Origin of the sequence: Cupriavidus pampae (assembly GCF_914271485.1) — a bacterium.
Lineage (GTDB): Bacteria > Pseudomonadota > Gammaproteobacteria > Burkholderiales > Burkholderiaceae > Cupriavidus > Cupriavidus pampae.
Genome location: NZ_CAJZAG010000003.1, coordinates 1 through 113,364 on the forward strand (window position 1 = coordinate 1; position 113,364 = coordinate 113,364).

Below are 113,364 nucleotides of genomic sequence, written 5' to 3' on the forward strand. Positions count from 1 at the left end.
TGGTTGATGTCATGCGCAACGCCAATCCTGCCTTCCGGTTCGCTCGGTCACGTTGCCGAAATCACCGGTCACGATCCCGAAACGGCCGGTCACGTTCGGCCGAAATACGCACTTCGAAATGCTTCGATACGAATTCCTCACTACCTTCCAGCTCCAGGACACCCTCTGCAGCCGAATAACGAAACTTCGCTTTCTCGCTCATGTTGGACCCCTTGCCTGATGTTTATATGAAACAGCATCGCAGAGTATAAGTTGCGTAACCGACATCCTTCAAGGTGACAAACGAGGGGGGGAACATCCCGTTCACAAGGCAAGCTAGGGCGAGCGACCTCTCCGCCTACGTACGAAACCGACCCCATTCGGACCCCGCTTTCCACATGTGTACGAAAGTAACCCTTGACACCTTTCGTACAGTCAGTACAATTCGTACATCTATTTCGTACACATTAGCTCCATGTCCAGAGTCTTCGCTTACTGCCGCGTATCCACCTCCGACCAGACCACCGACAATCAGGTCAGGGAAATAGAAGCGGCTGGGTTTGCCATTCAGGCGAAGCGCATTGAAATTGAGGTCGTGAGCGGGTCCGTTGCGGCATTTGAGCGCCCTCGCTTCTCACGTCTGGTAGATCGCATGGAAAGCGGTGATGTCCTTGTCGTGACCAAGCTGGACCGGCTGGGCCGCAATGCCATGGACGTGCGCAGCACCATTGATAGGCTGGCTGCTGATGGCATTAGGGTCCATTGCTTGGCCCTAGGGGGCGTTGACCTGACCAGCGCTGCCGGACGCATGACTATGCAAGTCCTTGCGGCTGTGGCTGAGTTTGAGCGTGACCTGCTCATCGAACGAACCACTGCAGGCATCAACAGAGCTAAGGCGGAAGGCAAGGCCTTTGGACGCCCCTCCGCTCTCTCTTCGGCCCAGCAGGAGGTCATCCGCGAGCTGCTGGCAAAAGGTAGTTCGGTAGCCCAGCTTGCGCGAGATTTCAGCACAACTCGTCAAACCATCATGAGGATACGAGCCAAGCATCAGACTGCCTTAGATTCATGATTCGCCCAAGAAAGCTCACGAAGCGGTGACTGGTCCCAAAATGGAATGCACCTCAGAATTCGACCCAGACTGTGTTGAGTCGAAGTCTGCACCTAAAACGGATTGGAATTGCTAACCTGAGGCCTGTCGATGCTACATCCCCTGTCATCGGCAAACTTCGACCGCGCATCTGGGCTCAGCGCGGTTTCTTTTTGACGCTACGCAAGCACCTACCGCCGTCGCGATTTCTACGTCGCATTTGTCCCGACATCGGCCACCGACAAGGGGAGATCACTTTTTCCCATCAAAGCTCCCCACTGCATTATGCAATGCAGGGACAGATATCTCATCTGATATCACATTGCATCGCATCATGCTGCGTGATGTGAGGTGATATAAAAATCTCTATCAACGCGACCGTCCCAGCGTGGAGCATAACACGGTGAGGAAGACAATTCTCAATCTACAACCAAGGGCATTAGAGAACCGTCGAAACTCATGACTACCATAGAGGTCCACCCACCCTGATTGACTTTTACATCAAATGAAGATTCTGGAGGATACCGAAGAACACTTTGTCATTACTACTGATGCCGAAGAAAAAGATAGACCGATCAATGGAATGCGCGTAGCAGTGAGCGACTCCGCTCGCGCAATGGTCGCCGACATTACCGGTCAGCTACTTGTTCTCGAATCCTATTATGAAATGCGCAAAAGAAAACGAAAGGAGGCAGATCAAATATTATTCGAACAACAGGTCGAGGCAATCATTTGCGATCTTATTCATCGTGACCTTACAAGACCTGGCAAGGCCATATCAGTGCCCTTCACCAAATCCACTCTCGGATCGAAGGATAGATATCGCCATCCCATCTTGAATAAAACTCTGCCGAGGGTCATCCGTAATATGGCGATGCCTGAAATGGACTTCCTTCAATTAGAAGTGGGGTCTCCTCGCGCCTTTACCGACCGACGCGGCAAGCAAACGACAATCAAGGCGACCGATCGACTGCGCGGAATCGTCGCGCACTACGGTGTTGGGCTAAAGGACTTGGCCGTCCGGATGGGTGGAGAGACCATCATCCTAAAAGAAGCCAACAATGGCCCCCTCGATAGGGGTGAGCGCATCCAGTACACCGACACCGCAGATACGGATCGGTATCGTGACGAGATGAGGCGTATCAACATTTTCCTACGGGAAGCAGACATCAACCTTTTACCGACCTCCAAACCCGTTGATGTCAATGATCGTTTTCTCGTTCGGATATTCAATGATGGCAGCTTTGCGAGAGGGGGTCGCTTGTTCGGTGGGTTCTGGCAAAATATATCACGATCTGACCGACATGATTTTCTGTTGATTGATGACAGCGACACAGTCACATTGGACTACGGACAGATGGCTCCGCGAATCCTGTATGGACTCAAGGGCGTTCAACCGCATTTCGAGGATGCGTATACGATACCTGGTCTTGAAGACTATCGAACCGGAATGAAGAAAGTCTTTAACTCCATGATTCACCCGGAAAAGAAGCTTTCACGCAAACCCAGAGGAACCAAGAGCTTCCTTCCGCCGACGATGAGCATTCAAGAAATCACGGAGGCTATCATGGCATTTCATAGCCCTATCGAGGATCTTTTTTTCGCTGGTAGAGGAATGGAGGTCTTCTTTATCGAGAGCCAGATTCTGGTCGCCGTACTCATTAAGCTACTTGACCTCGGCATCGTTGCTCTGCCCATTCATGATGCGATTGTCGTGGCCGCCCACCATCAAGCACAGGCGCAATCAATCATGCTTGATACATTCTCGGCGATGACTGGTGCTCAAGGCCTTGTAAGCATCGAGAATATCCCCTAACGGCCGCGTATTTTGTATTCGATCCAAGCACGCTCAGACGGATCAATCCTTAGGGGCATACCATAGCGGTACATACTCTCTTAATTAACCACGCTCCTCATCAATGGTCATTCCTGCTGCCACCCCTAGATATACCATCATTGATACTCTATCAGGATGTACCATTACCACTACTCCTTAGGTATCTTCACCTTCCCTTATGAGGGGCCCATAACAGAAATTAGGCTTATTCCGGGAAATCCGTTGAGAGGAAGGAGTTGAGGTTGGAGGAAAGGCAGGCCAAGAATGCGGAGAAAAAACCCGTCGTCTGCCCCTCGCGAATTTCGACATGGAGATGAGGGCACGCGACCGATGGGTGCAGTAATCCATAGAATCGCGCTGACGGATGCGTCAGGCAGGCACACTAACCAGCGTGCAACGCCGTTGCCCGATCCAGCCAGTCTTTCAGTTGAGCAAGCGAGTACCCCGCCCCGTACTTTTCCCCTTGCCCTGCCGATTCCCAGCCAAGAAGCTGATTGATCACCGCAGTATGACAGCCCACTTCTCGCAACAGATCGGTCATACCGTGACGAAGTGAGTGCATGGTAAGGCCCCTCCCCACCTCCACCAGGTTCGTCCGAATCCATTTATTCAACGTGGCACTGACCGTGTCCGCCTTGCAGCCCGCGCTGCTCGTGTACCTAGGAAACAGATAGGCCGAATGCCCTTTCAGCTCACGCGCCGCTTTCACAGCTACGAGCGCTCGCAACGTGAGGGGCACCTTCCGGGCGCTTTGCGCGGTCTTGAGAGAGCGCCATGGATGCGGTCGAATATGAATGAACGGCACGGGAACATCAATGTGGCAGTCCTCTACTCCAAGGCCCACAATCTCGGCCAATCGAGCCCCCGTCTCAGCGACGAGGGTCAGGATGCATCTGAGCCCGTCCAAGCCATGGCTGTCCGTTGCTGCGTATAGCAGGCGATAGTCGGAAACCGTAAAGGGGACACGCTTCTCCTCGTCACGCCCGAGTCCGGGAATCTCGATGGACGACCATGGATTCTTGCAGTCCAGCTCATTTTCCTTGATCACATAGGCCCATGCAGCCCTCAAGGTGGTGAGGTAGCGTTGCACCGTGGTAGTGGCGATAGGCTTGCCATTTTCCGAGTGGTCGCCGGAAAGAAGGTGTTGAACGAACCTATTCGCGTCAGCCCTGCGATAGCGGCGAATGTCGCGATCCCCGAGGAGTTCAATCAGGTACTTGAATGGGATCGATGCGGCGTTCACAGTGCGCGGCTTGCTAGCTCTAGCCTTGATGTACTGGTCCCGACAATCCGACGCCAGAATTTTGATGCGCTCCTGCGCAAGGGCCAAGGCCATGGCGCTAGACGCCGGGAGGTGCCTATCGATGTCCTCCGGGGATACCGTGTCTCCCTCTTGATACGCTTGGTAGTGGGCATGCCGAACGCTCGGAGGCAGTTGATCTTCGACCATGTCAAAGAACACCTCCAACGATTCGGGATCAGCTTTGGGGTTACTGGGGTCAACCCCGAAGCTTGCGAGCAACTGATGACCTTGCTCGATACTGGAAGCACGGCTAGGACTCCGCATGTGCGCCCACTCGGCGTCGAGCTTTTTGGCCAGCGTCTCAATCTTGCGAGCAGCCACCTTGAAGTCGCGCGTGCCCAAGCTTACCTGTACGTAGTCGCGCCCCACCGCCTTTACCAGATCCAACGGCACGCGGCGCTTGAACCAGAACGGCCCGGTCTCCGTCTTCCTCCAGAGATACGCAATCTTTACTGCCATGAACGGGGAGATGTAGAGGTAGGGCATGGCTGTGTGGTACTCCTGTGGTACTTCATGTGGTACCATCACACAACCATTCGAACCCGGAAACCCTTGACGGGCTTGGCTTAGGGAGAAGTATAACTCCTTTACCGTGGTCCCGCCGACAGGAATCGAACCTGTATCTAGCGCTTAGGAGGCGCTCGTTCTATCCATTGAACTACGGCGAGCGGACCAGCGCACCCGTTGCCGGGAGCAGGGGCGGAGTATAGCAAAAGCGTGCCGCGCCGGAACTCCGGCGCGGCGTGGTCGACATTTGCGGCAGTGCCCTAGATTGCATCGAGCAGGCGGATGAGCACATAGGACGTCCTCACGCACGCGCGTCTGCTGACATCCTTTCTCCGCAGCAGAACTCTCCAGCGCTTCCCGACAACCTCTGACACCGTAGAGTCTTCGGCACTGAGGATGTCGCGGTCCACCGTACCCTTGAACAGCAACCCTCGACCGGCTTGATCGGTAGTCAGGTCGAACCGGTGGCCGTCAGGCAACAGGAACAAGTGCCCTTCCGCCTCCATTTCTTCCTCGTTAATGGATTCGATGGCCTCCACTCGCCCTCTGCCTCGCGAGACGGCCTCGGCCGGAAGGAGCAAATCCCTTTTGCCCTCAACGATCCTGATTGTGGCTCGGTTGTCGTCAAGCACACGGAACAGCTTCCTCACGGCGTCAAGGGTGCGGCTATCTAGCTCGTCGCTGGCAGCATCGAAGACCTCGTCGTCAGCCGACGCGATGTGTGCCAGCAGGTCGACCGCGCTTTGTACCGCGTCTTTCAACGATGTGTCGGTTGACTGTTCGCTTCGCCCAGCTTCAGTCAAAACAAAACCGACCGAGCCTCGCACGAGATTGGTGATCATGAGTTGGGCGTCGGCACGACCGGGCACGGGGCCTCTGGCCGCCAACTGGGTGCCTCCCATGGTGGACATCCGCTTGGCCACAATGTCTTGGATGGCGTCAACGGATTGAGACGCGAATGATGCCAGGACGCCGTGTGAACCGCGTACCGGTGCGCCGCCAAAGAAGATTGCCACTTCGGCTTTCGGCTCGTCCGTACTGACGAGTTCTGCGATGTCGGCCTCAAGTTTTCGCTTTCGATACAGAAATTGGTGCCAACCCAATGGGTCCGTTTCCTCGGTATGGGTTTCCAGCAGTGCGTTGACCGCTGCAAGATCGGCTTGCATTCCGCTTAGTTCAATATTCTTCATCTTGATCGTTCATTTCGTTCAGCCATTCCAACGCGCTCTCATCGGCGTGCGCCGCGAGCGGGATCCGCAATATGCCCTTCCATTGACAGGTAGCGCGCTGGTGAGAAAAGAGACCAAACCAATATCGAGTGGAATCGACGAGTGATTCTGCTTCGATATCGAGATCAACTGTGTAAGCGTCACAGCGGAAACGCTCTTTCACTGCCGCAACGTCATGCAGCAAGCTGAAATTTTCCTGATTGAATCGCTTCCAATCCGCCTCTACCCGGCACGCCGCCGGGCGCCGCACAAACGTGACCACGTCGATATCTCCGGGTGCTCGCTGGCGCGTGGATGACTCGATGTCCTCGACGAAGCTACCGTCTAGCCATTGGAAACCTTCATCCAGCCCGACCTCCCTGAGCGCCCCACGAAATCCCAGCAGACCCCGCATGATCGCTCGTCGCTCTTTGGAGAAACCAAACCTCTCTACGAATTCCCTTATGTCGGTGAGGTAAGGCGACATCATTGGCGCGCTCTGACCCACGTGCACGGTCTGCCTCAATGCGTGCGCACTCCGTCGCAGCGCGTGCGCTGTCTGACTCGACGTGGACCCTTCGTTCCTTGTAAAGCGGCCGCTGCCGCGTCTGCATTCTCGTTTGCATGTATGACCCCTACGTGATGGCTGTCGCCTTGGTTGGCGAGTCGCGGGGGGCGCGGCGCGAATCGTGTGAGGGGATGATTACATGAATGGAGGGGGAAAAACCGGGCGGAAACAAACTGCCACATATCGGCAACGTTTGGACACGTTTCGTGAGTCAGACCGCTCCGATCGCGGGGCCGGTTTCGATCGTCAGACCAGTTGGCAACAAGCGGCGCAGCAGGAGCAGTCCCACTTGAAAGCCTGCGATTGGGTGGCGGACGCAGGCTTCTACCTGTTCGCTGCGGGCTACGCCGCGGACGCACCACGTGCAGAAGTGTTCGCAGTTGTTGGTCAGCAGGTGGTAGCGATTTTCGCCGAGGCGGGAGCGGGCGCGGTGGACGGCTTGGGCGCCGAGGTAGCGGGCGAAGGGTTCGGGCTTGACCGTCACGGGGTTGCCCGCGGCAAACGCTTCGAGCGAGGTTTCTTCGACCGGCGCGGATTGCAGTGCGTCGCAGAAGCCGCCATAGTGAATGACGCGGCCGCGGCCGGTGTAGATGCCATGATGGGAGTAGCCATTGCGGGCCGTGACCAGGTGGGTGCCCGGCAGGTAGGCGTCGGGGGTGCGGTCTCCTCTGAGTTGGGCTTGCGGATGCATGGCGGTCTCGTTCGTTGGTTGTTGTTCGTTGGCTGGCGACAACCGTTTCGCATCAACCGTGCCAGTCGGGGCTCGCCACGTGCCGGCAAGGCGTGGCGCGGGCTGCCGGGTGTTGAGGGCTACCGGGGTTGCGCCAGGCAGGCGGGATTGGTCGGTTGCCACCCAACATGTTGGACGACACCTGTTGGTCCGGCGCCGACCGCTGGCCCGCGCATCATCGCCCATCGACCGGAGTAACGCGGCGGAATGCCGCCAGCAGCAACGGTTATGGGTCGCCAGCCAACCGGCGGCGCGATTGGCACGCCGATTGCTCTACCCAAGCATCGAACCACGACCAATGACCGGAGACCCATCATGGCCACGCTGACGATCAAGGACCTCGCCGTCCACCGCGAACTCGATTTCCGCTCGATGTCCTGCGTGCGCGGCGGTGGCGCCCAGTGGGTATTTGGATGGATCCAGCCGTACGTTGCCCCACGCGCGAGCGCCGTGGCTCCTGTCGTGAACTTTTACGAGATCAATTACAGCTTCTATGCTGAACAGATGAACAATCAGTTCCAGAGCATCGATGTCCGCAATGACGCGCCGAACTCGACGATCAATGTCGATGCGGGCCAAGGTGCGAAGAACAAGGGCCGGTTGATTTGAGCCGGCCTCGGGAGCCCGCCGCCGGCCGCTATCGTCTTTATCGGCCTTTACTGAGGCGGGCGAGCCGTTATGCTGCCCCGGGGGGCGGCGCTTGCGCGGAGCCGCCTTTGATCCCGCGCCGGAGAGCACCGTGACCTGCGCTACGCAATTCCGCTGGACTTCCGCCGCCTGTACAGACGTCGGACTGGTCAGGGAACGCAATGAAGACGCCTGCTTCGATGCCCCTGACCGTGGCATCTGGGCGGTTGCCGACGGCATGGGCGGTCACGCCGTGGGGGACTTTGCCAGCCGCACGATCGTGCAGGCGCTGGCGGCCATGGCGCCCACGCCGGAGCTCGACGATGTGGTGGCGGCGGCGCGTACGACGTTGCAGGCGGTGAATCAGGTGTTGATCGATGAGGCTGCCCGCATGCAGGTGCGGGTGATTGGCAGCACCGTGGTGGCGTTGATGGCCTGCGAGCGGCGGTGTGCCTGCCTGTGGGCGGGTGACAGCCGACTTTATCTATTTCGCGATGGGCATCTGAAGCAGCTGACGCGTGACCACAGTCAGGTGGAACGGCTGCGCGCGCGCGGGCTGATTACCGCGGAGCAGGCGCGGCGGCATCCGGCGCATAACACCATTACGCGCGCCGTCGGGGCCGCTGGGGCGCTGAACCTCGAGGATTTGCAGCTCGAGATTGGCGATGGGGATATGTTCCTGTTGTGCAGCGATGGGTTGAGCAACGAGGTGGAGGACGATGCGATTGCCGGGGCTTTGGCGGGGGGCGATTGCGAGATCGCGGCGCGGGCGCTGGTTGGCCTGGCGTTGGCCAATGGGGGGCATGACAACGTGTCCGTGATCGTGATTCGCGCGGAGGATATTGGTGGCGGATCGGATCGGACGTTGTTGAACCCGGAGGTTTGATCAACGACGGTTACTTGCCATCGCCCTGTCGGCTGCCTCGGAAATCCTTCGAGTGGATGCCGTGCTTCTTCAGCAGCATCTGCACGTGCGAGCGGTTCATCTCGAAGCGGCGGGCGAGTTCCGCTACCGTGCCGCCTACTTCCTGCAATCCGCGTTCGAGGAAGGCGCGTTCGGCTTCGTCGCTGGCCGCGCGCTTCGCCTCGCTTAGGGACGTCGGCACCGGGGCCTCGATGCCCGCGGCGACCTTGGCCTGTGCGGCCGGGCCGGGACGAATATCGGGGGGCAAGTGAGCGAGGTCCGCCGTGTCGCCGGCCAGGCAGGACAGCCGGTACATGATATTGCGCAGCTCGCGGATGTTTCCCGGATAGCCGTAGTGCAGCAGGAAGTCACGCAGGCGTGGCGTGAGCTTCAGTGGACGCCGCTTGAGTTGCCCCGCAGCCTCATCGCCGAAATACGCGATCAATAGCGGGATCTCGTCGCGCCGTTCGCGCAACGCCGGCAGCGAGACGTGGATCACGCTGAGCCGATAGAACAAATCTTCGCGGAACGTGCCCTCCTGGCTCATGCGCCGCAGATCCTTGTTGGTCGCGGCGACGATGCGTGTGTCCACGGCAATCACTTCGTCCGAGCCCACGCGCTGGATCTCGTGCGCTTCAAGCACACGCAACAGCTTGACCTGCCCCGTGAGCGGCAGCTCGCCGATCTCGTCGAGGAAGATCGTGCCCGTATGCGCGCTCTCGAACTTGCCGCGGCGATCGCTGCTCGCGCCCGTGAACGCGCCCTTGCGATGGCCGAATAGCTCCGACTCCAGCAGGCTGTCGGGTATCGCGCCACAGTTGACCGAGATAAACGGCCGTTCGACGCGTGAGCCATTGGCGTGAATCACCTTGGCCATCAGCTCCTTGCCGGTACCGCTCTCGCCATCGATCAGCACCGGCAGATCGGTCGGCGCTGCCTTCTCGGCGATCTCCAGTGATTCGAGCAGCTTCGCGTTGTCGCCAAATGTCCCCTCGAACACGAAGCTGCGTTCGAGCAATGCCTGCCGCCGTTCACGCGACGACTGTGCGATCGGCTCGATCTCCACGTCATGGTCGGCGATCTGCGCCGCTTCCGCGGCGGGAACGCCTTCTCGCGTCGCCGCCTGGACGAAGCGCTCCTTGTGGGAAAGTCCCATTACCTCGTCACGCAGCGACGTCGCCTGTTTGAGCAGCTTCTCGATCTCGGGACGCTCGAGGCGCGATGACCAGCGCAATGTCGAACGCAGGATCTCCAACCGCTCGATCAGCCCTGCAAATGACACCGCGGACGTCGTGAGTCGCGGGCCAAGGGTCATACCCACAGGCGTCTCGTCTGGCGGCGGAGCCGGTCGGCCGGGAGGATTGAACAGTTTCATGCCGCGCTCAACTGTTTCTGCACCAGCTGGTAATACATGCCACGCCGCTCGAGCAGTTCCTCATGCCGCCCCTGCTCGACGATCGCGCCCTCATACAGCACCAGAATCTTGTCGGCCTGCATGATCGTACTGAGCCGATGCGCGATGATCACTGCGGTACGGCCACGCAGGATGTCATGCATATTGGCGAGGATATTGCTCTCCGACTGCGTATCGAGCGCCGACGTCGCCTCGTCGAACACCAGCAGACGCGGGTCGTGATACAGCGCCCGCGCAATACACAGCCGCTGGATCTGCCCACCCGAGAGCCCGATGCCACGCTCGCCCACTACCTGTTCATAGCCAAGCGGCAGCTTCGAGATAAACGCGTGCGCATCGGCCATCTTGGCCACTTCCTCGATACGGCGCCGATCGCCCGCATCGTCCCCGCACGCGATGTTCTCGGCAATCGTCCCAGAGAACAGCAGATTGGTCTGCATCACGTAGCCGACCTGCGCGCGGAAGAACTCGGTGTCGATCACGTTGAGATCGTAGCCATCGACGCTCATGGTGCCCTCGCTGGGCCGATAGAAGCCGACCATCAGCTTCGCCAGCGTGGTCTTGCCCGAACCGCTACGTCCCACGATCGCCACCATCTCGCCCGCGCGCACGTGGAAGCTGATGTTCTCCAGCACGTACTGAGTCTCGTCGCCCCCGTAGCGAAAGTACACGCCATCGAAACGGATCTCGCCCTGCAGGTCCGGCAGCATCACGCGCGATGCCACATCCTGCGGACGCTGCTCGGGCTCTAGGTCCAACACGTCGCCGAGCCGCTCCATCGCCACCCCGGCATCGTTGAGCTGCCCCCATAGCGCGACCAGCCCCATCAGCGGCGCGAGCACGCTACCCATGAACGCGTTGAAGGCAATGAGCTGCCCAATCGTCAGTTCGCGCTGGAGTACCAGCGTCGCGCCCACCCACAGCACCGCAATGGTGGTGGCCGCATTCAGCAACTGGCTGACCAGTCCCACAAGAATGTGGAACGACTGCGCCCGATATTGCTGGTCCAGCGCCTTCGCATACTTGTGCTCCCAACGCAGTCGCACCGCGCGCTCGATGCCCATGCCCTTGACCGTCTCCGCGCCACCGAGCGTTTCCATCAGGTAGGACTTGGCGTCAGTAGATGCGGTGAACACATCGCGCGCGTAGGTCTTGAGGCGCGGCGTAACGACCACCGTCAGCGCCGCAATCGGAATCACAAACGCGATCAGCAGCAGCGTGAGTTTGACGTTGTAGACAAACATAATGCTGAAGTAGATAAACACCATCAGCAGGTTAAGCGCGGTCGTCACCGTGGACTCGGTCAGGAACGCGCGAATGGTCTGGTTCTCCTGAAAACGCGCAAAGATATCGCCGGTCTTGCGTTTGGCAAAGAACGACAACGGCAGCGCCAGCGTGTGCTTGAAGAACTGCGACATCATCGCGAAGTCCATATTGCGCACCATGAAGTTGGCCAGGTACGCGCGAATGGTCGCCATCAACTGCGTGAACAGATTGGAGATGATCAGCCCGACGATCAGCAGATGCAGCAGCCCCACGTTCTGATGCACGACCACCCCATCGAGGATGTTCTGGATGATCAACGGCGGCACCACACCAAGCAGCTGAATCACGAATGTGGCCAGGAACAGATGGGCGAGGATGCGCTTGTACGGCGTCAGATAGCTGATAAAGCGCAGCCACGGCGAACGCGCGATCGACAGCTGCACCATCGACTCGCTGGCCGTGAATAGCAGGCATGTACCGCTCCAGCCGCGCTCGAACTCCTCGGTGCTCAGCTTGCGGAAGCCCAGCGCGGGGTCCGCCACCCATACGTGGTGCTGCGAGATGCCGTACACCACGACGTAGTGGTAACCCTCCCAATGCACGATGAACGGCAACTCGAAACCAAGCAGCGCGTCGCGCGTACATTGCACGCCGCGCGTGGTGAAGCCGAGCGATTCGCCCGCGCGCGCCAGGCTGTCGAGCGTGGCCCCCGCAGTGGTCACGTTGGCCATTTCGCGCAGCTTGCCAAGCGTCAGCGTCAGCCCATGGTGGCGGCAGATCATCGCCAGGCACGCGGCGCCGCAATCCATCTCCTCGGCCTGCTCGACGAGCGCAAAGCGCCGGATCAGGCGTTCACCGAATTCGGGGCGCGAATGCAGATCGAGGAGCACCGGCCGCTTGCGCCGCTCGGCCAGCTTCTGCTGGCGATGCAACTCGCGGTCGATCACGCGGATGCGTTCCTCGAGCACCTCGCGCAGCTTGCCATTGCGCTCAAGAATCAGCTGCACGGTCTTCTCGGGAATCACGAGCAACCGGACATCGGTTTCCGCGATCGCCGAGGCGATCTGCTCCTGCCGCATCACGCACGCGCGCTCGCCAAAGATATCGCCTTGCCCGAGCGTAGCCAGTGGGTACGACTCGCCGTCCTCGGTGCGCACGATGCGCACCGTGCCCTGCCGCACCACGTAGAGCCGCCGATCGTCGCGCCCGTCCTGCCGCAGGATCTCGCGCCCCGCCGTGACGCGCTTGACGCCCACGCTGCGCACCGCGTCTTCCAGCTCCGAACGATCGAGCTTGCCACGCAGGTCGAACAGCCGGGCGACAGAGCCGCCGGCGGAGCTGATCGCGACATAGCTGGTGATGAACGCGAGCGCGGCCGGATTGGCCGCCACCACGGCCTCGCTGACCGCGCGCGGAATGCACAGCAGCTCGGTCTTGCCCGACGCGCGCACCGACGACTCGTGTCGATACTCGCGCAGCATGGCGATATCGGCAAAGACCTCGCCGGTCTTGCGCACGCCCATGCTGATTTCCTTGCCGTGCTCCTCGTTGAACACGCGCACCGAACCGCTACGCACAATGAACAGGCCATCGGCCGGCTCGCCCGCATTGCAGACGGTGTCGCCGAAGCCGAACTGCAGCGTGCGCGCACTTGTTGCAAGTCGCTCGAGTTCGGGACGTGTCAGCGACGACAGGATCTCGACGGTCGCCAGAAAATCGACGAGCACACCATGCGCATCGGGCGGCGCAGATGGGGACGAAGGCGGCGACAAATCGGCTGGCGCGCCTGATGACGCGCCTGCGGCCGTGCCGGGTGCCATCTCGCTAGCGGGCTTCGATGACATGTTCCTGCGCCCTCGCCATCAGCCACTCTTCCCGCAGCAGGCGGCGGATTTCCACCGCCACGTCGGCATCGAGCCGCGCCGGATGCTTGGCCCGCACCAGAAACACCTCGAAGAATGACTTGTCGGCCGCTGGAAACGGCCCGAGCAGGTCGCCGGCCTCGGCGTTGAACACCTTCGCCTCGATATCGCTCTTGAGCGAACCGCGCAACACCTTGCCAATCTCGCCGCCCTGCTCGCGCGTATCGGCAATCGAATGTTCGCGCGCCATCTCGGCAAAGCTGTCGGGGTCATCCTGCAGATAGGACACCAGCTCGCGCGCCTTGCCTTCGCTGTCCACGACGATATGGCTGACTTCGATGCTGTCGAACTTCGGCGAATTCAGCTGGAAGTAGGTTTCCACCGCGGCATCGTCGCCGATGCGCGCCATCATCTTCTCCTGATACAGGCTGTCGGTGATAAAGCGCTCGAACTCGTCGAGGCTGACGCCGAGCGCGTCGAGGTAGTGGTTCATGTCGGACGCGCGGTGCAGACCCTGCACGCGCCGAAACTGATCGGCGCGCGCCTGGATCTCCTCGGGCGTCAGCGTCATGCCCTGCCGGCGCGCCGCGTGCACGGTCAGCTTCTCGCGCACGAGTTGCTCGACGATGCCCTCGAACTGCCCGGTCAGCTTGAGCACACGGATGAATTCTTCGACGCCGATCACTTCCTCGTCGATGCGCACGATGGCCGTCATCGCTCTCTCCCCTTGGTTCTCGTAACGGGCTAGCCGGCCACCTGCCGGAATGGATCGAGCCCGAGATCGATCAGCCGCCGCTCGCGAACGACAATCTCCGCGGTAGCAGTCATGCCATAGCGCAGCGGATACTTCTGGTCCGCCACGGCGTAGTAGTCCTGCGCGAGCCGCACGCGCCCTTCATACACTGGCTGCTTGTCCGGCCCCGACGGTTTGGTCGCGGGCGAGATGTATTCGAGCGTGCCCGCGATCAGGCCATAGCGCTGGTACGGAAACGCGCTGAACTTGAGCTTGACGGGCAACCCCTCGCGCAGAAATGCACGATCGCGTTCGGCGATCTCCACGCGCAGCACGGGCCGTGCATCCTTCGGGGCGATGCCGCCCAGCGGCGCATTGGCCTGCACCTTGTCGCCACGTTGCGTCGACGTGACATCGGTGATCACGCCCGACACCGGCGCCACGATCAGCAGGAAGTTGTCCTTGTCGATGTTCTCGAAGCGAATGCGCGCGGCCGCCTCGGCGACTAGGCGCGCGGTCTGCACCTGCAGCCGCAGCTTGTCCTCGGTGCTGCCGATCTCGCGCATCTGCGCGTCGTACTGAATGCGCAGGTTGGCGAGGTCCTGCCCGCTCCCTTCGAGATCGGCGCTGGCCTGCGTATATTCGCGCGCCAGCCGCGCATCGAGTTCACTCAGGCGCGATTGCGCGACGCGCAGGCCGTTCTCAGCTTCCTGTGCGCTGGCGCGTTTGGCTTCCACCTGTGCCTGCGACACGCCGCCGCCACCGGGCAGCGCAAACAAGCGCGCATAGCGGTCCTGCTCCTGCCGCGCGAAATCGCGGCCGCGGCGCGCGTTCTCCAGGTTGCTGCGGGCCTCCTGCAATTGCGCGCGCTGCTGCTCGGCCAGGCGCGTAGTGCCTTCGGCCATGCGATTTTCATGTTGCCGCGTACCAACCTCCAGTTGCTGCTTCAATGCGATCGCGCGGCGCTCCATCAAGGCCTTGCGTTCGGGAAACTGCCGCCACTCGCGCTCGGAATCTTCGAGCTTGAGCTGCGCCTCGAGCGCCTTGGCCGCGGCCTCGATCGCGCCGCGCGCATTGAGGCGCGCAAGCACGTCGTCCTTCGACACCGGCTGCCCCTCGGCCACATAGATATCCGCGAGTTCGCCGTCCACGGGCGCATAGAAGCGGCGCACCTCGGACTCCGGCGCGAGCGTGCCCTGCGCGGTGACGATCACGTCCGCATGACCGAAGAACGACCATAGCAGCGCGCACAGCACGAGCCCCGCGGTGGCCATGATGGTCAGCATCGACAGTCGCGACGGCTCGGCGGTCAGCAACGCGATGCCCTCCGCACTGTGATCGTCCAGCGCTTCATGCAACGGGCGTAGCTTGTTATCGTGGTGATCACGGTTGGTGTCGTTCATCGCCGTCCTCCCGGAGAGGCCGCCACGGTCGCGGTGGGACTCGGCTCGCCAACGAGCGCCAGCTTGGCCTTGAGCACTGCCGGGTCGAGCACCATGCGCAGATCGTTGAGCGAGCGCCGCTGCAGGTCGACTTCGGCCTGAATATCGTCGCGCGTCTTGCTCCACTGCGTGATCTCATCCGCCTTCAGCTGCGTATAGATGCGCAGGCCCTGCCGCGCATCGGCCTGCGCGTCCGCCAGCAGCTTGGCCTGCGAGCGGAACTTGGCCGAGATGCCGGCCTCGAGCCGCTGCTCGCCGCCGATCAGGCCGTTGTTGCGATACTGCCGCCATGCCGTGGCCGCGCGGTTGAGCAACAGGTTGGCGCGCCGCAGCGCGGCCTCGCGAATCGCGTTGACGTCGCCGTCGATCGCGCGCACGTACCATGCGTCAGCATCGGGGTCGAGCATGGCGTGCAACCCCAGCAACTGGTCTTCGTAACCCGCACTCCCACGCGCGCGCGGCAGCGCGGCGAACTGCTCGAGCACCTGCCGCTTGTGCGCGATGTCCTTTGAGAGTTCATCGGCCCATGGCCCCGCCTCGATGCGGCCGAGCGCGCTGGCCGCGGCTTCTCCCTCGCCGCGCAGCCATGCCTGCGTCGCCGCCACGTATTGCTCCGCGATCGATGCCGGTGGCAGCTTCTCCGCGGCGAGCTTGTCATACGCCGCGCGGAACGGCGGCGTGGTGAAGTGCACTGCCGCCATCTGCGCGGTCAGCGGACCTAGCATGCGATTGCGCAGCGCCTGAATCAGCGCGATGTATTGCTTGAGATCCGCGTCGGTCCCATCGAGCCCGGCAAGGCGCGGATACTTGTCGCGGTACTCGGCAAGCATCGACTGCAATGCTTCCGGTTGTTCTCGCCCAAGTTCCGTGGCGATGGAGGCATTGAGCCGTTCGATCGCAGCCAGGTACACAGCGTCGTCGTTCTGCAGCTTGCGCAGCGCGCTGAGCGTGCCGGCATAGGTCTCGCCAAACACCGGCACCGTATTCGCGATGCGATCGAGCGCACGCTGGTGGGCTTTGGCGTCCTGCTCCCAATGCGCGAGCAGGCGGCGGATCTCGCCCTCGTCGCGATACAGCCGGATACGCGCATCGTCTCCGCCACGCTCCGCCGCAAAGCGGCTTACGCTGCCGACCCATGCCAGTTCGTCGACCAGCGCGCGCGCATCGGTGTTGTGGCGGCTGCTACCGCGCATGTGCGCGAGGACGGTCTCGGCACCGACGAAATCGCGCGTGCGCAGTTTCTCTATCCAGGGCGGCACGAACGCATTGAGCATTGCCTCGGTGCCGATCGCCTGATACTTGGGGTCGCTTGGATGCTGCGCGAGATAGTCGTCCGCGACTTCCGCCGCGCGCGCATATTGATGGTCGGCCATCAGCCGATCGAGCGAGCGGTCTGGCGCACTGCGCCAGTAGAGGCCGCCGCCGACCACGCCCGCCGCGAGCACCACTGCCACGCTCCAGCGCACCGCGCGCGCGGTCTGCGCGCGATCGCCCAGGCCGAATGTGCGTGCTACCTCAGCGCACATCAATGCGGCCCGTCCGCGTTTGCGTGGCGCCGGCGCATGCGCACCGCCCTGCGCGGCATGGGCGGCATCGGGCATGGGTTCCAGATTGACTTCATCCTCGTGCTTCGCGGCGTAATCCACACAGAAGATATCGAGAAACGAATCGGCCGCACCGACGAACGTGGTCTTGTCGGGGTCATCCTCGATGACCGGGCTCACGCCCGCAGGGGTACCCGCCGCGCCCATATCGCTGGCCGGAACCGCAACCGGACGCTCGACAACCGACGAGCGTGTCGCAGTCGCATCGCCATCCGCCTCGTGCTCGATATCGAGTCGATAGACGAAGTGCGTGCCGCCAAATGCAAGCACATCGCCGGGCCCAACCCGCACCGCGTGATCGCCGAGCCGTGCGCCGTTGACGAAGGTACCGTTGGTACTACCGAGGTCCTCGATCCACGGCGCGCCGCCCTTGAGGTACAGATGCGCATGGCGCCGCGACAGGTAGTTGACCTGATGCGGATAGGCGTCGCGATAGCGCGCGAAGGTGTCGTCGGCCTTGCTGACCAGAAACGGAAAGCCGGTGATCACGATCGGTTGCAGGCCAACGTCCTGACGCATCGGCGTCAGCGCGACGGCAAGACCGCTCTGCTGCACCGGCGCGCGCGGATACAGCCGCACGCGATACGACAACTCCGCACCGAAGCTCAGCTCATCGCCATCGCGCAATGCGGCTGGCTGCTGCGCCACCACCGCACCGTTTACGTGCGTGCCGTTCTTGCTACCGAGATCGGCCACATACACAGCACCGTCTTCCGAGAAGATGCGCGCGTGCCGGCGCGAGAGCACTGACGTGGCATCGGTCGGATACGCCGCGAACGGCGCTTCGCCACGACCGATCGCGAACAGCTCCTCGTCGATGCGGATCTCGCCGAGATCGGGCCGCGACAGTGGCGTCAGCAGGATATCGAATGCATGGGCCGTGGCCGACTGAGCGAGGTTGCGATCCACCTTTGTCGGCACTTCCATGATCAGAGCATCGTCGCGCGTCATGTTTCCAGACAACCAACAGTCGGGCCGGGGGCGCGGCGTCGTGCGCCGGCAATGGCGGCCGGCAGCGGAGAGAGGCGCGAGAGGCGGGATGTCACGAGTAAGACCATAGTAGGCGACGCATCGGATGAGTCAATCGGCCACAGCGCACATGGAGACCGTCGCGAGTACGTCCGAATCCTCATTGCGGCTCGCCGACGATCGTGCTCACCGGGCCCTCCGCTGGCGCATTGCGCACCTGTTCCGCAGGCCATCCACCGCCGAGTGCCTTGTAGAGCGTGACGGTATCGGAAAGAATCTGTTGGTGAACTTCCAACAGCGCCAACTGCGCGGTCAGCAGCGAACGCTCGGTCTCGAATACTTCGAGTTGCGAGACCACGCCCTCTTTCAATTGCGCCTCGATCTGCGCCGACACCACACGCAACTGATCGACCTGTTGCTGCAATTCGATGCGCTGCTTCTTGTGCGCATCGACATTGACGAGCGCGTTCTCCACCTCTTCGAACGCGGTCATCACGGTACGACCGTACTCGTTCTCCGCCACGCCAATACCGGCCTCGGTCGTCTTGACGCGCGCGCGGATGTTCGGGTCGAGCATCGGCAGGTTGATGCTCGGCATAAAGCCGAACGTGAATGACTTGAGCAGATCGGACAAGGCGAAGCTCGCGGTGCCGCCACGCGCGGTCAGGCTGACGCTTGGCAGTTGCGCCAGCCGCGCCTGGCCCACGATGTTGTACGCCGACAGCACGCGATACTCGGCGGCCACCACATCCGGCCGCCGCGCGAGCAGTTGCGACGGCAGTCCCGCAGGCACCACGGGCAACTTGACGCGCTCCTGCAGGCGCCCCGCCGGCACCTTGAGTTCACCGGCTGGCACGCCGACCAACGTGGCCAGCGCATTCTCGGCCACGTTGCGCGAACGGCGCAGCTCGATCAGATCCTTGGTCAGGCGGTTGATTTCCGCCTGCTGCTGCATCACGCGGATCTGCGGCACGAGGCCATTGGCGTACATCGCCTTGTACGTGGTGAGGATCTCGCCATTGCGGCTAACCGTGCGCGCCTGCTGATCGACCTGTTCATCGAACTGCAGAATCTGGAAGTACGTGATCGACACGGCGGACACCAGCGTCAGGTAGCCCGCACGCCAGTCGGCCTCGGTCGCGCGGAATTCGGCGGTCTGTGCCTGCACGCCCTTCTCGACCTTGCCCCACACATCGATATCCCAGCTGACCTGGGCACCGAGGTTATAGGTGCGTACGAGGGATTGTCCCGTGGTCTTGTCGAAGCTTGCGCCCGCGCCGATATCGAACACCGGCAGCGCGCCCGCACGCGCCTCGCCGATCTGTGCGTTGGCCACGCGAATGCGCGCGGCTAACACCTTGATGTCGTAGTTACCCGCCAGCGCGCGCGTAACGAGTCCATCCAGATACGGATCCTGGAACCCGTGCCACCAGTTCGGCACGATGGTCTCGGCAGGCGATACCGTGACCACGTCGTCGCGCGACCATGCGGCCTTGGCCGGTGTTTCCGGGCGCTTGTATTCGGGAGGCCGGAAATCCGCGCAACCTGCAATGACCAGGAGCGTCATGGCGATCAGCGTGGACGGAGCGATGCGGGATGCGTGGAACACGTTGTCCTCCAGCGGCAGAGGCTGTGCCGTGCGTGCGCGCGCGCATCACGGCAATCTGTATTGTGGTTCGGCCGAACAGCGATGGAGGCGGTGAGCAAAAAAAAAGCCGGGGGCAGAGGTGTCCCCGGCGGCAAGCTCCCCGTGCGGTGTAGCTTCGATACCGCTGTTCTTTATGGGTGATGACGTTGCCGATCAGCGATACACGGTGTTGCTGGCGTTCTGGTTCGTGTTCACGTTGTTCGACAGATGGTCCTGGAACGCGGAGCCGTTGGCGAACATGTTGTTCACTTCCTGCATTTGCTGATTCGATTGCGTGATCTTGGTCGTCGAATCGAAGGACAGCTTCACCGGGTGATAGATCGAGGTGTACGGGGCAAAGTTGAAGCCCGTACCGCCGCGTACGGCTTGCATACCCTTGGCGTCGAGGGTTTCGGTGACGGACAGGTCGGTGATGGTCAGCGTGGTCATGGCAGTTCTCCTTGAGAGATTTGGGTGCTACGTGGTTTCAGTGTTGAGCATCGGGTTGGTGTCGCGCTCGGTACTGATATCGCAGCAAGCGTGCCAGCGCATGGGCCAGCGCCTAAAGAAAATTGCAATGCCTTGAAAACACAGGGAAAGCGGGAAAAAACGCGGGGTTGCCGGAGGGTTGCGCTGGCACAGGGGACCAGGCGAATGATGGGGCCGCGCCAACAGTCCGCGTGCGCGGTGTTGGCACGCCCCCGACAGCGGTCATCGCACGTAGATCGTGATCTTCTTCGAGTAGATCGGCGGGGTGGTCGGGATGTGTTTCTCGTCGCCCATGAGCAATTGCAGCGTGTGCTTGCCGGGCGGCAGTTCGATCGTGGTCTCGGTCTCGCCCGCGCCGAAGTGCAGATGATTGCGATCGTTCGGAATTTCCTTGTCGAGCGGCGGCAGGTCGACATCGATCAGCAGATGGTGGTGTCCCGTATTCGGAAACTTCACGTCCTTGGGCGCCACGCCCATGTTGCGCAGCCCGAACCAGACCTTGATCGGCTTGCCCGCGGCAAAGGTCTGATGATCGTTCGGATAACCAATATAGAGATACCCGTTGGGCGGCGCCGCCGTGGGGCCACCGGTCTTGGCGGCACTGCTCTGCGCGGATTTTCCGCTCGTGCCCTGCGCGACGGCGAAACCTACCGACGTCGCAAGCGCGACGACAAACAAGGCGGCGGACAAGGTAGCGATCGGCTTAATCATGGCGTGACTCCCCCAACGCGCACGTCGGTGCGCTAGCGCACGGTGATCGTGATCTTCTTTGAGTAAATCGGTGGGTCGAACGGAATGTGCTTGCTGTCGCCCATCAACAACTGCAGCGTGTGCTTGCCGGGTGGCAGTTCGATGCGCGCATCGGTCTCGCCCGCGCCATAGTGCAGATGGTTGCGATCATTGGGGATTTCCTTGTCCATCGGCGGCAGTTCGACGTCGACGAGCAAGTGATGGTGGCCGCAGTTGGGACGCTCGATGCCCTTCGGACAGACGCCCATGTTCTTGAGGCCCATGCGCACCCAGAGTTTTCCGCCGTCGATCACCGCGCCGTCGTACGGCCAGATGATGTACGCCTCGGCGTTGGCCGGTGCGGGTGTGGGTGTGGAGAGCGAGGGAATCAACGCGAGCAGCGACGCCGCAAGCGCATGGAGCAGGGATCGTCTGGACATATACGCTCCTCCCGGTCGTTTTTTCTTGGTGGACGTTGTGACGCAGTGCGCTCGTCGACGTGTCCTTCAGCGTAGGACGGATGACATGAAAAAGCGAACCCGTCACGCGGGCTGAAGACGCTGTGCTATCTTGAAAAGAGCCGTGTGCAGGTCACGGCGGCTTCACCCGCGCCCGATGCGAGCCTGCCGGGCGAATTTGACGGAGCCTTCGACATGTGGCGGAAAACGCTTGTGATGTTCAGTATCGGTGTCGTGCTCCAGGGACTCGCCATGTTGCCGGGCGTCGGGCTTTCGGTGGTTCCCGCCGCGCATGCCGGCATCCTGCCGAAAGACAGCAACGAGCAATACGAGCTGTCGTTCTGGGACTCGATCAAGAACAGTAACTATGCGAGCGATTACGAGGCCTATCTGAAGGCGTATCCGAATGGCCGCTTCGCGGCGCTCGCCAAGGCTCGCATCGAACGCATCCGCGCGACCGCACCGGCGGCGCCGACGACGACGGATAGCAAGGCTGATAGCAAGGCGAGCACGAAGGCGGATGCCAAACCGGCCGCGAGCGCACCCACGACGCCCGCGCCAACCACACCAGCAACACCACCAGCCGCCGCACGCACACCGGCCCCCACGGCGACCACGCCCCCACCCTCCCCCTCGACACCGCCCACGAGTTCGACGCGCCAGCGCCCGGGCGGCAGTACTTCGTCGGGCAGCATCACATATCCGGGCGAGGGCAAGCCGGCCACATCGGCAGCAACTTCGGCAGCAACTTCGGCGGCCGCGACATCCGCTGCCGCCGCGCGCGGCGGCGAACTACGCGATTGCCCGACCTGCCCGGTGCTGATCTCGCTCTCGCCGGGCGGCTTCACCATGGGCAGCAGCACGAGCGATCCGGCCGAACGCCCGCCTCATCATGTCAGCATCGGCCAGCCGTTCGCGATCGGCAAGTTCGAAGTCACCGTCGAGCAATGGAATGCCTGCGTGGACGCCAGTGCCTGTCCACGCATTGCCACCAACGGCGAGGCGAAGAACGCGCCGGTGCGCGACGTCAGTTGGGACGACGCACAGCAATACGTGGCGTGGCTGTCGAAGACCACAGGCAAGACCTACCGCCTGCCCACCGAGGCCGAATGGGAATACGCGGCGCGCGGCGGCACCAGTTCGGCCTATTGGTGGGGTGACCAGATGAAGAAGGGCAACGCCAACTGCAAGGACTGCGGCGACCCCTGGAGCCAGGACGCGCCTTCCGATGTCGGCTCGTTCCCGGCCAATCCGTATGGCCTGCACGACATGAACGGCAGCGTCTGGGAATGGGTCGGCGATTGCTGGCACAGCTCCTATAAAGGTGCGCCGAGCGATGGTCGCGCCTGGGACGAGAACGGTTGCACCGCGCGCGTGATTCGCGGCGGCTCGTGGCGCGAAGGCGCGCCGTACATGGTGTCCTCGACGCGCTTCAAGTACAGCACCAGCGTGCGGCAGTCGCAGAACGGCTTCCGCGTGGCGCGCGACATGAAGTAACCAGCGGAGTCACTAGCGCGCGCGCGTGGAAATCTGCACGAGGTCCGCGCTGATGCGATCCTTGCCGTACTTGCCCGCCATCTGCGCGAGCGGCTTCTCCAGCGCGCGCAGATAGTCCTGGCGTGTCTCGAATTCGGGCCGCCGCGTCTCGAACAGCGGCGCCGGCGTGGTCAGCAACACCACGAGCTCGCTGCCAAACGGTTTCGATACGATCCAGTCGCCACCATCGCCGATGGTCGCGTGGTAGCTCGCGGGGGCCTGATTGCCCTGCACGCGCTTGCTCGGCACCAGATGCGCCACCTTGCCATCGACCACGTAGTAGTCGACATAGACGTAAGACTCATGCGGCGGCGTCGATAGCTCCATCACCAACGGCATGCCTTCCGTCAGGCGCGTGTTGCCGCCGCGCGCTCGTAGCGTGGCCGCATCCTGCCGGCTGGCGCTCGCCGACCAGTAAGGCGCCACCAGCTTCACCACATCGCACTTGTCGTCGCCGAGCGGCTGCAGGTCGAGCTTGACGCTGCCCGCACCGGGCACCGCATTGAGCTTCTCGCGTAGCGGCTTCACGCCGACACTTTCGGACACGTAGCCGTTGACGTACAGGATGCTGCCCTCGATACGCGCGGACAGCAGTGAGCATGGCACCGCCGCGAGTACGGGCGTCACGTTCGCCATCGACAGCGGCGCGGTTGCCGGCGCGCGCGCGGCGGTCGCCTCGGCGGCCGACGATGCCGGTGCCGAAGCCACTTCACCGTTGGTGGATGAGGTGCTTGCCGATGCCGGTGGCGAGATGGCGGAGGGCGCCGAAGCGACCACCGAGCGCCCCGGGTCTTGTCCCGACTCGCGTGGCGCCACGCCGGTGCGCCACGCGTAATAGCCCACGCCCGCCACCAGCAACGCGCCGACCGCCGCGCCCGCGAGCAACGGTGCACGCATGCCCGCGTGTTGCGGCTCCGCGCCGAGCCCTTCGAGAAACCGCGCGACGGTCGGTGTGCGCGTGGCACGGTCGAGTGACAGCGCCTGGCGCAGCACCTTCCATTGCGAACGCGACAGTACCTTGGGCTGCACGGGCTTGAGGTTGGCCGCGCGCGCCTGGTTCGCGCCCAGCCGGTCGTACGGATGCTTGCCCGTCAGCAGTTCATAGGTCACGCACGCGAGTGCGTAGATATCGTCGCGGGGATCGGGCTCGAGATGCTCGAACATCTCGGGGCTCGCATACGCGGGCGTCATGCCGCCGAGCGAGCCCGCATCGAACACGGTCTGATCGGCGTCGTCGATCGGCTGCCGGAAACCACGCGCAATGCCGAAGTCGATCACCTTCACCTCGCCACGATCGGTGAGGAACACATTGGCGGGCTTGAAGTCGCAGTGCACGAAGCCGCGCTCGTGCGCATACGCGAGCGCGCGCCCCATGCCGATGATGATGGGCAGTGCCTTGGCGTAGGGCAGGCCGGCAAAACCGGGCGCGCGCAGCACACGGCTCAGCGACTTGCCCGACAGATACTCCATGGTCAGGAAAACCGTCGCCCCATCGCGATCGAAGTCGTACACGGTGACGATATTGCGATGCGCGAGCTGCTGGGCCTTGCGCGCCTCGCGCTGCAGCGCCATCAGCGACTTCGGATGCGCGCTGAACTGCAGATTGAGCACCTTGATCGCGATATAAGGCTTGCGGTCCGACGCCTCCAGCTTGCGCAGGTCGAGCGCCTTGTAGACGGTGCCCATGCCCCCCACGCCGAGGCACTCCTCGAGCACGAAGCGTCCGTTCAGCGTGTCGCCCACGCCCTTCACATGCGCGCCGGCGATACCCGGTACCGAAGGAGACGTTGGCGACGAAGGTGATGATGGGGAGGACGGTGTGGACAGTGACGAAATTGACGAGGGAGACGACAGCGACGACGGCGCCGAGGGCGCGCTGCCGTCGCCGGCGCGCGTCTCCTCGGCAATGGGGTCGTATTGCGTGGCCACGCGCGATTCGATGCGGCGCATCACTTCCGTGTACACGTTCGCGGGCAACGGCGTGCGCGTATGTTCCTCGCTCAGCACGCGCGCGAAATGGCCTGGTGTGGTCTCGTCCTCGAGCGCATGGTCGATCGACGCCAGAAACTCGTCGCGCGTCACCCCACCGCTCCGGAAACTGCGTATCAGGTCGGCCAGGCTGGGCATCGAAGCATTCCCGACGTGTGGTTATGAACGGACGCCGCACATGACGTCGGTGACATCACGTCCCCCGTGCATCCTCGATGGATACTAGTGCGCACCCTGCGCATGCGCAATCCGCACAACGCGCTATCGCATGCGCGGACGTTGGCGAACGCACGACACTTGCGCGCCGACTGTTGTCCGCGGCCCACCACATCGACGGCGCGTGACGCTCGCCCGGAACCCTCTCGCAGGCCGTTTGACCGCTTTTTTCCCCGTATTTTCAAGGCATTGCAATTTCTTTAGGCGTTGGCCCATGCGCTGGCACGCTTGCTGCGATATCAGTACCGAGCGCGACACCAACCCGATGCTCAACACTGAAACCACGTAGCACCCAAATCTCTCAAGGAGAACTGCCATGACCACGCTGACCATCACCGACCTGTCCGTCACCGAAACCCTCGACGCCAAGGGTATGCAAGCCGTACGCGGCGGCTTCGGCTTCGCACCCTACACCTCGATCTACAGCCCCGTGAAGCTGTCGTTCGACAAGACCACGAAGATCGACCAGTCGAACCAGCAAATGCAGGAAGTGAACAGCATGTTCGCCAACGGCTCCGCGTTCCAGGAGCACCTGCGCAACAACGTCAACACCAACCAGAACGCCAGCAACTACGTCGGCTGAACGCTGCCGTGACTGAGGAGACCACCATGTCGACCATCGTCGTCCGTGACCTTGCTCTCAGCAAGGACCTCGACAGCAGCGCACTCGCCACCGTCCGCGGCGGCAGTTCGTGGCTCGATCGAGTCGGTGTCGGAGCCACAGGCCCGCTCGCCAACGTCAACATCAATATCAACCAGAGCGTGCAGCAGCTGCAGCAGATCAACGTTGCCGCGCTCAACAACAACGGTGTGATTGGCAGCGGTCTCGGCCGCGTCAAGATCAACGTCGATCCGTCGCAATGGGGCGGCAACTGGGCGGCGGTCTGAACGGCCGGCGTACGGGAGCGGTCGCGCGGGCAGGCTCTCGCGACCGCTTGCCTATACTGGAGTGGACCCGCGCCCGCCCCGGCGCCGTCGTGGCGGCACACACGCCGCGCGCGACACGGTCCCCATGCTGGAGAACGCCATGGCAGTCATCGTCATCAGGGATTTGTCGGAGAACGTGGACCTCGACCGCGAGGCAATGTCCGCGATCATGGGGGGTGCCCGCGCGGCAGGCTCGCCCCGCTGGCAGTCGATCCGTCACGGACACGTGACGCGACTGATCCAGTATCCGCAAGGGTTTCCTGGCAAGCCATCGGTTGCAGGGCAGGAACGGGCAGGCGGCGTGCTATCGCGCGAGTAGACACGCGCACGCCGCTGGCAGCAGTACCAGTCGAGACGTCAAAAAGAAAAGCCCGCCAAGCGATTGGCGGGCTTTGTGGTTGCGGACGGGCCCGGATCCCCTGGGTCACGTCACCGGCAAACTCCGGTCATTTCCTGCGTCGTACCAGCTTTGGCCGTAAATCCCATCCACTTGCGTGGACAGCCATCCGGACCACCCGGACGGTCGGGCCTCCACCTGCCGACGACAAATGACCGCAATCCCGGCACCGAACGGCATGGAAAGTTGCCGAAGGAGATCGGCGGGACACGTTATCGTCCGCCCCGGGCGGGCACCGAGTGCTCGCGTTTCCCAGTATAGAAACCCCGGCCTACCTTTCAAGTCCGCATCGGACACATCTGCTTACGTTTCGCAGTGCAACATTATTCTGCGTGTTCTGATATACTTCGCGCCGTGAGTTTCGCACTGTGAGTTCCGCACCACGCCAGCTGAAGTTTGAAGCGAAGTTTCAAAACGGCGTATCCGCAGCCCTCCCAAGCTCTGCCCCCTGCTTCTGTCCACGCAACATTCGAGACAGGTGCCGGCCAGATCGCACCGCTCACCGCATTTTTGCGACTAGTTGCCTCGTCTCCGATCCTGTTCCGAACAGCCTGAATTCTGGAGCTGTTTGCCTGTCAGGGACCCGCCCGGATTTTCCGCGCGCCCCTGCCTGCCGCCGTATTCACAGCCCACAGCACACTGCTGAGTTCTGTCGAACGGCCTCACCGATTGGCGCCGAAGCCTTTTTAAGACTTTGACCTTGGGTTCGCCCATCGCGCCCACCCCGTGTTTCGAAACGCCGGGGTGTATGCATCACTGAAAAACCAAACGACATGACCCAGCACGAATTCCGTGCGGAGCAAGCTATTGCTTCCGCAGACACGCCGATTTCGCAAGATTCGATCGCCACGCAAAGCCCGCTCGACAAGCTCGACGCGATGCTCAACGGCGACGCGCCTGCCACCGGCGAGATTCAAGCTCAAGCAGGCACCACCGAAGGCACCGCCAATGACGGCACGCCGAATGGCTTTGCCCTGCTCGGCCTCGACGCCGCCATCCTGCGCGCGCTGAGCGACGCCAACTACAACACGCCGACGCCGGTTCAGGCGCAGGCGATTCCCGCCTTCCTCGCCGGCCAGGATCTGCTGGTCTCGAGCCAGACCGGTTCGGGCAAGACTGCTGCATTCATGCTGCCCGCGATCCAGCGCATCAGCGAGAAGGCCGCGCCGAACCGTCCGCGCCTGGACGAGCCGGCCAAGCGTATCAAGGGCAAGCGCCCGCGTCCCCAGGCCGCGCAGCCGTCGCTGCTGGTCCTGACGCCGACGCGCGAACTCGCGCTGCAGGTGACTGAAGCCGCCGCCAAGTACGGCCGCTATCTGCGCCGCATCGTGTGCGCCAGCATTCTGGGCGGCATGCCCTACCCCAAGCAGCTGGCAATGCTCTCGAAGATGCCTGACATCCTCGTGGCCACGCCGGGCCGTCTGCTCGACCATATCGAAGCAGGCCGTATCGACCTGTCCGCACTCGACATGCTCGTGTTCGACGAAGCCGACCGCATGCTGGACATGGGCTTTGCCGACGACATCGACGCGATCGTCGCGGCTACGCCGGCTTCGCGCCAGACGCTGATGTTCTCGGCCACGCTCGACGCACGCATCGCCCAGCTCGCCTCGCGCCAGCTGCGCGATCCGCAGCGCATCGAGATCGCCGCCGTGCGCGCCGACCAGAGCAATATCGAACAGCGCCTGCACTACACCGACGACATGTCGCACAAGGAGCGTCTGCTCGACCATCTGCTGCGCGACGCCACGCTCAAGCAAGCGATCGTCTTCACCGCCACCAAGCGCGATGCGGACTCGCTGGCCGAGCGCCTGTCGGACACCGGTTTCTCGGCCGGCGCACTGCACGGTGACATGACGCAGGGCGCGCGCAATCGCACGCTGACGGCACTGCGCCGCGGCAACCTGCGCGTGCTGGTGGCCACCGACGTGGCCGCACGCGGTATCGACGTGCCGGATATCACCCACGTGGTGAACTTCGACCTGCCGAAGCAGGCTGAGGACTACGTCCACCGCATCGGCCGTACCGGTCGTGCTGGCCGTTCGGGCGTCGCGATCAACCTCGTGAATCACAACGACGTGTTCCAGTGGCGCCGTATCGAGCGCTTCACGAACAATCGTGTGGACGCTTCGACCATCGACGGTCTGGAACCGCGTCGCACCCCGAAGCCGCGTCAAGGCTTCGGCGGTGGCAAGCCGGGCGGCGCGCCGCGCGGTGGCAGCGGCGGCGGCTATCGTGGCAGCAACCCGGGTGGTGGCTACCGCGGTGGCAACAGCGGCAGCGGCGAGCGCACCTTCGGTGATCGCAACTTTGGTGACCGCAACGGCGGCGGCGAACGTCGCTTTGCCGGTGGCGAAAACCGCGGCTTTGGCGATCGCAGCGAAAACCGTGGCTTCGGCGACCGCAGCGAGAACCGTGGTTTCGGTGATCGTGGCGAGAACCGTGGCTTCGGCGACCGTGGCACCGGCGGCAACACCGGTAACACCGGCGGCTACCGCGGTCAGGGCCAAGGCCAGGCTCAGCCGCGTACCTTCGGCGACCGCAGCTTTGGTAACCGTGACGGCAGCCGCGACGGTAACCGTGGCGGCTTCGGCGGCAACCGTGAAGGCGGTCAGCGCGATGGCAATCGCGGTGGCTTCGGCGGTGGCAACAGCGGTGGCGGCTTTGGCGGCCAGCGCAACAGCCGCTCGCGTTACGAGCGTTAATCAAGAGCGTTGATCGTCCTGCCCGTGTTTGACACGGGCAAACGAAAAACGGGCGCCTGAGTGATCAGGCGCCCGTTGTCGTTTACGGCTAGCGGTGACTGGACGACGCTACAGCTACAGCGTGCAACTGCGAAAGCCCACGAACGAGACATCGTCCTCGGGTAACAGCGCCGTGCGCGCGCGCGTATGACGCTGCCGCGGCGCGCTGGCAAACGACACGCCGCGCGCGGCCTGATGCGTGGCAAAACGCCCCACGATCTCGGCGTCCGCCGGACGCGCTTCGAAGCCCGCATAGGGCTCGTACGGCGTGGCGGTCCACTCCTTCAGCGCGCCCCACTGCAGCCCGCGATTCTGCGTGGCTGCCAATTCCCACTCCACCTCGGCCGGTAGCCGGCGGCCGGCCCACACACACCAGGCCTGTGCCTCGAACAGCGTGACGTGGCGCACCGGCTCGTCGGGGTTGAGCGTGCGCAGTGCACCGAAGCGCGACACCATCCACGCGCGCGACTCCGGATGCCGCGACCAATAGCGCGGGGCCGAACGCTCCTGCGTCATCAGCCATTGCCGGCCCGCGGCCGACCACCAGGCGGGATGTTCGTAGCCGCCGTCTTCCACGAAGTCGAGGAAGTGGGCATTGGTCACGAGCGCCGCGTCCATTTCGAAGGCGGGCACATACGTCTGCTGCGGCGGCAATTCGTCGGGCATGGCAAACCCTTCCGCATCGCTCCAGCCCTGCACGAAACGTCCGCCGGGAAAATGCAGCGTCCCCGCAAAGCCGTTGGTCAGCGTCGGCATGGGCGTGGCCGGGCCGACCGGCGCCATGTCGAGGGCCTGCAGCAGCGCGGCGATGGTCTCGCCCTGCGCATCCTCATGAAACAGCGCGCGTCGGAACGCATACAGCGTGTCGTCTTGATCGTCCTGGAGCAGCGCGATGCGGCGCAGCAGTCCATCGAGCACATCCGCGGCATATTGCTTGACCACCGCGACATCCGGCAGCACGATTTCCCAGCGCTCGTCGGGACCGATGCGATCGGGATCGAACCACTCGTCGGCACCATCGAGCCGCGAGGGCTCGCGCGCGACGGGCAGGCGCAGGCCACCATGTTCAAGCTCGTGCACCCCGCGCAGGCACCACCATTCGGCATGCCACGCGATATGACCGAGCGTCCAGAGAGGTGGATTGCAGTCGTACTGGCGCTCGACGTGCCAGCCGCGGCGGGTCTGGCCGAATGCGGCGAGCCAGCCGAGCGTGCGATTGCGCGCTTCTACCAGTGCCTGCGCCAATCCCTCGCGCGGCAGCCGGCGGGCATCGGCCCAGGCCGCCTGGCCACCAGTGAAGTAGAGATCGGGAAGCATGGAGAAGCCGCTCATCGAAGGATCCGTATGAGTAAGGTGGAAGAACGCCGAACCGGGTCCGGACTGCGCGAATTATGACATCGCGGCCCGGACCCGGCTTTTTTGCCGGCTATTCCGACTTCTCGGTCAGGTTACTGCACGCCTGCACCCCACGGCATCACCCGCGTGCGTGGAACACCGCGAACCATCCGCGCGGATCGGTCCAGCACACCGGATCGCTGAAGCCCGCCGCCTCCAGCAGCAGCGCGAAATCGTCGGGACGATACTTGTACGAGTCCTCGGTGTGAATGCGCTCGCCCGCCGCGAAATCGCGCGCGCCACCGGGCCAGTTCACACGCACGTCGCGCGTGGCCGCCAGATGCATCTGCACGCGCGAGGCCTCGCGGTCGAAACTCGCTTCATGCCGCCAGTCGGGCAGCGCGAAGTCGCTGCCGACGATGCGATTGAGGTTGCGCAGCACGTTGCGATTGAACGCGGCGGTCACGCCAAGCGGGTCGTCATAAGCGGTGACCAGCGTCTGGGCATCCTTGTGCAGGTCCACACCGATCAGCACGCCATCGCCCCGCCCGGCGATACCGCGCAGCCGCTGCAGCAGCGCGAGCGCGTCGATCGGCGCGAAATTGCCGATGCTGGAGCCCGGATAGAAGAACAGCCGACGGCCGCGCTTTACGCCGGAGGGCAGATCGAGCGGGCTGCACAGGTCCGCGCCGAGGCCGAGCATGGGGATGTGCGGATGCTGCTGCTGAAGCCGCACGAGCGTGTCGCGCAGGAATTCGACCGAGATATCCACCGCCACGTATTGCGCCGGCTGCAGGCTGCCGAATAGCCGCGCGGCCTTTTCGCAGTTGCCCGCGCCGAGGTCGATCAGCACGCAGCCGCTGCCGGCGCGCGCGGCGATGGCGGGCGCCGCCGCGGCGAAGATCGACGCCTCGGTGCGCGTCGGGTAGTACTCGGGCAAGTCGGTAATCGCCTCGAACAGCCGCGACCCCAGGACGTCATAGAAGAACTTCGGGCTGATGCCAGCCTGCGCTCCGGCGAGGCCCGCGACAATCTCCTCGCGCAGCGCACCGCTGTCCTCGCGGTACTGCTGGACGAACTGGGGTTCAGCTAACTCCGGCGAGGAAACCGCGCGGGCATGCGCATGGCCATTGCCAAGCGGCACGACGGATCCGCCCTGCGAGGGGTGAGTGTCCTGGCGACTGGTGTGGTTCTGGGGGCGTTGCGGGCTCGTGCGGGAAGGTGTGGGGTTCAGCGGTGTCGGTGAGGCCGGCATGACGGTGTCCTTGTTATCGACTGGGCACTACGTGAATCCCTGTAACAGGCCGCGCGCGCTCCGAAACTCCCCCTGCGGAGCGGTACTGCATTGCGAGGCGCGGCTGCCACCGTGGTCCGATTCTGTGTGGTCCGAAACGTACCTGCCGGTGCCAATCAGACAAGCATAGGTGTATATCCTTAGGCGTGCGCTGTCGTTTGCATCGCCTTACAAACTCCATAAGTGTCTTTTAGTGCATATTCGTGCAAATGCGACGCAACATTTTTAAAGGCACTTCGCTTATAATCCGCTCCAGCGCGATCTCAAATGTGATCGCGCCCCTTCAAAGGGGAGTAGCTTGGGGGCCAATGCCCTTAGCACAATCGTCATTCCGAGACGCAGTCATGCTGTGCCTCCGGTTGTGCTGACACTGACGCGCATTCCGCGGCAGCCTGTCGAGCAAGACCTTTGCAACCTGGTTTCATGGTTTGCAAAGGCGCGGCTCCCACACTCCGTGTGTCCCCCCGCAGTTCTCCATGATCCCAGGCCATAAACCAAGCGATATTCGCACCTGAGGAGCGTTGTTCATGGAGTGGTTCACCGATCTGTTCACGATGCAGTTCCTGACAGCCCTGCTGTCGATCGTCGTCATCGACCTGGTTCTCGCTGGCGACAATGCCATCGTGATCGCGCTGGCAGCGCGTAATCTCCCCCCCCACCTGCAGAAGAAGGCTATTGTCTGGGGCACCGTAGGTGCCGTGGTGGTCCGCTCCGCGATGACCATCGGCGTGGTCTGGCTGCTCAAGATTCCCGGCCTGTTGCTGGTCGGTGGCCTCGCGCTGGTCTGGATCGCGTACAAGCTGCTATCGGCCGAGGACAATGGCGACGAGCACGGTGCGGGAGCCACCTCGCTGGTCGGCGCCATGAAGACCATCATCATTGCTGACGCGGTGATGGGCGTGGATAACGTGCTGGCTGTGGCCGGCGCCGCGCACGGCAGCTTCCTGCTGGTGGTGCTCGGTCTGCTGATCAGCATCCCGATCGTGGTCTGGGGTTCGAGCCTGGTGCTCAAGCTGATGGCGCGCTTCCCGGTCATCATCTACATCGGCTCCGGCGTGCTGGCCTTCACGGCGGTCAAGATGATCTCGCACGAGCCGCTGGTCAAGGCGTTCTTCGATCAGTACCCAATGGCGCTGTGGGCCATGTATGTGGTGATCGTTGGTGGCGTGCTCGGTGGCGGCTATCTGGCGCAGAAGCGTCATGCCGCGCGTCCGGAAAGCGGTGAGACGGTGACCGGTCACTGATCGGGATAGAATATCCGCCTGTTGCCTCGGGGGCCGTAGTGGCCCCCGAGGCTTTTCTGTCCCCCCGTCTGACTTCCACTTTTCCGCGCGATGAAACAGTATCTCGACTTCATGCGCCATGTTTACGAGCATGGCACCGAAAAGTCCGACCGCACCGGCACCGGCACACGGTCGGTGTTCGGCCACCAGATGCGCTTCGATCTGCGCGAGGGCTTCCCGGTGGTTACCACCAAGAAGCTGCACCTGAAGTCGATCATCCACGAATTGTTGTGGTTTCTGCAGGGTTCGACCAACGTCAAGTATCTGCAGGACAACGGCGTCTCGATCTGGGACGAATGGGCCGACCCCAATGGCGAACTCGGCCCGATCTACGGGTATCAGTGGCGCAACTGGCCCGCGCCGAATGGCGAGCATATCGACCAGATCGCGCAGGTGGTCGAGCAGATCCGCAATACGCCCGACTCGCGCCGGCTGATCGTCTCGGCCTGGAACGTCGGCGAGATTCCGCAGATGAAGCTGCCGCCGTGCCACGCGTTCTTCCAGTTCTATGTGGCCGACGGCCGGCTGTCGTGCCAGCTTTACCAGCGCAGTGCCGATATTTTCCTCGGCGTGCCGTTCAATATCGCCAGCTACGCGCTGCTGACGCATATGGTGGCGCAGCAGACCGGGCTCGAGCTCGGCGACTTCGTGTGGACCGGCGGCGACTGTCATCTGTACAGCAACCACCTGGAGCAGGTACGCACGCAACTGTCGCGGGAGCCAATGGCGCTGCCGCGCCTGAACATTCTGCGCAAGCCGGACGACATTTTCGGCTATCGCTTCGAGGACTTTGAACTGGTTGGCTATGAATCGCATCCCGCGATCAAGGCACCGGTGGCGGTATGAGCATGACACAGACGACTTTGGATGCGGCCGCGCTGGCCGACATGGCGCGGGCGTTCGTCCGTGCGCAGGCGGAACGCCGCGCGGTGGGTGCCGACACGACTGCGCAGTTGCGCGGCATTGATATCGCCGGTGGCTATCGCGCTGGCCGGGCATTGCATGAGCAGCTGGTTGCCACGGGATTCAAGCCCGTTGGCCGCAAGATTGGCTGCACCAACACGGCGACGTGGGGCAAGCTCGGTATCGATGCGCCGATCGTTGCGCATATGTATGAGCAGACCGTGGTGCATGGCGCCGCGAACCGCGTCGATGTGCCCTGGACCACGCTGCACTTGCCGCGTATCGAGCTTGAGCTGGCATTCCGGTTGAAGGTCACGCCGACGCCCGGGCAGTCGCTCGAAGCGCTGATCGATGGCATCGACTGGGTCGCGCCGGCGATCGAGGTCGTGGACTCGCACGTCGATCCGGCGGTGGCGTCGCCCGCGACCATCCTGTGCGACTTTGGCGCGCATTCGTCGCTGCTGCTCGGCGCGCCGGTCGCGTTGGCTGGCTTGCCGCCGCTGACACCGCAGGCGTTTGCCGACATTACCGCCACGTTGCAGGTCGGCGAGACCGTGCTGCCCGGTGGTGCGGTGCACGTCATGGGCAATCCGCTCGTGTCGCTGCACACCGCGATTGCAATTGCCGCGTCGCTGGGCGCGCCGATCGAGGCGGGCGAGATCGTGACGACCGGTGCGCTGGTGGGACCGGTGGCCGTGGAGGCCGGCCAGCAATGGCGCGGCCGGGTGTCGTTCGCGGGGCGCAACGACCTGACCGTCGGGATGGATGCATGACCCTGCTGACGTTGATTGTTGCGCGCGCGCGCAATGGCACCATTGGGCGCGATAACACGCTGCCGTGGCGGTTACCCGAGGATCTTGCCTACTTCAAGCGCACCACGATGGGCGCGCCTGTGATCATGGGCCGCAAGACGTGGGATTCGATTGGCCGGCCGCTGCCGGGGCGCCGCAATATCGTGGTGAGCCGCAATGCTTCGCTGCAATTGGCGGGCGCCGATGTAGCCGGGTCGCTCGAGGATGCGCAGCGGCTTTGCGTGGGCGTGGAGCAGGTTTTCCTGATTGGTGGCGCGCAGTTGTATGCGGAGGCGCTGCCTAGCGCGGACCGTCTGCTCGTGACCGAGATCGATGCCGATGTGGAAGGTGATGCGGTGTTTCCGGCGATCGATCGGACGCAGTGGGTGGAGCTTTCGCGCGAGACGCATCACTCGGAGGCCAATGGCTTCGACTATGCGTTCGTGACTTACGAACGGCCGCCCTCGGGCGAACAGTAACGACGGGCCCTCTCCCCAGGGAGAGGGCACAAATCACGTTCAGTTGCCGGCGATCGTCATCTGCTCGATCAGGATCGAGCCGGTTTCCTTGGTACCGCGGACCAGTACGTCCGAACCGATGCCGACGATCTGCTTGAACATCTCGGGCATGCTGCCCGCGATTGTGATTTCTTCCACCGGGTATTGGATCACGCCGTTCTCGACCCAGTAGCCCGACGCACCACGCGAATAGTCGCCGGTGACGTAGTTCACGCCCTGCCCCATCAGTTCGGTCACCAGCAGGCCCGTTCCCATCTTGCGCAGCATGCCGGCAAAGTCGTCCTCGGGCTTCGTCAGGTCGCTCGACAACGTCAGATTGTGCGAGCCGCCCGCGTTGCCGGTGGTCTTCATGCCGAGCTTGCGCGCCGAATACGTCGACAGGAAATAGCCTTCCACCACGCCATCGCGCACGACGTCGCGCTCATGGGTGCGCACACCTTCTTCATCGAACGGTGCGCTGCCCATGGCGCCCGGCACATGCGGCTGCTCGTGGATCTGGATATGCGGCCCGAACACGGCCTTGCCGAGCGTGTCGTGCAGGAACGTGGACTTGCGATACAACGCGCCGCCCGACACCGCCTGTACGAACGCGCCGAGCAGGCCTGCCGCGAGCGGGGCTTCGAACAGCACCGGGCACTTGCGCGTGGTCAGCTTGCGCGCATTGAGGCGCGAAATGGCACGCTCGGCGGCGTAGCGGCCGATGTCCTCGGGTGCGGCAAGGGTCGTCGGCGAGCGCTTGGACGAATACCAGTCGTCACGCTGCATACCGCCGCCGGAGCCGGCGATCGGCGCGCACGAGATGAAATGGCGCGAATACGGATAACCACCCACGAAACCACGCGAGGTGGCCAGCACGAACTGCGAATGCTGCGCGGACACGCTGGCACCGTCGCTGTTGCGGATCTTTGGCGAGACTGCGAACGCGGCGGCCTCCGAGCGGCGCGCGATATCGATCGCGCCTTCGGCGGTGACGTTCCAAGGATGGAATAGATCGAGGTCGCGCGGCGAGCGCTCGAGCAGTTCTTCCTCGGCCAGCCCCGCGCAATCGTCCTCGGCGGTAAAGCGCGCGATGTTGTAAGCCGCTTCAGCGGTGGCACGCAGTGCGGCGGGCGAAAAGTCCGAGGTGCTGGCATTGCCGCGGCGCTGGCCGATCATCACGGTCACGCCAACCACCTTGTCGCGATTCTGCTCGATGGTCTCGACCTGGCCCTTGCGCACCGTGACCGAAAGCCCGCTGCCTTCGGAAATTTCCGTCGCGGCATCGGTGGCCCCCAGTTCGCGCGCCATGCGCAACACGTCGGCCGCCATCTCGCGGAGCCGGTCCTGACTGTAGGTGAAATGCGCGGTTTGTTGCGAAACAGCAGAGGTGTCCATGTGGGCGGCTATCGGCTAAAGTCCAAACGACAATCATAGCAAGATAAAATGCGCGCCATGCCGCGAAATACCCGTAACCAATCCAATACCCCAAATTCCCGCTTCGGCGCCTTCCAACCCGAGCCGGACGATGACGCGCCGAAAAGCAAGTCGCAGAAGAAACGCGACATGACGGCGTTGCAAGACCTGGGCGTCGAGCTCGAAGCGCTGGCCAAGGACCGCCTGGCGCGCGTCCCGATGCCCGAGTCGCTGTCCGACGCCATCCACGCGGCGCGCCGCATCACCAGTCACGAGGGCAAGCGCCGCCAGATGCAGTTCGTCGGCAAGATCATGCGCGGCCTCGACAACGAAGAGGTGGACGCGATCCGCAATGCGCTGGATGGCTTCAAGGGCACCAGCAAGGCCGAAACCGCGCGCATGCACCTGATCGAGCGCTGGCGCGAACTGCTGCTGGCCGACGACGAGGCGCTGACCAAGTTCCTGGGCGAGCATCCGGGCAGCGACGTACAGGCGCTGCGCAATACCATCCGCAATGCCCGCCGCGAACAGCAGCTGTCGAAGCCGCCGAAGTCGTTCCGCGAATTGTTCCAGATGATCAAGGCCGCGCTGGATCAGAAGGACGCCGCCAACGAGGCCGCCGCACCCCAACCCGCTCCGGACACCGACGCATGACGCAACCTACTTCACCAATGACTTCGCCTATCAGCCGCAGCCATCCCGATGAACTCGTGGTCGGGCTGGTGTCGATCTCCGACCGCGCCTCGGCCGGCACCTATCAGGACGAGGGTATTCCGGCGCTACGCGAATGGTTCGGACGCGCGCTGACGTCCTCATGGCAAGCCGTGGAGCGGCTGATTCCCGACGAACAGGCGCAGATCTCGCGCACGCTGATCGAGCTGGTCGACGTGGCCGGCTGCGACCTCGTGCTGACGACCGGCGGCACCGGACCGGCGCGCCGCGACGTCACGCCCGAAGCCACGCTGGCGGTCGCCACCAAGCTGATGCCCGGCTTCGGCGAGCAGATGCGTGCAGTGAGCCTGCATTTCGTGCCCACCGCGATCCTCTCGCGTCAGGTGGCGGTCATTCGTGAAACGGCGAGCCGCGCGGCATTGATCGTCAACCTGCCGGGTCAGCCGCGCGCGATTCGCGAGACGCTGGAAGGTTTGCGCGATGCGGACGGCAAACCCGTCGTGCAGGGCGTGTTCGCCGCCATCCCCTACTGCATCGACCTGATCGGCGGGCCGTACATGGAATGCGACGAAGCGGTCGTCAAGGCGTTCCGGCCCAAACACGCGCTTCGTGCCAAATAGGCCTCAGCGCAGCCCCAGATACAGCCCGATCGGCACGAAGATCACTGCCGCGATATTGCCAAGCAGCACGATCGACGCCACCTGATCGGGCTCCTGCCGGAAGTGGTCGGCCACGAGGAAGTTGAGCACGGCCGGCGGCAGCGCCGCGAACACGAACAGCAGTCCGCGCTGGAGGTCGGTCATCGGCACCAGCGCCACCAGCAGCAGCGCCACCGCAATACCGGCGAGCGGGCACACCGCGGCGCCCCACATGCCCATGCCCCAGTTGCGCAGGCTCACGTCCTTCATGCGCACGCCGAGCGCGAACAGCATCAGCGGCACCGTGGCTTCGCCGAGCAGCTTGATCGATTCGTAGATCGGCTCCGGCAGCGCGAACCACGGCTTGGCCAGCGACAGCGCCACGCCCACGACCGTGGCCAGCACCATCGGATTGCGAACGATCTGCGCCAGCGAGGCATGGCGATTGACGATCTTGAGGCCAATCGTGAAATGCATGAGGTTGGACATCGCGAACAGCGCGACGGCGGGCGCAAGCCCGGCCGGCCCGAACGCGAACACCGACAACGGCAGCCCCATGTTGCCGCTGTTGTTGAACATCATCGGCGGCACGAACGTGCGCGGATCCGCGCCCAGCATCCGCGCGGCGACCCAGGCCAGCACACCCGACCCCAGCACCACCGCCACCGCGCAGGCCAGCAGCACGAGCTGGTCAGCCAGCACGAAGTCCTTGCTGATAAACGCGGACACCACCAGCAGCGGCGCAATGACGTCCAGCGTCGCGCGGTTGATCCCTGTCATGTCCGGATGGGCGCGTCGTCCGTAGATCCAGCCGATCAGGATGATCAGGATGACCGGGGTGATGATCGAGACGATGCGCGTGAACATGGGGATTCGGGACGGACGGGGAGCGAGCCGGCAGGCCGGCTCATCGCTTCTGGTGAGGTGGGATCAGGCAGCGGGCGCCTCGGGTGCCGCCGCGGCATCGGCGCTGGCCGACGCCTTGATGAAATGCTGGCGGTAGTAGCGCAGTTCTTCCACGGACTCGAGGATATCGGCCAGCGCGGTATGCAGCTGGCGCTTGACGAAACCCTTGTGGATCGCCGGCTCCCAGCGCTTGCACAGCTCCTTGAGCGTCGATACGTCGAGGTTGCGATAGTGGAAGAACGCCTCCAGCTTGGGCATGTAGCGCGCCATAAAGCGGCGGTCCTGGCAGATCGAGTTGCCGCACATCGGCGACTTGCTGGCCGGCACCCAGCGCTTGAGGAACGCCAGCAGCTCGGTTTCGGCCTGCGCTTCGGTCAGCGTGGACGCCTTGACCTTGTCGATCAGGCCCGAACGGCCGTGCGTGCCCTTGTTCCAGTTGTCCATGCCGTCGAGCACCGCGTCCGCCTGATGGATCACGAGTACCGGGCCCTCGGCCAGGATGTTCAGTTCGGAGTCGGTGACGACCACCGCGATCTCGATGATGCGGTCGGTATCGGGCTGCAGCCCGGTCATCTCCATATCGAGCCAGATCAGGTTATTTTCGCTCTTGACGGAGGGGGCGGCGGTGCTTGCGGCGTGTGTCATGTGTCGGAGACGGCTTGAAGGGTACGAACAACTTATAATTCTCGCATATCTGCCCCAAATGGCCAGTCGCGCACTTGCGCGTCTGCCCGGGGGCGCCCCCGCAAAGGCCTTGCCGATGTTCACGTTCACACTGATTTTCCTCGCTGCGCTGGTGATCATGGTGCTTACCAAGCTGTGGCTCGCCGCCCGGCAGGTACGCCATGTGGCACAACACCGCCACGCCGTGCCGGCCCGCTTTGCCGACACCATCGCCCTCTCCGCCCACCAGAAGGCCGCCGACTACACGGTGGCCCGCACGCGGCTGTCGATGCTGGAGGTGCTTAGCGGGGCCGCGGTACTGATCGGCTTTACCATGCTCGGCGGCCTGCAATCGCTCAACGAGTTCTGGCTTGGCGTGTTCGGCCCCGGCTACCTGTACGGGCTGGCGCTGATCGCCAGCGTTGCGCTGATCGGTGGCCTCGTCGATCTGCCGTTCTCGCTCTACGGCCAGTTCGTGATCGAGCAGCGCTTCGGCTTCAACAAGATGACGATCGGCCTGTGGCTCGTGGACCTGCTCAAGATGACCGCGGTGGCCTGCACGCTCGGCGCCCCGCTGCTGCTGGCCGTGCTCTGGCTGATGGACCGCACCGGCGACTACTGGTGGGTGTACACGTGGCTGTTGTGGGTGGCCTTCAGCCTGCTGCTGCAGGTCATCGTGCCGACGTTTATCGCGCCGCTGTTCAATAAATTCGAACCGCTCACGGACGACACGCTGCGCGCGCGCATCGAGGCGCTGCTGCGCAAGTGCGGCTTTGCCAGCAAGGGTCTGTTCGTGATGGATGGCAGCCGCCGCAGCGCACACGGCAATGCCTATTTCACCGGCTTTGGCGCGGCCAAGCGCATCGTGTTCTTCGACACGCTGCTGTCGCGCCTCGATGGCGAGGAGATCGAGGCCGTGCTCGCGCACGAGCTCGGCCACTTCAAGCGCCGTCACGTGGCCAAGATGATCGCGGTGACGTTCGTGCTGTCGCTGGTGTTCCTGGCCATCCTCGGCTGGATGTCGACGCGCGCGTGGTTCTACATGGGCCTGGGCGTGGCGCCGAATTTCGGCACGGACAACCATGCGCTCGCGCTGGTGCTGTTCTTCCTCACGTTGCCCGTGTTCACGTTTGTGCTCGGCCCGCTGGCCAGCCAGTCGTCGCGCCGGCACGAGTTCGAGGCCGACGAATTCGCCGCCAGCCAGACCAATGCCGGCCACCTCGTCTCGGCGCTGGTCAAGCTGTACAAGGACAATGCGTCGACGCTGACGCCCGACCCGCTCTACAGCGCGTTCTACTACTCTCACCCGCCCGCGGCCCAGCGGATCGATCGTCTGATGGCGCACGCATGACACGTAGCGCGCGCCATCACAACGCCGGCAAAAACACCGGCAACAGCACCGAAGCCGCAATCGTCATCGCCGCGCATGGCCGTCACTACGTCGTTGAACTCGACGACGGCGAGCGGCTGCATGCGTTTCCGCGCGGCAAGAAGAGCGACTGCGCGGTGGGCGACCACGTGCGCATCGAGCGCGCCGCGGCCGACCAGGGCGTGATCGCGGGCGTCGATGCGCGCCGCAATCTGCTGCATCGTTCGGACCAGTTCAAGTCCAAGCTGCTCGCGGCCAATATCGATCAGGTCATCATCGTGCTGGCTACCGAACCGGGCTTCTCCGAAGACCTGCTCGGTCGCGCGCTGGTCTCGGCAGAGGCGCTCGAGATCCGGCCGCTGGTGATCCTCAACAAGACCGACCTGCCGGACCGGCTGGAAGAAGCCCGGCGGCGGCTCGCGCTATATCGCGACCTGGGCTACGAGACGCTGGAGCTGTCCGTGCACGCGCAGCCGGAACAAACGCTGGCGCAGTTGCAGCCGCGCACGGCGGGCGTGGCGAGCATCCTGATCGGCCAGTCGGGCATGGGCAAGTCGTCGCTGCTGAATCTGCTGATTCCGGGCGTGGAAGCGCAGACGCGCGAGATTTCCGCGAAGCTCGACTCGGGCAAGCACACCACGACGTTCACGCGGCTCTATCACCTGCCCGCAGCCTGGGGCACCGTGGAGGGACGACCCGGGTATCTGATCGATTCGCCGGGATTTCAGGAATTCGGCCTTCATCATCTGAGCGAGGGCATGCTCGAACGGGCGTTTCCGGAATTTCGCGCTCGGCTGACCGAATGCCGGTTTTACAATTGCCACCATATCAACGAGCCCGGCTGTGGCGTGTTGGGAGCGATCGAGGCAGGCGAGATTTCGCCACGCCGGCACGACCTCTACACGCAGTTGCTGCACGAATCGCGTCAGCAAAAGCCCTGGTAAGTGAAGTGAAACTACTGCTGAGAGCCTCGTCGCTGGTCCATGCCGCGCATTGCAGCAATGTGCTGCGCGCGGCCGGCATCGAGGCCGAGCTGCGCAACACGTGGCTGGCCGGCGCGGCTGGCGATATTCCGTTTCAGGAGAGTTCACCGCAGGTGTGGATTGCCGACGCGGCCAACGAGACGGAGGCGTGGGCGATTCTCAACGCGGCCGCGAATCCGGCGCCGGGCCCACGCTGGCGATGCGCGCACTGCGATGAATGGCACGAGGCGCAGTTCGCCGCGTGCTGGCACTGCGGCACAATGAAAGAGGGTTGAGCGCTTAGCCTACGAGGCTAGCCAACCCAAAGCGCCAGCGACAGCATCGCCAGCAGCAGCATCCACAGCACCACGGCGCGCCACACCAGGCCGACTGCCGACTGCAGCGTGCGCACGCCTGGTTCCATGCCGAATTCGGGTGGCACGGGGTCGGGATCGGTGTCTTCCATGCCCGGCGCGTAATCCACCCCGGCAAGACTGGTGCGCAGCACCACGCTCGAATCTACCTCGGGCAACGGTGTGCCCAGCCGCACGCCGAGCGCGCCACCACCGCTCGCCAGCAGAATGCCGTTGACGGCATCGTTCCACTTGCGCGCATGATTGCGCCACGCATACACGGCGTCCTCGAAGTTGCCGACGATGGCAAAGCCGATTGCCGTCAGTCGCGACGGCACCCAGTCCAGCACGTAGAACGCCTGCGCGGCAAAGCGGCCGAGCGCGGGGCTGCGTTCGTTGGAGGGCAGATTCCACTGGCGGCCGAGGTACTCGGCCACGCGGTAGAGGATCACACCGCCAGGGCCGATCGGCACGAGGAACCAGAAGAACACCCCGAACACATGGCGATGCACGGCCACGATGGCAGCCTCGAGCGTATGGCGCACGATCTCGCTGACGGGCATTTCGATGGTTTCGAGCCCGGTCCACTCCGCCAGCAGCGTACGCGCGGTCAGCACGTCGTCGCGATTGAGCGCTTCGTGGATATCGGTGAAATAGTGGCTGAACTGCCGGAAGCCGAGCGTGAGGTACAGCAGCAGCACGTTCCACGCGAGCGTGAGTGCCACGCTGATCGAGGCCAGCAGGTAATGCACGATGACCGCCGCGAGCGTGAGCGGCAACACGACCGTAAGCCATGCCAGCGCGGCGTCGCGGCGGCGTCCGGTATCGAACGCGTGCTCGGCCCGTTCGCCCAGCACGCGCACGATGTCATGTATCGGGTTGTTGCGGCCCAGGGCCCGGAACTGCTCGGCGATCAGCGCCAGAAGGATGGAAACAAAGGTCATCTCGAGGCTAAGTCACGTCACGGAGAGCGTGGCGCGGCACCGAGTGCCGCGCCGGTCGCATGACTAGATGACCAAGACGATACCACGCCGATCAGGGCAGGTCGAACACCAGCACTTCGGCGTCGTCGCCCTGCTCGACCTTCACCTCCGCCACATCCTCCAGCTTGGCGGCGTCACCGGCCTCGAGCGGCTGACCGTTGACCGTCACCCGGCCGCGTGCCACATGCACATAGGCACGGCGGCCCGGGGCGAGCGCCAGCGTGGCCGACTCGTCCGCGGCGAACAGACCCGCGTAGAGCCGCACATCCTGATGCACCACGACCGAACCCTCGGCGCCGTCGGGGCTGCCTACCAGGCGCAGGCGGCCACGCTTCGATGCTGCGTCGAAGTGACGCTCCTCGTAGCCAGGGTCGATGCCCTGCTGGTTTGGCATGATCCAGATTTGCAGGAAGTGCGTGGTGTCATGCGCGGCATGGTTGTACTCCGAGTGCCGCACGCCGGTACCCGCGCTCATGCGTTGCACGTCACCGGGACGGATCACGCTGCCGTTGCCCATGCTGTCCTTGTGGGCCAGCTCGCCTTCGAGCACGTAGCTGATGATCTCCATGTCGCGGTGGCCATGCGTGCCAAACCCCATGCCGGGCGCCACACGATCTTCGTTGATCACGCGCAGCGGTCCGTATTGGACGTGGTCCGCGTCGAAGTAGTCGGCAAAGGAGAAGCTATGGAACGACTTCAGCCAACCATGGTCCGCATAACCGCGCTCATTCGACTTACGGATTTCAATCATTTTGATGGCCCTCCTAGTGACCCTTCGTTTTGCCAGATCGCCCGAATCGTTAAACCGGGCTTGGCGTATTGCGTTGCGATGCTTTGCAGTTTAGGCCTCTGAGAGTATATTGATGGGCACCGACTTAGAAGCAGTTGTTCAGATTTTTTGAATGAATATTCTTGAACAAAGATATGGCCCTCTCGCTTGAATCGCTAGAAGTTCTCGATGCCATCGAACGCAAGGGCAGCTTTGCCGCCGCTGCCCACGAAATGGGCAAGGTGCCGTCGGCGCTCACGTATGTGGTCCGCAAGCTCGAGGATGACCTCGACGTGCTGCTGTTCGACCGCCGGCGCCACCGCGCCGAGCTGACGCCGGCGGGCCGCGCGCTGCTCGACGAAGGGCGGCATCTGCTGCACGCCGCCGACGACCTGGCGCGGCGCGTCAAACGGCTGGCCACGGGCTGGGAGGCGACGCTATCGATCGTCGTCGACGACCTCATCAACTTTCGCGCGCTGCTGCCCGTGATCCAGGACTTCTATGCCGAGAACACCGCGACGCGGCTGCGCTTTGGCAAGGAGGTGCTCGGCGGCGCGTGGGATGCGCTGGTCAGCAACCGGGCCGATCTGATCATCGGCGGCGCCTACGAGGCGCCGAGCACGCAGGGTTTCCAGATTCGGGCGCTCGGCAGCATGCCGTTCGTGTTCGTGGTGGCCGCGCAACATCCGCTCGCCTCGGTGGAAGGGCCGCTGACCACGATGGAGATCGCCAAGCACCGCATCGTTGCAGTGGGCGACACCTCGCGCAATCTGCCCGCGCGTACCTTTGGTGTGCTGGCCGGGCAGGATGTGCTGGTGGTGCCGAGCATGCGCGACAAGCTCGAAGCGCAGATCCGCGGGCTCGGCTGCGGCTGGCTGCCCGCGCCGATGGCGCAGCCGCATATCGAGAGCGGCGTGCTGCAGGCGCGCGAGACCGTCGAGATCCGCGCGCCCGGTAACTTCAAGGTGGCGTGGCGCACGAGCACGCGCGGCAAGGCGCTGCAGTGGTGGGCAGCCAAGCTCGAGGACCCGCGGCTGGCGCAGGCGCTGATCCAGCAATCGCCACAGCCCGTGACGGAATGAGCGGCGCGGTACGTATGGCGGGCGACGCTGAACGCAAACCCTATCGCGGCCGCTTCGCGCCCTCGCCCACCGGTCCGCTGCATATCGGCTCGCTGGTCACCGCACTCGCGAGCTGGCTCGATGCGCGCGCGCATGACGGCCAGTGGCTCGTGCGCATCGAGGACATCGACTATCCGCGCTGCGTGGTCGGCGCCGATGCCGATATCCTGCGCACGCTCGAGGCACTCGGCCTGGTCGCGGATGAACCCCCGCAATGGCAAAGCCGGCGCGAGGCGCGCTACGGCGAAGCCCTGCGCGCACTCGACGAGGCCGGCCACCTTTATCCATGCGGATGCTCGCGCAAGGAGATCGCCGATTCGCTGTCGCACGTACGCGAGCGCCATCAGACGCTTGGCTATCCGGGTACGTGCCGCAATGGACTGCACGGCAAGCTGCCGCGCGCATGGCGCGTGCGTGTGCCGGATGGCCCCACGGCCACGCTTTGCTTCGACGATCGCTGGCAGGGCCGGCAATGTCAAAACCTCGAAACCGAACTTGGCGATTTCGTGCTGCGTCGCGCCGATGGGCTATGGGCTTACCAGCTCGCGGTCGTGGTCGACGACGCGGCACAGGGCATTACGCATATCGTGCGTGGCGCCGATCTGCTCGACTCCACACCACGGCAGATTCATCTGCAGCACCTGCTTGGCGCACCAACGCCCACATATCTGCATGTACCCGTGGTGGTCAACGCGGCCGGCGAAAAACTCAGCAAGCAGAGCGGCGCGCGGGCGATCGACGTGCGCGATCCGCTCGCGGCGCTGCGCGAGGCCGGGGCCCATCTGGGGATCGTCAACGGGGAAACGAAAATCGCCCGCTGGCTAGAGCGGGCGATTGAAGGCTGGCTGATCGTGGACCGTCAGATCGAGGACCGGAACGTGCGCGGGCCCCGCTGATCAGCGGGTCAGCAGATCAGGCAATCAGGACTTGCGCGGTGCGCCGCCGAGCAGTGCCGCGACGGGACGCTTCGGCGTCTGACGGCCACGCGTGAGCGCGGCGGCGAGTTCTTCGGAAGCCTGCTGCGCCGAGCTATTGTTATGGCCGCCAGTGGGTTCGTACGGACGCGAGAAGAACGGATCGTCGGACGGACGGAACGCGGTGCGCGACGTCGCATGTTCATTGCGACGACGGCGGCGTTCCTCGCTGGCGCCATCGCCAGTGCTCTCAGGCGCTGCATCACGCGTGCGGCGGACTTCGGTACGCTGGCGGCGACGATCGGCTTCCTCGCCACGCGCGCGCTCGCCGGTCGGATCGAAGCCCTCGAGCTTGCCGCGCGGAATGCTGCGCTTGATCAGCTTCTCGATATCGGCCAGCAGACGGTCGTCGTTGCCCGACACATAGATCGACAGCGCATCGCCCGTGGCACCCGCGCGGCCGGTCCGGCCGATGCGGTGCACATAGTCTTCCGCGCTGAACGGCAGATCGAAATTGATCACGCAAGGCATCGCCTGAATATCGAGGCCGCGCGCCGCCACGTCGGTGGCCACCAGCGCATCGATCGTGCCGGTCTTGAAGCCTTCCAGCGTCTGCATGCGCTCGGTCTGCGTCTTGTCGCCGTGGATCGCCGCGGCGTTGATGCCCTCGCGCTCCAGATGGCGCGCCAGGCGCGAGCAACCGATCTTGCTGTTGACGAACACGATGCACTGCTTCGACTGGCCCTGCTCCGCGCGCTGCTTGAGCAGATGCACGACCGCGTTCTGCTTGTGGCCGTCTTCGACCTGAAAGACCATCTGGCGCACGTTCTCGTTGGTCGAGTTGCTGCGCGCCACTTCGATCGTCACCGGCTGCTTGAGGTAGCTCGCGGCCAGCCGCTTGATTTCGGGCGAGAACGTCGCCGAGAACAGCAGGGTCTGGCGCTGCGCGGGCAGCAGGTTGATGATGCGCTGCAGATCCGGCAGGAAGCCCATGTCGAGCATGCGGTCGGCTTCGTCGAGCACGAGCATCTGCACCTGCGACAGGTTCACCGACTTCTGCTGCACGTGATCGAGCAGACGACCCGGCGTCGCGACGAGGATTTCCACGCCACGGCGCAGCGCATCGGTCTGCGGATTCATATCGACGCCGCCGAACACGACCGTGCTGCGCAGGTCCGTATGCTTGGCGTAGCGCGCGACGTTGTCATAGACCTGATCGGCGAGCTCGCGCGTCGGCGTCAGCATCAGTGCGCGCACCGGGTGGCGTGCGGGCGAGGCGCTCGCGTTCGATGCCGGCAGAAGGCGCTGAATGATCGGCAGCGCGAAGCCTGCGGTCTTGCCGGTGCCGGTCTGCGCGGCACCCATGACGTCCTTGCCCAGCAGCACGATCGGAATGGCCTGCTCCTGAATCGGCGTCGGCTTCGAATAGCCCTGTTCGGTGAGCGCGCGCACGATGCGTGCGTCCAGCCCGAAGCTTTCGAAAGTCTGATCTGCCTGGGGCTGCGGCTCTGCCGGAATCTGGTCTGGAATGGTCGTCGTGGGTGTAGTGGTCATAGTCTCGGTGTCTTGCGGGCGTCGGGCCCGGCGCAAAACGGACACGCGTCTGATACGGGAGCGGATGGGGCAACGACGGGTGCGTTACAAGCAATCGCTCAGAAAATCAAAGACTTGGATTCTAACACCATGACCTCGCCGGGTGACGTCGGATGCCGCAATTCAACGTTCTGCGGTGTCGTCAAGCCGTCACATTGACGTCGTTTTTTCGCGCAGACGGCCCGCTCGACCGCACCAGTGCTAGCAAAACGCACACTTGATCACATCGATCATCTTTGTGATTGAACTGGTCATTATGGACGGATTGCCATAAACTTCGCCCTGCAAACGACTGGGACTTGATCGTTTCAATCATTGCAGAGCCCATAGACACGCCGCACCCCACGCGGCAGGAGACGAGAATGCAGATTTCCATCAAGCGCGCCATCGAGCGCGTCCCCGGCGGCATGATGATCGTGCCGCTGTTGCTCGGTTCGCTGGTCGCGACGTTCGCGCCGGACACCCCGAAGTTCTTCGGTTCGTTCACCGGCGCGCTGTTCACGGGCGCCCTGCCGATCCTCGCCGTGTTCTACGTCTGCATGGGCGCGAGCATCAACGTCAAGGCCACGCCGTACATCGTCAAGAAGGGCGGCGTGCTGTTCGGCGTCAAGATCGGTACCGCGATGCTGCTCGGCGTGATCATGGGCCACTTCCTCGGCGAGTCGCCGATCAGCTCGGGCATGTTCGCGGGTCTGTCCACGCTGGCCGTGGTGGCCGCGATGAATGACACCAACGGTGGCCTGTACATGGCGCTGATGGGTCAGTACGGCAAGCCCGAAGACGTGGGCGCGTACACGATCATGTCGCTGGAGTCGGGTCCGTTCCTGACCATGGTCACGCTCGGCGTGGCCGGCCTTTCCGCCTTCCCGTGGCCCACGTTGGTCGGCAGCATCCTGCCGCTGATGGTCGGCATGCTGCTGGGCAATCTCGACCGCGAGATGCGCGACTTCCTGAGCAAGGCCGTGCCCGTGATGATTCCGTTCTTCGCGCTGGCGCTTGGCGCCGGTCTGGACCTGCACAAGGTGTGGCAGGCCGGCATGCTGGGCCTCGGCCTGGGCGTGGCCGTGGTGGTGATCACCGGCTTCACGCTGTACTTTGCCGATCGTCTGACCGGTGGCACTGGCGTGGCCGGGGTGGCCGCCGCGAGTACCGCGGGGAATGCGGCCGCGGTACCAACATTGATTGCCGCCGCGAATCCGGTCTACGCGGAAGCCGCCAAGAGCGCGACGATTCTCGTGGCCGCATGCGTGGTGGTGACGGCGGTGCTGACACCGCTCGCCACGGCGTGGGTGGCGCGACGGGTGGCCGTACGGCAGGAAGGTGCCGTGGCGCGGACCGCATGAGCATGAGCAAGGTCATGTCCGGTAAGACGACTTCCTGGCTGGTGATCGCCGACGACCTGTCGGGCGCCGCCGACTGCGCGATCGGCTTTGCCGCCGCCGGCGCGTGCACGATGGTCACGCTCGACGCGGCCGCGGCCGATAGCGCGCTGGCTGCCGACGTGATTGCCGCCGACGTGGATAGCCGCCGCATGGCGCCGGCACAGGCCGCCGCGCGCAATGTTGAAGCGTGGGACCGGTTGGGCCATGGCCATGGCGACCAGCCGCGCCGCCTGTACAAGAAAATCGATTCGACCTTGCGCGGCAACTGGGCGGCCGAGACGGCCGCGCTGCTGCCGCATGCGGGCGTGGCCATCGTCGCGCCGGCCTTCCCCGCCACTGGCCGCACCACGCTTGGTGGCTGTGTGTTCGTCAGCGGGGAACCGCTTGGCGAGTCCGATATCTGGCGCCTCGAAGGCCTGAGCGGCCGCGCCGATATGGCGGCACTGCTGGCCGCGCACGACGTGCGCACGGCCGTGGTGGCATTGGAAGTGGTACGCGCGGGCGCCGCGGCGGTGCGCGCCGCGGTGGATGCGTTGATCGCGCAAGGCACGCAGGCCGTGGTCTGCGATGCCGAGAGCGAAGTCGACATCGGCGTGATCGCCGCCGCCACGGCGGCATTGAGCGCGCCCACGTTCTGGGTCGGTTCCGGCGGCCTCGCACGCGCTTTGGCGACCACGTCGGACGGGGTCACGGCCTCCGCCGATGCGGGCACTGCGCCCGACGCAGCCGATGCAGCCGACGCGGGCGCGCATCGTCAGGGCCCGGTCCTCGCGCTGGTCGGCAGCATGTCCGGCGTCTCGGGCCGGCAGGCCGCGCTGCTGCGCGCGCGGACCGGCATGGATCATCTGGAGATCGCGCCGCAGGTGCTGCGCGAAGGTCCCGCGCATGGCACGTGGCAGACGCTTCAGGACGATATCGGCGCGCGCCTGCGGGCCGGCCACGATCTGCTGATCGGCATCGGCCGCGACGAAGCGTTCGATACCGCGGAAGGACCGCGGCTCAGCAATGCGCTGGCCGCGCTGGTACTGCCGTCGTTCGATTGCGTGGGCGGCCTGATCGCCACCGGCGGCGAGACCGCACGCGCGATGCTCGCGGCCGCCGATATCGCCACGCTGCAATTGCGGCACGAAGTGGAACCGGGCGTGCCGCTCTCGCGCACGCTCGAGCAGCCCGCGCGGCATGTGGCCACCAAGGCCGGCGCGTTCGGCAGCGATGCGGCATTGTGGCTTGCATGGCGTGCCATGCAGGCGGTTTGAATTTTGAAGTGACTGCCCTCGTCGGGGAGCAGCAACAAGCAGCACAAGCAGGATAAAACGGATATGAGCGACTACCTCCCCATCATCGGCATCACCATGGGCGATGCCACCGGCGTCGGTCCCGAGATCATCATCAAGAGCCTCGCGCACGATACCGTGTACGCACAGTGCCGTCCGCTCGTGATCGGCGACGCAGCCCGTCTGCGTCAGGCAGCGACCATCGTCAAGAGCCCGCTGCAGGTGCGCGCGATCGCCACGCCGGCGGAAGCGCGCTTCGAAGCCGGCACGATCGACTGCATCGACCTCGGCCTGATTCCCGCGGACCTGCCGTTCGGCAAGCTGTCCGCACTGGCCGGCGATGCGGCGTTCCGCTATATCGAGCGCGCGGTGGAACTCACGCGCGCCGAGCAGATCGACGCGATCTGCACCGCGCCGCTGAACAAGGAAGCCCTGCACGCGGGCGGCCACAAGTTCCCGGGCCACACCGAGATGCTCGCGCATCTGACCGGCACGCCCGAAGTGTCGATGATGCTGGTAGCACCGCAACTGCGCGTGATCCACGTGACCACGCACATCGGCCTGCTCGACGCGATCCGCAAGATCGAGCCGGCACTGGTGCAGCGCGTGATCGAGCGCGGCTATGAAACGCTGCGTCGCGCGGGTATCGCCGATCCGCGTATCGGCGTGTGCGGCATCAACCCGCATGCGGGCGAGAACGGCCTGTTCGGTCATGGCGAAGAAGAAGAGAAGATCATCCCCGCGGTGAACGTGCTGCGCGAACGCGGCTGGAACGTCGAGGGCCCGCTGCCCGCCGACACGCTGTTCTATCGCGCCGGCCGTGGTGACTTCGACCTCGTCGTCGCGATGTACCACGACCAGGGCCACGGTCCGGTCAAGGTGCTCGGCCTCGAAGCCGGTGTGAACATCACCGTGGGTCTGCCCGTGATCCGCACGTCGGTTGACCACGGCACCGCGTTCGATATCGCCGGCAAGGGCATCGCCGACGAACGCAGCCTGCTGGAAGCACTGCGCCAGGGCGCGGAACTGGCGACGCGTCGTTAAGGTATCGGGTCATGCGCCCTTCTCCTCGGGGGAGAGGGCGCACACCTTGGTAACATTGCGGTCGTCCACGACCTCCCCCCTGCCCCACATGAAAGCCGCCGACCGCCGACGTGCCATCCTCGAACGCGTGCTCACGGGCGTTGATGCCAATGTGGAGCGGCTCGTCAGCGAACTCGGCGTGTCCGAGGCCACGGTACGGCGCGACCTCACCGCGCTGGCGCGCGAGGGCCGCATTGTGCGGACCTATGGCGGCGCCGCGGCGCTGATGCCGGTCGGCTCGCACGAACCCGAGGCCCCGCTCGAGGAACGCAAGGCGCTGCAACGCGACCAGAAGGAAGCGATCGCGCGCATGGCCGCGAGCTTCGTGCGCGATGGCGATGCGGTGCTGCTGGACAGCGGCACCACCGCCGCCGCGCTTGCGCGCCTGCTGGCCGCGCGCGAAGACCTGCACGTCTACACCACGAATCTGCTGGCCGTGACCGCACTCGCGGGCCTGCCCAAGATCCGCGTAACGCTGATCGGCGGCGATGTGCGCCCGTCGAGTATGGGTACGTTTGGCCCACTCGCGCAGCTTGCGCTGTCGCGCATCAGCGTCGACAAGGCGTTTCTCGGCGCTGATGGCGTGGTCGCGGGCGTGGGGCTGTGCGAGGCCACCGCCGAGCAGGCCTACCTCAAGGAATGCATCATCCGTCAGGCTGCGGACATCTTCGTGCTGGTCGACTCGACCAAGCTCGGCCGCGCGCGTCAGCAGCACTGGACGCCGCTCGAACGCGCGTGGACGCTCGTCACCGACAGCGAGGCCGCACCCGCGCAACTCGAACCGTTCCACGCGCTCAAGCAGGTGCAGGTGATCATCGCGCCTTGACCCGTTCATCGCCGCGCATCACGTCACCGCTCTCGCATAAGCATTCCCGCTTTTATTCGTTCGCATCGCGCAGGCTGCGCGGTACGTTGGCAGTCTTGCCAACCACAAGAGTGAAACGTGAGCGAAGAGCGCAATCCCCGACGACAGTTCCTGCGGCAAGGCGCCGCGTCACTTGCCGTGCTGTATGCCGGCGGCTCGCTTGCACAGGGCCGCGTGACGCTCAAAGCTGGCGATCAGAAAGGCGGACTGCGCGCGCTGCTTGAAGGCGCCAATGCGCTCGACGGCGTGAACTACGATATCCAGTGGACCGAATTTCCGGCGGCGGCGCCGCTTGCGGAGGCGCTCAATGCGGGCGCCGTCGATAGCGGCCCGATCGGTGACGCCCCCGCGATCTTTGCGCTGGCCGCAGGCACGCGCATCAAGCTGATCGGTGCCAATCGCTCCGATCCCTACGGCACGGCCGTGCTGGTGCGTCCCGATTCGCCGCTCAAGACCGCCGCGGACCTCAAAGGCAAGTCCATCGGCACCAATCGCGGATCGATTGGCCACTATGTCGCGCTGAAGGCGCTCGAGTCCGCGGGGCTGGGGCCGAACGACGCGAACATCCGCTTTCTGCCGCCAGCCGATACCAAACTCGCGCTGACCAATGGCTCCGTCGATGCCTGGGCCACATGGGAGCCCTACACCGCCATGGCCGAGACCAGTGGCCACGCGCGTGTGCTGGTCAGCGGTCGCGGACTGTCATCGGGTCTGAGCTTTCTGGCGGCCACCGAGAGTGCGCTGGCCACCAAGCGTGCCGCGCTGCAGGATTTTCTGCAACGCGTGGTGCGCGCGCAGCGCTGGTCGTATCAGCATGTGCCCGAGTACTCGGCATCGCTTGCGCGCGTCATCGGCATTGCACCGGAGGCCGCGCGGCTGCAGTTCGAACGCCGCAACACGCAATGGCGCCCGATCGATGCCGAACTCGTGGCCACGCAACAGGCCACGGCCGACTTCTATCTGAAGACGGGCCTGCTCAGGCAGCGCCTGGACGTGCGTCAGACTTTCGACACCACGTTCACGCTGCCTGCCTGAGTCAGACCCCTGTCCGTCCCTTACACCACGCGAAACGCGTGGGTACCGTCGCGGTCCAGCTGCGCGATCAGGCCGAACTCCCAGTCGAGATAGGCCTGCATCGCCGCGGCGGCGTTGTCGGTGCCTTCGTACGGACGGCGATAGCGATCGGTGCGCGGTACCGCGAGGCGCGTCTCGCCATGTTCGAGCGGCAGACCCGCCGCGATCCACGCGCCGGTACCGCCTTCGAGCACATGCACAGTGGCATCGCTGCCTTCCTCGGCAAGCAGCGTCTGCAGATCGACTGCCGCAAAACGCGCGAGCTGGCTGGTGCCGCAGGTCAGCACATAGCGACGCGCGTCCGGAATCGTCTTCAACGCCGCGCCCAACTGGGCACGAATCGCAAACCACGCGCCCGGAATATGCTGGCGCACGTAGTTGACGCTCGCGGTCACATCGAGCACGGCGGTGTCGCCAGTCTCGATCCACGCGGCCAACGTCGCGGGGCTGACGGTCTCGATCGGGGTTGCCTCGGGGGCCGGCACCTTGACCGCGCCACGCTCGGCACGCGCGTTGGCATCGACCGGTTCCACCACCGTCACGTCCCAGCCCATCTGCGCGAGCCACGATGCGGTCATGTCCGCGCGCACGCCGTCGTCATCGGCCAGCACGATGCGCGCGCCGCGCACGGGCGCGCTGTGATCGGTCTCCTGCACGAGTTGTCCGCCCGGCGCATTGACGAAGCCCGGCAGATGGCCATCGGCGAATTCCTCGGGCGTACGCACATCGAAGCGATAGACCGTGCGTCCCGGTGCTTCGAGCGTATGCAGCGCATCATGAGCAAGACGGCGCACGCCCGCGCGCGTGGCGATATCGCGCGCGCCCGTACGTGCCGCCGTGCGACGTGTCGCATCGACGATGGCCGGTGCGCGGCGGGTGGCACCGCGATCGAGCGTCTGCCCGGCCAGCGTCCAGCCGATGGTGCCGTTACGCAGCGCGGCCACCGGATTCGGCACACCGGCGTTGATCAACGACTGCGTGCCGATGATGCTGCGCGTGCGGCCCGCGCAATTGACGATGATGCGTGTATCGGGGTTCGGCGCGAGTTCGCGCGCACGCAGCACCAGCTCCGCGCCGGGTACGCTGGTCGCGGTGGGAATGCTCATGGTCTGGTATTCGTCGAAGCGGCGCGCGTCGACAATGACCACGTCCGCCTTCGCATCGATCAACGCCTGCACTTCCGGCGCGCTCAGCGATGGCGTATGGCGCTTCGACTCGACCAGTTCGCCGAACGACTTGCTCGGCACGTTGACGTCGCGAAACACTTCGCCACCGCCCGCGATCCAGGCATCGAGCCCGCCTTCCAGTTCCGAGACGTCGGTATAGCCGAGCGCGCGCAATACCTGCGCCGCGCGCGGCGCCAGATCCTCGCCGTCATGCACGCCGTAGACGACGATGCGCGTGTCGCGGCGTGGAATGCGCGACCACGCCTGCAACTCGAGCTTGGACAGCGGAAAATTCGAGGCCCACAGCGGATGCGACTGCGCGTACGGATCTTCCTCGCGTACATCGAGCAACGCGATCTCGGCGCCGTCGAGCAGCGCCTGGCGCACGGCCGATGGCGAGGTGGTGGGCGATTGAATAGTGGCAGCGGTCATGACGCGAGCGGATCCTTCGAACGGTCCCACGGGTTAGGCAGGAAGGGATTGGAATAACCGGAAATGAACGACTTTTTCTCGCCGCTCTCCGTATAGACATGGCGGCGTACCGCGCCGATATTGGCGCCGTACACATGGATGCTGATCGACACACGATCCTCAAATGCATTGTGCACACGGTGGATATCGCCCACGCGTGGCGACACCGGCTCGACGTGGCCGGGCTCCAGACGCAGCGCCTGCCCGTCCGGGCGCGGCACGCCGTCGGCATCGAGCGCGTACGGCTGCGAATACTCGGCGCCGCGCAGCATGCCGATCAGCCCCCACACGGTATGGTCGTGAATCGGCGTACGCTGGCCCGGACCCCACACAAAGCTGACGATCGAGAATCGCTCGGCCGAATCGCAGTGCAGCAGCATCTGCTGGTAGTACTCGGGATGCGGCTGCGCGAAGGCCTCGGGCAGCCAGTCGTCGCGCGCGACGAGCGTGGCCAGTAGCTGACCGCCTTGATCAAGGATGCGCGGCTCGTCGGGGTGCGTGTCGAGCAGCTTCGTCAGGTCGGTGATGAACTCGCGCAGCGGCGCAAGCGAACGAATAGTGGGTTCAGACATGTCGTCTCCTGATTGTTATGGGTGTAATACCCATGACGATAGCCGAAAATGCGGCGCCTGCCACGCCCTCACACTTCCAGCGTCGCACGGCCGGCGGCAATCAGGATCGAATCGTTCTGCGGCGTATGAATGCGGCTGCAAAGCACATCGCGATAGTGACGCTCGAGCGGATTGTTACGGCTCAGCCCATGATTGCCCGACAACTGCAGCGCCAGCTCCAACGCGCGGATCGCATTGCCCGTGACGGTGAACTTGAGCAGCCCGCTGTCCGTGGCCGAACCCGGCGCCTCCCGATCGGCGTCCGCGGCGGCGGCATCGAGCAGCACCGCGTTGGTGCGCAGCAGCGCGGCGATCTCGCCGACATGCTCCTGCACGCGCGGCAGCGTGGCCAGCGGCGCGCCGAGGCTGCCCGGTGAGCGTTCGCGCAGAAAGCCGCGCAGCCAGTCGAAGCCGGCGCGCGCCACCGCATCGTACAAACTGCCTAGCAGCACGATCATCCAGGCCTGGTGCTCGGCATTGGCATCGGTATCGGCCTGGCTCGCGCCTGCCGGCGCCCAGGCCGACGGCAAGCGGACATCGACCGCATGCGACGCCGGAATCCATACGTCCTCGAGCACGGTCTCGTGGCTGCCCGAGGCGCGCAGGCCCAGGTGGTTCCAGCTCTCGATGATCTCGATGCCCTCCGTGCCCGCAGCCGGCCCCGGCACGAGGAAGATGCCGATACGCGGCTCGGGGTCGTCGGTCCGTGCCCATACGGACAACCAGCGCAGCGCGGGAATGCCGGTCGTATAGAGCTTGTGTCCGCTCACGCGCCAACCATCGTCCACGCGCCGCGCAATCGTCGCGGGCAGGCCGCCGCGCGCGGGAGAGCCGAGTTCCGGCTCCACGCGCAGCGCGTTGATCAGCGCGCCCTCCTCCACCGCGGTGGCAAACACCTCGCGGCGTACGGCCTCGGGCCAATGCCCGTCCCGTCTGCCGATCGCACGCAACTGCAGATACGTCATGGTCAGCACGAGCGCGGTGGCCGCGTCGCCGCGCGCCACCGCCGCAATGATGCGTCGCGCTTCGGCCAGCGTGGCACCGCCACCGCCGTGCTCGCGCGGCACGATCCGTGCGATCAGGCCCTCCGCATGCAGCAGCGCAAAGTTGTCGTGCGGGAAGCTGCCGCTCGCATCGTGATCGGCGGAAGTCGCCGCCAGGCGCGCGGTCAGTGCCGCCAGCTGTGCATCGGTGAGGGGAGCGTTCGCGACAAGTTCGGCGCGCAACGGGGCAAGAGAAGGCGCGAGGGACAGACGAGCGGAGGACATGCGCGGTTGCCCGGAAACCGGGCCGGTATGGGGAAACGCCAAAGCCTACCGTGCCGTCCCCAGCACCGAAACGATGGAGTTCGCATAACGATGCGCAGCGCCTGCGCATAAGCATGATCGTCTTTCGCACATAAGCACGCGCATTTTTATTCGTTTTGCCGCGACGCGTCATGACGTACGTTTTTGGTCAGTTCGCATTCCCCTCAGGAGAACAAGATGAGCGTGGCACCGGGCGCACGACGTGGCGTCAACTTTATCGGCATGATCCAAAGTCAGAAGCAGTCGGAGATCCATCCGCCCAATCCGGATGGTCCCGTCGTCGATCGCGACTACGTGCGCGCATTCGCGCAGGCCCACGAGCAGGCCGGCTTTGACCGCGTCCTCGTGCCGCATCATTCCACCGGGCCTTCCGCCACGCTCACGATCGCGTATGCGGCCACGCAGACCGAGCGCGTCCATTACATGCTCGCGCATCGCCCGGGCTTTACATCGCCGACGCTGGCCGCGCGCCAGATCGCAACGCTCGATCAGTTCAGCGGCGGCCGTCTTGGCGTCCACTTTATCTCGGGCGGCTCCGACGACGAGCAGCAGCGCGATGGCGACTATCTCAACCACGACGAGCGTTACGCGCGCACCGACGAATACCTCGGCATCCTGCGTCGCATCTGGACCGAGAACAAGCCGTTCGATCACGAAGGCAAGTACTACCGCTTCCGCAACGGCTTCTCCGAAGTCAAGCCCGCGCAGAAGCCGCATGTACCGATCTTCTTCGGCGGCGCGTCCGACGCCGCGATTCCTGTGGCGGGCAAGCATGCCGACGTCTACGCGCTATGGGGGGAATCGCTCGATCAGGTGCGCGAACTGACCGCACGCGTGCGCGCCGAGGCGGCGCTGCATGGCCGTGACGTGCAGTTCTCGATCTCGTTCCGTCCGGTGCTGGCCGATACCGAAGCCAAGGCGTGGGCACGCGCCGAGCAGATTCTCGAACGCACGCGCGAACTGCGTGTGCAGGCCGGCTACAGCCGTGGCGGTCCGCAGCAGAGCGAAGGCGCGCGCCGCCTGCTCGCGGCGGCCGAACGTGGCGATCGCGTCGATCAATGCCTGTGGACCGCGATTGCGCGCGAGACCGGTGGTCGCTCGAACTCGACCGGCCTCGTTGGCACGCCCGAGCAGGTTGCGGACGCGCTGCTCGCGTACTACGACCTTGGCGTCACCACGTTCCTGATTCGCGGCTTCGATCCGCTCGAGGATGTGCTCGACTACGGCCGCGAGCTGATTCCGCGCGTGCGCGAGCTGGTGGCGCAGCGCGAAGCCGGCAACGTACAGAAGGCAGCCTGACGCGCAGCCTATCCATTCACAAAGCAACAAATCCATAACGGGGAGTGAAATCATGAGCCAGAGCCATCCTGCCGATGGGCGCCGACGCGTGCTGCGCGCGGCCGGTGCCGCCGCCATCGCGGCCCCCGCGCTGATTCTGGGCCGCAAGGCCTGGTCGGCGCCGCGCAAGCTGACGTTCGCATGGAATCAGAACTCGTTCTGCCTGACGCCGATCGTCGCGGCGCAGGAACGTGGCTTCTTCGAGAAGAACGGGCTGCAGGTGGATCTGATCAACTACAGCGGCTCCACCGACCAGTTGCTCGAGTCGATCGCTACCGGCAAGGCCGACGCCGCCGTCGGCATGATCCACCGCTGGCTCAAGCCACTCGAGGCGGGCTTCGACGTCAAGATCATCGGTAGCTCGCATGGCGGCTGCGTGCGGCTGGTGGGCGCCAAGGCAGCGGGTGTGACGAACCTGCAGGCCCTGAAAGGCAAGACTGTCGGCGTGAGCGATCTCGCCGCACCGGGCAAGCACTTCTTCACGATCCTGCTGGCGAAGAACGGCATCGATCCCGATCGCGATATCACGTGGCGTCAGTATCCGGCGGACCTGCTCGGTGTGGCCGTCGACAAGGGCGAGATTCAGGCGATTGCCGATGGCGACCCGAATCTGTATCTGCTCGAGAAGCGCACCAACGGTGCGTACGTGGAACTGGCCACCAACCTCACCGGTGAATACCAGAGCAAGGTGTGCTGCGTGATCGGCGCGCGCGGCGAACTCGTGCGCAACGATCGCCCCGCAGCGGCGGCGCTCGCGCGTTCGATCGTGCAGGCCACCGACTTCGTCAACGAGAACCCGAATGAAGCGGCCAAGATCTTTGCGAAGTACTCGCCAAAGATCGACCTGGCCGATCTGCGCAAGCTCTACTCCACGCTGACCTACAACCATCATCCGACCGGCGCGGATCTGCAGGAAGAGATCGCGTTCTTTGCGCAGGACTTCCAGCGCATCGGCGTGCTCAAGAAATCCACCGATACCAAACGCCTGGCGCAGCATGTCTACGCCAACGTACTTGGATAACTGCAGGGATAACTGCGGGGATAACACCACACCGCGAAGGGGATGACGATGACAACAAGCCAACCGGCACTGCAGCCTTCGCTCGCGCCGCCGCTGGCCCGCGTGCGCGGACTGGCGCGCGTGTGGAAGACCGGCCTGGCGGCCGCCACCACATGGGCCGCGTTCGGCCTGCTGACGTGGCAGTGGCCCAACCGCGTGGTGGGCTTCAGCGACTGGGCGTACACCGACGAACTTGGCGTTGCGGCGCTCGTTGTGGCGGCGTTGATTGCGCTGGTCGCGGTGTTTGGTACCACGGGAAGCCACCCTACCACGCGCAATGCGCGTAACACGCCGCAGCGTGCGGTGGCCGCGCTGCATATCGCCGGGCCATGGCTGATTGCCGTGCCCGTCGTACTGGCCGCCTGGGAAATCCTGACCGCCAAGACCGCCAGCCTGCCGACGCCATTCTTCGCGCCGCCGCAGGCATTGATCGAGGTGTATATCGACGACTGGCGTCGGCTTGGTGACAGCGTGGTCAATACGCTGCGCCTGCTCGCGCTCGGCGTGGCCTGGGGCGGCGTGATCGGCTTTCTGGTCGGTGTGTCGATCGGATGGTCGCGCCTGATCGGCTACTGGGTGCATCCGGTGCTGCGTGTGCTCGGCCCGTTGCCATCTACTGCGCTGCTACCGCTCACGTTCTACTTTTTCCCATCGAGCTACTCGGCTGCGGTGTTTCTGATCGCATTGGCCACTGCGTTTCCGGTAGCGGTGCTGACGTGGTCCGGCGTGGCCAGTGTCAACAAGAGCTACTACGACGTGGCGCGCACGCTGGGCGCATCTGGCTGGTTCCTCGTGTTGCGCGTGGCGATTCCCGCAGCATTGCCGCAAGTGTTTGTCGGGCTGTTCATGGGGCTGGGCGCATCGTTCTCGGTGCTCGTCACCGCGGAGATGATGGGCGTGAAGTCGGGGCTCGGGTGGTATCTGACGTGGGCGCAGGGCTGGGCCTCGTACGTCAACATGTATGCGGCGCTGATCGTCATGGCGCTGCTGTTCTCGGGCGTCATCACATTGCTGTTCGTCGTGCGCGACCGCGCGCTGTCGTGGCAGAAAGGCACGGTCAAATGGTAGCCATCGCGGCAACATCGACTCAGCCAGCAAACGCTGGCAGCGGCCACCAAGCCACACCCGATGGCAACGTCGGCGCGCAGATCGACATTCGTCACGTCAGCCATGCGTTTGGCGACGGTGCCGCACGCCTGCCCGTACTCGAAGGCGTGAACCTGTCGGTGGCGCCCGGCGAATTCGTCGCGTTACTGGGACCCAGCGGCTGCGGCAAGTCGACCTTGCTGCGGCTCGTGGCCGGACTCGAAACACCGGCCGAGGGCGAGATCCTCCAGGATGGCACGCCGATCACCGCGCCCGATCCATCACGCATCGTGGTGTTTCAGGATCCGACGCTGTATCCGTGGCGCCGTGTGTGGGACAACGTTGCGCTTGGCCTGCAGGCGCGCGGCATCATCAAGCAACAACGGCATCGTGTCGATGCCGCGCTGAAGCGCGTGGGGCTCGAAGCGTTCGATCGCGCGTTTCCGCATCAACTGTCGGGCGGCATGGCGCAGCGCGTGGCGCTGGCGCGCGCGCTCGTCAACGATCCGCGCCTGCTCGTGCTCGACGAACCGCTCGGCAAGTTGGACTCGCTCACGCGCCTCGCGATGCAGAGCGAGCTCGTGGAACTGTGGCAACGCTCGGGATTCTCGGCATTGCTGGTCACCCACGATGTGGAAGAGGCCTTGTTCCTGGCGCAACGCGTGATCGTGTTCAGCCAACGTCCCGCGCGCATCACCGCCGAGATCAAGGTGGACCTGCCCTACCCGCGCCATCGCGGTGACCCTAAGCTGACCGAACTGCGCCACGAGGCGCTACGCCATCTGGGACTCGATGCCAGCTGGTAACAGGCGGCAAGCGGCGGTGGCACGATGAATGCCCCGCCACCGCAATACTGGCTCAATGCCCTGCTGATCGGCATCGAACACGCGCAGCTCTTTCTGCTGCGCGTGTGGCATGCGCTCGGGTTGACCGGCGACAGTCACGGCCAGCCCGCATGGCCGTGGGCACAGCGCATCGTTGGCGAGACACTGCTGATCGATCTCGGCCTTGCGCGGCAACTGCTATGGTGCGTAGCGGCGATGGTGTTTGCACTGCTGGCCGTGTTGGTGGCCATTCTGTGGAAACGCCGCCGTCTGCCCGTGCTCGCGGTCGGCGCGCTCGCACTGGTAGTGGCGCCATGGCCCGCGTCATCGCTGCTGTTTGGCCCGGCCGTGCCCACAAGCTTCCATGCAAGTCCCACGCATTTCTCGGTGGATGCCATCGTCCGTGGCCAGCAGCTCTATACCGCGCACTGCGTCGCGTGCCATGGCGCCGATGGTCGCGGTGAAGGGCCGCTCGCGCCGACCCTCTCGCGCTGGCCGCCGACCATCGTCAGTCCATTGCTCGGCCGCCGCGCGGACGGCGAGATGTTCTGGCATGTGCTCGATGGCATGCGCGACAAGCAAGGCGCTATCACCATGCCAGCATTCGCGGGCGAGCTCGACGACGATGACGCATGGGCGGTACTCGACTATATGCGCGTGCTCTCTGCCGGCACCGGTGCCACCGTGTTCGGCAGCTGGCCAGTGCCGCTGCGACTGCCCGATCTGTCGGTGCAGTGCGGTAACAACCCGCCGCAAACGCTCGCGAGATGGCGCGGCTCGCAACGTGTACGCGTGGCGCTGGCCGATGGCAAACCGGAGACGCTGCCGCTTGAAGACCCACGCTTCCAGACGCTCGTGGTGACGCGCGACGCGCAACCGCTGCGCAATGTCCCGCAGTTTCGCGCGGCATGCATCGCGGTATCACCGGGCGCGTGGCAGGTCTTCACGCGGATCGCCGGCCTCGACGACACACAGCAACGTCGCGTGATTGGCACCACGCTGCTCGCCGATCGCCAGGGCTGGCTGCGCGCACGCGGCGCGCCCGGCGAGGATGCGGAACTGCTGTGCAAGGTTGGCAACGTGGCAGCGAAGCAGGATCTGACGGCGCTGGTACTGGAGATGGACCGCGAGCCGGTGCAATTCGTGAAGGGCGGCTTCGTGCATTGAGCGCGGGGCTGGCACTCAACCGGCGTTCAGAACCGGTGACGAATGCCCACTGTCACCGCGGTCTGATTCTCGTCCGGCACCGCCGTCCCAATACCCCCGACGCCAAGACTCGAGTTGCCGCGATTGCGCGCGAATGCCACCTTCGTATAAACGTCGGTACGCTTCGAGAACGAGTAGTCCGCGCCCACGATCGCCAGCCACGGATCCTGATTGCCGTGCCGCTGATCGGTGTAGTACACCCCGCCCAGGAGCTGTAGCGCGCCGGTCAGGTTGTAGGTTGCACCGAGCCAGTAGAGGTTGGTGCGCAAACCCGTCGCCGTCGGACTATCCGCGCCCTGATCCTGCAACCAGCGGTAGCCACCAAACAGCTTGAGCTGCCCGAACGTGTAGTTGGCACCAGCAGCCAGTCGCTTGGCATTGCGCTGGCGCGTGGCCTCGGTGTTGCCCTGGTACTGGTCGTACGCCACGCCCAGTTGCAGATTGCCGATGTTGTAGCCAAGGCCACCGCCGACATCGCGCGACGTCTCGGGCGAGCCCGGCACCTCGCCGTCATTGTTGCGGCCAAAGCTGTAATAGCCGATCGCCGTCAGCCCACCGAAGTGCCCGGTGTACTTGACCATATTGTCGGCGCGCCCGTTGAATGCGGCATCCACCGAAACCAGTGAATAGCGCGCGGGCACCCCGAACGGATCGAACGCGGCGAACATGTCGTAGATCGCGGTCTGCTGGCGCCCCAGCGTAAGCGCGCCATACGGGTTCTGCAGGCCAACATAGGCCATGCGTCCGAACAGGCGATTGCCCTGCGCCGACAGGCCGTTGTCGAGCGTAAAGCCGCTCTCGAGCGTGAACAATGCCCGCATCCCGCCGCCCAGATCTTCCACCCCCCGCAGGCCCCAGCGATTCGACGACATATTGTCCGAGGCGACGCGTACGGCGGTCCCGCCATTGCCGCCCGGTGAATGCGTAACCGCCTCCACGCTGCCATCGACAATGCCGTAGAGCGTGACACTGCTCGCAGTGGACTGGGCAAACGCGCTTGTTGCGGTGCACATAGCGCACGCGGCTGCGATTGGCAGGACGATGGTTTTCATTATCGTAATCCCCCTGGGCGCGATGCGGATCGGCGGGGACACCGAGCAAGGGCCCCATGCAATTCAAGCAGAATGCGTGGGAAAACGGAAAAGCTTTCGATAGCCGCGCATGCTGTCGCCAAAATCAGACGCGCGCGCATCGCAACAGGGTGCGATACGCGCGTGCTGTGCACCGGTGAAAAGCAATTCCCGGGCGTAGCGCCTACACTCTATCGCCTACACCGCCGAGGCGTTGGTGCCCTGCCCCACACGCGCATCGAGCACCGGCGGCGCGGTGACGATCGAGGTCAGCGACGGCTCCACCGGCCCGAGCTTCGCAAGGTCCGGCAGCGGCCGCCGCAGTGCGGGCAGCACGGCAAACGCCTGCTCCATCGCGTGCGCGATACCAAGCGTTTCGCGATCCTGACGGAAGCCGCCAACGATCTGCAAGCCGAATGGCATGTCCGCATGATCGCGCCCGCACGGCAGCGACAGCGCCGGATGCGTGGTCAGCGTGACCACGTACGTCGGCGCCAGCCAGCGATAGTAGTTCTCCTGCCGCACGCCGTTGATCGACTCCGCGTAAAGCGAGGTCCACGGGAACGGTGATACCGGCGTGGTCGGCGACAGAATCACGTCGTAGTCGCGATACAGCCGTTGGAAACGCTGCAGGATGCGCGTCTGCTCGCTCTGCGCCCAGGCGCTGTCGACGAGCGACATGCGCGCGCCCATCTCGTAGTTGGCACGCGTGTTCGGTCCGAGCTTCGACGGATCGCGCTCGTACGCCTCGCGCATGCCCGCGACAAAGCTCTCCGCGCGCAGTACATCGAAGCACTTGTGCGCGTCGCCGAGGTCGATGCTGACCTCATCGCAACTGCGGAACAGGTGTCGCATCGCCGCGATCTTCTCGCGGAACACGCGACGGATGTCGTTGTCCACATCGCAGCAACCGAAGTCCTCGGTATAACCCACGCGCAGGCGGCCGAGATCCATCGGCATCGGCGTCAGGAACGACATCGGATCCAGTGCATACGTGAGCGGGTCAGAGGCTGACACGCCCGCCGATGCCGCCAGTTGCAGACATGCGTCGGCCACCGTGCGCCCCATCGGCCCGACCACCGAGATCGGCGTCCAGCCAAGCAGCTTGCGCGAGCTCGGCACGACCCCGGGCGACGGCCGGAAGCCCACCACGCCGCACTTGGCTGCCGGAATGCGCAACGAGCCGCCGGTATCCGAGCCCGTGCACACGGGCAACAGATCGGCCGCCAGCGCCGCCGCGGACCCGCCCGACGAGCCGCCCGCGTTCAGGCGCGGATCGAACGGATTGCCCGTGGCGCCCCACACATCGTTGCGCGAATTCGCGCCGGCACCCATCTCGGGAATATTGGTCTTGCCGGTGACAATCGCACCGGCCGCGCGCAGCCGCGCCACCAGCACGTTGTCTTCGGCAGGCACGTTGTCGCGATAGAGCGGCGAGCCATACGTCGTCAGCAGGCCGGCGGTCGCTTCCAGATCCTTCACGCCGAGCGGCAGCCCGTGCAGCAGGCCCAGCGGCGCGCCCGCGAGTACGTCGCGCTCCGCCGCCAGCGCTTCCTCCCGCGCACGGTCGAAGCACGTTGCCGTCACCGCGTTCAGAAACGGATTCACGGCTTCGATGCGCGCGATGCAGGCATCGAGCAGCTCCACCGGCGAGATCTCCTTGCTGCCGATCAGGCGGCGCAGTTCGACGGCAGAGCGTGATACCAGGCTGGCATCCGTGGTCATGTGGTTTGTCTCCATCAGTGGTTTGCAGGGTCAGTCAGCGGCTATCGGTCAGCGGCTATCACTCGGCGGTGATATTCGCACGCTGCGCGGTGGCGCGCATCAACGGCAGCTCGCGCGAGATCAGCGCGGACACCGCGGCGCCATCGGCATACGACGGTTCGAAGCCCGCGTCGAGCAGTTGCTTGCGCATATCGGCATCGGCCATCGATGCGGCCAGCGCGGCTTCGAGCTTCTTCTTCACGTCGGCGGGCAGACCACGCGGCGCGACCAGCGCGAGCCAGGTGTCCGCGTCGATGCCCGGGAAGCCTGCCTCGGCCACGGTCGGCACATTCGGCAGCAGCTGCGAGCGCTTCGCGGTCGTCACCGCAATCGCCTTGACCTTGCCCGCGCGCACTTGCGGCACTGCGGCCGCGACGGTATCGATCGTGTACGGGATCTGGCCGCCGATCAGATCGGTCATCGCGGGCGCGCTGCCCTTGTATGGCACGTGCAACAGCTTGATACCCGCGAGGTTGAACAACATTTCGCCTGCGAACTGCGCGGTGGTGCCCGCGCCGAACGTGCCGTACGTGTACTTGCCCGGCGCGGCCTTGGCGGCGGCTACGAGCTGCTTGAGGTCATGCACCGGAACATCTTTGTTCGCCAGCAGGATCAGACCCGTGCGACCGGTCAGGCCGATCGGCTCGAAGCTCTTCACCGGGTCGTACGGCAACTTCGCATGAATCGCGGGATTCACCGTGAACGTAGTGCCCGAGCTCAAGAACAACGTGTAGCCATCGGGCGCGGCCTTGGCCGCAAAACCTGCTCCAACAATCGTGCCCGCACCGGGACGGTTGTCGATGACCACCGACTGGCCAAGTTTCTCGCTAAGCTTCTTGCCGACCAGGCGGCCGATCACATCGGTCGCGCCACCGGGCGGGAACGGAATCACCAGCTGAATCGGCTTGGTGGGATACGCCTGTGCCAGCGCAGTGCCCGCCATCAGCGAGGTGCCACAAACAACGGCGCACGCAACAACACGGGCGATCTGGGCAAGGCTGCCCGGCGTGGGGGTACGAGTCATGGTGATTCTCCGCAAGGGTCGTGCAGGTTCTGGAATGTTGCCGGTGATCGATCGCTCAACCAGCCGGGGAAATATCGTCGTCGCCGCGCACTGCGATGGCCGCACCGCGTTCGGCGAACTCCGCATAGGCCTCGGGCGGCACGAACAACCCGCCCGTGGTCCACACGAGATGCGTGGCCTGCGGCAGTGCAGCGGTCAGGCCGGTCTCCGCGAGCCATGCCTGCCCCGCCGCGCTACGCGTCAGCATGCGCGGGCCGCTGAAGCCGGCGGCCGCGGAAGGTTCGATATGCATGCCTTCGCTCACGCGCAGGCGGTGCAGATCGAGGAACAAGGTTTCGTCGGCCACCGTGTAGCCACCCGCGAGAATCGGCGCCATCGCCGCGGCGGCAAGGTCCGACGCCCGCGGCACCGCGAGACCATCGGCCTCGGTGCGGTTGTCGAGGCCGTAGTCGTACACCGACTTGCCCGGTGCCAGCATCTCCACGAAGAAGCATGGGGACTGTGTAGGCTCGGCGAAGAACGCGTACACATGGGGGCCGTAGATCTGCCGCAGACCGAATGCGATACCGGCGGGCGCGCCACCGACGCCGCACGGCAGATACACGAACAGCGGATGCGCGGCATCGACGACGATGCCCTCGGCCTCGAACTGGTCGCGCAGATGCAGCGCGGCCGCGCTGTAGCCGAGCATCAGCGACAGCGAACGCTCGTCATCGACGAAGTAGCAGTACGCGTCCTGTTCCGCCTGGCGACGGCCCGCGGCCACGGCCTCGGCATAGTCTCCCGCGTGCTCCACCACGTTGACGCCGCGTGCGCGCAGCCGCGTCTTCTTCCATTCCTTGGCATCGGCCGACATATGCACGGTTGCGCGAAAACCCAACGCGGCCGCCATCACGCCGATGCTCAGACCCAGATTGCCGGTGGAGCCCACAGCCACCTCGTAGCGCGCGAACAGTTCGCGGGCGGGGGCTTGCGCCAGCACCGTGTAATCGCTCTGGCGCGTCACCAGGCCGTTCTCCAGCGCGAGCGTTTCGGCAAACTCGAGCACTTCATGAATACCGCCACGCGCCTTGATCGAACCGGCCACCGGCAGGCTGTGGTCGGCCTTGACCCACAGCGCGCCCTGTTCCGGCCCCAGGCCAAGCGCGCGCTGCATCGCGGGCACACGGTGCAAGCCCGACTCGATGCGGCCGCCGGTCTCTGCCAGTTCGGGAAACAGCTTCGCCAGCAGCGGCGCAAAGCGCAGGAAGCGATCCTGTGCCGCATTGGAATCAGCTAGACTAATGGCACGTCCGTCCACGACGGTCTCGACGCGTGCGGCATCGCTGCGGCCGTCATTGGTCCACAGCAGCGGCCGCGCGGCGCGCAAGTCGTTCAGCAGTGTTTGTTCTGGCGAAGTTGTCTCGGATGTCATAGGTCTTGTTCCGTCGGCCTGCGTCGTCAATCTGGTGTCGCGATGGATCTATTCTTGTCCCGATGGCACGGGTTCACAAACCATTTGTACTGATCCATGCATTAGTCTGACTAATGGCAAACGTACTTTCTGCCTCATTATTGGGCTGGCTGCGCTGTTTTGAGGCAGCCGCGCGCCACTGCAACTTCACGCAGGCTGCCGCCGAGCTCTGCGTGACGCAGGGCGCCGTCAGTCAGCAGGTGAAGCAGCTCGAACAATGGCTCGAACGGCCGCTGTTCCTGCGCACGCCGCGTACGCTTGTGCTGACGCCGGAAGGCGAGCGGCTGCGCTTCGTGCTGCGCGAGTCGTTTCAGGCGATCGAAGGCACGCTGACGCAACTGCGTCGCCCGCGCGAACGTGGCGCGGTGTCGCTGTCTTGTTCGCCTTCGTTCGCGATGGTGTGGCTAACGCCGCGGCTCGGCCATTTCTTCCGCCAGCATCCCGACATCGGCCTGCGCGTCTATGGCGAATTTCACGCGCTGGACCCGTCGCGCATGGCACGCGATGGCACCGAAGCCGCGATTCGCTTCGATCCCGGCGGCTATCAGGAGCTTGCGGCAACGATGTTCCTCGAGGAATGGCTGCTGCCCGTGGCCAGTCCGGCGTACCTCGCCGCGCATCCCGAGTTGCGCAGCCCATCGGGCCTGCGCCCCGGCATGCTGCTGCACGACGTGAGCCCGTGGGACGGCGCCGGTGAATTCGACGAATGGCAATGTTGGCTACGCTATGCCGGCGTCGAACTGGAACAGGCGGGCTACGGCGCCGCCAATCAGGGGCAGCGCTTCAACCTGTCGCAGTTAGCGGTCAATGCGGCGCTGGCCGGCCAGGGCGTAGCGATGGGCCGCTCCGCACTCGTGCTCGAGGAGATCGCGGCGGGACGTCTGATCGATCTGTTTGGCATCCACGCGCGCAGCAATGCGTCATATCACTTCGTCAGCACGCACGCGCAGGCCAGCCAGGTGGCCGAGGTGCAGACGTGGCTCGTGCGCGAGGGTGTGGACTTCCACGCCAACCGACGCCGCGTGCTCAAGATCGGTTAGCGCCGAAGCCATTGTGGTGCGCCGCGCGCACCGCAGTCGGGCGTGGATCGGCCGCCCCCGCGCCATCCCCGCCCCGCCTCTGCGTGTTCCCACACCACGACCGCTGGCGCATTTCCCTTGCATTTCAACGACTTCGTATCGATCGCGGCGCTTCGTGCCGCGTTGGTGCACCCCTTGGCACGTCCCTTGCAAATCTTGGATTCAAGAATGGATATTTCCCTCTCCTAACCTTCAAGGAAGCCTCGATGCCCAAGTCGCCCGTCTCTGCCACCCCCGCTTCCGTCACGCGTCGTCGCGTGCTCAAGGCCACCGGCGCCGCTGTGGTAACGCTGGCGGCACCGGCCATCGTGCGCGCGCAGGGGGCCACCAAGGTGCGCATTGGCTTCTGGCCGGTCGCATCGGGGCTGCCGTTTTATGCGGCCATCGAGAAGGGCTACTTCAAGGAAGCGGGTCTTGACGTCGAGCCGCTCAAATTTGCCAGCGCGCAGCAGGTCATCGAGGCGATTCTGTCAGGCCGCTGCGACGGCAGCGCCAGCGGCACCGCGTCGGCCGCGCTTGCGCTGGGCGAGATCGCGCAGCCGGGCCTGCTCAAGATTTTCTGCACCAACCCGACCAACGCCAAGTACGTGCTCGAGGAATTTATCGTCGCCAAGGACAGCCCGATCAAGACTGTGGCCGACCTCAAGGGCAAGCGCGTGGCGTGCGGCCCCGGCGTGCAGAACGTCACGCTGGCCAAGACCATGCTGGAGCGCGCGGGCGCGGGCAAGATGAGCGTGACCGAGTTGCCGATCGGCCAGCACGTGGCCGCACTCGCATCCGGGCAAATCGATGGCGTCTACACGCTCGAGCCCACTGGCACCGTCGGTCGCCTCAAGGGTCTCACGCGGACGATCGAAGCTGGCGTGGTGGCTCGCTACATCCTTGGCGATCCGATGGCGCCGTGGCACGGCGGTTCGGCCAGCCTCACGTCCGAATTCCTGAGCAAGAACAAGGATGCGGCCACGCGCTATATGACCGCCTATCGGCGTGGCGTGACCCTCGTCAAGCAATCGCCGCAGGAAGCGCGTCCGTACCTCAAGGGCTATACGGCCATCGAGGGCGACCTCACCGCCGAAGTGCCGATGTCCGACTACGTGTTCTACGACGAGTTCAAGGCCAGCGACGCGGCCTACTTCCAGAAGTTCTACGATCTGTTCTCCGAGAAGGGCATCTTCTCGCGCAAGGTCGACGTCAATTCGATGATCTACAAGGGGTAAGGATCATGCGCGAGATCTCGCATACCGATGCACCCGCCGCGGGCGCTGCTGTCGCGCCCGCGCGCTCGTGGGCGCCACCCGCCTCGCAGGATGCCGCGCCACGGCGCCCGTTCGCCGAGCGGCTGCTCCCGTTCGTGGGACCGCTCGCGCTGTTCATCGTGTGGGATGTGGTGGTGCGGATGGGCTGGATCAAGGCGATCCTGTTGCCGAGCCCGGTCGACACGCTCATCGCGCTCGCTACCGGCCTCGCCGGCGGCGCGTTGCTCACCGACTTCCTCGTCACGGTCTCGCGCACGCTGCAGGCGTTTGCCATCGCCGCGGTCATCGGCATGCCGCTCGGCGTACTGCTCGGCAGCAACGAGCGCGCGTATCGCAGCGTCGAGTTCCTGATCGACCTCTTCCGCTCGACGCCCTCCTCCGCACTGATTCCGCTGTTCCTGCTGATCTTCGGCGTGACCGATATCAACAAGATCGCCATCGCCGCATTCGGCGCGGTGCTGATCGTGGTGTTCAACAGCGCGTACGGCGTCATCAACGCGCGCAAGCAACGCGTGATGGCCGCGCGCGTAATGGGGGCTTCGCGCTGGCGCATCTTCCGCGATGTGCTGATCTGGGAAAGCCTGCAGCCAAGTTTCGTGGGCCTGCGTTCCGCGGTGTCGATGGCGCTGGTCATCGTGATCGTCGCGGAGATGTTCATCGGCTCCGAGAACGGCCTCGGCCACGCGATCATCGACGCGCAGCAGGTGCTCAACGTCAAGACCATGTACGCGGCCATTCTCGCGGCCGGTGCGCTGGGCTACGTCCTCAACATCGCGTTCATGCTGATCGAACGACGCATCGTCCACTGGAGCGGAAGATAAATCATGAATGCTGTCGTCACTCCCGCTCGCCATGCCGACGTGCCACCACCCGTGTTTCGACCGGGGCCGCCGGGCACGCACATCACCATCCGCGGTCTGACCAAATACTTTGCCGGCTGGCCGCTGTACGAGAACTTTGATCTCGATATTCCCAAGGGCAAGATCGTTTCGGTGTTCGGCCCCAACGGCTGCGGCAAAAGCACGCTGATCAATATGATCGCAGGCCTGATTCCGATCGATCGTGGCGAGATTCTGTTTGACGGTAAATCGCTCAAGGACACGCGCATCGGCTACGTGTTCCAGAACTATCGCGAGGCGATGTTCCCGTGGATGCGCACCATCGACAATATCGCCTACCCGCTGCTACTCGAGGGCCGCAGCAAGGCCGAGGTCGATCGCCGTGTGGCCGAGCTCGTGGCATCGTTCGACGTCAAGTTCGATCTGCATCGCTATCCGTACGAACTGTCCGGCGGCCAGCAGCAGACCGCGTCGATCATGCGCGCGCTCGCACCGCGTCCCGAGGTGCTGTTCCTCGACGAACCGTTCTCGGCACTCGACTTCGAGATGACGCTGTTTATTCGGGAAAAACTGCAGGAGGTATTTATGCAGACCGGCACTACGATGCTGCTGGTCTCGCACGACCTCGAAGAGGCGGTGTACCTGGCCGACCAGATCCTGTTGCTGACCAAGCGCCCGACGCGTGTCGCGGAAATTCTCGACTACACCGATGCACGCCCACGTACCGTGGAGACGCTATCGCAAGCGAGTTTCATCACGACCAAGAAGCAGAGTCTGGAGATCTTCCAGCGCGAGGTGCGGCGTTGAGCACGATGAGCGTACACTGATGCGACATTCCCCGAGTCAAACATGACGGAAGATCTCCTGGTGGCGGACGATGTGCGCACCTCGCGCGCGGACAGCGTGTATGCGCTGCTCAAGCGCGACATCGCCGACTTCCGCCTTATTCCCGGCGACCGCTTTACCGAAGCCGAAGTCTGCGAGCGCCTCGGCGTGTCCCGCACGCCAGTGCGGCAGGCGCTGTTCCGCCTCAAGCAGGAGGGTTTCGTCGACGTCAGCTTCCGTGCCGGGTGGCGTGTGCTGCCGTTCGACTTCAGCAAACTCGACGAGCTCTACGAGTTGCGCCAGTTGCTGGAAACCGAAGCCGTACGTCGCGTCTGCACCATGGATCGCGAGACCATGGACACCGCGCTCGCCGCACTCGCCGAGATCTGGCTGGTCGCGCCGGAACTGCGCCTGTCGGATCTGGCCCATGTCGGCGAACTCGACGAAGCGTTCCACTGCGCGTTGCTCGACGTTGCCGGCAATACGGAAATGGCGCGCGTGCATCGCGAAGTTACTGAACGCATCCGCATCGTGCGCCGCCTCGACTTCACACGTCAGGCGCGCGTGGATGCCACCTACGACGAGCACGCGGCGATCCTCCGCGCGATCCTCGCCCACCGCACCGACGAAGCCACGCGCCTGCTGCGTTCGCATATCGGCACCAGTCAGGCCGAAGTGCGCAAGATCACGCTGCACGAGGTGTATCTGGCGAAGAACCGCGCGCATGGTGGCGCGGCTAGCTGACCTTCAATGCGCGGCCGATATAAAGAATCGGCCCGGTAGGCCTGCCAATCGGCGAGCCCGTCGCCGGCTCCAGGGTGATCTCGAACAACTGGTTCGGTTGCAATGCAGGCAGTTTGTCGAACGGAATTTCCACGCGCTGTCCTGCCTGCACGAGTCCCAATGAAACCGGTCCGGCCCAGTCGTCACCCTTGGTCCAGAACTGCAACGCGCGATCGGGCGGCGCGGCTTGCGCGCCGAGCGGAATCAGCGTGATCCTGCGGTCTGTGCTCGCCTGGATCAGCCAGCCCGGTGTCTTGTCGCGCGGCTCCGCAAGCACCACCACATAGCGCGGCGCGGGCGGCGGCTGCATGATCTGCCGACCGAGCAGCACCGCAAGTACCACCGCACAGGCCGTCGCGCCCAGCGCAAACCCGCGCCATACGGGGAGTGCCAACCACCAGCGCGTCCGCCCCCGGTCGGCGCGCACTGGCGGCGGCACACGGTAGCCGACGCTCTCGGCAATTCGTGGCCATGTGGCGGGCGCCGGCTCTACCGGCGCCACCAGCGATGTCATCGGATGCAGGCGCGTCTCCCATGCCTGCACGCGCTCGGCAAGGCGCGTATCGGTCGCGAGGCGACGTTCCACGCCCTGCCGGCTCGCATGGGACAACGTGCCCAGCACGTACTCGGCGGCCAGACGATCGAGCTCGTCGTCGCCGCCACGATCGTCGGCATCTGGATGCGGCGGGGGTGTCGTGCTGGCTTTCATTGCATGCACTCCCTCAACGCCTGCAGGCCACGACGAATCCACGCCTTGACGCTGCCGAGTGGCGCACCGAGGCGCGCCGCGATTTCACTATGGGAACATCCATCCAGATACGCATACATCAGGCTCTCGCGCCGTGGTGCATCGAGGTGGTCGAGGCAGTCGTTCAGGCGGCCGAGCAGCACGCGCGTCTCGCCGGGATCGGCACGTCCGACCGACGCCGCCATCGAGGCTTCCGCATCGATCGCCTCGGCGGCATCCTCATCCGGTGTCACCAATCGCATGCGACTGCGCACCACATTGAGCGCTTCATGCCGGACGATGCTGAACAGCCAGCCCCGCGCGGCACCGCGCGCACCATCGTAGGTACTCGCCGCCGTCCAGATCTTCACGAACGCGTCGTGCAGCACGTCCTCCGCGGTCTGCCGATCGCGCACGATACGCAAGGCCACACCCAGCAGGTAAGGCGACGCATGATTGTAGAGACGGCGCAGCGCGTCCCCGTCGCGCGCCGCGCAGCCCGCGATCGCGCCCGCATAGTCAAAGACGTCTCTGACGAACACATCCTGCATGACGGACATCGAATCGTTCAAGGCAGCGCCTCCCGCGCAATGCGAGCCCTCCGGGGCAACTGCCCCGGATCGGATCTGCCGATGATCATATCGCGCCAACACGCGTTTGAAATGCGCGCGACGTCAGGAAGCGGCCGCCTTCCAGAACAGGTAGTCGGCCTGATACTCCACGGTCTGCTTCGCGCCGGCATTGGTGCCCGAGCACGGCGTACCGGGCGCGGCGCCGCCCTTGGTCGCCAAGCGCTGGATATAGGTGACGCCGGTCATGCTGCCGCTGCCCATCGCGGGATTGGCCTTGACGAGCTGATGCGGAATATTGCCCGCGCCCGCCGGTGAAACGGCGACTTGCGTGGCAGTGACTTTCGACCCATCGAGGGATTCCCAGGTGGCCGGTGGGCCATAGTATTTGCCGACAGTCTTGCCGCTGCGATCCATCAGCGTCGCCGTCGGTCCGACAAACGTCCATTCATGCACGTCGGTCGTGTTCGCCTTGAGCTTGCACTCGTACAACAACGTCCCCGCGCCTACCGTCTGCATGACCATGTTATGGCCAGCCGGCACGCGAACCGGTTCGGCCACCGTGCTGGGCTGCATGGCGGCACTGGTCATGGGCTTGTTCGTCGAACATGCGGCCAGTGCCGCGGTGCCCAGGACGGAAAGCAACAGCATTCGATTCATGACGAAGCTCCCTCGAAGTAGTTTTCCTGTCGCAACCATGGCGGTTGCATTAGCTCTACACACGAGCGCGCCATTCGGATGCAGCGGCGCAAAGAAAAACTTTTTTCAGCTTCGCAACCGCGGATGGGTACAACAAGGGGTCATCGCGAAGGGTACAGTTGGCCCGGTCTATGTTTTAAGGGTTTTCCCGTAGCGACGGGACTAAGATGATTCGCACGCAGCGCATGTTGCCGTTGCAGGAAGTCACCGCCCCCATGTATCAAGAAACCATCCAGAAGCTCGCCGATATGGGCGCGCACAAAGCGTCCACGGCAAGGCAGGCACCGTTCGCTTTTCTCATCGGTGCCATGATGGCCGGCGCCTATATCGGCTTTGGCGACATCGTCATGTTCTCGGTGTCCTCGCACGTCGATCCGGGTTACGCGCGACTGATCCAGGGGGCGGTGTTCTCGTTGGCACTGACGATCGTCATCTTCGCGGGCTCGGAGCTATTCACTTCCACCGCCATGGTGATGCCGCTCGCTCAACTACGCGGCCAGACCGACCTCCGCGACACCCTGCTCGTGTGGTCGATGAGTTGGATCGGCAACCTCCTCGGCGCCGCGCTACTCGCAGCACTCATCCACGCATCCGGCGGCGGCGTGATGCTCACCGACGGCGCCGACCTGTTCTTCAAGGTCGCGCACGCAAAGATGAGCGCCCCACCGCTGGAGCTGCTCGCCAAAGGCATCCTGTGCAACTGGCTGGTCTGCCTCGCGGTCTGGATGGTGGCAAGAACCTCGAGCGAAAGCACCAAGCTCGCGATGATCTTCTGGCCCATCTTCGCATTCGTGGCCGGCGGCTTCGAACACAGCGTCGCCAACATGTTCGTGTTCTCGCTCGCGCTGCTGGGCCCCCACCCCGAAAACATCACGCTGGCAGGCGCCATCCACAACGAAATCTTCGTCACGCTGGGCAACCTGATCGGCGGCAGCGTGTTCATGGCGCTGGGCTACTGGGTCCAGCAGAACGACAACGAAAGCCACGCGACAAAACCCGCTGGCAAACCCATCGTTCGATAGACGAAAAAAAGGGGCTGCGAGTGTTCACTCGCAGCCCCTTCTTGGTACCGCCGTAAGTTGGTGGGCCTCCCGTGAGTCGAACACGGCACCAACGGATTATGAGTCCGCTGCTCTAACCAGGCATGAGCTAGAGGCCCTTGAAAGGGCTTAGTTGCCTTCCAGGAAGCTCTTCAGCTTGTCCGAGCGGCTCGGGTGGCGCAGCTTGCGCAGTGCCTTGGCTTCGATCTGGCGGATCCGTTCACGCGTGACGTCGAACTGCTTGCCGACTTCTTCCAGCGTGTGATCGGTGCTCATTTCGATACCGAAGCGCATGCGCAGCACCTTGGCTTCGCGCGGTGTCAGCGAGTCCAGCACGTCCTTCACGACATCGCGCATGGAGCCATGCAGCGCCGCCTCGGCCGGGGCCAGCGTGTTGGTGTCCTCGATAAAGTCGCCCAGATGGGAGTCGTCGTCGTCACCGATCGGCGTTTCCATGGAGATCGGTTCCTTCGCGATCTTCATGATCTTGCGGATCTTGTCTTCCGGCATCTCCATCTTCTCGGCCAGCGTTGCCGGATCCGGCTCGTTGCCGGTTTCCTGCAGGATCTGACGCGAGATGCGATTCATCTTGTTGATCGTTTCGATCATGTGCACCGGAATACGGATGGTGCGCGCCTGATCGGCGATCGAACGCGTGATGGCCTGACGAATCCACCACGTGGCGTACGTGGAGAACTTGTAGCCGCGACGATATTCGAACTTGTCCACCGCCTTCATCAGGCCGATGTTGCCTTCCTGAATCAGGTCAAGGAATTGCAGACCGCGGTTCGTGTACTTCTTGGCGATCGAGATCACGAGACGCAGGTTGGCCTCGGTCATCTCGCGCTTCGCTTCACGCGCGCGCTTCTCGCCTTCCGACATCTTGCGGTTGACGTCCTTCAGTTCCTTCAGCGGCAGCACCACGCGGGCCTGCAGGTCGATCAGCTTCTGCTGCAGTTCGTGCACGGCCGGCACGTTGCGCTCGACGATCTGGCTGTAGCCCTTGTTGTCGGCCACGATGGTCTGGATCCAGTCCAGATTCGTCTCGTTGCCGGGGAAGCGCTGCACGAACTCCGAACGCGACATGCCGCACTTGTCGACCACGATGTTCAGAATCGCGCGCTCGAGCTTGCGGACCTCGTCCACCTGACCACGCAGCGTGTCGCACAGACGCTCGACGTTACGCGCGGTAAAGCGGATACCCATCAGTTCCTGCTGGATCGCTTCCTGCGCCTTCACGTACGGCTTGGACTTGTAGCCTTCCTTCTCGAACGCACGACGCATCTTGTCGAACTGGTCAGCGATCGTGTGGAATTTCTCCAGCGCGGCCACCTTGAGTTCTTCGAGCTGGCGCGCGGAGGCGGCGCCCGCATTGGCGGCGTCGTCTTCCTCGTCCTCTTCGCCGTCGGCTTCCTCGTCAGCCTCGATCTCCTCTTCCTCGGCAGCTGCCTGGGCGGCCGCGGCCGACTCCTGGACTTCCTCGGCGTTCGGGTCGATCAGGCCGTCGACGAATTCGTCGATCTTGATCTCGTCATTGCGCACGCGGTCGGCGTAGGCCAGGATCTCCGAGATCGTGACCGGGCACGCGGAAATGGCCATGACCATGTCCTTGAGGCCCGCTTCGATCCGCTTGGCGATCTCGATCTCACCCTCGCGCGTCAGCAGTTCCACGGTCCCCATCTCGCGCATGTACATGCGGACCGGGTCAGTGGTACGGCCGAATTCGGAGTCCACCGTCGAGAGCGCGGCTTCTGCTTCTTCCTCGGCTTCTTCCTCGCTCGTGGCGGACGGTGCGTTGTCGTTGAGCAGGAGCGTCTCGGCATCCGGCGCCTGTTCGTAGACGGCGATACCGATGTCGTTCAGCGTCGCGACCAGCGTGTCGATCGTCTCCGAATCGACCATGTCGTCCGGCAGGTGATCGTTGATTTCCGCGTAGGTCAGGTAGCCGCGCGACTTGCCCAGCTTGATCAGCGCCTTCAGTTTCTGGCGACGAAGCTCGAGTTCCTCCTCGGTACCCTGCTGGGTCGAGGCGAACTCCTTCAGCAGTGCCTTTTCCTTGGCCTTGCGGTCCTTGGCTTTCTGCTTTTCTGTCCTGGGTGCAGCTGTAGTCGTTGCTGCGGGCGTGTCGTTTTCAAGCTCTTCGGTCACGTCTTCAATAGTGCTGTCGTCTTGCTGCGCTTCGGCGGCCTTTGGTTTCCGGCCACGCTTCTTCGGCTCCGGCTTGATGGCCGGCGTCGCAGGGCGCTCCGATGCAGCGGGTGCGGGTGTCACGGCACGAGCCTGGGGCGCCGCGGCGGCCGCGCCTGAGGCGCTGCCCGTCCGCGTGCTGGCGCTGGCCGCACGCTTGCTCTCGACTTCGGTATTCTGCTGTTTCGCCACGGTGATACTCTTGCCTTTCACTGATGCAGCGGCGGTGAGGCCGCTAGTATTGGCGCTGCCGCTCTCGCGTGCCGAAGTCGAGGGCTTGATAATTTCGGATGTGCGAGCTCCGGCGGAAGTGGTGTCGGCGGGTGCGGAAGCACCACGCACGGACTTCGATGGCGCAGACCGGGCCTGTGTCGTCCTGACTGTCGCGGTCGATGTCTTCGCCGCCGTTGCTTTCACGGACGCCTTGCCGCTCCCGATTTGGGGAGCTTTGCTGGACCCCTTGCGTGCGGCGGTACCAGTGGTACCACCCGTGCTCAGGGTCTCATCGGTTGCTTTGGCCTTTGCCATTGGCACGCTCACTTTCGCCAGAACTGGAGAGAGATTTCGCAATCCAAACCGGGCATTGTAGCACGTCGCTACTCCCCGGCTTCCTGTCAGATATGGTTTTCACCTGAAAAATCAAGGCTTAAGCTCAACAAACCTTGTCAAGGGCCCGTCGAATGGCCATCGCTGGCCGCTCTTGCCACGTTCCTGCCACCTCAATCACCCTCCTGCGGCGCCCTATAGCCAACCTGTCGCCTTTGCTGCACTTCACTGACCAGCCAGCGCAGGCGCGTCTTGTCCGACTCGCTTGCAGTGCCGGCGATCACGGCGGTCTGCAACGCCTCGAGCTCGCGCCGCAATGGCTCTGCCAATAACTTGTGGACGGCACCGTCGAATTCCAGTGTCGCCAGATCCTCTTCGATGTCTTCCCGCAGCACCGCCGCCCGCGCGGCCGCGTACACCTCGGCGTAGGGCGACTGCGCGAGCTGTTCGCTGAACGCGGCGAAGTTGGCCTGCCCCTCGATGGCCTCGCAGGCCCCCACGAGGTGCGCAAGGACTTCCGACTCGGGCCGCTCGCTATCGAGCAGCAACGCGCGCGAATCCGCATCGAGCCGTGCCGCGAGTGACGGGTAGGTCATCAGCAACTGCACCACACGCTGCTCCAGCGCCGTTGGCGCCTGGCGGCGCGCGCGCGGACGCGGGGCGGCGTAGCGCCCCACACGCGACGCGTCGCTGCCCAGGCCGCAAACCGCCTCGATCTCCGCAGGTGTCGTGCCCGTAGCATCGGCAAGTTCGCGCACGATCTGTAGCCGCAGGCCGCCCGCCGGCATGGCCTGCAACATTGGCTTGGCCTCGAACTGCGCGCGGGCGCGGCCCTCGGGCTGCCGTAGATCCTGTTCTTCGGTGGCCACCTGCAACAGGAAACGCGACAGCGGCATCGCATCGCGCACCTGCGCGGCAAACGCGTCGGTGCCCTGCTCGCGCACGTAGCTATCCGGATCATGCTCGGCGGGCAGGAACAGGAAGCGAATGGTCTTGTTATCCGCCACATGCGGCAGGCATGCCTCCAACGCGCGCCGAGCGGCACGCCGGCCCGCGGCATCGCCGTCGAACGAGAACACCACCGCGTCGGTCTGCCGCAGCAGCTTCTGCACGTGCACCGTGGTGCAGGCAGTGCCCAACGTCGCCACCGCGTTGGCAAATCCGAGCTGCGCCAGCGCGACCACATCCATGTAGCCTTCGACCACCAACACGTAGCCGGCTTCCCGAATCGCGTGACGCGCCTCAAACAGACCGTAGAGCTCCGTTCCTTTGCTAAAGAGCGGTGTTTCGGGGGAGTTCAGGTACTTTGGCTCACCTTGACCAATCACGCGCCCGCCAAAGCCGATCACCGCGCCCTTGGTATTGCGAATCGGGAACATGATGCGGTCGCGAAAGCGGTCGTAGCGGCGCGGCTTGCCATCCGCATCGCGCTTGTCGGCGCTCTCGATCAGCAATCCTGACTCGACCAGCGGCGCCGCGATGGCATCGTCACGGAAACTGCCGAACACGGCTTCCAGCCCCTGCCAGTCGTCGGGGGCATAGCCCAGACCGAAATGCGCCGCGATCTCGCCGGTCAGCCCGCGCCCCTTGAGGTATTGCACAGCAGTCTGCGCGCCGCGCAACTGCTTCTTATAGAAGTCGGTGGCACGCGTCATCGCGTCGGAGAGCGCCACCGAACGCGCCTGCTCGGCCGCGCGCTGCGCGGGCGGTAGCCGATCGCGCTCTTCGGGTACGCTCAGGCCTACCGACTGCGCCAGTTCGCGCACGGCGTCGGGATAGGACTGGCCCGAATACTCCATCAGAAAGCCGATGGCGGAGCCATGTGCGCTGCAGCCGAAGCAGTGATAAAACTGCTTGGTCGGCGACACCGTGAAGGACGGGGACTTCTCGTTATGAAATGGGCACAGACCCATGAAGTTGGCGCCGCCCTTCTTCAGCTGCACGTACTTGCCCACCACATCGACAATGTCGACACGGTTGAGCAGGTCCTGAATAAAGGATTGCGGAATCACCCGACTGACCGTCCTGATGGCTAGGCCGGCCGGGAGGCCCGGCGGCCGCTTATTGGAATAGGCATAGCTGATACACGTGAGCGGGCCTCACCCGGACACGTGTTTCATTCATGCAAACGATTGTAGTGCACGCACAACGCAATGCCTGACAATCTCAGCTTCTGACCATAACTTCGCTTATCGCCCCCGCAAAAACGATAAGCATGCTGACTATTGCGCCTTGAAGCGCCGACGCGAACGTTGCATCGTTGAGCCGCTGTCGCTCGGCCTTTATTTTGGAGCGAGCGCGGACTTCACGAGACCCGAGACCACGGTCATATCAGCGCGGCCAGCGAGGCGGCCCTTGAGCACGCCCATCACCTTGCCCATATCCTGCGGACCGGCCGCGCCGGTCTCCGTCACCGCCTTCTGCACTTCGCCAGCCACTTCGGCCTCCGACAGTGCTGCGGGCATATAGACCTGCAGAACGATGACCTCGGCCTTCTCCTTGTCCGCCAGGTCTTGACGACCGGCCTGCTCGAACTGGGAGATCGAATCCCTGCGCTGCTTGATCAGCTTCTCGATCACGGCCGTTACGTTGGCGTCGTCAAGTTCGATGCGCTCATCGACCTCGCGCTGCTTGATGGCGGCCATCAGCAGGCGGATCGTGCCGAGACGATCCGTCTCGCGGGCGCGCATCGCGGCCTTCATATCATCATTGATCTGTGCTTTGAGAGACATGGCAGAATTCCGGAAAAAATGCAAAAACCCGCCGGAGCCTAGCTCTCAGCGGGTCCTCGATGCTGACGCGAAACGCGCAGTCAGTATAGCTTTTTCGGCAGCATCTGGCTGCGAATGTGCTTGTAATGCCGCTTTTCGGCAGCCGCTTTCTTGCGTTTGCGTTCGGCGGTGGGCTTCTCGTAAAACTCCCGCGCCCGTAGCTCGGTAATCAGGCCCGTCTTCTCGATGGTCCGCTTGAAGCGGCGCATGGCGACTTCGAACGGCTCGTTTTCCTTGAGGCGAATGGTAGTCATTTGGCCAGAAAAGAAACAGTAATCGACGATAACTCGGTAACTGGACGGCCGGCGGGGTCCGACAGGGCAGCCGGCAGATTTTACGAAGCGCCGATTGTAGCGCAAGGCCTGTGACGCTGCACGCGCATGGCGGTAGCCGGCTAGTGGCGTGCCAGCGACGCAACAGTCGCCTCAGATACCGCCTCTCCAGCGGCGACGGCGGAGGCCCACGCCCACTGGAAGTTGTAGCCACCGAGCCAGCCAGTGACGTCCACCACCTCGCCGATAAAGTAGAGCCCAGGGACGTCGCGCGCCATCATGGTCGCGGAAGAAAGTGCCTTGGTATCTACACCACCAATCGTTACCTCGGCCTTGCGGTAGCCTTCGGTACCGGAGGGGACCAACTGCCAGCGGTTGAGCGCCGTGCCGAGCTGCCGCAGCGCCTTGTCGGGCAGATCCGCGATCGACTGGCCACCGGGCAGGCCCGCGGCGGCACACCAGGCCTCCGCCAGCCGCGCCGGCAGGCGTTCGGCGAGCAGGTTGGCGAGATGCTTGCGGCTGCCGCGTTTGTGGTCGATCAACCAGCCGGCGGCGTCTTCTCCGTCGAACAGATCGATATCGATCGGCGTGCCGGGGCGCCAGAAGCTCGAGATCTGCAGCACCGCCGGACCGGACAGCCCACGGTGCGTCCACAGCAGGTCTTCCTTGAACGCCCCCGCCGTCTTGCCGCTGCCGGTGGCGATATCGACTTCCATCGAGACCCCGGCCAGTGGCACGAATGGTTGCCATGCCTGGCCGTCGAACGTCAACGGTACCAGCGCCGGGCGGGTTTCGACGATCTTGAGGCCGAATTGCCGCGCGATGCGGTAGCCGAAGTCGGTCGCGCCGATCTTCGGAATCGATAGACCACCCGTTGCCACCACCAGCGCGCCCGCGCGCACCACGCCCTGCGTCGTCATCAGCAGGTAATCGTCGCCTTCGCGGCGAACTTCCTCGACGCCGCAGCCGGTGCGCCAGTGCACGCCACCGGCATCGCACTCGGCGCGCAGCATGCCGATCACATCCTCGGCGCTCTCGTTGCAGAACAGTTGCCCGCGATGCTTTTCATGCCAGTCGATGTCATAGCGGCGCATCAACGCCAGGAAGTCCTGCGGCGTGTAGCGTGCCAGCGCCGAACGGCTGAAATGGGGGTTCGATGACAGGTAGTTGGCCGGCCCTGCCTGCAGGTTCGTGAAATTGCAGCGACCACCGCCGGAAATGCGGATCTTCTCGGCGATGCGCGTGGCGTGATCGATCAGCACCACGCGCGCGCCGCGCTGCCCGGCCACCGCGGCACACATCATGCCGGCCGCGCCCGCGCCAAGCACCGCCACATCGAACCGATCCGTTACCCCTGAAGTCATCGCCACCCTGTCATGCTGTCGCCAGCCAAGGTGGCCGGCGCGAGAAAGCGCAGATTGTAGCGTCGGACGCGCCCACCGGACCGACGCAGCATGCCCATCGCTGCTGTGCTACCCTGCTGGCCTTCCCGATTTATCCAGTCGCACCGGCTCGGTTGCCCAGATTTGGCGCCGTATCCAGCCGGCGCGGCGCGTTTTCACCGTCATTGTTCCCATGCTCGTTCTCGGCATCGAATCCTCCTGTGATGAAACCGGCCTCGCTCTCTATGACACCGAGGCCGGGCTGCTTGCGCATGCGTTGCATTCCCAGATTGCGATGCATCGCGAGTACGGCGGTGTGGTGCCGGAGCTTGCCTCGCGCGACCATATCCGACGCGTGCTGCCGCTATTGCAGCAGGTGCTGGACGATGCGGGCCGCACGCGCGCGGATATCGATGCCATCGCATTCACGCAGGGGCCTGGTCTGGCCGGCGCGTTGCTGGTCGGCGCTTCGGTCGCCAATGCGCTCGGCTTTGCGCTGGGCGTGCCGATGGTGGGCGTGCATCACCTCGAAGGCCATTTGCTGTCGCCGCTGCTGACCGATTCGCCACCGCCGTTTCCATTCGTCGCGCTGTTGGTGTCCGGTGGGCATACGCAGTTGATGGAGGTGAAGGGCGTGGGTGACTACACGCTGCTCGGTGAAACGCTCGATGACGCCGCCGGCGAGGCCTTCGACAAGACCGCCAAGCTGCTCGGTCTCGGCTATCCCGGCGGACCCGAAGTGTCGCGACTGGCCGAGTTCGGCCTGCCCGGCGCGTTTGAGTTGCCACGGCCGATGCTGCATTCGGGCACGCTCGATTTCTCGTTCGCGGGACTCAAGACCGCAGTGCTCACGCAGACGCGCAAGCTTGCCAATACCTGCGAGCAGGATCGCGCGAATCTGGCGCGCGCGTTTGTCGACGCGATTGTCGATGTGCTGGCCGCCAAGTCGATGGCCGCGCTCAAGCAGACGGGCCATAAGCGGCTGGTGGTGGCGGGCGGCGTGGGCGCGAATCGCCAGTTGCGCGCGCGACTCGACCAGATGGCCAAGGCGCGGCGCGCTCAGGTGTACTACCCCGATCTGGCGTTCTGCACCGACAACGGCGCGATGATCGCGTTTGCGGGTGCGATGCGCCTGGCAGCCGCGCCGCAGCTCGGCCGCCTGGACTACGACTACGGCGTGACCCCGCGCTGGGATCTCAGCGATATCAGGCTGCCAGCCTGATCGGCCCGATCAGCTGACGCGCTTGTCGCGTTCGATCAGCGCGTAGGCGCTGTGGTTGTGGATCGATTCGAAGTTCTCGGCCTCGAGCACGAACGCTACGATGCGATCGTCCGCATTGAGACGCATCGCGATATCGCGCACCAGGTCTTCCACGAACTTCGGGTTTTCGTAAGCGCGCTCGGTCACGAACTTCTCGTCCGGCCGCTTGAGCAGGCCCCACAGCTCGCATGACGCTTCTTCTTCGGCCATGCGCACGAGCGCTTCCACCGGCAGTTCCTGCGCCAGTTCCACCTTCATCGTGATGTGCGAGCGCTGGTTGTGCGCGCCGTACTGCGAGATCTTCTTCGAGCACGGGCACAGGCTCGTCACCGGCACCAGCGCGGTCAGGAACACGCGCGTCTGGCCGTCGCGCGCCTCGGCGGTCAGCGTCACCTCGTAATCCATCAACGATGCCACGCCCGACACCGGCGCGATCTTCGAGATGAAGTACGGGAAGCGCACCGAGATGCGCCCGGCGTCGGCTTCCAGACGCGCAAGCATGCGGTCCATCATCGCGCGGAAGGCCACCAGGTCCAGCGGCTCCTGCTCGTCCTCGAGCAGCGCCACGAAGCGCGACATATGCGTGCCCTTCTGGTCGGCCGGCAGACGGACGTCAAGGTCGAACGTGCCCACCGTGGCCACGACGCCGGTCGGCGTCTTCACCGAAAGCGGATAACGGACGCCACGCACGCCCACGCGCTCGATCGGGATCTGGCGGGTGTCGACGCTCGACTGGACGTCGGGCATGACGAAAGCGGGATTGATGTCATTCATTTGGGTTTCCTTTACGGTCGCGGCGTTTTCGCAGTCCAACGACGCCGCGCAACGAGTGTGAAACCACGGACCGGGGGTGGGTCCGTAGCTGCGAACACAAAAAGTGAAGTCGGAATTCTACGAGAGATCGACAAGTTCTGCCGCCGCAAAAGAAAAGCCCGCACGATGTGTGCGGGCTCGCAGGGTATTACGCGATCAATGCGCGCGATGGATGCGCGCGATCCTGGCGCGCCAGCGGTCTCCCGCCGGCAGGCAATCGTCAGGCGACGCGGGTGGCCACCTTGATCGACGAGGACTGACCGATCGAGAAGCGCTCACGCACCGAACGCTCGATGCCGGTCGCATCCAGGCCACACTGCGACAGCAGGAACGCGGGATCGCCGTGATCGATGAACTTGTCGGGCAGGCCCAGCACCAGTACCGGCATCTCGATGCCAGCCTCGGCCAGCGCCTCGAGTACCGCGCTGCCCGCACCGCCCATCGTCGCGCCCTCTTCCACCGTGACGAGGAAGTCGTGGTTCGCGGCGAGCGACTTGACGAGCTCCACATCGAGCGGCTTGACGAAGCGCATGTCGGCCACGGTCGCGTCGAGCGCCTCGGCCGCGCCGAGCGCGGGATGCACCATCGAACCAAAGCCGAGGAACGCCACGCGCTGACCAGCGCGCGCATTGCCTTCGCGGCGGACGATACCCTTGCCCACTGGCAGCGCCGTCAGCTCGGCCGCGGTTGCCGCACCAATGCCCGCGCCACGCGGATAGCGCACCGCGGTCGGCACATCCTGCTGATAAGCGGTGGTCAGCAACTGACGGCACTCGTTCTCGTCGGACGGCGTCATCACCATCATGTTCGGCACGCAGCGCAGGAACGGAATGTCGTACACGCCCGCGTGCGTGGCACCATCGGCGCCCACCAGACCGGAACGATCCAGCGCGAACACCACGGGCAGGTTCTGCAGTGCCACGTCGTGGATCAGCTGGTCATAGCCGCGCTGCAGGAACGTCGAATAGATCGCGACCACGGGCTTCAGGCCCTCGCAGGCAAGACCACCGGCAAACGTCACCGCGTGCTGCTCGGCGATGCCGACGTCGTAGTAACGATCCGGGAAGCGCTTCTCGAATTCGACCATGCCCGAGCCCTCGCGCATGGCGGGGGTCACGCCGATCAGGCGCTTGTCGGCGGCAGCCGTGTCGCACAGCCATTCGCCGAACACCTGCGTGTACGTCTTGCGCGACGGCTTGCCCGACGGACGAATGCCCTCGGCCGGGTTGAACTTGCCCGGGCCGTGGTACAGGATCGGATCGGCCTCGGCGAGCTTGTAGCCCTGGCCCTTCTTGGTCACCACGTGCAGGAACTGCGGGCCATGGCCCTCGAGCGCGCGTTGACGGATATTCTGCATGGTCGGCACCAGCGACTCGAGGTCGTGACCATCGATCGGGCCGATGTAGTCGAAGCCGAATTCCTCGAACAGCGTGGCCGGTACCACCATACCCTTGGCATGTTCCTCGAGGCGCTTGGCGAACTCGAGCACCGGCGGCGCTACCGACAGTACCTTCTCGATACCCTTCTTGGTGGCCGCGTAGAACTGGCCGCTCATCAGCCGTGCCAGATGGCGGTTCAGCGCGCCGACCGGCGGGGAGATCGACATGTCGTTGTCGTTGAGCACGACCACCAGCGGCACATCCTTGTACACGCCCGCGTTGTTCATGGCCTCGAAGGCCATGCCGGCGGTCATCGCGCCATCGCCGATCACGGCAATCGCGACGCGCGCTTCGCCCTTCGTGCGCGCGCCCATCGCCATGCCGAGCGCGGCGGAGATCGAGGTGGACGAGTGCGCGGTACCGAAGGTGTCGTACTCGCTTTCCGAGCGGCGCGGGAAACCCGAGATGCCGCCCCACTGGCGCAGCGAATGCATGCGCTCGCGGCGGCCCGTCAGGATCTTGTGCGGATAGCTCTGGTGGCCCACGTCCCACACCACGCGATCAGACGGCGTCTGGAACACGTAATGCAGCGCGATGGTCAGTTCCACCGTGCCGAGGTTTGACGACAGGTGACCGCCGGTCTGAGATACCGATTCGAGCACGTAGGCGCGGAGTTCTTCGGCCAGCGTGTCCAGTTGGCGTCGGTCCAGCTTCCGCAGGTCTGCGGGGTCGTCAATCTTGTTGAGCAGTGCGTAGGTCATGATGTCCGTTCGGGCCGCCGGATTCTTCGCGTCCGGCTTGTTGTTCTTCAGTTGTTGAGCCTTAGTTCTGGCGCAGCACGATCAGGTCGGCCAGTGCGGCCAGCCGCCCGGCGCGCGGGCCGAAGCCTTCCAGCGCCTCGTGGGCGGTGGTGCGCAGCTGTTCCGCCAGCTCGCGTGCGGCGTCCAGTCCCATCAGCGACACATAGGTCGGCTTGTCGTTTGCGGCATCCTTGCCAGCGGTCTTGCCCAGCGTCGCGGTGTCCGCGGTAACGTCGAGGATATCGTCAACTACCTGGAACGCCAAACCTGTTGCCGCCGCATAGCGGTCCAGCGCGGTCAGACCGGCCGTATCGATGTTTCCGCACAACGCTCCCATGCGCACACTTGCGCGCAGCAGGGCGCCGGTCTTCATCCGGTGCATGCCTTCCAGCGCGTCGCGCGACATCGCCAGACCCACGTTCTGCAGGTCGATCGCCTGGCCGCCGGCCATGCCGACCGAGCCTGATGCAATCGCCAGTTCGGCCACCAATGTCATGCGCGCTTCCGCGCCCAGCATCTGCGCCCGCGTCAGTACCAGGAACGCCTGCGTCTGCAGAGCGTCGCCCACCAGCAGCGCGGTCGCGTCATCATAGGCCTTGTGGACCGTCGGACGGCCCCGGCGCAGGTCGTCGTCGTCCATGCATGGCATGTCGTCGTGGACCAGCGAGTACGCGTGGATCATCTCCACCGCGCAGGCCGCGGCATCGCAAGCCTCCGGCGCGGCTCCGGTCACCTCGCCGGCCGCATGGACCAGCAGTGGGCGCACACGCTTGCCGCCGCCGAGGACAGCATAGCGCATGGCTTCATGCAAGGTGTGTGGAATTGTGTCCGTGGTGGGCAGCGCCGCGTCGAGCGCAGCCTCGGTCCGGGCGCCCTGCGCCCGCATCCAGCTTGCAAAATCGGTCATTCGAAGTCTGCCCCGTTGCCGTTGTTGTCGCCGCGCGTGTCGGTGGCGAGAGGCTTGAGCGCCTCGCCCTCCAGTACACGCACCTGCGCTTCGACGCGCTCCAGCTGCTGCTGGCAGTACCGCACCAGCTCGGCGCCCCGGCGATACGCCGTGAGGGACGCCTCCAGCGGCAGCTCACCGGATTCCATACTGGCGACCAGCGTCTCGAGCTCGGCCATGGCGGCTTCGTACGAGGCGGGAGTGGTCTCTTCAGTCTGGACCGGAGCGGTCGTCGTTCTTGGCATGAGGGGGCCTTGATCAGGGGAAGCGGGGATTCTACGCCAAACCAGCCGATATTCGCTGGGTCACGCACACTCATGTGACGACAACAGCAGATGCCTTGATGGAAGTGACTTGTGCGCTCGGGTCGTCTTTTGGGGAATGCGCTTCAAAGGGCACTAAATGACGACCCGAGGCGACTTTTTCGCTAAAAAGGCAGAAAAATCAGTCCCTTAATTTTTGGGCTTGGGTACAATCCCGGGTTCGTCAGGCCACCCCGGCACCTCGTGCGCGAGCGTCAAAAATGCTCGGGAACCGCACACCGCGGCGTGGCGTCTGACCCTGGTTGCATCTGTTTTGACCCGTTTCCCAAATCGATTTTTGAAATTTCGATGGTTGGGTTGTTCACTGCTTTCGCCTGTTATAGGGAGTGGGGATAATGTCCAATCTCAGCACCGCGCTCAAGCTGGCGCCGGCTGATTCGCAGTTGCCCGTGGATGTGTATTTCGACGAGGCGCTGCATCAACAAGAACTGGATCTGCTGTTCAGGAAGGGCCCGGGGTACGTCGGCCACACGCTGATGGTTCCGGAGGTCGGTGACTTTCACACGCTGCGCGCCGAAGACGAAGGCCGCATGCTCGTGCGCAACACGGGCGGTGTGGAGCTGCTGTCCAACGTGTGCCGCCATCGCCAGGCCATCATGCTCAACGGGCGCGGCAACACGAAGAACATCGTCTGCCCGCTGCACCGCTGGACGTATGACCTCAAGGGCGAGCTGCTGGGCGCCCCGCACTTCGCGGAGCAGCCCTGCGTGCACCTCAACCGCTCGCCGCTCCAGAACTGGAATGGCCTGCTGTTCGACGGCGAACGCGATGTCCGCGCCGACCTCGCGCGCATGGGGGTGGCCGAAGACCTGAACTTCGACGGCTACATGCTCGACCACGTCGAGGTCCATGAGTGCGACTACAACTGGAAGACGTTCATCGAGGTCTACCTCGAGGACTATCACGTCGTGCCGTTCCATCCGGGTCTCGGCAGCTTTGTCTCGTGCGACGACCTCAAGTGGGAGTTCGGCGAATGGCATAGCGTCCAGACCGTTGGCCTGCACGCCGGGCTCAAGCGGCCGGGCAGCATGACGTACCAGAAGTGGCACGACGAGGTGTTGCGGTTCAACAACGGCAAGCTGCCCAAGCACGGCGCGATCTGGCTGACGTACTACCCGAACATCATGGTCGAGTGGTACCCGAACGTGCTCGCCATCTCGACGCTGCACCCGCTGGGTCCGCGCAAGACGCGTAACGTCGTGGAGTTCTACTACCCCGAGGAAATCGTGCTGTTCGAGCGCGAGTTCGTCGAGGCGGAACGCGCCGCGTACATGGAAACGTGCATCGAGGATGACGAGATCGCCGAGCGCATGGACGCTGGTCGCGCGGCGCTGATGAAGCGCGGCGTGAGCGAGACGGGCCCGTATCAATCGCCGATGGAAGACGGCATGCAGCACTTCCACGAGTGGTATCGGCGCGCGATGCAATACACCGGCTGAATACACCGGCTGAGTACACCGGCCGAATACACCGGCTGGTGCCGGGGCATGCGCTGTTACAATCACGCGCTGCCCCGCCCTCACCTGCCTCTCATCGTCATGCAATCGCTCTGGATGTTGTTCGCCGCCTTCGCGTTCTCGTTAATGGGGGTGGGCGTCAAGCTGGCATCCGAGTTCTATACGACCGGCGAGATCGTGTTCTACCGCAGCCTGATCGGCGTGCTCATCATGTGGGCACTGCTGTCGGCGCAGGGCATTCCGATCCGTACGCCGCAGATGACGATGCATATCAAGCGCAGCGTCTTCGGCGTGACCGCGCTGCTCCTCTGGTTCACCTCCATCACCTACCTGCCGCTCGCCACCGCGATGACGCTGAACTACATGTCGCCCGTGTGGATCGCGTTGATCCTCGGTGCCGGTGCGGCGCTCGCGGGCACCGGTGGCAGCGCGGACCGCAAGCTGATTGGCGCGATCCTGCTGTCGTTCGCGGGCGTGCTGTGCCTGCTGCAGCCATCGGTCGGCAAGGACCAGCTCACGGGCGGGCTGATCGGCCTGATCTCGGGCGTGTTCACGGCTCTGGCCTATGTGGAAGTGCGGCAGCTGGGCCAGCTCGGTGAGCCGGAAGGCCGCATCGTGTTCTATTTTTCGGCGGTCGGCCTGGTGGTCGGTCTGGTATGGATGCTGATTGCGGGCACCAGCCACCATACGTGGCACGGCGCGGGTCTGCTGCTGGCCATCGGCATTCTGGCCACGCTGGGACAAACCTCGATGACGCGTGCGTACAAGCGCGGCAACACGCTGCTGACGGCCAACCTGCAGTACGCGGGCATCATCTTCTCGAGCCTGTGGGGCATGATGATCTGGTCCGATCGACTGAACTGGGTGTCGTGGCTCGGCATGGGGCTGATCATCGCGAGCGGCATCGCCACCACGCTGATGCGCGCGGGCGAAAGCACGGATGCACAGCCAACGCCCGCGACGCCGGTCAAGTCGGCCGAGGCGGAGGTTCATCCGGAGGTGTAGCGGGTGTAGCATCACGGGAAGCTCTTCCCGACAGGTCCATCCATGCCGACACCGCTGATCTCCGCTATCGAACTTGACACGCTGCGCGCCAAAACGGGCACCCCGGGCGCACAGGACATTGTCGTCATCGACTGTTCGTTCGACCTCGCCGACCCCGCCGCGGGTCGTGCGGCGTACCACCTGGGCCATCTGCCCGGGGCCTACTATCTCCACCTCGACAATGAGTTGTCCGGTCCGAAGACCGGCTTCAACGGCCGCCATCCGCTGCCCGATGCGGCGCTGCTGACCGCGCGTCTGCGCGCGCTGGGGGTCAACGACAATACGCTGGTGGTGGCTTATGACGCGCAGGGCGCGATGTACGCCTCGCGGCTCTGGTGGTTGCTGCGCTGGATCGGCCACGAGGCCAGTGCCGTGCTGGATGGCGGCAAACCCGCGTGGATCGCGGCCGGTTTTCCGCTCGAAAGCGGCACCACCGCCGATCCGGAAACCCAGGGCAACCTGGCGCAACGATCGACGCTGGTGCCGACCGTGGATGCCGGCACGCTGGTCGAGAACCTCACCGCGCCAACGCGTCTGGTCGTCGATGCGCGCGCGCCGGACCGCTTCCGCGGCGAGAACGAAACGCTCGACCCGGTAGGCGGCCATATTCCCGGCGCCATCAATCGCTTCTTCAAGGACAACCTGCGACCCGACGGCCATTTCAAGTCGGCCGATACGCTGCGTCAGGAGTTCGGTCGGCTGTTCGCGGGCACCCCGCCCGCCGAGACCGTGATGCAGTGCGGCTCGGGCGTGACCGCGTGCCACAATCTGCTGGCCCTCGAGGTAGCGGGGCTGACTGGCGCGGCACTGTATCCGGGATCGTGGAGCGAGTGGAGCGCGAATCCGCAGCGGCCGGTGGCTACCGGGGCCGCGGATTAACGTAGAGGCTCAGCGAGCCACCGCCGCGGGGGCGTGGTGCTGGTGGCTTTCGTGCACGCCGTTGGTGATGAACACGATGGCCGCGATGCCCGCGGCGACCAGCAGCACCTGGATCGCCGACTCGCGCCAGCGCGGGCGGCGTTGCATCTGCGGCATCAGGTCGCTGACAGCGATATAGACGAAGCTGCTCGACGCGATGACCAGCACATACGGAATCCACGCCTGCAACTGGTCGAGCAGGAAGTAGCCAACCACCCCGCCGATCACCGCCGCGAGACTCGACAGCAGGTTGAACGCGAACGCGCGCGTCTTGGAGAAGCCCGCGTTGAGCAGCACGATGAAGTCGCCCACTTCCTGCGGAATCTCGTGCGCGGCGATGGCCAGCGCGGTCACGATGCCGATATGCGGATCGGCAAGGAACGCCGCCGCGATCACGATGCCATCGGCAAAGTTGTGGAACGTGTCGCCCACGAGGATCGTCATGCCGCTGCGGCCGGCCTCCTCGCGATCGTGTCCGTGATGGTGGTGATGCCCGTCACCCTCGTGATGATGCGAGTGGCGCAGCAGCGAGAGCTTCTCCAGCAGGAAGAAGCCGAGCAGACCTGCCAGCAGCGTACCGAACAGCGCGCGCGTATCGGCACCCGACTCGAAAGCCTCCGGCAGCGAATGCAGCAGCGCGGTGGCCAGCAGCACGCCGACCGAGAAGCTCACCATGCGATCGACCACGCGCGACGCCACCGTCAACGACAGCAGCGCCGCTCCGAAGATGCTGCCCACGCCCGAGATCAGCGCGGCAAGCAGGATATACAACAGCGTGGAATCGATGATGAGCTCTCCGGGACCGTGCCGCTGTCATTGATGCAAATCAAGTAACGCAACACGGTTGCAAAAACGCAAAGACCGCATTGTACGTCGGTCTGCGCGAATTGCAATCCTCAAGCGACCTTGTGTTCCTTGAACCAGGCCAGCGCGCGCTGCCAGCCGTCCTTGGCGGCCGCCTCGACATAGCTCGCACGGTAGTCGGCATTGAATGCGTGCCCCGCCTCGGGATACACCACGAACTTCGAGGCTTTGGCGTTCGGGTTGGACGCCTCCGCCAACGCGGCTTTCATGCGCGCCACGTGTTCCTGCGTGATGCCGGTGTCCTTGCCGCCGTACAGGCCGAGCACCGGGGCGTGCAAGTCGTTGACGATATCCACAGGGTTGCGCGGCTTGAGCGGCGTGGGCTCGCCTACGAGCGCGCCGTACCACGCCACGCCCGCCTTGATGCGCTTGCTGTGCGCGGTATAGAGCCACGTGATGCGGCCACCCCAGCAGAAGCCCGTGATGCCGAGCCGGTTGAGATCGCCGCCGTTCTTGCCGGCCCAATCGACCAAAGCGTCGAGGTCCCCGAGCACCTGTGCGTCGGGCACCTTGGAGATGATGTTGGCCTGCAGCTCCTGGATCGTGCCGAAGCTGGCTGGGTCGCCCTGGCGCGCGAACAGCTCGGGCGCCACCGCGAGGTAGCCGAGCTTGGCAAAGCGGCGGCAGATATCGGCGATGTGCTCGTGCACGCCGAAGATCTCGCTGATCACGAGAATGACCGGCAGATTGGTCTTGCCTTCGGGCTGTGCGCGATAGACCGGCATGTTGAAGCCGGACGAGGGCACGGTGACTTCACCGGCGGTCAGGCCAGTGAAGTCGGTCTTGATGGTTTGCGCGGATACGGGCAGCACGGCGGCGGCGAATGCCGAGCCAAGCGCGGTCTTGACGAACGCGCGGCGGTCGAACGCCTGGCCGGGCACGAGGCTTTCTACTTCAGGTTTGAACATGGTCTCTCCGGGAAGTCAGTGGCAGCGCCGCTGATTCTAGGGGAAAACATGCCGCCCCGTGCACACGCTAATCAGTGCAGCTTCACGCGCGGGTTGGTCTTGCTGCGTAGCCAGTGGGTTACGGTGTCCAATCCCATGCGCACCGCGCCATGCAGCGCGAGTACGTGCATGCGATACAGCGACGTGTACATGACGCGCGCCATCAGGCCTTCGATAAACATCGAGCCACCGATCAGGCCGCCCATCAGGCTGCCGACCGCGCTGAAGTGGCCGAGCGACACCAGCGAGCCAAAATCCTTGAACTGGAATTTCGGCAGCGGCCGGCCATCGAGACGCGCGCGAATCGCGTCGTACAGGAACGTGGCCTGCTGGTGCGCTGCTTGCGCGCGTGGTGGCACCGAGGTCTGCTGCTCGGGCCACGGGCAGCTGGCGCAATCGCCGAACGCAAAGATGTCGGGATCGGTCTCGCTCTGCAGCGTCGCGCCCACCACGATCTGGCCCATGCGGCTGACCGGCAGGTCCAGCGTCTTGAGCACCGCGGGTGCCGTAATGCCGGCCGCCCACACCGTCAGATCGGCATCGATGCGCTTGCCGGCCGCGGTCAGCACCGCGTCCGGCGTGACCTCGGTCACACGCTCGTTGGTCAGTACGCCAACCTCGAGCTTGTGCAGCAGCTTGGTGGTTTCGGCGGACACGCGCTCCGACAGCGCCGGCAGAATACGCGGACCGGCCTCGATCACGCTGATATGGATGTCGCGACGCGGATCGAGCTGATGCAGGCCATAGGCATTGAGCACATGCGCGGTATTGCGCAGCTCGGCCGACAGCTCCACGCCGGTGGCGCCCGCGCCAATGATTGCGATATCGACGCGCGGACGACCGTCCTCGCCAACACGACCGCGGCCGTTCTGCGCGCGCACGCAAGCCTTGATCAGGCGGCGGCGAAAGCGTTCGGCCTGCTCGACCGTATCGAGCGCGATGGCGTTCTCGGCGGCACCGGGCACACCGAAGAAATGCGTGACGCAGCCGATCGCCAGCACCAGCGTGTCGTATGGGAGTTCGCGCGCGGGCAGCAATTCCTCGCCGTCCTGATCGACGCATGCCGCCACCGCGATGGTCTTGCGCGCGCGATCGACGCCAGTCAGTTCGCCCTGCTGAAACTCGAAGTTGTGCCAGCGCGCCTGCGCGACATACTCGAGCAAGTGGGTATTCGGATCCATGCTGCCGGCTGCCACCTCATGCAGCAGCGGCTTCCAGATATGCGTCGGCGAACGGTCGACGAGCACGACTTGCACCGCGCCCGACTTGCCCAGCTTGTCACCGAGTTTGGTGACAAGCTCGAGCCCGCCTGCCCCTCCTCCTACGACGATGATGCGATGGACCTGCCGTACCGCTCCTTCTCTCTCACTGGTCATGGGTCTACCCGTTATCTTTATGGAAACGCTGTTGGCCGCGCGGGGTGGCGCAAGGCTCGTTGCCCCCAGTCTGCTGCATTGCAACAAACCGGGCAAGCCTGCCAATCGATGTGTTCCATACTAGACCGCGCGCGCGATGCGGGCGGTGCACAGTGCCCGGGGGCACGGTACGGGTACAGACCATGAAGCGAATGCGGGTATTCCTCTGCATTCGCTTGCACACTTCAGTGCGCTTCTTCCCAGTTGGCGCCGTGACCGACCTCGGCGACCAGCGGCACACGCAATTCCGCCACGGTGCACATGAGCTCGGGCAGTTTCACCTTCACCAGATCGAACTCCTCCTGCGGGACTTCCAGCACCAGTTCATCGTGCACCTGCATGATCTGGCGCGTGCCAAGCTTCTCGCTCTCGAGCCAGTCCTGCACCGCGATCATCGACAGCTTGATCAGGTCCGCCGCGGTGCCTTGCATCGGCGCATTGATCGCCGCGCGCTCGGCGCCCTGACGGCGCGGGCCGTTGCCGCCGTTGATATCGGGCAGCCACAGGCGCCGGCCGAACACGGTTTCCACATAGCCCTGCTCGCGCGCGGTCTGGCGGGTCTCTTCCATGTATTGGGCGACACCCGGATAGCGCATGAAGTAGCGATCGATGTAATGCTTGGCCGCCTCGCGCTCGATGCCGAGGTTGCTCGCAAGCCCGAACGCGCTCATGCCGTAGATCAGCCCGAAGTTGATCACCTTGGCATAGCGACGCTGCTCGCTCGACACCGCCTCCCGCTCCACGTTGAAGATTTCCCCGGCGGTCGCGCGGTGAATATCCTCGCCGTTGGCAAACGCGCGCAGCAGGTTCTCGTCGCCCGAGATATGGGCCATGATGCGCAGTTCGATCTGCGAATAGTCGGCCGACACGATCACGCTGCCCGGCGGCGCGATAAATGCCTCGCGGATACGACGGCCTTCCTCGGTGCGCACCGGAATGTTCTGCAGATTCGGCTCGGTCGACGCCAGACGACCCGTCACGGCCGTGGCCTGGCCATAGCTCGTATGCACGCGCCCGGTGTTCGGGTTGACCATCTTCGGCAGCTTGTCCGTGTACGTGGACTTGAGCTTCGAGAGGCCGCGATAGTCGAGCAGGATCTTCGGCAGCGGATAGTCCTCGGCCAGCTTCTGCAGCACCTCTTCGTCCGTCGACGGCGCCCCGCTCGCGGTCTTCTTGACCACCGGCAGCTTCATCTGGTTGAACAGGATCTCGCCGATCTGCTTCGGCGAACCGAGATTGAACGGCTGCCCAGCGGTGGCATATGCGGCCTGCTCGATCTCCATCAGGCGTTGGCCCAGTTCCGCGCTCTGCGCGCCAAGCCGTTCCGCATCGATCAGCACGCCGTTGCGCTCGATCTTCTGCAGCACCACCGAGACCGGCATCTCGATCTTCTCGTAGACGTAGCGCAGCCCGCTCGCGGCTTCGATCTTCGGATGCATGTTCCGATGCAGGCGCAGCGTCACGTCGGCATCTTCGGCCGCGTACTGCGTCGCGCGCTGCAGGTCGATCTGATCGAAACCGATCTGGCTCGCACCCTTGCCGCAGACTTCCTCGTACGTGATGGTCTTCACGTTGAGCAGTTTCTCGGCGAGGCTATCCATGCCGTGATTGCGATGCGACGCCAGCACATAGCTCTCGAGCATGGTGTCCTGCTCGATACCGCGCAGCGCCACGCCGTGGTTCGCGAACACATGCGCGTCGTACTTCAGATGCTGGCCAAGCTTGGGCCGCGAAGCATCTTCCAGCCACGGGCGCAGGCGCTCGAGCACGTAGTCCAGCGACAACTGGCCGAAATTCTCGACGCCCGCGACATCGGGGCCACGATGCGCGACCGGGATATAGCACGCGGAGCCCGGCTCGACCGACAACGAGATGCCGACCAGCTGCGCGAGCATCGGGTCGAGCGACGTGGTCTCGGTATCGATCGCCACCAGCGGCGCGTCGATGATGCGCGCAAGCCAGGCGTCGAGCGCGGCTTCGGTGGTCACGGTTTCGTAGCTGACTTCGGCCGGCGGCAGGTCCGCCGCGGGCAACGCCTCGCCGACGTCCGCGGCCTCCGGCTGATCGAACAGTCCACCCTGCGCGGCGGCGATGCCCTTCTGCGCGACACCTTTGCCATTGCGTGCCGCATTGGCAAGGTTCGGCAGGCTCTCGCCGGTCAGATCACGCAGCCATGACTTGAAGCCGTACTTCGCGAAGAACGCGGCCAGCTGGTCCTTGTTCTCGCCGAGCTCGCGCAATGCGTGGAAGTCCGCCACGGCGTCGCTCAGATCGCAGTCGATCTTCACGGTCACGAGTTCGCGTGCCTTGGGCAGCCATTCCAGCGTGTTGCGCAGGTTCTCGCCCACCACGCCCTTGATCTCCGGGGCGCTGGCCATGATGGCGTCGAGCGTGCCGTAAGCGCTCAGCCATTTCACCGCGGTCTTGGGGCCGACCTTCGGCACGCCGGGCACGTTGTCCACGGCATCGCCGATCAGCGACAGATAGTCGACGATGCGCTCGGGTGGCACGCCGAACTTCGCGACCACGCCCGGGGGATCGAGCACCTCGCCACTCATCGTGTTGACGAGCGTGACGTGATCGTCGACCAGTTGCGCGAGGTCCTTGTCGCCGGTGGAGACCACCGTGCGCACGCCCTGCGCAGTGGCCTGGCGCGCGAGCGTGCCGATCACGTCGTCCGCTTCCACACCTTCCACGACCACGATCGGCCAGCCCAGTGCGCGCACCGCTTCGTGAATCGGTTCGATCTGGCGCGCGAGGTCCTCGGGCATCGATGGACGATGCTCCTTGTACGCGGGGTACATGTCGTCGCGGAAGGTCTTGCCCTTGGCGTCGAACACGCAGGCGCTATACTCTGCCGGGTAATCATTGCGCAGCTTGCGCAGCATGTTGATCATGCCGTAGATTGCCCCTGTGGGCAGCCCCTCGCCATTTCGCAGATCCGGCAGCGCGTGATACGCGCGATACAGATAGCTCGATCCATCGACGAGCAAGAGTGTTTTTGGACTATCCGACATTCCCATGGACTCAAAATTGACAGGCGCTCCGAACGGCGGCGCCGCCGGAACCCCCCTCGCTGATACGGATGTCTCGGACATCTCTGGCGATACCGTGAACCCCGCGCCGGAAGCAGCGTCGGCGCATGCGGCCGCGATTGCGGCCAAGGCCGATGCCGCCGCTGCGGGCAAGACCCCCGAAGAACAGGAGGCCGCAGCCGCTGCTGCTGCCGCGCGCACCAATCCGCGCAAGATGATTCCGAGCCTGCGTGCGCTCGCCGACGAAGATCGCGCAACCGCTAAGAAGGCGCGCGCCTCGTGGCAAATGTTCACGATTATGGCAGAGTTCATCGAGGCCACCGAGTACCTCTCGGAGATCCGCCCGGCCGTCTCGATCTACGGCAGCGCGCGGCTGCGCGAGGACTCGCCGTACTATCAGAAAACGATCGAGATCGCGCGACTGTTTTCCGATGCGGGCTTCGCGGTGATCTCGGGCGGTGGCCCGGGCATCATGGAAGCGGCCAACAAGGGCGCGCACGCGGGCAAGTCCGCGAGCGTCGGCCTCAATATCGAACTGCCGCATGAACAGCAGGGCAATCCGTATCAGGACATTGCCATGCGCTTCCGCCATTTCTTCACGCGCAAGGTCACCTTCGTGAAGAACTCGGATGCGTTCATCGTGATGCCGGGCGGCTTCGGCACGCTCGACGAACTGGCCGAGGTGCTCACGCTGGTGCAGACCGGCAAGTCGCGTTCGGTACCGGTGGTGATGTACGGCAGCCGCTTCTGGAAGGGGCTGCTCGACTGGTTCCGCTTCACGCTGCTGCCGATGGGCCTGATCGCCGAACACGATCTGGACCTGATGAAGATCGTCGACGAGCCGCAGGAGGTTCTGGAAGCGGTCTACGAGTACTACGAGAAGCGCGGCGGCGATCATCCGATTCCGCCGAAAGAGGAAATGTTCTACCTCTAAGACGTTTTGGCTGGGGGTCCGGGGTGGCCCGCGCGCCACGGGAACGGCCCGAGTGCGGCAGGAATTGCTAGAATGGAATCCTGTCTGTCTGGTCCGGCGCCGCCGGGCCGGGCACCGCCCGCCCAGGAGCCTCGGATGACCTCCCCCATGCAACAACGCATCGCCGCCGGCGATGATGACGTACCGCCTGCCGCTTCGCTGAGGCGCCTGTTTACTGTCGCGGGCATTGCGCTCGCGTCTGGCCTGATCTTCGGTGCGCCTTCGCTGGCCATGGCCCAGCCGGGCAACGAGCAAAGCAATGCACTGACGCAACAGGAGCTCAATCGGATCAACAACCAGCCGATCGCCCCGGCGGCCAAAAGCCAGCTGAACCAGCCGCGCGAGCCGAGCTTCGAGCTCAACGAGCGCGATGGCACGCAGGTGCGCGAGTATCGCAACAAGGGGCAGGCCACCGATATCCAGGTCCGATCCGGTTTTGGGACCAAGTATGAAATGAGCAAGCCGGAAGACAGCTCGCCGAAGATTCGCGATCACGACGTGAACCGCGTGCCGTCCGTCAACCTGCAGTGGTGACGCGCCGACGCGCATAATTCCAAAGTACCGATTCTGTTCACCCACGGATTGGCAGGCCCCCAGGGGCTGCGCCGGTCCGCGCCGGCCCGGTGGCTGATGCCGCCGTGGCGGCAGATTTGCCCGCGGAACCCATCGCTTGCAGATTTGCCGCATTCCGCATCGATTCACACGACAATAATGGCTGTTTTCACCACGGTCTCGCAGGACGAGATCGCTCGCTGGCTGCTCGATTACGACCTTGGCGAAGTGCGCGCGCTGCGCGGCATCGCCTCGGGCATCGAGAACAGCAACTTCTTCCTGACGATGGAAGCGGATGGGCACGTGCGCGAGTATGTGCTGACCATCTTCGAGCGGCTGACGTTCGAGCAGTTGCCGTACTACCTCCATCTGATGGCGCATCTGGCCGGGCATGGCATCAGCGTGCCGGCGCCGATTCCCGCGCGCGACGGCGAGATCCTGCGCGCGCTCAAGGGCAAGCCCGCGACGATCGTCACGCGTTTGCCGGGCGCTTCGCAGCTCTCCCCCACCGCGGCGCATTGCGCGGAGGTGGGCGATATGCTCGCGCGCATGCATCTGGCCGGCGTGGACTACGCGCGTCAGCAGCCGAACCTGCGCAGCCTGGCGTGGTGGCAGCAGACGGAGCCCGAGATCGTGCCGTTCCTCGATGCGGATCAGCATGCGCTGTTGCGCAACGAGCTTGCGCATCAGACCGCCTTCTTCGGCGGCGCCGACTATGCGGCGCTGCGCGGCGGGCCATGCCATTGCGACCTGTTCCGCGACAACGTGCTGTTTGAAGCGGGCAGCGAGGGCAAGCACCGGCTCGGTGGCTTCTTCGATTTTTACTTCGCCGGCAACGACAAATGGCTGTTCGACCTGGCCGTGACCGTCAACGACTGGTGCATCGACCTGCCAACCGGCGTGCTCGACGACGCGCGTGCGCGCGCGCTGCTGGCGGCTTATCATGCCGTGAGGCCGCTGACCGACAACGAACATGCGCACTGGCAGGATATGCTGCGTGCCGGCGCGCTCCGCTTCTGGGTATCGCGCCTGTGGGATTTCTTCCTGCCACGCGAGGCTGACATGCTGCAACCGCATGATCCGACCCACTTTGAACGCATCCTGCGCCGGCGCATCGACGCCACCGCGCTCCCCTGGATCTGATTCCCATGCAACTACTGGAAGTTCCCGCCAAGGAAGGTTACGTCTGGTTCCGCCAGGGTATCTGGCTGTTTCGCAAGAATCCGCTCGCGTTCCTGATGCTGCTGTTCATCTATCTGATCGCGGCGCAACTGGCCATTTTCGTGCCGCTGTTCGGCGTGATCGCGTTGCTGGTGGTGACGCCCGGGCTGTATGTGGGCGTGATGACCGCGTGCCGTGACGTGATTCAGAACAAGCGCGTGCTGCCGACCATCCTGCTGTCCGGATTCCGTACCAATGGCAAGCCCGCCACGCGCAATCTGCTGATTCTCGGTGGGATTTACGCGGGGATGGTGTTCACGCTGAGCCTGATCGCGGGCGCGCTGGTTGACATCAGTACGCTCGCGCCGATTCTGCTGAAGCAGGAGGAGCCGTCGGCCGATGCGGTACGGCAGCTCTATTACGCGTTGCTGATGGGCGCGGTGCTGTACACGCCGATCGCGATGATGTTCTGGTTCGCGCCGCTGCTGGCCGCATGGCATGGCGTGCCGCCGGTCAAGGCGTTGTTCTTCAGCTGGACCGCGTGCTGGCGCAACCGTGGGGCGTTCTTCACGTATGCGGTGCTGTTCGCGCTGCTGATGGTGGCGGTGCCGTTCGTCCTCGAGGCGATCTTCGCGGCGTTCGGCGCGGAGCAGGTGTTGTCATTCCTGGTGACGCCTTACTCGCTGCTGATGCTGGCGATTCTGTACTGCTCGTTCTACGCGACGTATCGCGGGTGCTTCAATATCGCACCCGCAGAGCCGGAAGCCACGTCGGTACAAGCCTGACTGCGGGTCTGATCGCTCAGTCGATCGGATCTAACTTGGCCACGCCCAGCGCCAGCTTTTTGGTGCCATGGCGTTTGAAGTTGATCTGCGCGTGGGCGTTGGTGCCCTCGCCTTCAATGGCCGTGATCTTGCCCTCGCCGAACTTGGTGTGGAACACGCCCTGCCCAACGCGGAAGCCGGTTTCGGCGGCGCGTTTGCTGTCCGCGTAGCCATTGCCGGTGTCCATGCCGCCGGTGGGCTTGGTGCCCGTGTAAGCCACGTCCTCCGGCCGCTTGAACCAGTCGCGGCCCCAACCCGATTCCGACTGCTGACGCCGGCCGGCGCCACCACCACCCATCCCACCACCGTATGCCTGCTGAGGCGGCGTGATCCACTTGAGCGCGCCTTCGGGCAATTCCTCGAAGAACCGTGACCGCACGTGGTAGCGCATCTGGCCGTGCAGCACGCGGCTTTGCGCGAACGACAGGTAGAGCCGTGCGCGTGCACGCGTGATCGCCACGTACATCAGGCGCCGTTCCTCTTCGAGGCCATCGGCCTCCATCGCGCTGTTTTCGTGCGGGAACAAGCCTTCCTCGAGGCCGGTGATAAACACCGCATTGAACTCGAGCCCCTTGGCCGCGTGCACCGTCATCATCTGCACCGCGTCCTGACCCGCCTGCGCCTGATTGTCACCGGCTTCCAGCGAAGCGTGTGTGAGGAACGCGACCAGCGGCGTCATCACCACCGGCAACTGCTCGGGGTCCAGCACCTGCTGGGCCTGATCGCCCTCCGCCAGCGCCGGGGCCTGGCTGCCGATAGCTCCGGGTGGCAAACTCGCAGCCGGCAGCACAGCGGCCGGCGCGTCCAGGCCGTAGCCCTCTTCCATCACGAACGCCTGGGCCGCGGTCACGAGTTCCTGCAAGTTCTCGATGCGATCCTGGCCTTCCTTCTCGTTCCGGTAATGCTGGATCAGGCCACTCGTGTTGGTCACGTACTCCACCGTCTCCGGCAGCGTCATGCGCCGCGTCTCCGCGCGCATCTGATCGATCAGACGAATGAACGTGGCCAGCGAGCTGCCGGCCTTGCCCGGCACATAGGCCACGGCTTCCGACAGCGAGCAGTTGTACTGCCGCGCGGCATCCTGCAACACCTCGAGCGAACGCGCGCCAATGCCGCGCGTGGGGAAATTGACCACGCGCCCGAATGCCGCGTCGTTGCGCGGGTTCTCGATCAACTGCAGATACGCGAGCGCATGCTTGACTTCGGCCCGCTCGAAAAAGCGCAGACCGCCGTACACGCGATACGCAATGCCCGACGAGAACAGCGCGTGCTCGATCACGCGCGACTGCGCGTTGCTGCGATAGAGAATCGCGATCTCCGAGCGCGCCATGCCCTGCGCGATCTGGTCGCGGATTTCTTCGACGATCCACGCGGCCTCCTGGCCGTCCGAACCCGCCTGAAACACGCGCACGAGCTCGCCATGGCCGGCGTCGGTACGCAGGTTCTTGCCCAGGCGGCGCGCGTTATGCGAGATCAGATGGTTGGCGGAGTCGAGGATATTGCCGTGCGAGCGGTAGTTCTGCTCGAGCTTGATCATGTGGCGCACGCGGAATTCGTGCTCGAAGTCGCGCATATTGCCGACATTGGCGCCGCGGAACGCGTAAATGCTCTGGTCGTCGTCCCCCACCGCGAACACCGCGGCCGCGCGGCCGGTGCCGTAGCCCGCCAGCAGCTTGAGCCACTGGTACTGCAGCACGTTGGTGTCCTGAAACTCGTCCACCAGCACATGGCGGAAACGGTGCTGGTAGTGCTCGCGGATGGCGTCGTTGTAGCGCAGCAGTTCATAGCAGCGCAGCAGCAGTTCGGCGAAGTCGACCACACCCTCGCGCTGGCACTGCTGGTCGTAGGCCGCATAGAAGTCGACGAGGCGGCGATTGAAGTCGTCGTTGGCTTCGACGTCCGCGGGCCGCAGGCCCTGCTCCTTCGCGTTGTTGATGAAGTACTGGATATTCTTGGCCGGGAACTTCTCGTCGTCGACATTGAGCGACTTGAGCAGCCGCTTGAGCGCGGACAACTGGTCCTGCGAGTCGAGGATGGCGAAGGTCTGCGGCAGGCCGGCGTCGCGGAAATGCGCGCGCAGCATGCGATTGCAAAGCCCGTGGAAGGTGCCGATCCACATGCCGCGCGTATTGATCGGCAGCATTGCCCCCAGCCGCGTCTGCATTTCCTTGGCGGCCTTGTTGGTAAAGGTGACCGCGAGCACGCCGGCCGGCGAGACATGGCCGTTCTGGATCAGCCAGGCGATGCGGGTGGTCAGCACGCGGGTCTTGCCGCTGCCCGCGCCCGCCAGGATCAGCGCCGGTTCGTCTGGCAAGGTGACGGCGGCGAGTTGTTCGGGGTTGAGATTGGCGAGAAGCGTGGACATTCGAAGTGGGCCTTTGCGGATGCAGGGATTATACCGGCCCCTTATCCCCTATAATTTGACGTTTTCGCCACCGCCAATAGTGACGGGCGGGCCCCGCGATTCCCACGACATACCGATACCGAGCGACACCGAGCATGACCGCAGAAGACCAGTCCCTTGCCAAGAGCTTCGAACCCGCCGCCATCGAGGCGAAGTGGGGCCCCGAATGGGAGCGCCGCGGCATTGCCCAGCCCACGTTCGACCCCGCCCGGCCGAATTTCGCGATCCAGCTGCCGCCGCCCAATGTGACTGGCACGCTGCACATGGGGCATGCCTTCAACCAGACCATCATGGACGGTCTGACGCGTCATGCCCGCATGCGCGGCGCCAATACGCTGTGGGTACCCGGTACCGACCACGCCGGCATTGCCACGCAGATCGTGGTGGAACGCCAGCTCGAGGCACAGGGCGTATCGCGCCACGACCTTGGTCGTGACAAGTTCACGGAAAAGGTGTGGGCCTGGAAAGAGGAGTCGGGCTCGACCATCACGCGCCAGGTGCGCCGCATGGGCGCATCGATCGACTGGACCCGCGAGTACTTCACGATGTCCCCGGACATGTCGAAGGCGGTGACCGAGGTCTTCGTGCGCCTGTTCGAGCAAGGCCTGATCTATCGCGGCAAGCGTCTGGTCAACTGGGATCCGGTGCTTGGCACCGCGGTGTCGGACCTCGAAGTGGACAGCGTCGAGGAAGATGGCTCGCTATGGCATATCCACTACCCGCTGGTGGAAGCCGATGCCGTGCACGGCCTGACGTACCTGACCGTGGCGACCACGCGTCCCGAAACCATGCTCGGCGATACCGCCGTGATGGTGCACCCCGAGGACGAGCGCTATGCGCACCTGATCGGCAAGTTCGTCAAACTGCCGCTGACCGAGCGCCAGATTCCGGTGATCGCCGACGAATACGTTGATCGCGCCTTCGGTACGGGTGTGGTCAAGGTGACGCCGGGCCACGACTTCAACGACTATGCTGTGGGCCAGCGCCACAACCTGCCGCAACTGTCGATTCTCACGCTCGACGCGAAGATCGTCGCCGACGCGCCGGCCGCGTATGCGGGCCAGGATCGCTTCGAGGCGCGCAAGCTGATCGTCGCCGACCTCGACAAGCTGGGGCTGCTCGGCGAGATCAAGAAGCACAAGCTCATGGTGCCGCGCAGCGAGCGCACCGGCAGCGTGATCGAGCCGATGCTGACCGACCAGTGGTTCGTCGCGATGAGCAAGCCGGCACCGGAGGGCACGTACTTCCCGGGCCGCTCGATCGCCGACGTGGCGCTGGACGCCGTGAAGAGCGGCGAGATCAAGCTCGTGCCCGAGAACTGGAACAGCACGTACAACCAGTGGCTCGAGAACATCCAGGACTGGTGTATCTCGCGTCAGTTGTGGTGGGGTCACCAGATTCCCGCGTGGTACGACGATGCGGGCAACTGCTTTGTCGGCCGCAACGAGGAAGAAGCGCTGGCGAAGCAGCAGGCGGCCGGCAGCACCGGCCCGCTGCGCCGCGAGGACGACGTGCTCGACACGTGGTTCTCGTCCGCGCTGGTCCCGTTCTCGTCGCTGGGCTGGCCCGCCGAGACGCCCGAGATTCAGCACTTCCTGCCGTCGTCGGTGCTGGTCACGGGCTACGACATCATCTTCTTCTGGGTGGCGCGCATGGTCATGATGACCAAGCACTTCACCGGCAAGGTGCCGTTCCACACCGTGTACGTGCATGGCCTCGTGCGCGACTCGGAAGGCAAGAAGATGAGCAAGTCCGAGGGCAATACGCTCGATCCGGTGGATCTGATCGACGGCATCGAGCTGGAGCCGCTGCTCAAGAAGCGCACCACGGGGCTGCGCCGGCCGAAGGACGCGCCGCGCATCGAGACCAAGACGAAGAAGGAATTCCCCAACGGCATTCCGTCGTTCGGCGCCGACGCGCTGCGCTTCACGTTCGCCTCGCTGGCCACGCTGGGCCGCAATATCAACTTCGACACGGGCCGTTGCGAGGGTTACCGCAACTTCTGCAACAAGCTGTGGAACGCCACGCGCTTCGTGCTCATGAACACCGAGGGCCACGATTGCGGCATGGGCCCGTGCCATGACGACTGCGGCCCGGACGGCTACCTGCACTTCTCGCAGGCCGACCGCTGGATCGTGTCGCTGCTGCAGCGCGTGGAGGCGGAGGTCGACAAGGGCTTTGCCGAATATCGTTTCGACAATATCGCCAGCGCAATCTACAAGTTCGTGTGGGACGAGTACTGCGACTGGTACCTCGAACTGGCCAAGGTGCAGATCCAGACCGGCACGCCCGCGCAGCAACGCGCGACGCGCCGGACCCTGCTGCGCGTGCTGGAGACGGTACTGCGCCTGGCGCACCCGATCATCCCGTTCATCACCGAGGAACTGTGGCAGAAGGTGGCCCCGCTGGCCGGTCGCGCCAAGGGCGACGGTTCCGAGACGCTTGCGCAGCAGGCCTATCCGCTGCCCGCCGCGGCCAAGATCGACGAAGCCGCCGAGCAGTGGGTCGCGCAGCTCAAGGCCGTGGTGGACGCCTGCCGTAATCTGCGCGGCGAGATGAATATCTCCCCTGCCCAGCGCATTCCGCTCTTTGCGCACGGTGACAGTGCGTTCCTGAAGTCGGTGAGCGCGCAGGTGCAGGCGCTGGCGAAACTTTCGGAAGTCCGCGTGTTCGAAGACGAAGCCGCGCTGATGAGCGAGGGTGCCGGCGCGCCGGTGGCAATCGTGGCCGGCAACCATCTGCTGTTGAAGGTAGAGATCGACGTGGCGGCCGAACGGGCACGCCTGACCAAGGAAGTCGAGCGCCTCAGCGCCGAAATCGTCAAGTGCCGCGGCAAGCTGTCCAACGAAGCCTTCGTGGCCAAGGCCCCGCCGGCGGTTGTGGCGCAGGAAACGCAACGTTTGTCGGATTTCGAACAGACGCTGGGCAAGCTGAAGGATCAACTACAGCGACTGCCCGCCTGAACCTGTATTTCCGGCACGGATGTTGCGAGCCGTTACAAGGCAGAGAGGAAAGTCGGACAGTGACGGACAGACGACCCCCCCGGCCATCCGGCACGGTAATGCACCGGAATAGAAAGGAATTCTGAAATGGAAAACCGCGTCACCAAGGCTGTCTTCCCGGTCGCGGGACTGGGCACCCGCTTCCTGCCCGCGACCAAGGCCAGCCCCAAGGAAATGCTGCCAGTGGTGGACAAGCCGCTGATCCAGTACGCCGTGGAAGAGGCTATGGCCGCCGGGATTACCGAGATGATCTTCGTTACCGGCCGCTCCAAGCGCGCCATCGAGGATCATTTCGACAAGGCTTACGAGCTCGAGGCTGAACTCGAGGCCAAGAACAAGAAGGCACTGCTCGATGTGGTGCGTTCGATCAAGCCGTCGCACGTCGAATGCTTCTACGTGCGCCAGCCTGAGGCCCTTGGGCTGGGCCACGCGGTGCTTTGCGCCGCCAAGCTGGTCGGCGCCGAGCCGTTTGCCGTGATGCTCGCGGACGATCTGCTCGATGGCAATACGCCGATCATGAAGCAGATGGTGGATGTCTATAACCACTACAACTGCTCGGTGCTTGGCGTGGAGGAAATCGCGCCCGAGCAGAGCCGGTCCTACGGTGTGGTGGAAGGCCGCGAGTGGGATGAACGCGTGATCAAGATGTCGGGCATTGTGGAAAAGCCGGCGCCCGAGGATGCACCGTCGAACCTTGGCGTGGTGGGCCGTTACATCCTGACGCCGCGCATTTTCGACCATATCCGCGACCTCAAGCCCGGCGCGGGCGGCGAGTTTCAGCTGACCGATGCGATCCAGTCGATGCTCGATCAGGAACAGGTGCTCGCGTATCGGTACGAAGGCGTGCGCTATGACTGCGGCAGCAAGCTCGGCCTGCTGAAGGCGACCGTGGAATTTGCGCTCAAGCACCCCGAGGTGCGAGACCAGTTCAGCGCGTATCTGGCACAGCGCTAATCAAGCCTGGTTGGTTTGATGCCCTTTCCCCGAGGGAAAGGGCATCACCGAGACTTACCGGCGCTTCATGTAGAACGTGAAGACCTTGTCCACTTCCTGGTGCGACAGCAGTTCATTGCCGGTCTGTTTCGCAAATGCCTGGAAGTCGCGCGGGGAGCCCGGATCGGTGGCAACCACCTTCAGGACATCGCCACTTGCCATGTCCGCCAGCGCCTTCTTGGTGCGCAGAATCGGCAGCGGGCAGTTCAGGCCGCGCGCATCCACTTCCTTCTGAAATTCCATACCTCTCCATCCCATGTCGAATCGAAGCGGCCCGGCACGTGCTGTGCGCTTCGGGTCCGCCTAAAACCGCTATTGTAGCGAAGCATCGAGACGCCTGAAGTCCGTCGGCCTGCGCGGATCCGGGATGTCCTCACCGGTCTGGCGGTCGAAGAACTGCACCGGGTAGCCGCGTGCCTGCAGCCAGTCCGCCACCGCGAAGCCAGTGCCCGCGCTCCAGATGCGAACTTTCTCGGGGGCCACGAGCCGATATTCGGCCAGCTCCTCGGACAGCTCGATGGTGCCGGTAGCCTTGACGTGATACGCGATGATCAGCTCGTTCTTGCGCATGAACTCGTAGACACCGATCAGCGAGACCGACTCGGTATCCAGATTGGTTTCTTCCTTGAGCTCGCGCGCGACGCCGAGCTCCGGTGTCTCGTCGCGCTCGAGAAAACCCGTGACCAGCGCGAACATCTTTTCCGGCCATGCCGCGTTACGCGCCAGCAGCAGCTTGTCCTCGTACTCGACCACAGCCGCGAGGACGGGCAGCGGATTGTTCCAATGCACGAAGCCGCAGCCTTCGGTGATGCAGGCATCGCGGTCGCGTCCCGCGTGCGGCAATACCTGCAGCGAAGCGCCGCACCGTGGACAGTAACGATAGGGTTCCATGGGGACTATTTCTGTTCGGACCAGAGCTTGCCGCCGGTGGCCCAGTTCTCGCGCTTGACTTCGTCGATGATGATGTCGACCGCGCCCGGCTCGCAGCCAAGCGTTTCGCACGTGACGCGCGTGACTTCCTCGACCAGCTTGCGGCGCTGGTCCAGAGGACGGCCTTCGAACAACTCGATGCGGAAAGTCGGCATGCAGGGCTCCTGACAGGAAGAAACCAATACTTTAGCGCCAGTCGGGCGGCGCAGCCACGACCATCGTGGGGGTTGCGGTCGCGATGTGGCCAGTGGTCTACACTTCGAAGTAGCGCGGTCACGGCAATTCTTCCGGACATGCGCGCGACCATGACACTGACCTACGGCAGGATTTGCGACAGGATGTTTGGCATGGCGCGGCGTGGCGGACGTGCAAGCCTCGCGCTGCTGGCGATCTGCGCGTGCGCGCTGGCGTGGTTCTGGTCGCCGCCCGCGCGGGCGCAGGGCGCCAGCACCGAGTCCGCCACGGCGCCGGTCTACGTGGTGCCGCTGCGCGGCGCGGTGGGCCCGGCCACCGCGCATTTCGTCACGCATGGCATCGAACAGGCGCGGCGCGCCAGGGCGCAGTTGGTCGTCATCGAGATGGACACGCCGGGTGGGCTCGACCGTTCGATGCGCGACATCATCCAGTCCATTCTCGCGTCGCCGGTGCCGGTGGCAACCTACGTCTCGCCCGGCGGCGCGCGTGCCGCGAGCGCGGGCACTTACATTCTGTATGCGAGCCATATCGCGGCGATGGCGCCCGGCACCAATGTCGGCGCGGCCAGCCCGGTGGCGATTGGCATCGGCGGTCCACAACGTCCGGAAAAAGGGCCCGAGAAACTACCGGGCAGCGATCAGGCTTCCGCTCCCGCCGCCGCTGGCAACGAAGATACGATGGCGCGCAAGCAGATGCACGACGCATCGGCTTATATCCGCGGTCTGGCGCAGTTGCGGCAGCGCAATGTGGAATGGGCAGAGCGCGCGGTACGCGAGGCGGTGAGCCTGTCCGCGAATGAAGCCGTGGCGCAGCATGTGGCTGACCTCGTGGCGCCCGACCTGCCCGCGTTGCTGCGGCAGCTGGACGGCCGCAAGGTCGAAGCCGCCGGCGCCACGCGGGTACTGCGCACCGCGGATGCGCCCGTGGTGGCCACCGTGCCCGACTGGCGCGCGCGGCTGCTGGCGGTAATCACGGACCCGAGCGTCGCGCTGATCCTCATGACACTCGGCATCTACGCACTGATCTTCGAGTTCTCGCAGCCCGGCATGGTCGCGCCGGGCGTGGTGGGCGCGATCTGCCTGCTGCTCGGTCTGTTCGCGCTGCAGATGCTGCCGTTGAACTATGCGGGCCTGGCGCTGGTCGCATTGGGGATAGGCTGCATGGTCGCGGAAATGTTTCTGCCCACGCTGGGCGTGCTTGGTGTCGGTGGCGCGGTGGCGTTCGCGATCGGCGCGGTGATGCTGATCGATACCGATGTGCCCGGCTTTGGCATTCCGCTGGCGGTGATCGGCACGCTGGTGGCCGCTTCGCTGGCGTTCATGTTCGCGATGTCGGCGCTGGTGCTGCGCGTGCGGCGGCGGCCGGTGGTCAGCGGCGGCGACATGATCGTCGGCCGCACGGGCATGGTGATTGACGATACCGCGACGGAGCCGTCCACGCACGATGATCCGCGTGGCTATCCGCACGAAGGGTGGGCCTCGGTCGATGGCGAACAATGGCGCGTGCGCAGTGGCACCCCGCTCGCGCGCGGCCAGTCGGTGCGCGTGACCGCGCGGGATGGGCTGGTGCTGGACGTTATTCCCGTCGATTGAGGACGGGCGTTGGACAACAACTAGGAGTCTCACATGGCGTTTGGATTCAGCTTTGGCGGTCTGATCTTTCTGGTCGCGTTGCTGATCATTGCATCGGTGCGCGTGCTGCGCGAGTACGAACGTGGCGTGGTCTTCATGCTTGGCCGCTTCTGGCGCGTCAAGGGGCCGGGGCTCGCGCTGATCATTCCCGCTGTACAGCAGATGGTGCGGGTGGACCTGCGCACGGTGGTGATGGACGTACCGCCGCAGGATGTGATCTCGCGCGACAACGTGTCGGTCAAGGTCAATGCGGTGGTCTACTTCCGCGTGGTGGATCCCGAGCGCGCGATCATTCAGGTGGCCAACTTTCTCGATGCGACGAGCCAGCTGGCGCAGACCACGCTGCGTGCTGTGCTCGGCAAGCATGAGCTCGACGAGATGCTCGCCGAGCGCGAGAAACTGAACCTCGATATCCAGAAGGTGCTCGACGCGCAGACCGATGCGTGGGGCATCAAGGTGTCGAACGTCGAGATCAAGCATGTCGATCTCAACGAGTCGATGGTGCGCGCGATCGCGCGGCAAGCCGAGGCCGAGCGCGAACGACGTGCCAAGGTGATTCATGCGGAGGGGGAATTGCAGGCTTCAGAGAAGCTGCTGGAAGCGGCGCAGATGCTGGCGCGTCAGCCGCAGGCGATGCAGTTGCGGTATATGCAGACGCTGACTCAAATCGCTGGTGATCGGACTACGACGATCGTGTTTCCGTTGCCGATGGATTTGATCAGTGCGTTGACTTCGGCTACGACCGGCAAGAAAGAGTGAGGCGACCCTCTCCCCGAAGGGAGAGGGATACAACCAGCGGTGCGTCAGACCTTGCCGGCCACCCACTCGCTGACGCCGGCCAAAGCCTGCGGCAGGTTGGCGGGTTCGGTGCCGCCGGCCTGGGCCATGTCCGGGCGGCCGCCGCCCTTGCCGCCCACTTGCTGGGCGACAAAGTTGACGAGGTCGCCGGCCTTGACCTTGCCGGTAGCGTCCGCGGTCACGCCCGCGATCAGGCTGACCTTGCCGTCGGTCACCGCGCCGAGCACGATGGCCGCGCTCTGGAGCTTGTCCTTGAGCTTGTCCATCGTCTCGCGCAGCGTCTTGACGTCGGCGCCTTCCAACTGGGCTGCCAGCACCTTCAGGCCCTTGACGTCCACGGCCTGCGCGGCCAGTTCGTCGCCCTGCGAGGCCGCGAGCTTGCTCTTGGCGCGCTCGAGTTCCTTCTCCAGCGCGCGCACCTGGTCCTGCACCTGCGCGATGCGCGATACCAGTTCCGAAGGCTGCGCGCGCATCGCGGCAGCGGCCTCGTTCAGGCGGGCGTCGAGCGACTGCAGGTAATGCAGCGCGTTGTCGCCGGTGATCGCTTCCACGCGACGGATACCGGCAGCCACGCCGCCCTCCACCACGATCTTGAACAGGCCGATATCGCCGGTGCGCGTCACGTGCGTGCCGCCGCAGAGTTCCTTCGACGAACCGATCGACAGCACGCGCACGTCGTCGGCGTACTTCTCGCCGAACAACGCCATCGCACCACTCTTCACGGCATCGTCGAACGGCATGACGTTGGCCGTGGTGGCCTCGTTGCGCAGGATCTCGGCGTTGACGATCTCCTCGACCTGACGAATCTGCGCATCGGTCATCGGCGCGTTGTGCGAAAAGTCGAAGCGCGTCTTGTCGGCATCGACCAGCGAGCCCTTCTGCTGCACGTGGCTACCGAGCACTTCGCGCAATGCCTTGTGCATCAGGTGAGTGGCCGAGTGATTGCGCATCGTGCGCGCGCGGCGGATCTCGTCCACCTTCGCCGCCACGACGTCGCCCACCTTCAGCGCGCCGCCCGCGAGCGTGCCCTGATGACCAAACACGTCGGCCTGCACCTTGGTGGTATCGCCCACGGTGAACACGGCCGCGCCGGCCACGAGCGTGCCCTGATCGCCAGCCTGACCGCCGGACTCGGCGTAGAACGGCGTGTTGTCGAGCACGACCACGCCTTCCTGACCCGCCTGCATCGTCGGCACCGCGGCGCCATCGACGTACAGCGCGATCACGCGTGCCTGCTCGACGCCCAGCGCGTCGTAGCCGTGGAACACGGTCTTGTCGCCCGAGTATTCGAGGCCAGCGGCCATCTTGAACTTGCCGGCGGCGCGTGCCTGGTCGCGCTGGCGCGTCATCGCGGCATCGAACGCGGCCTCATCGACCGAGATTTCCTCTTCGCGCGCCACGTCCTGCGTGAGGTCGAGCGGGAAGCCGAACGTGTCGTGCAGCTTGAACGCGAGCTCGCCGTCCAGCACCTTGCCGCCCTTCGACTTCAGGTCGGTCACGGCGGTATCGAGAATCGCCATGCCGTTCTCGATGGTCTCGAAGAAGCGCTCTTCCTCGGCCTTCAGCACTTCGGTCACACGCGCCTGCGCGTCCGCCAGCTCCGGATACGCGCCACCCATCTGCGCGACGAGGTCCGCCACCATCTTGTGGAAGAACGGCGTCTTCTGACCGAGCTTGTAACCATGGCGGATGGCACGGCGCACGATGCGGCGCAGCACGTAGCCGCGGCCTTCGTTGCCGGGGATCACGCCATCGACGATCAGGAACGAGCACGCGCGGATATGGTCGGCGATGACCTTCAGCGAGTTCTGGGTCAGGTCCGTCAAATGCGTCTCACGCGCGGCGGCCTTGATCAGCGCCTGGAACAGGTCGATCTCGTAGTTGCTGTGCACGTGCTGCAGTACGGCCGCAATCCGCTCCAGGCCCATGCCGGTGTCCACGCACGGCTTGGGCAGCGGCGTCATGTTGCCCTGCTCGTCGCGGTTGAACTGCATGAACACGAGGTTCCAGATCTCGATATAGCGGTCGCCGTCTTCCTCGGGCGATCCCGGCGGG

The 113,364-nt window shown here is 64.4% G+C and carries 99 protein-coding genes and 2 tRNA genes (1 of these 101 only partly in view); 48 read left to right on the plus strand and 53 right to left on the minus strand.

Translation table 11 applies throughout. The features are described 5' to 3' along the window. Window positions 1-61: 61 nt before the first annotated feature. Window positions 62-202 carry a hypothetical protein gene (locus LDO41_RS07710; RefSeq protein WP_223984326.1) on the minus strand — a complete coding sequence of 47 codons (141 nt, stop codon included), beginning with the start codon at window positions 200-202 and terminating at the stop codon, window positions 62-64. 252 nt (window positions 203-454) lie between these two features. Between LDO41_RS07710 and LDO41_RS07715 the strand changes: the two genes are divergently transcribed. Together LDO41_RS07715 and LDO41_RS07720 are read left to right on the plus strand one after the other, a co-directional pair. Then, the gene (locus tag LDO41_RS07715) at window positions 455-1,048 is read left to right on the plus strand and encodes a recombinase family protein (RefSeq protein WP_223984329.1); all 594 of its coding nucleotides are present in this window, start codon (window positions 455-457) and stop codon (window positions 1,046-1,048) included. 523 nt (window positions 1,049-1,571) lie between these two features. Then, a complete protein-coding gene (locus tag LDO41_RS07720) occupies window positions 1,572-2,882 on the plus strand; it encodes a hypothetical protein (RefSeq protein ID WP_223984332.1) in 1,311 nt (436 codons plus the stop codon). A gap of 403 nt (window positions 2,883-3,285) precedes the next feature. Here the strand turns inward: LDO41_RS07720 and LDO41_RS07725 are convergent, their stop codons facing one another. From LDO41_RS07725 to LDO41_RS07745, 5 genes are all read right to left on the minus strand, one after another. After that, the gene (locus LDO41_RS07725) at window positions 3,286-4,692 is read right to left on the minus strand and encodes a DUF6538 domain-containing protein (protein WP_223984335.1); all 1,407 of its coding nucleotides are present in this window, start codon (window positions 4,690-4,692) and stop codon (window positions 3,286-3,288) included. Window positions 4,693-4,799: 107 nt separating this feature from the next. Next, a tRNA-Arg gene (locus LDO41_RS07730) sits at window positions 4,800-4,874 on the minus strand. Window positions 4,875-4,973: 99 nt separating this feature from the next. Beyond that, a complete protein-coding gene (locus LDO41_RS07735; RefSeq protein ID WP_223984338.1) occupies window positions 4,974-5,903 on the minus strand; it encodes a hypothetical protein in 930 nt (309 codons plus the stop codon). Next, window positions 5,890-6,411, minus strand: a complete 522-nt coding sequence (locus LDO41_RS07740; protein ID WP_223984340.1) for a DUF6932 family protein — start codon at window positions 6,409-6,411, stop codon at window positions 5,890-5,892. The genes LDO41_RS07735 and LDO41_RS07740 overlap by 14 nt, the downstream gene beginning before the upstream one ends. 289 nt (window positions 6,412-6,700) lie before the next feature. Next, window positions 6,701-7,180 (minus strand): lecithin retinol acyltransferase family protein, encoded by a 480-nt coding sequence (locus LDO41_RS07745; protein WP_223984343.1) that lies wholly within the window; start codon window positions 7,178-7,180, stop codon window positions 6,701-6,703. A 354-nt stretch (window positions 7,181-7,534) separates the two neighbouring features. Here LDO41_RS07745 and LDO41_RS07750 point away from each other — a divergent pair, with 354 nt between their 5' ends. Then, the gene (locus tag LDO41_RS07750; RefSeq protein WP_223984346.1) at window positions 7,535-7,828 is read left to right on the plus strand and encodes a hypothetical protein; all 294 of its coding nucleotides are present in this window, start codon (window positions 7,535-7,537) and stop codon (window positions 7,826-7,828) included. 130 nt (window positions 7,829-7,958) lie between these two features. Next, complete coding sequence (locus LDO41_RS07755) at window positions 7,959-8,732, plus strand: PP2C family protein-serine/threonine phosphatase (RefSeq protein ID WP_223984349.1); 774 nt, start codon at window positions 7,959-7,961, stop codon at window positions 8,730-8,732. 10 nt (window positions 8,733-8,742) lie between these two features. On the opposite strand, the gene LDO41_RS07760 is transcribed toward LDO41_RS07755, so the two are convergent. The 9 genes from LDO41_RS07760 to LDO41_RS07800 form a co-directional block, all read right to left on the minus strand. Further along, window positions 8,743-10,065 carry a sigma-54 interaction domain-containing protein gene (locus LDO41_RS07760; protein ID WP_223986806.1) on the minus strand — a complete coding sequence of 441 codons (1,323 nt, stop codon included), beginning with the start codon at window positions 10,063-10,065 and terminating at the stop codon, window positions 8,743-8,745. A 56-nt stretch (window positions 10,066-10,121) separates the two neighbouring features. Next, window positions 10,122-13,274, minus strand: a complete 3,153-nt coding sequence (locus tag LDO41_RS07765) for a peptidase domain-containing ABC transporter (protein ID WP_377744447.1) — start codon at window positions 13,272-13,274, stop codon at window positions 10,122-10,124. Further along, the gene (locus tag LDO41_RS07770; protein WP_223984352.1) at window positions 13,255-14,007 is read right to left on the minus strand and encodes a peptidylprolyl isomerase; all 753 of its coding nucleotides are present in this window, start codon (window positions 14,005-14,007) and stop codon (window positions 13,255-13,257) included. The genes LDO41_RS07765 and LDO41_RS07770 overlap by 20 nt, the downstream gene beginning before the upstream one ends. Before the next feature lie 29 nt (window positions 14,008-14,036). Beyond that, window positions 14,037-15,428: an HlyD family efflux transporter periplasmic adaptor subunit gene (locus LDO41_RS07775; protein WP_223984355.1), complete on the minus strand. Its 1,392-nt coding sequence runs from the start codon at window positions 15,426-15,428 to the stop codon at window positions 14,037-14,039. Further along, the gene (locus LDO41_RS07780) at window positions 15,425-18,022 is read right to left on the minus strand and encodes an FHA domain-containing protein (RefSeq protein ID WP_377744439.1); all 2,598 of its coding nucleotides are present in this window, start codon (window positions 18,020-18,022) and stop codon (window positions 15,425-15,427) included. Before LDO41_RS07780 ends, LDO41_RS07775 begins: the two co-directional genes overlap by 4 nt. Before the next feature lie 178 nt (window positions 18,023-18,200). After that, the gene (locus LDO41_RS07785) at window positions 18,201-19,607 is read right to left on the minus strand and encodes an efflux transporter outer membrane subunit (protein ID WP_223986812.1); all 1,407 of its coding nucleotides are present in this window, start codon (window positions 19,605-19,607) and stop codon (window positions 18,201-18,203) included. A gap of 234 nt (window positions 19,608-19,841) precedes the next feature. Continuing rightward, on the minus strand, window positions 19,842-20,117 hold the full coding sequence (locus LDO41_RS07790) for a hypothetical protein (protein WP_223984360.1): 276 nt from the start codon (window positions 20,115-20,117) through the stop codon (window positions 19,842-19,844). Window positions 20,118-20,378: 261 nt separating this feature from the next. Then, window positions 20,379-20,867: a DUF4399 domain-containing protein gene (locus LDO41_RS07795; RefSeq protein ID WP_223984363.1), complete on the minus strand. Its 489-nt coding sequence runs from the start codon at window positions 20,865-20,867 to the stop codon at window positions 20,379-20,381. Between the two features lie 32 nt (window positions 20,868-20,899). Next, the gene (locus tag LDO41_RS07800; RefSeq protein WP_223984366.1) at window positions 20,900-21,325 is read right to left on the minus strand and encodes a DUF4399 domain-containing protein; all 426 of its coding nucleotides are present in this window, start codon (window positions 21,323-21,325) and stop codon (window positions 20,900-20,902) included. Window positions 21,326-21,538: 213 nt separating this feature from the next. Between LDO41_RS07800 and LDO41_RS07805 the strand changes: the two genes are divergently transcribed. Next, entirely contained in the window at window positions 21,539-22,840 is a 1,302-nt protein-coding gene (locus LDO41_RS07805) for a formylglycine-generating enzyme family protein (RefSeq protein WP_377744432.1), read from the plus strand. A 12-nt stretch (window positions 22,841-22,852) separates the two neighbouring features. On the opposite strand, the gene LDO41_RS07810 is transcribed toward LDO41_RS07805, so the two are convergent. Continuing rightward, window positions 22,853-25,006, minus strand: a complete 2,154-nt coding sequence (locus LDO41_RS07810) for a serine/threonine-protein kinase (RefSeq protein WP_223984369.1) — start codon at window positions 25,004-25,006, stop codon at window positions 22,853-22,855. Window positions 25,007-25,400: 394 nt separating this feature from the next. On the opposite strand from LDO41_RS07810, the gene LDO41_RS07815 reads away from it, so the two are divergent. The 4 genes from LDO41_RS07815 to LDO41_RS07830 all read left to right on the plus strand — a co-directional run bounded on the left by LDO41_RS07815 (window position 25,401) and on the right by LDO41_RS07830 (window position 29,113). Continuing rightward, the gene (locus tag LDO41_RS07815; protein ID WP_223984372.1) at window positions 25,401-25,667 is read left to right on the plus strand and encodes a hypothetical protein; all 267 of its coding nucleotides are present in this window, start codon (window positions 25,401-25,403) and stop codon (window positions 25,665-25,667) included. 26 nt (window positions 25,668-25,693) lie between these two features. Beyond that, window positions 25,694-25,972 carry a hypothetical protein gene (locus LDO41_RS07820; protein WP_223984374.1) on the plus strand — a complete coding sequence of 93 codons (279 nt, stop codon included), beginning with the start codon at window positions 25,694-25,696 and terminating at the stop codon, window positions 25,970-25,972. A gap of 139 nt (window positions 25,973-26,111) precedes the next feature. After that, entirely contained in the window at window positions 26,112-26,330 is a 219-nt protein-coding gene (locus LDO41_RS07825) for a hypothetical protein (RefSeq protein ID WP_223984377.1), read from the plus strand. Window positions 26,331-27,181: 851 nt separating this feature from the next. Continuing rightward, window positions 27,182-29,113 (plus strand): DEAD/DEAH box helicase, encoded by a 1,932-nt coding sequence (locus LDO41_RS07830; protein WP_223984379.1) that lies wholly within the window; start codon window positions 27,182-27,184, stop codon window positions 29,111-29,113. A 114-nt stretch (window positions 29,114-29,227) separates the two neighbouring features. Here the strand turns inward: LDO41_RS07830 and LDO41_RS07835 are convergent, their stop codons facing one another. Both LDO41_RS07835 and egtD read right to left on the minus strand, forming a co-directional pair. Next, window positions 29,228-30,484 (minus strand): SUMF1/EgtB/PvdO family nonheme iron enzyme, encoded by a 1,257-nt coding sequence (locus LDO41_RS07835; protein WP_223984387.1) that lies wholly within the window; start codon window positions 30,482-30,484, stop codon window positions 29,228-29,230. A 142-nt stretch (window positions 30,485-30,626) separates the two neighbouring features. Next, window positions 30,627-31,742: an L-histidine N(alpha)-methyltransferase gene (gene egtD / locus LDO41_RS07840; RefSeq protein ID WP_223984390.1), complete on the minus strand. Its 1,116-nt coding sequence runs from the start codon at window positions 31,740-31,742 to the stop codon at window positions 30,627-30,629. A gap of 566 nt (window positions 31,743-32,308) precedes the next feature. On the opposite strand from egtD, the gene LDO41_RS07845 reads away from it, so the two are divergent. The 4 genes from LDO41_RS07845 to LDO41_RS07860 all read left to right on the plus strand — a co-directional run bounded on the left by LDO41_RS07845 (window position 32,309) and on the right by LDO41_RS07860 (window position 35,237). After that, the gene (locus tag LDO41_RS07845) at window positions 32,309-33,025 is read left to right on the plus strand and encodes a TerC family protein (RefSeq protein ID WP_223984393.1); all 717 of its coding nucleotides are present in this window, start codon (window positions 32,309-32,311) and stop codon (window positions 33,023-33,025) included. A gap of 90 nt (window positions 33,026-33,115) precedes the next feature. Then, the gene (locus LDO41_RS07850; protein WP_223984395.1) at window positions 33,116-33,910 is read left to right on the plus strand and encodes a thymidylate synthase; all 795 of its coding nucleotides are present in this window, start codon (window positions 33,116-33,118) and stop codon (window positions 33,908-33,910) included. A gap of 2 nt (window positions 33,911-33,912) precedes the next feature. Then, a complete protein-coding gene (locus LDO41_RS07855; protein WP_223984396.1) occupies window positions 33,913-34,740 on the plus strand; it encodes a 2-keto-4-pentenoate hydratase in 828 nt (275 codons plus the stop codon). After that, window positions 34,737-35,237 (plus strand): dihydrofolate reductase, encoded by a 501-nt coding sequence (locus tag LDO41_RS07860; RefSeq protein WP_223984398.1) that lies wholly within the window; start codon window positions 34,737-34,739, stop codon window positions 35,235-35,237. Before LDO41_RS07855 ends, LDO41_RS07860 begins: the two co-directional genes overlap by 4 nt. Before the next feature lie 39 nt (window positions 35,238-35,276). Here the strand turns inward: LDO41_RS07860 and pmbA are convergent, their stop codons facing one another. Next, the gene (pmbA, locus tag LDO41_RS07865; protein WP_223984401.1) at window positions 35,277-36,650 is read right to left on the minus strand and encodes a metalloprotease PmbA; all 1,374 of its coding nucleotides are present in this window, start codon (window positions 36,648-36,650) and stop codon (window positions 35,277-35,279) included. Between the two features lie 57 nt (window positions 36,651-36,707). On the opposite strand from pmbA, the gene yjgA reads away from it, so the two are divergent. After that, a complete protein-coding gene (gene yjgA, locus LDO41_RS07870) occupies window positions 36,708-37,322 on the plus strand; it encodes a ribosome biogenesis factor YjgA (protein WP_223984405.1) in 615 nt (204 codons plus the stop codon). Further along, on the plus strand, window positions 37,319-37,960 hold the full coding sequence (mog, locus tag LDO41_RS07875) for a molybdopterin adenylyltransferase (RefSeq protein WP_223984409.1): 642 nt from the start codon (window positions 37,319-37,321) through the stop codon (window positions 37,958-37,960). The genes yjgA and mog overlap by 4 nt, the downstream gene beginning before the upstream one ends. A gap of 3 nt (window positions 37,961-37,963) precedes the next feature. Here the strand turns inward: mog and LDO41_RS07880 are convergent, their stop codons facing one another. Continuing rightward, complete coding sequence (locus tag LDO41_RS07880) at window positions 37,964-38,845, minus strand: AEC family transporter (protein ID WP_223984412.1); 882 nt, start codon at window positions 38,843-38,845, stop codon at window positions 37,964-37,966. Between the two features lie 63 nt (window positions 38,846-38,908). After that, window positions 38,909-39,529, minus strand: a complete 621-nt coding sequence (orn, locus tag LDO41_RS07885) for an oligoribonuclease (RefSeq protein ID WP_223984414.1) — start codon at window positions 39,527-39,529, stop codon at window positions 38,909-38,911. 115 nt (window positions 39,530-39,644) lie between these two features. Between orn and LDO41_RS07890 the strand changes: the two genes are divergently transcribed. The 3 genes from LDO41_RS07890 to LDO41_RS07900 are packed head-to-tail and all read left to right on the plus strand — an operon-like array spanning window position 39,645 to window position 42,174. After that, window positions 39,645-40,898 carry a M48 family metallopeptidase gene (locus tag LDO41_RS07890; RefSeq protein ID WP_223984417.1) on the plus strand — a complete coding sequence of 418 codons (1,254 nt, stop codon included), beginning with the start codon at window positions 39,645-39,647 and terminating at the stop codon, window positions 40,896-40,898. Then, window positions 40,895-41,860, plus strand: a complete 966-nt coding sequence (gene rsgA / locus LDO41_RS07895; protein WP_223984420.1) for a ribosome small subunit-dependent GTPase A — start codon at window positions 40,895-40,897, stop codon at window positions 41,858-41,860. Before LDO41_RS07890 ends, rsgA begins: the two co-directional genes overlap by 4 nt. 5 nt (window positions 41,861-41,865) lie before the next feature. After that, window positions 41,866-42,174, plus strand: a complete 309-nt coding sequence (locus LDO41_RS07900) for a putative signal transducing protein (RefSeq protein ID WP_223984423.1) — start codon at window positions 41,866-41,868, stop codon at window positions 42,172-42,174. Between the two features lie 17 nt (window positions 42,175-42,191). Here LDO41_RS07900 and LDO41_RS07905 read toward each other — a convergent pair whose 3' ends face one another. Next, window positions 42,192-43,175, minus strand: coding sequence for a CobD/CbiB family protein (locus LDO41_RS07905; RefSeq protein WP_223984426.1), 984 nt, complete (start codon window positions 43,173-43,175; stop codon window positions 42,192-42,194). Window positions 43,176-43,266: 91 nt separating this feature from the next. Next, window positions 43,267-43,965, minus strand: a complete 699-nt coding sequence (locus tag LDO41_RS07910; RefSeq protein WP_223984429.1) for a pirin family protein — start codon at window positions 43,963-43,965, stop codon at window positions 43,267-43,269. Window positions 43,966-44,138: 173 nt separating this feature from the next. Between LDO41_RS07910 and LDO41_RS07915 the strand changes: the two genes are divergently transcribed. Both LDO41_RS07915 and gluQRS read left to right on the plus strand, forming a co-directional pair. Continuing rightward, window positions 44,139-45,065: a LysR family transcriptional regulator gene (locus tag LDO41_RS07915; protein WP_223984431.1), complete on the plus strand. Its 927-nt coding sequence runs from the start codon at window positions 44,139-44,141 to the stop codon at window positions 45,063-45,065. Next, window positions 45,062-46,000 (plus strand): tRNA glutamyl-Q(34) synthetase GluQRS, encoded by a 939-nt coding sequence (gene gluQRS, locus LDO41_RS07920; RefSeq protein WP_223984434.1) that lies wholly within the window; start codon window positions 45,062-45,064, stop codon window positions 45,998-46,000. Before LDO41_RS07915 ends, gluQRS begins: the two co-directional genes overlap by 4 nt. Before the next feature lie 24 nt (window positions 46,001-46,024). Here gluQRS and LDO41_RS07925 read toward each other — a convergent pair whose 3' ends face one another. After that, complete coding sequence (locus tag LDO41_RS07925; RefSeq protein ID WP_223984437.1) at window positions 46,025-47,572, minus strand: DEAD/DEAH box helicase; 1,548 nt, start codon at window positions 47,570-47,572, stop codon at window positions 46,025-46,027. 401 nt (window positions 47,573-47,973) lie between these two features. Between LDO41_RS07925 and LDO41_RS07930 the strand changes: the two genes are divergently transcribed. The 5 genes from LDO41_RS07930 (at window position 47,974) to LDO41_RS07950 (ending at window position 53,250) form a co-directional block, all read left to right on the plus strand. Then, window positions 47,974-48,954, plus strand: coding sequence for a 2-keto-3-deoxygluconate permease (locus LDO41_RS07930; protein WP_223984440.1), 981 nt, complete (start codon window positions 47,974-47,976; stop codon window positions 48,952-48,954). Between the two features lie 14 nt (window positions 48,955-48,968). Further along, on the plus strand, window positions 48,969-50,249 hold the full coding sequence (locus LDO41_RS07935) for a four-carbon acid sugar kinase family protein (protein ID WP_223984443.1): 1,281 nt from the start codon (window positions 48,969-48,971) through the stop codon (window positions 50,247-50,249). A 63-nt stretch (window positions 50,250-50,312) separates the two neighbouring features. Then, a complete protein-coding gene (gene pdxA, locus LDO41_RS07940; RefSeq protein ID WP_223984446.1) occupies window positions 50,313-51,311 on the plus strand; it encodes a 4-hydroxythreonine-4-phosphate dehydrogenase PdxA in 999 nt (332 codons plus the stop codon). An 88-nt stretch (window positions 51,312-51,399) separates the two neighbouring features. After that, window positions 51,400-52,176 (plus strand): DeoR/GlpR family DNA-binding transcription regulator, encoded by a 777-nt coding sequence (locus LDO41_RS07945; RefSeq protein ID WP_223984448.1) that lies wholly within the window; start codon window positions 51,400-51,402, stop codon window positions 52,174-52,176. A gap of 150 nt (window positions 52,177-52,326) precedes the next feature. Beyond that, window positions 52,327-53,250 carry an ABC transporter substrate-binding protein gene (locus tag LDO41_RS07950; RefSeq protein ID WP_377744486.1) on the plus strand — a complete coding sequence of 308 codons (924 nt, stop codon included), beginning with the start codon at window positions 52,327-52,329 and terminating at the stop codon, window positions 53,248-53,250. 20 nt (window positions 53,251-53,270) lie between these two features. Here the strand turns inward: LDO41_RS07950 and LDO41_RS07955 are convergent, their stop codons facing one another. From LDO41_RS07955 to LDO41_RS07965, 3 genes are all read right to left on the minus strand, one after another. Beyond that, window positions 53,271-54,887 carry a rhodanese-related sulfurtransferase gene (locus LDO41_RS07955; RefSeq protein ID WP_223984452.1) on the minus strand — a complete coding sequence of 539 codons (1,617 nt, stop codon included), beginning with the start codon at window positions 54,885-54,887 and terminating at the stop codon, window positions 53,271-53,273. Beyond that, window positions 54,884-55,498, minus strand: coding sequence for a cysteine dioxygenase family protein (locus tag LDO41_RS07960; protein ID WP_223984454.1), 615 nt, complete (start codon window positions 55,496-55,498; stop codon window positions 54,884-54,886). Before LDO41_RS07960 ends, LDO41_RS07955 begins: the two co-directional genes overlap by 4 nt. A gap of 68 nt (window positions 55,499-55,566) precedes the next feature. Next, window positions 55,567-56,805: an acyl-CoA dehydrogenase family protein gene (locus tag LDO41_RS07965; RefSeq protein WP_223984456.1), complete on the minus strand. Its 1,239-nt coding sequence runs from the start codon at window positions 56,803-56,805 to the stop codon at window positions 55,567-55,569. Between the two features lie 216 nt (window positions 56,806-57,021). On the opposite strand from LDO41_RS07965, the gene LDO41_RS07970 reads away from it, so the two are divergent. The 5 genes from LDO41_RS07970 to LDO41_RS07990 are packed head-to-tail and all read left to right on the plus strand — an operon-like array spanning window position 57,022 to window position 62,319. Then, entirely contained in the window at window positions 57,022-58,143 is a 1,122-nt protein-coding gene (locus LDO41_RS07970) for an LLM class flavin-dependent oxidoreductase (RefSeq protein WP_223984470.1), read from the plus strand. A 52-nt stretch (window positions 58,144-58,195) separates the two neighbouring features. Then, window positions 58,196-59,203 (plus strand): ABC transporter substrate-binding protein, encoded by a 1,008-nt coding sequence (locus tag LDO41_RS07975; RefSeq protein ID WP_223984473.1) that lies wholly within the window; start codon window positions 58,196-58,198, stop codon window positions 59,201-59,203. 48 nt (window positions 59,204-59,251) lie between these two features. Further along, window positions 59,252-60,310 carry an ABC transporter permease gene (locus tag LDO41_RS07980; RefSeq protein WP_223984475.1) on the plus strand — a complete coding sequence of 353 codons (1,059 nt, stop codon included), beginning with the start codon at window positions 59,252-59,254 and terminating at the stop codon, window positions 60,308-60,310. Next, the gene (locus tag LDO41_RS07985) at window positions 60,304-61,134 is read left to right on the plus strand and encodes an ABC transporter ATP-binding protein (protein ID WP_223984477.1); all 831 of its coding nucleotides are present in this window, start codon (window positions 60,304-60,306) and stop codon (window positions 61,132-61,134) included. The genes LDO41_RS07980 and LDO41_RS07985 overlap by 7 nt, the downstream gene beginning before the upstream one ends. A 24-nt stretch (window positions 61,135-61,158) precedes the next feature. Continuing rightward, on the plus strand, window positions 61,159-62,319 hold the full coding sequence (locus LDO41_RS07990; RefSeq protein WP_223984479.1) for a c-type cytochrome: 1,161 nt from the start codon (window positions 61,159-61,161) through the stop codon (window positions 62,317-62,319). A gap of 26 nt (window positions 62,320-62,345) precedes the next feature. Here LDO41_RS07990 and LDO41_RS07995 read toward each other — a convergent pair whose 3' ends face one another. From LDO41_RS07995 to LDO41_RS08010, 4 genes are all read right to left on the minus strand, one after another. Continuing rightward, window positions 62,346-63,410, minus strand: a complete 1,065-nt coding sequence (locus tag LDO41_RS07995; protein ID WP_223984481.1) for a porin — start codon at window positions 63,408-63,410, stop codon at window positions 62,346-62,348. 216 nt (window positions 63,411-63,626) lie between these two features. Beyond that, the gene (locus LDO41_RS08000; RefSeq protein WP_223984483.1) at window positions 63,627-65,153 is read right to left on the minus strand and encodes an amidase; all 1,527 of its coding nucleotides are present in this window, start codon (window positions 65,151-65,153) and stop codon (window positions 63,627-63,629) included. A gap of 58 nt (window positions 65,154-65,211) precedes the next feature. Further along, window positions 65,212-66,135, minus strand: coding sequence for a Bug family tripartite tricarboxylate transporter substrate binding protein (locus LDO41_RS08005; protein WP_223986832.1), 924 nt, complete (start codon window positions 66,133-66,135; stop codon window positions 65,212-65,214). Window positions 66,136-66,271: 136 nt separating this feature from the next. Then, window positions 66,272-67,630 (minus strand): D-serine ammonia-lyase, encoded by a 1,359-nt coding sequence (locus LDO41_RS08010; RefSeq protein WP_223984497.1) that lies wholly within the window; start codon window positions 67,628-67,630, stop codon window positions 66,272-66,274. A gap of 113 nt (window positions 67,631-67,743) precedes the next feature. On the opposite strand from LDO41_RS08010, the gene LDO41_RS08015 reads away from it, so the two are divergent. The 5 genes from LDO41_RS08015 (at window position 67,744) to LDO41_RS08035 (ending at window position 72,412) form a co-directional block, all read left to right on the plus strand. After that, window positions 67,744-68,709 carry a LysR family transcriptional regulator gene (locus tag LDO41_RS08015; protein WP_223984507.1) on the plus strand — a complete coding sequence of 322 codons (966 nt, stop codon included), beginning with the start codon at window positions 67,744-67,746 and terminating at the stop codon, window positions 68,707-68,709. Window positions 68,710-68,954: 245 nt separating this feature from the next. Further along, the gene (locus LDO41_RS08020; RefSeq protein ID WP_223984510.1) at window positions 68,955-69,965 is read left to right on the plus strand and encodes an ABC transporter substrate-binding protein; all 1,011 of its coding nucleotides are present in this window, start codon (window positions 68,955-68,957) and stop codon (window positions 69,963-69,965) included. A 5-nt stretch (window positions 69,966-69,970) separates the two neighbouring features. Then, window positions 69,971-70,825 carry an ABC transporter permease gene (locus LDO41_RS08025; protein ID WP_223984512.1) on the plus strand — a complete coding sequence of 285 codons (855 nt, stop codon included), beginning with the start codon at window positions 69,971-69,973 and terminating at the stop codon, window positions 70,823-70,825. A gap of 3 nt (window positions 70,826-70,828) precedes the next feature. Beyond that, on the plus strand, window positions 70,829-71,650 hold the full coding sequence (locus LDO41_RS08030; protein ID WP_223984515.1) for an ABC transporter ATP-binding protein: 822 nt from the start codon (window positions 70,829-70,831) through the stop codon (window positions 71,648-71,650). A gap of 42 nt (window positions 71,651-71,692) precedes the next feature. Continuing rightward, window positions 71,693-72,412 carry a GntR family transcriptional regulator gene (locus LDO41_RS08035; RefSeq protein WP_223984518.1) on the plus strand — a complete coding sequence of 240 codons (720 nt, stop codon included), beginning with the start codon at window positions 71,693-71,695 and terminating at the stop codon, window positions 72,410-72,412. Here the strand turns inward: LDO41_RS08035 and LDO41_RS08040 are convergent. The 3 genes from LDO41_RS08040 to LDO41_RS08050 form a co-directional block, all read right to left on the minus strand. After that, complete coding sequence (locus tag LDO41_RS08040; protein ID WP_223984520.1) at window positions 72,405-73,160, minus strand: anti-sigma factor; 756 nt, start codon at window positions 73,158-73,160, stop codon at window positions 72,405-72,407. The genes LDO41_RS08035 and LDO41_RS08040 overlap by 8 nt on opposite strands. Next, on the minus strand, window positions 73,157-73,750 hold the full coding sequence (locus tag LDO41_RS08045; RefSeq protein ID WP_318036279.1) for a sigma-70 family RNA polymerase sigma factor: 594 nt from the start codon (window positions 73,748-73,750) through the stop codon (window positions 73,157-73,159). The genes LDO41_RS08040 and LDO41_RS08045 overlap by 4 nt, the downstream gene beginning before the upstream one ends. A 102-nt stretch (window positions 73,751-73,852) precedes the next feature. Then, the gene (locus tag LDO41_RS08050) at window positions 73,853-74,407 is read right to left on the minus strand and encodes a DUF3455 domain-containing protein (protein ID WP_223984522.1); all 555 of its coding nucleotides are present in this window, start codon (window positions 74,405-74,407) and stop codon (window positions 73,853-73,855) included. Window positions 74,408-74,613: 206 nt separating this feature from the next. Here LDO41_RS08050 and LDO41_RS08055 point away from each other — a divergent pair, with 206 nt between their 5' ends. After that, window positions 74,614-75,468: a formate/nitrite transporter family protein gene (locus LDO41_RS08055; protein ID WP_223984524.1), complete on the plus strand. Its 855-nt coding sequence runs from the start codon at window positions 74,614-74,616 to the stop codon at window positions 75,466-75,468. A 58-nt stretch (window positions 75,469-75,526) separates the two neighbouring features. On the opposite strand, the gene LDO41_RS08060 is transcribed toward LDO41_RS08055, so the two are convergent. From LDO41_RS08060 to LDO41_RS08085, 6 genes are all read right to left on the minus strand, one after another. After that, window positions 75,527-75,605 (minus strand) — tRNA-Ile (locus LDO41_RS08060). Between the two features lie 10 nt (window positions 75,606-75,615). Next, on the minus strand, window positions 75,616-78,090 hold the full coding sequence (rpoD, locus tag LDO41_RS08065) for an RNA polymerase sigma factor RpoD (protein ID WP_417291720.1): 2,475 nt from the start codon (window positions 78,088-78,090) through the stop codon (window positions 75,616-75,618). A gap of 302 nt (window positions 78,091-78,392) precedes the next feature. Next, complete coding sequence (dnaG, locus tag LDO41_RS08070) at window positions 78,393-80,231, minus strand: DNA primase (protein WP_223984534.1); 1,839 nt, start codon at window positions 80,229-80,231, stop codon at window positions 78,393-78,395. Between the two features lie 270 nt (window positions 80,232-80,501). After that, window positions 80,502-80,951 (minus strand): GatB/YqeY domain-containing protein, encoded by a 450-nt coding sequence (locus LDO41_RS08075; protein WP_223984536.1) that lies wholly within the window; start codon window positions 80,949-80,951, stop codon window positions 80,502-80,504. Between the two features lie 80 nt (window positions 80,952-81,031). After that, window positions 81,032-81,244 (minus strand): 30S ribosomal protein S21, encoded by a 213-nt coding sequence (gene rpsU / locus LDO41_RS08080; protein ID WP_223984539.1) that lies wholly within the window; start codon window positions 81,242-81,244, stop codon window positions 81,032-81,034. A 140-nt stretch (window positions 81,245-81,384) separates the two neighbouring features. Further along, window positions 81,385-82,626 (minus strand): BaiN/RdsA family NAD(P)/FAD-dependent oxidoreductase, encoded by a 1,242-nt coding sequence (locus LDO41_RS08085; protein WP_223984541.1) that lies wholly within the window; start codon window positions 82,624-82,626, stop codon window positions 81,385-81,387. A gap of 211 nt (window positions 82,627-82,837) precedes the next feature. On the opposite strand from LDO41_RS08085, the gene tsaD reads away from it, so the two are divergent. Further along, the gene (gene tsaD, locus LDO41_RS08090) at window positions 82,838-83,866 is read left to right on the plus strand and encodes a tRNA (adenosine(37)-N6)-threonylcarbamoyltransferase complex transferase subunit TsaD (RefSeq protein ID WP_223984544.1); all 1,029 of its coding nucleotides are present in this window, start codon (window positions 82,838-82,840) and stop codon (window positions 83,864-83,866) included. Between the two features lie 9 nt (window positions 83,867-83,875). Here the strand turns inward: tsaD and folE2 are convergent, their stop codons facing one another. The 4 genes from folE2 to LDO41_RS08110 all read right to left on the minus strand — a co-directional run bounded on the left by folE2 (window position 83,876) and on the right by LDO41_RS08110 (window position 88,088). Beyond that, window positions 83,876-84,679: a GTP cyclohydrolase FolE2 gene (gene folE2, locus LDO41_RS08095; protein ID WP_223984547.1), complete on the minus strand. Its 804-nt coding sequence runs from the start codon at window positions 84,677-84,679 to the stop codon at window positions 83,876-83,878. Window positions 84,680-84,938: 259 nt separating this feature from the next. After that, window positions 84,939-86,858, minus strand: a complete 1,920-nt coding sequence (dxs, locus tag LDO41_RS08100; RefSeq protein WP_223984551.1) for a 1-deoxy-D-xylulose-5-phosphate synthase — start codon at window positions 86,856-86,858, stop codon at window positions 84,939-84,941. Window positions 86,859-86,919: 61 nt separating this feature from the next. After that, a complete protein-coding gene (locus tag LDO41_RS08105) occupies window positions 86,920-87,804 on the minus strand; it encodes a polyprenyl synthetase family protein (protein WP_223984552.1) in 885 nt (294 codons plus the stop codon). Further along, window positions 87,801-88,088 carry an exodeoxyribonuclease VII small subunit gene (locus LDO41_RS08110; protein ID WP_223984555.1) on the minus strand — a complete coding sequence of 96 codons (288 nt, stop codon included), beginning with the start codon at window positions 88,086-88,088 and terminating at the stop codon, window positions 87,801-87,803. The genes LDO41_RS08105 and LDO41_RS08110 overlap by 4 nt, the downstream gene beginning before the upstream one ends. A 413-nt stretch (window positions 88,089-88,501) precedes the next feature. Between LDO41_RS08110 and LDO41_RS08115 the strand changes: the two genes are divergently transcribed. From LDO41_RS08115 to LDO41_RS08125, 3 genes are all read left to right on the plus strand, one after another. Further along, window positions 88,502-89,605, plus strand: coding sequence for an aromatic ring-hydroxylating oxygenase subunit alpha (locus LDO41_RS08115; protein WP_223984558.1), 1,104 nt, complete (start codon window positions 88,502-88,504; stop codon window positions 89,603-89,605). A gap of 99 nt (window positions 89,606-89,704) precedes the next feature. Further along, entirely contained in the window at window positions 89,705-90,628 is a 924-nt protein-coding gene (locus tag LDO41_RS08120; RefSeq protein WP_223984561.1) for a DMT family transporter, read from the plus strand. A 42-nt stretch (window positions 90,629-90,670) separates the two neighbouring features. After that, window positions 90,671-91,546 (plus strand): sulfurtransferase, encoded by an 876-nt coding sequence (locus LDO41_RS08125; RefSeq protein WP_223984564.1) that lies wholly within the window; start codon window positions 90,671-90,673, stop codon window positions 91,544-91,546. Between the two features lie 9 nt (window positions 91,547-91,555). Here LDO41_RS08125 and LDO41_RS08130 read toward each other — a convergent pair whose 3' ends face one another. From LDO41_RS08130 to polA, 4 genes are all read right to left on the minus strand, one after another. Further along, on the minus strand, window positions 91,556-92,356 hold the full coding sequence (locus LDO41_RS08130) for a ZIP family metal transporter (protein ID WP_223984567.1): 801 nt from the start codon (window positions 92,354-92,356) through the stop codon (window positions 91,556-91,558). Window positions 92,357-92,481: 125 nt separating this feature from the next. Continuing rightward, window positions 92,482-93,357 (minus strand): dienelactone hydrolase family protein, encoded by an 876-nt coding sequence (locus LDO41_RS08135; RefSeq protein ID WP_223984571.1) that lies wholly within the window; start codon window positions 93,355-93,357, stop codon window positions 92,482-92,484. Between the two features lie 71 nt (window positions 93,358-93,428). After that, window positions 93,429-94,772, minus strand: coding sequence for an NAD(P)/FAD-dependent oxidoreductase (locus LDO41_RS08140; RefSeq protein WP_223984574.1), 1,344 nt, complete (start codon window positions 94,770-94,772; stop codon window positions 93,429-93,431). Window positions 94,773-94,996: 224 nt separating this feature from the next. Then, complete coding sequence (gene polA / locus LDO41_RS08145; RefSeq protein ID WP_223984577.1) at window positions 94,997-97,828, minus strand: DNA polymerase I; 2,832 nt, start codon at window positions 97,826-97,828, stop codon at window positions 94,997-94,999. Between the two features lie 4 nt (window positions 97,829-97,832). Between polA and LDO41_RS08150 the strand changes: the two genes are divergently transcribed. The 4 genes from LDO41_RS08150 (at window position 97,833) to LDO41_RS08165 (ending at window position 101,317) form a co-directional block, all read left to right on the plus strand. Continuing rightward, window positions 97,833-98,780, plus strand: coding sequence for an LOG family protein (locus LDO41_RS08150; protein ID WP_223984579.1), 948 nt, complete (start codon window positions 97,833-97,835; stop codon window positions 98,778-98,780). A 135-nt stretch (window positions 98,781-98,915) separates the two neighbouring features. Next, window positions 98,916-99,353 carry a hypothetical protein gene (locus LDO41_RS08155; RefSeq protein WP_223984582.1) on the plus strand — a complete coding sequence of 146 codons (438 nt, stop codon included), beginning with the start codon at window positions 98,916-98,918 and terminating at the stop codon, window positions 99,351-99,353. Window positions 99,354-99,530: 177 nt separating this feature from the next. Beyond that, window positions 99,531-100,514, plus strand: coding sequence for a homoserine kinase (locus LDO41_RS08160; RefSeq protein ID WP_223984584.1), 984 nt, complete (start codon window positions 99,531-99,533; stop codon window positions 100,512-100,514). A 5-nt stretch (window positions 100,515-100,519) separates the two neighbouring features. Beyond that, window positions 100,520-101,317 (plus strand): BPSS1780 family membrane protein, encoded by a 798-nt coding sequence (locus tag LDO41_RS08165; protein ID WP_223984587.1) that lies wholly within the window; start codon window positions 100,520-100,522, stop codon window positions 101,315-101,317. 16 nt (window positions 101,318-101,333) lie between these two features. On the opposite strand, the gene LDO41_RS08170 is transcribed toward LDO41_RS08165, so the two are convergent. Beyond that, entirely contained in the window at window positions 101,334-103,721 is a 2,388-nt protein-coding gene (locus tag LDO41_RS08170; protein WP_223984590.1) for a UvrD-helicase domain-containing protein, read from the minus strand. Between the two features lie 134 nt (window positions 103,722-103,855). On the opposite strand from LDO41_RS08170, the gene LDO41_RS08175 reads away from it, so the two are divergent. Further along, a complete protein-coding gene (locus LDO41_RS08175; protein ID WP_223984597.1) occupies window positions 103,856-106,723 on the plus strand; it encodes a valine--tRNA ligase in 2,868 nt (955 codons plus the stop codon). A gap of 126 nt (window positions 106,724-106,849) precedes the next feature. After that, window positions 106,850-107,716, plus strand: coding sequence for a UTP--glucose-1-phosphate uridylyltransferase GalU (gene galU, locus LDO41_RS08180; protein ID WP_223984600.1), 867 nt, complete (start codon window positions 106,850-106,852; stop codon window positions 107,714-107,716). 54 nt (window positions 107,717-107,770) lie between these two features. Here galU and LDO41_RS08185 read toward each other — a convergent pair whose 3' ends face one another. The 3 genes from LDO41_RS08185 to LDO41_RS08195 all read right to left on the minus strand — a co-directional run bounded on the left by LDO41_RS08185 (window position 107,771) and on the right by LDO41_RS08195 (window position 108,840). Continuing rightward, entirely contained in the window at window positions 107,771-107,998 is a 228-nt protein-coding gene (locus tag LDO41_RS08185) for a sulfurtransferase TusA family protein (RefSeq protein WP_223984602.1), read from the minus strand. A gap of 69 nt (window positions 107,999-108,067) precedes the next feature. Continuing rightward, window positions 108,068-108,646, minus strand: coding sequence for an NUDIX domain-containing protein (locus tag LDO41_RS08190; protein ID WP_223984604.1), 579 nt, complete (start codon window positions 108,644-108,646; stop codon window positions 108,068-108,070). Between the two features lie 5 nt (window positions 108,647-108,651). Further along, entirely contained in the window at window positions 108,652-108,840 is a 189-nt protein-coding gene (locus tag LDO41_RS08195; protein WP_109581813.1) for a 4-oxalocrotonate tautomerase, read from the minus strand. Window positions 108,841-109,032: 192 nt separating this feature from the next. On the opposite strand from LDO41_RS08195, the gene LDO41_RS08200 reads away from it, so the two are divergent. Further along, on the plus strand, window positions 109,033-110,472 hold the full coding sequence (locus tag LDO41_RS08200; RefSeq protein WP_377744482.1) for an NfeD family protein: 1,440 nt from the start codon (window positions 109,033-109,035) through the stop codon (window positions 110,470-110,472). 33 nt (window positions 110,473-110,505) lie between these two features. Continuing rightward, window positions 110,506-111,270 (plus strand): slipin family protein, encoded by a 765-nt coding sequence (locus tag LDO41_RS08205; RefSeq protein ID WP_223984608.1) that lies wholly within the window; start codon window positions 110,506-110,508, stop codon window positions 111,268-111,270. Between the two features lie 44 nt (window positions 111,271-111,314). On the opposite strand, the gene alaS is transcribed toward LDO41_RS08205, so the two are convergent. Continuing rightward, a protein-coding gene (alaS, locus tag LDO41_RS08210) for an alanine--tRNA ligase (protein WP_223984610.1) crosses the window boundary here: on the minus strand, window positions 111,315-113,364 show its 3' portion. 575 nt of this gene lie beyond the right edge of the window; only the last 2,050 of its 2,625 coding nucleotides appear in the window; its start codon lies off the right edge, out of view — the gene reads right to left on this strand; the stop codon is at window positions 111,315-111,317.

What these genes read in the sequence shown, in the direction of transcription:
- LDO41_RS08030 (WP_223984515.1), top strand. Translation starts at nt 70,829, where the DNA reads ATGAATGCTGTCGTCACTCCCGCTCGCCATGCCGACGTGCCACCACCC.
- LDO41_RS08055 (WP_223984524.1), top strand. Translation starts at nt 74,614, where the DNA reads ATGATTCGCACGCAGCGCATGTTGCCGTTGCAGGAAGTCACCGCCCCC.
- LDO41_RS08075 (WP_223984536.1), bottom strand. Translation starts at nt 80,951, where the DNA reads ATGTCTCTCAAAGCACAGATCAATGATGATATGAAGGCCGCGATGCGC.
- LDO41_RS07915 (WP_223984431.1), top strand. Translation starts at nt 44,139, where the DNA reads ATGGCCCTCTCGCTTGAATCGCTAGAAGTTCTCGATGCCATCGAACGC.
- LDO41_RS07785 (WP_223986812.1), bottom strand. Translation starts at nt 19,607, where the DNA reads ATGACGCTCCTGGTCATTGCAGGTTGCGCGGATTTCCGGCCTCCCGAA.
- LDO41_RS08015 (WP_223984507.1), top strand. Translation starts at nt 67,744, where the DNA reads ATGGCAAACGTACTTTCTGCCTCATTATTGGGCTGGCTGCGCTGTTTT.
- LDO41_RS08195 (WP_109581813.1), bottom strand. Translation starts at nt 108,840, where the DNA reads ATGCCGACTTTCCGCATCGAGTTGTTCGAAGGCCGTCCTCTGGACCAG.
- LDO41_RS07850 (WP_223984395.1), top strand. Translation starts at nt 33,116, where the DNA reads ATGAAACAGTATCTCGACTTCATGCGCCATGTTTACGAGCATGGCACC.
- pmbA (WP_223984401.1), bottom strand. Translation starts at nt 36,650, where the DNA reads ATGGACACCTCTGCTGTTTCGCAACAAACCGCGCATTTCACCTACAGT.
- pdxA (WP_223984446.1), top strand. Translation starts at nt 50,313, where the DNA reads ATGAGCGACTACCTCCCCATCATCGGCATCACCATGGGCGATGCCACC.
- LDO41_RS07910 (WP_223984429.1), bottom strand. Translation starts at nt 43,965, where the DNA reads ATGATTGAAATCCGTAAGTCGAATGAGCGCGGTTATGCGGACCATGGT.
- dxs (WP_223984551.1), bottom strand. Translation starts at nt 86,858, where the DNA reads ATGACCTACGCACTGCTCAACAAGATTGACGACCCCGCAGACCTGCGG.
- LDO41_RS07965 (WP_223984456.1), bottom strand. Translation starts at nt 56,805, where the DNA reads ATGTCCTCCGCTCGTCTGTCCCTCGCGCCTTCTCTTGCCCCGTTGCGC.
- LDO41_RS08125 (WP_223984564.1), top strand. Translation starts at nt 90,671, where the DNA reads ATGCCGACACCGCTGATCTCCGCTATCGAACTTGACACGCTGCGCGCC.
- LDO41_RS08150 (WP_223984579.1), top strand. Translation starts at nt 97,833, where the DNA reads ATGGACTCAAAATTGACAGGCGCTCCGAACGGCGGCGCCGCCGGAACC.
- LDO41_RS08005 (WP_223986832.1), bottom strand. Translation starts at nt 66,135, where the DNA reads ATGGCGGGCACTGCGCTGGCACAGGCGTATCCCACCAAGCCGATTCAG.
- LDO41_RS08120 (WP_223984561.1), top strand. Translation starts at nt 89,705, where the DNA reads ATGCAATCGCTCTGGATGTTGTTCGCCGCCTTCGCGTTCTCGTTAATG.
- LDO41_RS07930 (WP_223984440.1), top strand. Translation starts at nt 47,974, where the DNA reads ATGCAGATTTCCATCAAGCGCGCCATCGAGCGCGTCCCCGGCGGCATG.
- galU (WP_223984600.1), top strand. Translation starts at nt 106,850, where the DNA reads ATGGAAAACCGCGTCACCAAGGCTGTCTTCCCGGTCGCGGGACTGGGC.
- polA (WP_223984577.1), bottom strand. Translation starts at nt 97,828, where the DNA reads ATGTCGGATAGTCCAAAAACACTCTTGCTCGTCGATGGATCGAGCTAT.
- LDO41_RS08135 (WP_223984571.1), bottom strand. Translation starts at nt 93,357, where the DNA reads ATGTTCAAACCTGAAGTAGAAAGCCTCGTGCCCGGCCAGGCGTTCGAC.
- LDO41_RS08020 (WP_223984510.1), top strand. Translation starts at nt 68,955, where the DNA reads ATGCCCAAGTCGCCCGTCTCTGCCACCCCCGCTTCCGTCACGCGTCGT.
- LDO41_RS08155 (WP_223984582.1), top strand. Translation starts at nt 98,916, where the DNA reads ATGACCTCCCCCATGCAACAACGCATCGCCGCCGGCGATGATGACGTA.
- LDO41_RS07880 (WP_223984412.1), bottom strand. Translation starts at nt 38,845, where the DNA reads ATGTTCACGCGCATCGTCTCGATCATCACCCCGGTCATCCTGATCATC.
- folE2 (WP_223984547.1), bottom strand. Translation starts at nt 84,679, where the DNA reads ATGAATGACATCAATCCCGCTTTCGTCATGCCCGACGTCCAGTCGAGC.
- LDO41_RS07800 (WP_223984366.1), bottom strand. Translation starts at nt 21,325, where the DNA reads ATGTCCAGACGATCCCTGCTCCATGCGCTTGCGGCGTCGCTGCTCGCG.
- LDO41_RS08000 (WP_223984483.1), bottom strand. Translation starts at nt 65,153, where the DNA reads ATGACCACGGATGCCAGCCTGGTATCACGCTCTGCCGTCGAACTGCGC.
- egtD (WP_223984390.1), bottom strand. Translation starts at nt 31,742, where the DNA reads ATGCCGGCCTCACCGACACCGCTGAACCCCACACCTTCCCGCACGAGC.
- LDO41_RS07810 (WP_223984369.1), bottom strand. Translation starts at nt 25,006, where the DNA reads ATGCCCAGCCTGGCCGACCTGATACGCAGTTTCCGGAGCGGTGGGGTG.
- LDO41_RS08190 (WP_223984604.1), bottom strand. Translation starts at nt 108,646, where the DNA reads ATGGAACCCTATCGTTACTGTCCACGGTGCGGCGCTTCGCTGCAGGTA.
- LDO41_RS07735 (WP_223984338.1), bottom strand. Translation starts at nt 5,903, where the DNA reads ATGAAGAATATTGAACTAAGCGGAATGCAAGCCGATCTTGCAGCGGTC.
- LDO41_RS07830 (WP_223984379.1), top strand. Translation starts at nt 27,182, where the DNA reads ATGACCCAGCACGAATTCCGTGCGGAGCAAGCTATTGCTTCCGCAGAC.
- LDO41_RS08050 (WP_223984522.1), bottom strand. Translation starts at nt 74,407, where the DNA reads ATGAATCGAATGCTGTTGCTTTCCGTCCTGGGCACCGCGGCACTGGCC.
- LDO41_RS08040 (WP_223984520.1), bottom strand. Translation starts at nt 73,160, where the DNA reads ATGAAAGCCAGCACGACACCCCCGCCGCATCCAGATGCCGACGATCGT.
- LDO41_RS07945 (WP_223984448.1), top strand. Translation starts at nt 51,400, where the DNA reads ATGAAAGCCGCCGACCGCCGACGTGCCATCCTCGAACGCGTGCTCACG.
- mog (WP_223984409.1), top strand. Translation starts at nt 37,319, where the DNA reads ATGACGCAACCTACTTCACCAATGACTTCGCCTATCAGCCGCAGCCAT.
- LDO41_RS08140 (WP_223984574.1), bottom strand. Translation starts at nt 94,772, where the DNA reads ATGACCAGTGAGAGAGAAGGAGCGGTACGGCAGGTCCATCGCATCATC.
- LDO41_RS07845 (WP_223984393.1), top strand. Translation starts at nt 32,309, where the DNA reads ATGGAGTGGTTCACCGATCTGTTCACGATGCAGTTCCTGACAGCCCTG.
- LDO41_RS08200 (WP_377744482.1), top strand. Translation starts at nt 109,033, where the DNA reads ATGGCGCGGCGTGGCGGACGTGCAAGCCTCGCGCTGCTGGCGATCTGC.
- LDO41_RS08115 (WP_223984558.1), top strand. Translation starts at nt 88,502, where the DNA reads ATGTCCAATCTCAGCACCGCGCTCAAGCTGGCGCCGGCTGATTCGCAG.
- LDO41_RS07790 (WP_223984360.1), bottom strand. Translation starts at nt 20,117, where the DNA reads ATGACCACGCTGACCATCACCGACCTGTCCGTCACCGAAACCCTCGAC.
- LDO41_RS07990 (WP_223984479.1), top strand. Translation starts at nt 61,159, where the DNA reads ATGAATGCCCCGCCACCGCAATACTGGCTCAATGCCCTGCTGATCGGC.
- LDO41_RS07860 (WP_223984398.1), top strand. Translation starts at nt 34,737, where the DNA reads ATGACCCTGCTGACGTTGATTGTTGCGCGCGCGCGCAATGGCACCATT.
- LDO41_RS07925 (WP_223984437.1), bottom strand. Translation starts at nt 47,572, where the DNA reads ATGACCACTACACCCACGACGACCATTCCAGACCAGATTCCGGCAGAG.
- tsaD (WP_223984544.1), top strand. Translation starts at nt 82,838, where the DNA reads ATGCTCGTTCTCGGCATCGAATCCTCCTGTGATGAAACCGGCCTCGCT.
- rpsU (WP_223984539.1), bottom strand. Translation starts at nt 81,244, where the DNA reads ATGACTACCATTCGCCTCAAGGAAAACGAGCCGTTCGAAGTCGCCATG.
- LDO41_RS08025 (WP_223984512.1), top strand. Translation starts at nt 69,971, where the DNA reads ATGCGCGAGATCTCGCATACCGATGCACCCGCCGCGGGCGCTGCTGTC.
- LDO41_RS07905 (WP_223984426.1), bottom strand. Translation starts at nt 43,175, where the DNA reads ATGACCTTTGTTTCCATCCTTCTGGCGCTGATCGCCGAGCAGTTCCGG.
- LDO41_RS08175 (WP_223984597.1), top strand. Translation starts at nt 103,856, where the DNA reads ATGACCGCAGAAGACCAGTCCCTTGCCAAGAGCTTCGAACCCGCCGCC.
- LDO41_RS07960 (WP_223984454.1), bottom strand. Translation starts at nt 55,498, where the DNA reads ATGTCTGAACCCACTATTCGTTCGCTTGCGCCGCTGCGCGAGTTCATC.
- LDO41_RS07980 (WP_223984475.1), top strand. Translation starts at nt 59,252, where the DNA reads ATGACAACAAGCCAACCGGCACTGCAGCCTTCGCTCGCGCCGCCGCTG.
- LDO41_RS07835 (WP_223984387.1), bottom strand. Translation starts at nt 30,484, where the DNA reads ATGAGCGGCTTCTCCATGCTTCCCGATCTCTACTTCACTGGTGGCCAG.
- LDO41_RS08170 (WP_223984590.1), bottom strand. Translation starts at nt 103,721, where the DNA reads ATGTCCACGCTTCTCGCCAATCTCAACCCCGAACAACTCGCCGCCGTC.
- LDO41_RS07775 (WP_223984355.1), bottom strand. Translation starts at nt 15,428, where the DNA reads ATGAACGACACCAACCGTGATCACCACGATAACAAGCTACGCCCGTTG.
- LDO41_RS07750 (WP_223984346.1), top strand. Translation starts at nt 7,535, where the DNA reads ATGGCCACGCTGACGATCAAGGACCTCGCCGTCCACCGCGAACTCGAT.
- LDO41_RS07745 (WP_223984343.1), bottom strand. Translation starts at nt 7,180, where the DNA reads ATGCATCCGCAAGCCCAACTCAGAGGAGACCGCACCCCCGACGCCTAC.
- LDO41_RS07825 (WP_223984377.1), top strand. Translation starts at nt 26,112, where the DNA reads ATGGCAGTCATCGTCATCAGGGATTTGTCGGAGAACGTGGACCTCGAC.
- LDO41_RS08010 (WP_223984497.1), bottom strand. Translation starts at nt 67,630, where the DNA reads ATGACATCCGAGACAACTTCGCCAGAACAAACACTGCTGAACGACTTG.
- LDO41_RS07985 (WP_223984477.1), top strand. Translation starts at nt 60,304, where the DNA reads ATGGTAGCCATCGCGGCAACATCGACTCAGCCAGCAAACGCTGGCAGC.
- LDO41_RS07740 (WP_223984340.1), bottom strand. Translation starts at nt 6,411, where the DNA reads ATGATGTCGCCTTACCTCACCGACATAAGGGAATTCGTAGAGAGGTTT.
- LDO41_RS08110 (WP_223984555.1), bottom strand. Translation starts at nt 88,088, where the DNA reads ATGCCAAGAACGACGACCGCTCCGGTCCAGACTGAAGAGACCACTCCC.
- LDO41_RS07970 (WP_223984470.1), top strand. Translation starts at nt 57,022, where the DNA reads ATGAGCGTGGCACCGGGCGCACGACGTGGCGTCAACTTTATCGGCATG.
- LDO41_RS08160 (WP_223984584.1), top strand. Translation starts at nt 99,531, where the DNA reads ATGGCTGTTTTCACCACGGTCTCGCAGGACGAGATCGCTCGCTGGCTG.
- LDO41_RS07855 (WP_223984396.1), top strand. Translation starts at nt 33,913, where the DNA reads ATGACACAGACGACTTTGGATGCGGCCGCGCTGGCCGACATGGCGCGG.
- yjgA (WP_223984405.1), top strand. Translation starts at nt 36,708, where the DNA reads ATGCCGCGAAATACCCGTAACCAATCCAATACCCCAAATTCCCGCTTC.
- LDO41_RS07805 (WP_377744432.1), top strand. Translation starts at nt 21,539, where the DNA reads ATGTGGCGGAAAACGCTTGTGATGTTCAGTATCGGTGTCGTGCTCCAG.
- LDO41_RS08105 (WP_223984552.1), bottom strand. Translation starts at nt 87,804, where the DNA reads ATGACCGATTTTGCAAGCTGGATGCGGGCGCAGGGCGCCCGGACCGAG.
- LDO41_RS07780 (WP_377744439.1), bottom strand. Translation starts at nt 18,022, where the DNA reads ATGACGCGCGACGATGCTCTGATCATGGAAGTGCCGACAAAGGTGGAT.
- LDO41_RS07725 (WP_223984335.1), bottom strand. Translation starts at nt 4,692, where the DNA reads ATGCCCTACCTCTACATCTCCCCGTTCATGGCAGTAAAGATTGCGTAT.
- LDO41_RS08035 (WP_223984518.1), top strand. Translation starts at nt 71,693, where the DNA reads ATGACGGAAGATCTCCTGGTGGCGGACGATGTGCGCACCTCGCGCGCG.
- rsgA (WP_223984420.1), top strand. Translation starts at nt 40,895, where the DNA reads ATGACACGTAGCGCGCGCCATCACAACGCCGGCAAAAACACCGGCAAC.
- LDO41_RS07890 (WP_223984417.1), top strand. Translation starts at nt 39,645, where the DNA reads ATGTTCACGTTCACACTGATTTTCCTCGCTGCGCTGGTGATCATGGTG.
- LDO41_RS07720 (WP_223984332.1), top strand. Translation starts at nt 1,572, where the DNA reads ATGAAGATTCTGGAGGATACCGAAGAACACTTTGTCATTACTACTGAT.
- LDO41_RS07795 (WP_223984363.1), bottom strand. Translation starts at nt 20,867, where the DNA reads ATGATTAAGCCGATCGCTACCTTGTCCGCCGCCTTGTTTGTCGTCGCG.
- LDO41_RS08205 (WP_223984608.1), top strand. Translation starts at nt 110,506, where the DNA reads ATGGCGTTTGGATTCAGCTTTGGCGGTCTGATCTTTCTGGTCGCGTTG.
- gluQRS (WP_223984434.1), top strand. Translation starts at nt 45,062, where the DNA reads ATGAGCGGCGCGGTACGTATGGCGGGCGACGCTGAACGCAAACCCTAT.
- LDO41_RS07765 (WP_377744447.1), bottom strand. Translation starts at nt 13,274, where the DNA reads ATGTCATCGAAGCCCGCTAGCGAGATGGCACCCGGCACGGCCGCAGGC.
- LDO41_RS08185 (WP_223984602.1), bottom strand. Translation starts at nt 107,998, where the DNA reads ATGGAATTTCAGAAGGAAGTGGATGCGCGCGGCCTGAACTGCCCGCTG.
- orn (WP_223984414.1), bottom strand. Translation starts at nt 39,529, where the DNA reads ATGACACACGCCGCAAGCACCGCCGCCCCCTCCGTCAAGAGCGAAAAT.
- LDO41_RS07955 (WP_223984452.1), bottom strand. Translation starts at nt 54,887, where the DNA reads ATGACCGCTGCCACTATTCAATCGCCCACCACCTCGCCATCGGCCGTG.
- LDO41_RS07935 (WP_223984443.1), top strand. Translation starts at nt 48,969, where the DNA reads ATGTCCGGTAAGACGACTTCCTGGCTGGTGATCGCCGACGACCTGTCG.
- LDO41_RS07815 (WP_223984372.1), top strand. Translation starts at nt 25,401, where the DNA reads ATGACCACGCTGACCATCACCGACCTGTCCGTCACCGAAACCCTCGAC.
- LDO41_RS08085 (WP_223984541.1), bottom strand. Translation starts at nt 82,626, where the DNA reads ATGACTTCAGGGGTAACGGATCGGTTCGATGTGGCGGTGCTTGGCGCG.
- LDO41_RS07760 (WP_223986806.1), bottom strand. Translation starts at nt 10,065, where the DNA reads ATGACCCTTGGCCCGCGACTCACGACGTCCGCGGTGTCATTTGCAGGG.
- LDO41_RS07975 (WP_223984473.1), top strand. Translation starts at nt 58,196, where the DNA reads ATGAGCCAGAGCCATCCTGCCGATGGGCGCCGACGCGTGCTGCGCGCG.
- LDO41_RS07715 (WP_223984329.1), top strand. Translation starts at nt 455, where the DNA reads ATGTCCAGAGTCTTCGCTTACTGCCGCGTATCCACCTCCGACCAGACC.
- LDO41_RS07995 (WP_223984481.1), bottom strand. Translation starts at nt 63,410, where the DNA reads ATGAAAACCATCGTCCTGCCAATCGCAGCCGCGTGCGCTATGTGCACC.
- LDO41_RS07710 (WP_223984326.1), bottom strand. Translation starts at nt 202, where the DNA reads ATGAGCGAGAAAGCGAAGTTTCGTTATTCGGCTGCAGAGGGTGTCCTG.
- LDO41_RS07820 (WP_223984374.1), top strand. Translation starts at nt 25,694, where the DNA reads ATGTCGACCATCGTCGTCCGTGACCTTGCTCTCAGCAAGGACCTCGAC.
- LDO41_RS07770 (WP_223984352.1), bottom strand. Translation starts at nt 14,007, where the DNA reads ATGACGGCCATCGTGCGCATCGACGAGGAAGTGATCGGCGTCGAAGAA.
- LDO41_RS08165 (WP_223984587.1), top strand. Translation starts at nt 100,520, where the DNA reads ATGCAACTACTGGAAGTTCCCGCCAAGGAAGGTTACGTCTGGTTCCGC.